The sequence below is a fragment of the Pseudomonas sp. B21-047 genome (assembly GCF_024748775.1).
GTDB classification, from domain to species: domain Bacteria; phylum Pseudomonadota; class Gammaproteobacteria; order Pseudomonadales; family Pseudomonadaceae; genus Aquipseudomonas; species Aquipseudomonas capeferrum.
Window position 1 is genome coordinate 4,103,835 of record NZ_CP087169.1, and the last position, 114,090, is coordinate 4,217,924.

At 63.4% G+C, this 114,090-nt stretch carries 108 protein-coding genes, 1 other RNA gene and 1 pseudogene (2 of these 110 running past the window's edge); 43 read left to right on the forward strand and 67 right to left on the reverse strand.

Annotated elements, in window-relative coordinates:
- The 13 genes from ccoP (LOY26_RS18595) to LOY26_RS18655 form a co-directional block, all read left to right on the forward strand.
- Positions 1–242: the 3' portion of a cytochrome-c oxidase, cbb3-type subunit III gene (gene ccoP, locus LOY26_RS18595; RefSeq protein ID WP_033699343.1), read on the forward strand. It extends 700 nt beyond the left edge of the window; only the last 242 of its 942 coding nucleotides appear in the window; its start codon lies beyond the left edge, outside the window; the stop codon is at positions 240–242.
- Positions 243–610: 368 nt separating this feature from the next.
- Positions 611–2,053: a cytochrome-c oxidase, cbb3-type subunit I gene (ccoN, locus tag LOY26_RS18600; protein WP_047581310.1), complete on the forward strand. Its 1,443-nt coding sequence runs from the start codon at positions 611–613 to the stop codon at positions 2,051–2,053.
- Positions 2,053–2,661: a cytochrome-c oxidase, cbb3-type subunit II gene (ccoO, locus tag LOY26_RS18605; RefSeq protein WP_003254286.1), complete on the forward strand. Its 609-nt coding sequence runs from the start codon at positions 2,053–2,055 to the stop codon at positions 2,659–2,661. The genes ccoN and ccoO overlap by 1 nt, the downstream gene beginning before the upstream one ends.
- A 5-nt stretch (positions 2,662–2,666) precedes the next feature.
- Positions 2,667–2,864, forward strand: a complete 198-nt coding sequence (locus LOY26_RS18610) for a CcoQ/FixQ family Cbb3-type cytochrome c oxidase assembly chaperone (protein WP_033699345.1) — start codon at positions 2,667–2,669, stop codon at positions 2,862–2,864.
- Positions 2,861–3,841: a cytochrome-c oxidase, cbb3-type subunit III gene (gene ccoP, locus LOY26_RS18615; protein WP_047581313.1), complete on the forward strand. Its 981-nt coding sequence runs from the start codon at positions 2,861–2,863 to the stop codon at positions 3,839–3,841. Before LOY26_RS18610 ends, ccoP (LOY26_RS18615) begins: the two co-directional genes overlap by 4 nt.
- Positions 3,842–4,182: 341 nt before the next feature.
- Entirely contained in the window at positions 4,183–5,598 is a 1,416-nt protein-coding gene (ccoG, locus tag LOY26_RS18620; RefSeq protein ID WP_033699348.1) for a cytochrome c oxidase accessory protein CcoG, read from the forward strand.
- 15 nt (positions 5,599–5,613) lie between these two features.
- Positions 5,614–6,141, forward strand: coding sequence for a FixH family protein (locus LOY26_RS18625; protein WP_186656477.1), 528 nt, complete (start codon positions 5,614–5,616; stop codon positions 6,139–6,141).
- Positions 6,142–6,285: 144 nt separating this feature from the next.
- Entirely contained in the window at positions 6,286–8,730 is a 2,445-nt protein-coding gene (locus tag LOY26_RS18630; RefSeq protein WP_186665869.1) for a heavy metal translocating P-type ATPase, read from the forward strand.
- Positions 8,731–8,744: 14 nt separating this feature from the next.
- Positions 8,745–8,960: a cbb3-type cytochrome oxidase assembly protein CcoS gene (gene ccoS, locus LOY26_RS18635; protein ID WP_033699353.1), complete on the forward strand. Its 216-nt coding sequence runs from the start codon at positions 8,745–8,747 to the stop codon at positions 8,958–8,960.
- The gene (locus LOY26_RS18640) at positions 8,953–9,636 is read left to right on the forward strand and encodes a sulfite exporter TauE/SafE family protein (RefSeq protein WP_186665872.1); all 684 of its coding nucleotides are present in this window, start codon (positions 8,953–8,955) and stop codon (positions 9,634–9,636) included. Before ccoS ends, LOY26_RS18640 begins: the two co-directional genes overlap by 8 nt.
- A gap of 105 nt (positions 9,637–9,741) precedes the next feature.
- Positions 9,742–11,124: an oxygen-independent coproporphyrinogen III oxidase gene (gene hemN / locus LOY26_RS18645; RefSeq protein ID WP_033699355.1), complete on the forward strand. Its 1,383-nt coding sequence runs from the start codon at positions 9,742–9,744 to the stop codon at positions 11,122–11,124.
- 185 nt (positions 11,125–11,309) lie between these two features.
- Positions 11,310–12,044 (forward strand): Crp/Fnr family transcriptional regulator FnrA, encoded by a 735-nt coding sequence (gene fnrA, locus LOY26_RS18650; protein WP_033699356.1) that lies wholly within the window; start codon positions 11,310–11,312, stop codon positions 12,042–12,044.
- Positions 12,045–12,097: 53 nt separating this feature from the next.
- Positions 12,098–12,646 (forward strand): adenine phosphoribosyltransferase, encoded by a 549-nt coding sequence (locus LOY26_RS18655; protein ID WP_258713976.1) that lies wholly within the window; start codon positions 12,098–12,100, stop codon positions 12,644–12,646.
- A 40-nt stretch (positions 12,647–12,686) separates the two neighbouring features.
- Here the strand turns inward: LOY26_RS18655 and recR are convergent, their stop codons facing one another.
- The 3 genes from recR to dnaX form a co-directional block, all read right to left on the reverse strand.
- On the reverse strand, positions 12,687–13,289 hold the full coding sequence (recR, locus tag LOY26_RS18660) for a recombination mediator RecR (RefSeq protein WP_033699359.1): 603 nt from the start codon (positions 13,287–13,289) through the stop codon (positions 12,687–12,689).
- Positions 13,290–13,377: 88 nt separating this feature from the next.
- Entirely contained in the window at positions 13,378–13,713 is a 336-nt protein-coding gene (locus LOY26_RS18665) for a YbaB/EbfC family nucleoid-associated protein (RefSeq protein ID WP_008093501.1), read from the reverse strand.
- A gap of 64 nt (positions 13,714–13,777) precedes the next feature.
- Complete coding sequence (gene dnaX, locus LOY26_RS18670) at positions 13,778–15,850, reverse strand: DNA polymerase III subunit gamma/tau (RefSeq protein WP_186665874.1); 2,073 nt, start codon at positions 15,848–15,850, stop codon at positions 13,778–13,780.
- Positions 15,851–15,973: 123 nt separating this feature from the next.
- Here dnaX and LOY26_RS18675 point away from each other — a divergent pair, with 123 nt between their 5' ends.
- Positions 15,974–16,741, forward strand: a complete 768-nt coding sequence (locus LOY26_RS18675; RefSeq protein WP_186656442.1) for an ABC transporter substrate-binding protein — start codon at positions 15,974–15,976, stop codon at positions 16,739–16,741.
- 38 nt (positions 16,742–16,779) lie between these two features.
- Here the strand turns inward: LOY26_RS18675 and LOY26_RS18680 are convergent, their stop codons facing one another.
- Both LOY26_RS18680 and LOY26_RS18685 read right to left on the reverse strand, forming a co-directional pair.
- Positions 16,780–16,950 carry a hypothetical protein gene (locus LOY26_RS18680; RefSeq protein ID WP_186656534.1) on the reverse strand — a complete coding sequence of 57 codons (171 nt, stop codon included), beginning with the start codon at positions 16,948–16,950 and terminating at the stop codon, positions 16,780–16,782.
- A gap of 665 nt (positions 16,951–17,615) precedes the next feature.
- Positions 17,616–18,089 carry a DUF2938 domain-containing protein gene (locus LOY26_RS18685; RefSeq protein WP_408980743.1) on the reverse strand — a complete coding sequence of 158 codons (474 nt, stop codon included), beginning with the start codon at positions 18,087–18,089 and terminating at the stop codon, positions 17,616–17,618.
- 93 nt (positions 18,090–18,182) lie between these two features.
- On the opposite strand from LOY26_RS18685, the gene LOY26_RS18690 reads away from it, so the two are divergent.
- The gene (locus LOY26_RS18690; protein WP_186656434.1) at positions 18,183–18,626 is read left to right on the forward strand and encodes a helix-turn-helix domain-containing protein; all 444 of its coding nucleotides are present in this window, start codon (positions 18,183–18,185) and stop codon (positions 18,624–18,626) included.
- Here LOY26_RS18690 and LOY26_RS18695 read toward each other — a convergent pair.
- The 7 genes and pseudogenes from LOY26_RS18695 to LOY26_RS18725 form a co-directional block, all read right to left on the reverse strand.
- Complete coding sequence (locus tag LOY26_RS18695) at positions 18,573–19,742, reverse strand: MFS transporter (RefSeq protein ID WP_408980777.1); 1,170 nt, start codon at positions 19,740–19,742, stop codon at positions 18,573–18,575. The genes LOY26_RS18690 and LOY26_RS18695 overlap by 54 nt on opposite strands.
- Before the next feature lie 68 nt (positions 19,743–19,810).
- Positions 19,811–20,389: a GNAT family N-acetyltransferase gene (locus tag LOY26_RS18700; RefSeq protein WP_186656427.1), complete on the reverse strand. Its 579-nt coding sequence runs from the start codon at positions 20,387–20,389 to the stop codon at positions 19,811–19,813.
- A 253-nt stretch (positions 20,390–20,642) separates the two neighbouring features.
- An RNA gene (gene ffs / locus LOY26_RS18705) (signal recognition particle sRNA small type) lies at positions 20,643–20,739 on the reverse strand.
- Positions 20,740–21,015: 276 nt separating this feature from the next.
- Entirely contained in the window at positions 21,016–23,346 is a 2,331-nt protein-coding gene (gene ligA / locus LOY26_RS18710) for an NAD-dependent DNA ligase LigA (RefSeq protein ID WP_186656424.1), read from the reverse strand.
- Between the two features lie 236 nt (positions 23,347–23,582).
- On the reverse strand, positions 23,583–24,464 hold the full coding sequence (gene zipA / locus LOY26_RS18715; RefSeq protein ID WP_095063709.1) for a cell division protein ZipA: 882 nt from the start codon (positions 24,462–24,464) through the stop codon (positions 23,583–23,585).
- A 204-nt stretch (positions 24,465–24,668) separates the two neighbouring features.
- Positions 24,669–28,158, reverse strand: a pseudogene (gene smc, locus LOY26_RS18720) (chromosome segregation protein SMC).
- Between the two features lie 2 nt (positions 28,159–28,160).
- Entirely contained in the window at positions 28,161–28,820 is a 660-nt protein-coding gene (locus LOY26_RS18725; RefSeq protein WP_033699372.1) for a GntR family transcriptional regulator, read from the reverse strand.
- 267 nt (positions 28,821–29,087) lie between these two features.
- Here LOY26_RS18725 and xdhA point away from each other — a divergent pair, with 267 nt between their 5' ends.
- The 4 genes from xdhA to guaD all read left to right on the forward strand — a co-directional run bounded on the left by xdhA (position 29,088) and on the right by guaD (position 35,272).
- Positions 29,088–30,542 (forward strand): xanthine dehydrogenase small subunit, encoded by a 1,455-nt coding sequence (gene xdhA, locus LOY26_RS18730; RefSeq protein WP_186656407.1) that lies wholly within the window; start codon positions 29,088–29,090, stop codon positions 30,540–30,542.
- The gene (gene xdhB / locus LOY26_RS18735; protein ID WP_258713979.1) at positions 30,535–32,934 is read left to right on the forward strand and encodes a xanthine dehydrogenase molybdopterin binding subunit; all 2,400 of its coding nucleotides are present in this window, start codon (positions 30,535–30,537) and stop codon (positions 32,932–32,934) included. Before xdhA ends, xdhB begins: the two co-directional genes overlap by 8 nt.
- Before the next feature lie 177 nt (positions 32,935–33,111).
- Entirely contained in the window at positions 33,112–33,957 is an 846-nt protein-coding gene (gene xdhC, locus LOY26_RS18740; protein WP_095063711.1) for a xanthine dehydrogenase accessory protein XdhC, read from the forward strand.
- Positions 33,958–33,967: 10 nt separating this feature from the next.
- Positions 33,968–35,272, forward strand: coding sequence for a guanine deaminase (guaD, locus tag LOY26_RS18745; RefSeq protein WP_033699377.1), 1,305 nt, complete (start codon positions 33,968–33,970; stop codon positions 35,270–35,272).
- On the opposite strand, the gene aqpZ is transcribed toward guaD, so the two are convergent.
- Both aqpZ and LOY26_RS18755 read right to left on the reverse strand, forming a co-directional pair.
- A complete protein-coding gene (aqpZ, locus tag LOY26_RS18750; protein WP_033699378.1) occupies positions 35,269–35,967 on the reverse strand; it encodes an aquaporin Z in 699 nt (232 codons plus the stop codon). The two genes, guaD and aqpZ, sit on opposite strands and share 4 nt — an antisense overlap.
- 151 nt (positions 35,968–36,118) lie before the next feature.
- Positions 36,119–36,874, reverse strand: a complete 756-nt coding sequence (locus LOY26_RS18755) for a GntR family transcriptional regulator (protein ID WP_047583646.1) — start codon at positions 36,872–36,874, stop codon at positions 36,119–36,121.
- Between the two features lie 353 nt (positions 36,875–37,227).
- Between LOY26_RS18755 and LOY26_RS18760 the strand changes: the two genes are divergently transcribed.
- A complete protein-coding gene (locus tag LOY26_RS18760; protein ID WP_047583647.1) occupies positions 37,228–38,577 on the forward strand; it encodes an NCS2 family permease in 1,350 nt (449 codons plus the stop codon).
- Positions 38,578–38,759: 182 nt separating this feature from the next.
- Here the strand turns inward: LOY26_RS18760 and uraH are convergent, their stop codons facing one another.
- Positions 38,760–39,113: a hydroxyisourate hydrolase gene (gene uraH, locus LOY26_RS18765; RefSeq protein ID WP_008091641.1), complete on the reverse strand. Its 354-nt coding sequence runs from the start codon at positions 39,111–39,113 to the stop codon at positions 38,760–38,762.
- 377 nt (positions 39,114–39,490) lie between these two features.
- Here uraH and puuE point away from each other — a divergent pair, with 377 nt between their 5' ends.
- From puuE to LOY26_RS18800, 7 genes are all read left to right on the forward strand, one after another.
- The gene (puuE, locus tag LOY26_RS18770; protein ID WP_019471481.1) at positions 39,491–40,417 is read left to right on the forward strand and encodes an allantoinase PuuE; all 927 of its coding nucleotides are present in this window, start codon (positions 39,491–39,493) and stop codon (positions 40,415–40,417) included.
- Positions 40,417–40,932, forward strand: coding sequence for a 2-oxo-4-hydroxy-4-carboxy-5-ureidoimidazoline decarboxylase (uraD, locus tag LOY26_RS18775; protein WP_033699383.1), 516 nt, complete (start codon positions 40,417–40,419; stop codon positions 40,930–40,932). Before puuE ends, uraD begins: the two co-directional genes overlap by 1 nt.
- Before the next feature lie 61 nt (positions 40,933–40,993).
- Positions 40,994–41,497 (forward strand): ureidoglycolate lyase, encoded by a 504-nt coding sequence (locus LOY26_RS18780; protein ID WP_027592958.1) that lies wholly within the window; start codon positions 40,994–40,996, stop codon positions 41,495–41,497.
- 43 nt (positions 41,498–41,540) lie between these two features.
- Positions 41,541–42,869 carry a urate hydroxylase PuuD gene (locus tag LOY26_RS18785; RefSeq protein ID WP_033699385.1) on the forward strand — a complete coding sequence of 443 codons (1,329 nt, stop codon included), beginning with the start codon at positions 41,541–41,543 and terminating at the stop codon, positions 42,867–42,869.
- 158 nt (positions 42,870–43,027) lie between these two features.
- The gene (locus LOY26_RS18790) at positions 43,028–44,383 is read left to right on the forward strand and encodes a nucleobase:cation symporter-2 family protein (RefSeq protein ID WP_033699386.1); all 1,356 of its coding nucleotides are present in this window, start codon (positions 43,028–43,030) and stop codon (positions 44,381–44,383) included.
- 142 nt (positions 44,384–44,525) lie between these two features.
- The gene (locus tag LOY26_RS18795) at positions 44,526–45,311 is read left to right on the forward strand and encodes an outer membrane protein OmpK (RefSeq protein WP_186656403.1); all 786 of its coding nucleotides are present in this window, start codon (positions 44,526–44,528) and stop codon (positions 45,309–45,311) included.
- 352 nt (positions 45,312–45,663) lie between these two features.
- A complete protein-coding gene (locus LOY26_RS18800; RefSeq protein WP_027592962.1) occupies positions 45,664–46,446 on the forward strand; it encodes an outer membrane protein OmpK in 783 nt (260 codons plus the stop codon).
- 43 nt (positions 46,447–46,489) lie between these two features.
- Here the strand turns inward: LOY26_RS18800 and LOY26_RS18805 are convergent, their stop codons facing one another.
- On the reverse strand, positions 46,490–47,404 hold the full coding sequence (locus LOY26_RS18805) for a DUF808 domain-containing protein (RefSeq protein WP_033699388.1): 915 nt from the start codon (positions 47,402–47,404) through the stop codon (positions 46,490–46,492).
- 132 nt (positions 47,405–47,536) lie between these two features.
- Here LOY26_RS18805 and LOY26_RS18810 point away from each other — a divergent pair, with 132 nt between their 5' ends.
- Positions 47,537–48,148, forward strand: a complete 612-nt coding sequence (locus tag LOY26_RS18810; RefSeq protein WP_033699390.1) for a TetR/AcrR family transcriptional regulator — start codon at positions 47,537–47,539, stop codon at positions 48,146–48,148.
- Positions 48,149–48,243: 95 nt separating this feature from the next.
- Here LOY26_RS18810 and LOY26_RS18815 read toward each other — a convergent pair whose 3' ends face one another.
- Positions 48,244–48,684 carry a heme-binding protein gene (locus LOY26_RS18815; RefSeq protein WP_258713980.1) on the reverse strand — a complete coding sequence of 147 codons (441 nt, stop codon included), beginning with the start codon at positions 48,682–48,684 and terminating at the stop codon, positions 48,244–48,246.
- A 257-nt stretch (positions 48,685–48,941) separates the two neighbouring features.
- Between LOY26_RS18815 and gcl the strand changes: the two genes are divergently transcribed.
- The 9 genes from gcl (at position 48,942) to LOY26_RS18860 (ending at position 60,726) form a co-directional block, all read left to right on the forward strand.
- Positions 48,942–50,717 (forward strand): glyoxylate carboligase, encoded by a 1,776-nt coding sequence (gene gcl / locus LOY26_RS18820; RefSeq protein WP_033699393.1) that lies wholly within the window; start codon positions 48,942–48,944, stop codon positions 50,715–50,717.
- Positions 50,718–50,783: 66 nt separating this feature from the next.
- Positions 50,784–51,566, forward strand: a complete 783-nt coding sequence (gene hyi / locus LOY26_RS18825) for a hydroxypyruvate isomerase (protein ID WP_258713981.1) — start codon at positions 50,784–50,786, stop codon at positions 51,564–51,566.
- 199 nt (positions 51,567–51,765) lie between these two features.
- Positions 51,766–52,659, forward strand: a complete 894-nt coding sequence (locus LOY26_RS18830; protein ID WP_033699398.1) for a 2-hydroxy-3-oxopropionate reductase — start codon at positions 51,766–51,768, stop codon at positions 52,657–52,659.
- A gap of 166 nt (positions 52,660–52,825) precedes the next feature.
- Positions 52,826–54,100, forward strand: a complete 1,275-nt coding sequence (locus LOY26_RS18835; RefSeq protein WP_033699399.1) for a glycerate kinase — start codon at positions 52,826–52,828, stop codon at positions 54,098–54,100.
- Positions 54,097–55,512 carry a pyruvate kinase gene (gene pyk, locus LOY26_RS18840; RefSeq protein ID WP_186656398.1) on the forward strand — a complete coding sequence of 472 codons (1,416 nt, stop codon included), beginning with the start codon at positions 54,097–54,099 and terminating at the stop codon, positions 55,510–55,512. The genes LOY26_RS18835 and pyk overlap by 4 nt, the downstream gene beginning before the upstream one ends.
- A gap of 193 nt (positions 55,513–55,705) precedes the next feature.
- Complete coding sequence (locus tag LOY26_RS18845) at positions 55,706–56,581, forward strand: urea transporter (RefSeq protein WP_258713982.1); 876 nt, start codon at positions 55,706–55,708, stop codon at positions 56,579–56,581.
- Between the two features lie 55 nt (positions 56,582–56,636).
- A complete protein-coding gene (locus LOY26_RS18850) occupies positions 56,637–57,461 on the forward strand; it encodes an ion transporter (RefSeq protein ID WP_258713983.1) in 825 nt (274 codons plus the stop codon).
- Between the two features lie 92 nt (positions 57,462–57,553).
- Positions 57,554–58,552, forward strand: coding sequence for a sulfate ABC transporter substrate-binding protein (locus LOY26_RS18855; RefSeq protein ID WP_186656394.1), 999 nt, complete (start codon positions 57,554–57,556; stop codon positions 58,550–58,552).
- Positions 58,553–58,701: 149 nt separating this feature from the next.
- Positions 58,702–60,726 (forward strand): mechanosensitive ion channel family protein, encoded by a 2,025-nt coding sequence (locus LOY26_RS18860; protein ID WP_258713984.1) that lies wholly within the window; start codon positions 58,702–58,704, stop codon positions 60,724–60,726.
- A 56-nt stretch (positions 60,727–60,782) separates the two neighbouring features.
- Here LOY26_RS18860 and LOY26_RS18865 read toward each other — a convergent pair whose 3' ends face one another.
- Together LOY26_RS18865 and LOY26_RS18870 are read right to left on the reverse strand one after the other, a co-directional pair.
- Positions 60,783–61,709, reverse strand: coding sequence for a class I SAM-dependent methyltransferase (locus LOY26_RS18865; RefSeq protein WP_095063714.1), 927 nt, complete (start codon positions 61,707–61,709; stop codon positions 60,783–60,785).
- Positions 61,710–61,757: 48 nt separating this feature from the next.
- Positions 61,758–62,654 (reverse strand): DMT family transporter, encoded by an 897-nt coding sequence (locus LOY26_RS18870; protein ID WP_258713985.1) that lies wholly within the window; start codon positions 62,652–62,654, stop codon positions 61,758–61,760.
- A gap of 134 nt (positions 62,655–62,788) precedes the next feature.
- Between LOY26_RS18870 and LOY26_RS18875 the strand changes: the two genes are divergently transcribed.
- The 3 genes from LOY26_RS18875 to LOY26_RS18885 all read left to right on the forward strand — a co-directional run bounded on the left by LOY26_RS18875 (position 62,789) and on the right by LOY26_RS18885 (position 65,974).
- Complete coding sequence (locus tag LOY26_RS18875) at positions 62,789–63,226, forward strand: Lrp/AsnC family transcriptional regulator (RefSeq protein ID WP_033699412.1); 438 nt, start codon at positions 62,789–62,791, stop codon at positions 63,224–63,226.
- Between the two features lie 470 nt (positions 63,227–63,696).
- Positions 63,697–65,229, forward strand: a complete 1,533-nt coding sequence (locus tag LOY26_RS18880; RefSeq protein ID WP_047583651.1) for an NCS1 family nucleobase:cation symporter-1 — start codon at positions 63,697–63,699, stop codon at positions 65,227–65,229.
- Between the two features lie 16 nt (positions 65,230–65,245).
- Positions 65,246–65,974, forward strand: a complete 729-nt coding sequence (locus tag LOY26_RS18885; protein ID WP_033699415.1) for an aspartate/glutamate racemase family protein — start codon at positions 65,246–65,248, stop codon at positions 65,972–65,974.
- Positions 65,975–66,095: 121 nt separating this feature from the next.
- Here LOY26_RS18885 and LOY26_RS18890 read toward each other — a convergent pair whose 3' ends face one another.
- The 15 genes from LOY26_RS18890 to ccmA form a co-directional block, all read right to left on the reverse strand.
- On the reverse strand, positions 66,096–67,286 hold the full coding sequence (locus LOY26_RS18890) for a D-amino acid dehydrogenase (protein WP_258713986.1): 1,191 nt from the start codon (positions 67,284–67,286) through the stop codon (positions 66,096–66,098).
- Between the two features lie 48 nt (positions 67,287–67,334).
- The gene (locus LOY26_RS18895) at positions 67,335–67,997 is read right to left on the reverse strand and encodes a histidine phosphatase family protein (protein ID WP_186656375.1); all 663 of its coding nucleotides are present in this window, start codon (positions 67,995–67,997) and stop codon (positions 67,335–67,337) included.
- A 275-nt stretch (positions 67,998–68,272) separates the two neighbouring features.
- A complete protein-coding gene (locus LOY26_RS18900; RefSeq protein ID WP_047583653.1) occupies positions 68,273–68,611 on the reverse strand; it encodes an FKBP-type peptidyl-prolyl cis-trans isomerase in 339 nt (112 codons plus the stop codon).
- A gap of 449 nt (positions 68,612–69,060) precedes the next feature.
- Positions 69,061–69,849, reverse strand: a complete 789-nt coding sequence (locus LOY26_RS18905) for a PhzF family phenazine biosynthesis protein (RefSeq protein ID WP_186656373.1) — start codon at positions 69,847–69,849, stop codon at positions 69,061–69,063.
- Positions 69,850–69,900: 51 nt separating this feature from the next.
- Entirely contained in the window at positions 69,901–70,839 is a 939-nt protein-coding gene (locus LOY26_RS18910; protein WP_033699420.1) for a 2-hydroxyacid dehydrogenase, read from the reverse strand.
- A gap of 107 nt (positions 70,840–70,946) precedes the next feature.
- Positions 70,947–71,366, reverse strand: a complete 420-nt coding sequence (locus tag LOY26_RS18915) for a hypothetical protein (protein WP_033699422.1) — start codon at positions 71,364–71,366, stop codon at positions 70,947–70,949.
- Positions 71,367–71,378: 12 nt separating this feature from the next.
- Positions 71,379–72,569, reverse strand: coding sequence for a c-type cytochrome biogenesis protein CcmI (gene ccmI / locus LOY26_RS18920; protein ID WP_186656371.1), 1,191 nt, complete (start codon positions 72,567–72,569; stop codon positions 71,379–71,381).
- The gene (locus LOY26_RS18925; protein ID WP_033699425.1) at positions 72,562–73,050 is read right to left on the reverse strand and encodes a cytochrome c-type biogenesis protein; all 489 of its coding nucleotides are present in this window, start codon (positions 73,048–73,050) and stop codon (positions 72,562–72,564) included. The genes ccmI and LOY26_RS18925 overlap by 8 nt, the downstream gene beginning before the upstream one ends.
- Positions 73,047–73,583 (reverse strand): DsbE family thiol:disulfide interchange protein, encoded by a 537-nt coding sequence (locus LOY26_RS18930; RefSeq protein ID WP_095063717.1) that lies wholly within the window; start codon positions 73,581–73,583, stop codon positions 73,047–73,049. The genes LOY26_RS18925 and LOY26_RS18930 overlap by 4 nt, the downstream gene beginning before the upstream one ends.
- On the reverse strand, positions 73,580–75,553 hold the full coding sequence (locus LOY26_RS18935; RefSeq protein ID WP_186664037.1) for a heme lyase CcmF/NrfE family subunit: 1,974 nt from the start codon (positions 75,551–75,553) through the stop codon (positions 73,580–73,582). Before LOY26_RS18935 ends, LOY26_RS18930 begins: the two co-directional genes overlap by 4 nt.
- 11 nt (positions 75,554–75,564) lie before the next feature.
- Positions 75,565–76,020, reverse strand: a complete 456-nt coding sequence (gene ccmE / locus LOY26_RS18940; protein ID WP_186656349.1) for a cytochrome c maturation protein CcmE — start codon at positions 76,018–76,020, stop codon at positions 75,565–75,567.
- Positions 76,017–76,193, reverse strand: a complete 177-nt coding sequence (gene ccmD / locus LOY26_RS18945; RefSeq protein ID WP_033699430.1) for a heme exporter protein CcmD — start codon at positions 76,191–76,193, stop codon at positions 76,017–76,019. Before ccmD ends, ccmE begins: the two co-directional genes overlap by 4 nt.
- On the reverse strand, positions 76,190–76,957 hold the full coding sequence (locus tag LOY26_RS18950; RefSeq protein ID WP_033699432.1) for a heme ABC transporter permease: 768 nt from the start codon (positions 76,955–76,957) through the stop codon (positions 76,190–76,192). Before LOY26_RS18950 ends, ccmD begins: the two co-directional genes overlap by 4 nt.
- A 46-nt stretch (positions 76,958–77,003) precedes the next feature.
- Positions 77,004–77,672 carry a heme exporter protein CcmB gene (ccmB, locus tag LOY26_RS18955; RefSeq protein ID WP_027592998.1) on the reverse strand — a complete coding sequence of 223 codons (669 nt, stop codon included), beginning with the start codon at positions 77,670–77,672 and terminating at the stop codon, positions 77,004–77,006.
- The gene (ccmA, locus tag LOY26_RS18960; RefSeq protein ID WP_186656347.1) at positions 77,669–78,301 is read right to left on the reverse strand and encodes a cytochrome c biogenesis heme-transporting ATPase CcmA; all 633 of its coding nucleotides are present in this window, start codon (positions 78,299–78,301) and stop codon (positions 77,669–77,671) included. Before ccmA ends, ccmB begins: the two co-directional genes overlap by 4 nt.
- 132 nt (positions 78,302–78,433) lie before the next feature.
- Here ccmA and LOY26_RS18965 point away from each other — a divergent pair, with 132 nt between their 5' ends.
- The 3 genes from LOY26_RS18965 (at position 78,434) to LOY26_RS18975 (ending at position 83,191) form a co-directional block, all read left to right on the forward strand.
- Positions 78,434–79,990, forward strand: a complete 1,557-nt coding sequence (locus LOY26_RS18965) for a flagellar hook-length control protein FliK (protein WP_047583657.1) — start codon at positions 78,434–78,436, stop codon at positions 79,988–79,990.
- Positions 79,987–80,331, forward strand: coding sequence for an EscU/YscU/HrcU family type III secretion system export apparatus switch protein (locus LOY26_RS18970; protein ID WP_033699435.1), 345 nt, complete (start codon positions 79,987–79,989; stop codon positions 80,329–80,331). The genes LOY26_RS18965 and LOY26_RS18970 overlap by 4 nt, the downstream gene beginning before the upstream one ends.
- A gap of 127 nt (positions 80,332–80,458) precedes the next feature.
- The gene (locus tag LOY26_RS18975) at positions 80,459–83,191 is read left to right on the forward strand and encodes a dermonecrotic toxin domain-containing protein (protein WP_258713987.1); all 2,733 of its coding nucleotides are present in this window, start codon (positions 80,459–80,461) and stop codon (positions 83,189–83,191) included.
- A gap of 33 nt (positions 83,192–83,224) precedes the next feature.
- On the opposite strand, the gene LOY26_RS18980 is transcribed toward LOY26_RS18975, so the two are convergent.
- From LOY26_RS18980 to LOY26_RS19140, 33 genes are all read right to left on the reverse strand, one after another.
- Positions 83,225–83,620 carry a DUF2802 domain-containing protein gene (locus tag LOY26_RS18980; protein WP_033699438.1) on the reverse strand — a complete coding sequence of 132 codons (396 nt, stop codon included), beginning with the start codon at positions 83,618–83,620 and terminating at the stop codon, positions 83,225–83,227.
- Position 83,621: 1 nt separating this feature from the next.
- Complete coding sequence (locus LOY26_RS18985; RefSeq protein ID WP_003254393.1) at positions 83,622–84,101, reverse strand: chemotaxis protein CheW; 480 nt, start codon at positions 84,099–84,101, stop codon at positions 83,622–83,624.
- Between the two features lie 42 nt (positions 84,102–84,143).
- Positions 84,144–85,010, reverse strand: a complete 867-nt coding sequence (locus LOY26_RS18990) for a CheW domain-containing protein (RefSeq protein ID WP_186664004.1) — start codon at positions 85,008–85,010, stop codon at positions 84,144–84,146.
- A complete protein-coding gene (locus tag LOY26_RS18995) occupies positions 85,010–85,798 on the reverse strand; it encodes a ParA family protein (RefSeq protein ID WP_033699440.1) in 789 nt (262 codons plus the stop codon). Before LOY26_RS18995 ends, LOY26_RS18990 begins: the two co-directional genes overlap by 1 nt.
- A 77-nt stretch (positions 85,799–85,875) precedes the next feature.
- Positions 85,876–86,733, reverse strand: a complete 858-nt coding sequence (gene motD / locus LOY26_RS19000; RefSeq protein ID WP_033699441.1) for a flagellar motor protein MotD — start codon at positions 86,731–86,733, stop codon at positions 85,876–85,878.
- Positions 86,734–86,736: 3 nt separating this feature from the next.
- A complete protein-coding gene (locus LOY26_RS19005) occupies positions 86,737–87,477 on the reverse strand; it encodes a flagellar motor protein (protein ID WP_033699443.1) in 741 nt (246 codons plus the stop codon).
- The gene (locus tag LOY26_RS19010; RefSeq protein ID WP_033699445.1) at positions 87,477–88,598 is read right to left on the reverse strand and encodes a chemotaxis response regulator protein-glutamate methylesterase; all 1,122 of its coding nucleotides are present in this window, start codon (positions 88,596–88,598) and stop codon (positions 87,477–87,479) included. The genes LOY26_RS19005 and LOY26_RS19010 overlap by 1 nt, the downstream gene beginning before the upstream one ends.
- A gap of 46 nt (positions 88,599–88,644) precedes the next feature.
- The gene (locus tag LOY26_RS19015; RefSeq protein ID WP_186664002.1) at positions 88,645–90,840 is read right to left on the reverse strand and encodes a chemotaxis protein CheA; all 2,196 of its coding nucleotides are present in this window, start codon (positions 90,838–90,840) and stop codon (positions 88,645–88,647) included.
- Between the two features lie 12 nt (positions 90,841–90,852).
- The gene (locus LOY26_RS19020) at positions 90,853–91,641 is read right to left on the reverse strand and encodes a protein phosphatase CheZ (protein ID WP_033699448.1); all 789 of its coding nucleotides are present in this window, start codon (positions 91,639–91,641) and stop codon (positions 90,853–90,855) included.
- A gap of 20 nt (positions 91,642–91,661) precedes the next feature.
- A complete protein-coding gene (locus LOY26_RS19025) occupies positions 91,662–92,036 on the reverse strand; it encodes a chemotaxis response regulator CheY (protein ID WP_161775562.1) in 375 nt (124 codons plus the stop codon).
- 119 nt (positions 92,037–92,155) lie between these two features.
- Positions 92,156–92,896, reverse strand: coding sequence for an RNA polymerase sigma factor FliA (fliA, locus tag LOY26_RS19030; RefSeq protein WP_033699449.1), 741 nt, complete (start codon positions 92,894–92,896; stop codon positions 92,156–92,158).
- Entirely contained in the window at positions 92,893–93,726 is an 834-nt protein-coding gene (gene fleN / locus LOY26_RS19035) for a flagellar synthesis regulator FleN (protein WP_027593013.1), read from the reverse strand. The genes fliA and fleN overlap by 4 nt, the downstream gene beginning before the upstream one ends.
- Before the next feature lie 93 nt (positions 93,727–93,819).
- Positions 93,820–95,127 carry a flagellar biosynthesis protein FlhF gene (flhF, locus tag LOY26_RS19040; protein ID WP_033699450.1) on the reverse strand — a complete coding sequence of 436 codons (1,308 nt, stop codon included), beginning with the start codon at positions 95,125–95,127 and terminating at the stop codon, positions 93,820–93,822.
- A gap of 11 nt (positions 95,128–95,138) precedes the next feature.
- Positions 95,139–97,268 carry a flagellar biosynthesis protein FlhA gene (gene flhA, locus LOY26_RS19045; RefSeq protein WP_033699451.1) on the reverse strand — a complete coding sequence of 710 codons (2,130 nt, stop codon included), beginning with the start codon at positions 97,266–97,268 and terminating at the stop codon, positions 95,139–95,141.
- A gap of 411 nt (positions 97,269–97,679) precedes the next feature.
- Positions 97,680–98,822: a flagellar biosynthesis protein FlhB gene (gene flhB / locus LOY26_RS19050; protein ID WP_033699452.1), complete on the reverse strand. Its 1,143-nt coding sequence runs from the start codon at positions 98,820–98,822 to the stop codon at positions 97,680–97,682.
- A 2-nt stretch (positions 98,823–98,824) separates the two neighbouring features.
- Entirely contained in the window at positions 98,825–99,601 is a 777-nt protein-coding gene (gene fliR, locus LOY26_RS19055) for a flagellar biosynthetic protein FliR (protein ID WP_033699454.1), read from the reverse strand.
- A 7-nt stretch (positions 99,602–99,608) separates the two neighbouring features.
- The gene (gene fliQ / locus LOY26_RS19060; protein WP_033699456.1) at positions 99,609–99,878 is read right to left on the reverse strand and encodes a flagellar biosynthesis protein FliQ; all 270 of its coding nucleotides are present in this window, start codon (positions 99,876–99,878) and stop codon (positions 99,609–99,611) included.
- Positions 99,879–99,899: 21 nt separating this feature from the next.
- Positions 99,900–100,655, reverse strand: coding sequence for a flagellar type III secretion system pore protein FliP (gene fliP, locus LOY26_RS19065; protein ID WP_077068491.1), 756 nt, complete (start codon positions 100,653–100,655; stop codon positions 99,900–99,902).
- Complete coding sequence (gene fliO, locus LOY26_RS19070; RefSeq protein ID WP_047583666.1) at positions 100,655–101,089, reverse strand: flagellar biosynthetic protein FliO; 435 nt, start codon at positions 101,087–101,089, stop codon at positions 100,655–100,657. The genes fliP and fliO overlap by 1 nt, the downstream gene beginning before the upstream one ends.
- Before the next feature lie 12 nt (positions 101,090–101,101).
- The gene (gene fliN / locus LOY26_RS19075; RefSeq protein ID WP_027593021.1) at positions 101,102–101,566 is read right to left on the reverse strand and encodes a flagellar motor switch protein FliN; all 465 of its coding nucleotides are present in this window, start codon (positions 101,564–101,566) and stop codon (positions 101,102–101,104) included.
- Positions 101,567–101,613: 47 nt separating this feature from the next.
- A complete protein-coding gene (gene fliM / locus LOY26_RS19080; protein WP_027593022.1) occupies positions 101,614–102,582 on the reverse strand; it encodes a flagellar motor switch protein FliM in 969 nt (322 codons plus the stop codon).
- A 9-nt stretch (positions 102,583–102,591) separates the two neighbouring features.
- Complete coding sequence (gene fliL, locus LOY26_RS19085; protein WP_033699458.1) at positions 102,592–103,089, reverse strand: flagellar basal body-associated protein FliL; 498 nt, start codon at positions 103,087–103,089, stop codon at positions 102,592–102,594.
- 211 nt (positions 103,090–103,300) lie between these two features.
- On the reverse strand, positions 103,301–104,557 hold the full coding sequence (locus LOY26_RS19090) for a flagellar hook-length control protein FliK (protein WP_258713988.1): 1,257 nt from the start codon (positions 104,555–104,557) through the stop codon (positions 103,301–103,303).
- 71 nt (positions 104,558–104,628) lie between these two features.
- Positions 104,629–104,976 (reverse strand): Hpt domain-containing protein, encoded by a 348-nt coding sequence (locus LOY26_RS19095; RefSeq protein ID WP_186656334.1) that lies wholly within the window; start codon positions 104,974–104,976, stop codon positions 104,629–104,631.
- Between the two features lie 76 nt (positions 104,977–105,052).
- Entirely contained in the window at positions 105,053–106,744 is a 1,692-nt protein-coding gene (locus LOY26_RS19100; RefSeq protein ID WP_258713989.1) for a fused response regulator/phosphatase, read from the reverse strand.
- An 8-nt stretch (positions 106,745–106,752) separates the two neighbouring features.
- A complete protein-coding gene (locus tag LOY26_RS19105; protein WP_033699464.1) occupies positions 106,753–107,058 on the reverse strand; it encodes an STAS domain-containing protein in 306 nt (101 codons plus the stop codon).
- A gap of 108 nt (positions 107,059–107,166) precedes the next feature.
- Entirely contained in the window at positions 107,167–107,619 is a 453-nt protein-coding gene (gene fliJ, locus LOY26_RS19110) for a flagellar export protein FliJ (protein ID WP_033699465.1), read from the reverse strand.
- A 6-nt stretch (positions 107,620–107,625) separates the two neighbouring features.
- On the reverse strand, positions 107,626–108,984 hold the full coding sequence (gene fliI, locus LOY26_RS19115) for a flagellar protein export ATPase FliI (protein WP_258713990.1): 1,359 nt from the start codon (positions 108,982–108,984) through the stop codon (positions 107,626–107,628).
- Complete coding sequence (fliH, locus tag LOY26_RS19120; RefSeq protein ID WP_186656325.1) at positions 108,974–109,744, reverse strand: flagellar assembly protein FliH; 771 nt, start codon at positions 109,742–109,744, stop codon at positions 108,974–108,976. Before fliH ends, fliI begins: the two co-directional genes overlap by 11 nt.
- 170 nt (positions 109,745–109,914) lie before the next feature.
- Positions 109,915–110,934, reverse strand: a complete 1,020-nt coding sequence (gene fliG, locus LOY26_RS19125) for a flagellar motor switch protein FliG (protein WP_027593031.1) — start codon at positions 110,932–110,934, stop codon at positions 109,915–109,917.
- Complete coding sequence (fliF, locus tag LOY26_RS19130) at positions 110,927–112,705, reverse strand: flagellar basal-body MS-ring/collar protein FliF (RefSeq protein ID WP_186656322.1); 1,779 nt, start codon at positions 112,703–112,705, stop codon at positions 110,927–110,929. The genes fliG and fliF overlap by 8 nt, the downstream gene beginning before the upstream one ends.
- Before the next feature lie 15 nt (positions 112,706–112,720).
- On the reverse strand, positions 112,721–113,053 hold the full coding sequence (fliE, locus tag LOY26_RS19135) for a flagellar hook-basal body complex protein FliE (RefSeq protein WP_033699469.1): 333 nt from the start codon (positions 113,051–113,053) through the stop codon (positions 112,721–112,723).
- 258 nt (positions 113,054–113,311) lie between these two features.
- Positions 113,312–114,090, reverse strand: the 3' portion of a protein-coding gene (locus tag LOY26_RS19140; protein WP_258713991.1) for a sigma-54 dependent transcriptional regulator. The gene runs 586 nt beyond the window's last position; 779 of the gene's 1,365 nt are visible here — the last part of the coding sequence; the start codon falls outside the window, past its right edge; the stop codon is at positions 113,312–113,314.

Consider the following 114,090-nt stretch of genomic DNA (forward strand, 5'->3'; position numbering starts at 1 on the left):
TGGCCTGCCACGGGCCTGAGGCCAAGGGTACCCCCGCCATGGGCGCGCCTGACCTGACCCATCCGCAGGCGTTCATCTACGGGTCGAGTTTTGCCCAGTTGCAGCAGACCATCCGCTATGGTCGCCAGGGTCAGATGCCAGCGCAGGCAGAGATCCAGGGCAATGACAAGGTGCACCTGCTGGCGGCTTACGTGTATAGCCTGTCGCAGGATAGCGCTGCTGAAACCGTGACCTCCAAGTAGTACCCCCGGGGCTGCTCTGCAGCCCCAACCCTCCCCCGCCGTACGCCCTCCCTTGCACCCCCCCCTAACCGAACTAAGCTTGTTGCCTCAGTGGGCTTCGCTGCCAATCCAGCGAAGCAGACGCGGCGCACAGCCTAGCGCCGTCCGATAAAAAAGCCTGACCGATCGATCAGAAAAAGATGAAAAACGGTACACATTACAAATGTTTATTTGTGTACAATCGTTCGAACCCTGACACCGCTGGACACAGGTGAACGGGCTTGGACACGGGTCGGCGTACCAAAGTTGCGTTGCGATAACCCCGGTGGTTATCGATACTGGCGCCGATTTTTCGACCAACAAGAACATTAAAACCGTGGAACCTTAGAATGAGCACAGCAATCAGTCCGACTGCTTATAACTATAAGGTCGTCCGCCAGTTCGCCATCATGACGGTGGTCTGGGGGATCCTTGGCATGGGCCTCGGCGTCTTCATCGCCTCGCAACTGGTATGGCCGCAACTGAACCTGGACCTGCCCTGGACCAGCTTCGGCCGACTGCGCCCGCTGCACACCAACCTGGTGATCTTCGCCTTCGGCGGCTGTGCGCTGTTCGGCACCAGCTACTACGTGGTGCAGCGTACCTGCCAGACCCGGCTGATCTCCGACAGCATGGCGGCCTTCACCTTCTGGGGCTGGCAAGCGGTAATCGTCGGCGCACTGATCACCTTGCCGATGGGCTACACCACCACCAAGGAATACGCCGAGCTGGAATGGCCGCTGGCGATCCTGCTGGCCATCGTCTGGGTCACCTACGGGCTGGTGTTCTTCGGCACCATCGTCAAGCGCAAGACCAAGCACATCTACGTCGGCAACTGGTTCTACGGTGCATTCATCGTGGTCACCGCGATGCTGCACATCGTCAACCACATCTCGCTGCCGGTCAGCCTGTTCAAGTCGTACTCGGCCTATGCCGGTGCCACCGACGCGATGATCCAGTGGTGGTACGGCCACAACGCGGTAGGCTTCTTCCTGACCACGGGCTTTTTGGGGATGATGTACTACTTCGTGCCCAAGCAGGCCGAGCGGCCGATCTACTCGTATCGCCTGTCGATCGTGCACTTCTGGGCGCTGATCACCCTGTACATCTGGGCCGGCCCACACCACCTGCACTACACCGCACTGCCCGACTGGGCGCAGTCGTTAGGCATGGTGATGTCGATCATCCTCCTGGCGCCAAGCTGGGGCGGCATGATCAACGGCATGATGACCTTGTCCGGTGCCTGGCATAAATTGCGTACCGACCCGATCCTGCGCTTTTTGGTCGTCTCGCTGGCGTTCTACGGCATGTCCACCTTCGAAGGCCCGATGATGGCCATCAAGACCGTGAACTCGCTGTCGCACTACACCGACTGGACCATCGGCCACGTCCACGCCGGCGCCCTCGGCTGGGTGGCGATGATCTCGATCGGCGCGGTCTACCACATGATCCCGCGCCTGTATGGTCGCGCGCAGATGCACAGCGTCGGCTTGATCAACGCGCACTTCTGGCTGGCGACCATCGGCACCGTGCTGTACATCGCCTCGATGTGGGTCAACGGCATCACCCAGGGCCTGATGTGGCGCGCCATCAACGATGACGGCACGCTCACCTACTCCTTCGTCGAAGCCTTGCAGGCCAGCCACCCGGGCTACATCGTCCGTGCGCTGGGCGGTGCGTTCTTCGCCTCGGGCATGTTGCTGATGGCCTATAACGTGTTCCGCACCGTACGCGCGGCCAACCCGGTAGAAGCGGATGAAGCCGCCAAGATCGTCGTCGTGGGAGCGCACTGATGAAGCATGAAGCCGTCGAGAAGAACATAGGCCTGCTGGCCTTCTTCATGGTCATCGCCGTCAGCGTCGGTGGCCTGACCCAGATCGTCCCGCTGTTTTTCCAGGACGTCACCAACAAACCCGTTGAAGGCATGAAGCCGCGCACCGCGCTGGAGCTTGAAGGCCGCGACATCTACATCCGCGAAGGCTGCGTGGGCTGCCACTCGCAGATGATCCGCCCGTTCCGCGCCGAAACCGAGCGCTATGGCCACTACTCGGTGGCCGGTGAAAGCGTGTGGGACCACCCGTTCTTGTGGGGCTCCAAACGTACCGGCCCGGACCTGGCCCGCGTCGGTGGCCGCTACTCCGATGACTGGCACCGTGCGCACCTGTACAACCCGCGCAACGTGGTGCCCGAGTCGAAGATGCCGTCTTACCCGTGGCTGGTCGAGAACAAGCTCGACGGCAAGGACACCGCGAAGAAGATGGAGGTCCTGCGGACCCTCGGCACCCCGTACACCGACGCCGACATCGCCGGCGCGCGTGACGCGGTCAAGGGCAAGACCGAAATGGACGCCATCGTCGCGTACCTGCAGGGTCTTGGCACCATCATCAAAAGCAAACGGTGACGCTGATGGATATCGGGATGATTCGCGGCCTGGGCACCGTCGTGGTGATGGTGGCCTTCGTGGGCCTGGCGCTGTGGGTGTTCAACCCGCGGCGCAAGCAGGAGTTCGACGAGGCGACCCGGCTGCCCTTCGCGGATGACCCCGAAGCCACCCGGCACGTCGAGCAAGCGCAAGCAAAAGCTTCTGGGAGCAAAAAACAATGACAACCTTCTGGAGTCTGTACGTCACCGTCCTGACCCTGGGCACCATCTTCTCGCTGACCTGGCTGCTGCTGTCGACCCGCAAGGGCCAGCGCGAAGAGGTCACCGACGAGACCGTCGGGCATGCCTTCGATGGCATCGAGGAATATGACAACCCACTGCCCAAATGGTGGTTCTGGCTATTCGTCGGCACCATCATCTTCGCCCTCGGCTACCTGGTGCTGTACCCGGGCCTGGGTAACTGGAAAGGCATCCTGCCAGGCTATTCGTACCTGGATACCGACAAGCAGACCGAGTTTGCCAACGGCCAGCCGGGCTGGACCGGCGTGCACGAGTGGGAGAAGGAAATGGCCAAGGCCGATGCCCGCTTCGGGCCGATCTTCGCCAAGTTCGCCGCCATGCCCATCGAGGACGTGGCCAAGGACCCGCAGGCACTGAAAATGGGCGCACGGCTGTTTGCCTCCAACTGCTCGGTGTGCCACGGCTCCGACGCCAAGGGCGCCTACGGCTTCCCCAACCTGACCGACAAGGACTGGCGCTGGGGCGGTGAGCCGGAAACCATCAAGACCACCATCATGGGCGGGCGCCACGGCGTGATGCCGGCCTGGTCCGAGGTGATCGGCGAGCAGGGTGTGGCTGATGTGGCGGCCTTTGTGGTCAGCAAGCTCGATGGCCGTACGCTGCCCGAAGGCGTGAAGGCCGATGCCGAGAACGGGCAGAAGATCTTCGCCGCCAACTGCGTGGCCTGCCATGGGCCTGAAGGCAAGGGCACCCCAGCCATGGGCGCGCCGAACCTGACCCACCCGCAGGCGTTCATCTACGGGTCGAGCTTTGCTCAACTGCAACAGACCATCCGTTATGGTCGCCAGGGGCAGATGCCGGCGCAGGAACAACTGCAAGGTAATGACAAGGTGCATTTGCTGGCCGCTTATGTGTACAGCCTGTCGCATCAGGAGCAGGAGCCGGCCAAGGCCGAGTAAGGCAGGCCTGGCCGCTTCGCGGGGCAAGTCGGATCGCCGCACCGCCGCTCCCACAGGTACCCCACCGAATATGGGAGCAATGGGTTACAGGTGGGAGCGGCGGTGCGGCGATCCGACTTGCCCCGCGAAAGGGCCGGCGAATGCAACCCCAGATGACCTGGATCAATTGACACCCGCCATAACACGATTCACGCCACGAACCCAACGCGACTAAAGGTCGCAGTACGACCCCAGGCTGCCATCACCGGCGTATCATGGGGCGCAGCGCGCTAGCAGATTGCGCGAGACTGCGGCCGGCATGCACTGGCCGCGGCATTTCTCCACTGCCGTGGGACTTGATGATGAGCAAGCAAATTCCGGTACATGACGTCACCCCGCCTGCCAGCAAAGGGAAGGATTCCGTCGACCTCTACGCCGCCCGCGAGAAAATCTACACCCGCGCCTTCACCGGCGTCTTCCGCCGCCTGCGCATGGTCGGCGGTGCGCTGCTGTTCCTGCTGTACTTCGGCACCGTGTGGCTGAACTGGGGCGGCCACCAGGCCGTCTGGTGGAACCTGCCCGAGCGCAAGTTCTACATCTTCGGCGCCACCATCTGGCCTCAAGACTTCATCCTGCTGTCGGGCATCCTGATCGTCGCCGCCTTCGGCCTGTTCTTCGTCACCGTGTATGCCGGCCGCGTATGGTGCGGCTACACCTGCCCGCAAAGCGTATGGACGTGGATCTTCATGTGGTGCGAAAAGGTCACCGAAGGGGACCGCAACCAGCGCATGAAGCTCGACAGGGCGCCCATGAGCGGCAACAAGTTCTTGCGCAAGTTCGCCAAGCACAGCCTATGGCTGCTGATCGGGTTCGTCACCGGCATGACCTTCGTCGGCTACTTCTCGCCGATCCGCGAACTGGCCATCGAATTCTTTACCGGCCAAGCCGATGGCTGGGCCTACTTCTGGGTCGGGTTCTTCACCCTTGCCACCTATGGCAACGCCGGCTGGCTGCGCGAGCAGGTGTGCGTGTACATGTGCCCCTATGCGCGCTTCCAGAGCGTGATGTTCGACAAGGACACGCTGATCGTGTCGTACGACCCGCGCCGTGGCGAAACCCGTGGCCCGCGTAAAAAAGACATCGACTACAAGGCCCAGGGCCTGGGCGACTGCATCGACTGCACCATGTGCGTACAGGTCTGCCCCACCGGCATCGACATCCGCGACGGCCTGCAGATCGAGTGCATCGGCTGCGCCGCGTGCATCGACGCCTGCGACACCATCATGGACAAGATGAACTACCCCAGAGGCTTGATCAGCTACACCACCGAGCACAACCTGTCCGGGCAGAAAACCCACATGCTGCGCCCCCGCCTGATCGGCTACGCGCTGGTGCTGCTGGTGATGATCGGCGCCCTGGCCACCGCCTTCGCTACCCGCTCGCTGGTCGGTTTCGACGTCAGCAAGGACCGGGTGCTGTACCGCGAAAACGCCCAGGGGCGGATCGAGAACGTCTACAGCCTCAAGGTCATGAACAAGGACCAGCGCGACCACGTCTACGTGCTGGACGCCGCCGGCCTACCGGACCTCAAGCTCGAAGGCCAGCGCGAAATCCGCGTGGCGGCCGGCGATATCGTCAGCCTGCCGGTGCAACTGTCGGTGGCGCCCGAGAAACTGCCATCGACCACCAACGAAATCATCTTCACCCTCAAGAGCGCCGATGACAGCGACGCCCAGGTTGAAGCCAAGAGCCGCTTCATCGGCCCACAGATCCGCTGAGAGAGACTATCGACAATGCCTGCCGCCACCGCCGCCAGCCCTTGGTACAAACACCTCTGGCCCTGGATCATCATCGGCATCCTCACCACCTCCGTGTGCCTGAGCCTGACCATGGTCAGCATTGCCGTGCGCAACCCCGACAACCTGGTGAATGACAACTACTACGAGGCCGGCAAGGGCATCAACCGCTCGCTGGACCGCGAGCTGCTGGCCCAGACCCTCAAGCTCAAGGCCAGCGTGCACCTGGACGACCTGACCGGCGAAGTGGACCTGCGCCTGAGCGGCGACAGCGACCCGCAGACACTGGAACTGAACCTGATATCGCCCACCCAGCCGGACAAGGACCGCAAGGTGCTGCTGAGCCGTGCCGAGGCGGGGCGTTATGTCGGCCAACTGGACGACAAGGTCGACGGGCGGCGCTTCGTCGAGTTGCTGGGCAGCCAGGAAGGGCAGGTATGGCGGCTGTTCGAGGAAGAGAAAGTGGAGCATGGGGTAACCTTGCAACTGGGCGATGAAGCGCTGCTGGGTGCGGAACACAAATAATCGCGACACTTACCCAACCTGTGGGAGCGGGCTTGCCCCGCGAAAGGGCCAGGCCTGCTTATTGATGTTGACCCTACCGGCCCATTCGCGGGGCAAGCCCGCTCCCACAGGCCCCGTCCCCGCTACTCAATGCGTGCTTGCCTTATGACCCAACCCACCCCCTGCTACCACTGCGCCCTGCCCGTCCCCGGCGGCAACCGCTTCACCGCTGTGGTGCTCGGCGAAACCCGACAGTTCTGCTGCCCGGGCTGCCAGGCAGTGGCCGAGTCGATCGTCGCCGGGGGCCTGGAGCACTACTACCAGCACCGCAGCGACACCAGCGCCAACCCCGAGGCGCTGCCCAGGCAACTGCAGGATGAGCTGGCACTCTACGACCGCAGCGACGTGCAACAAACCTTCGTCCGCCATACAGGCGACCTGGCCGAAGCCACCCTGCTGGTCGAGGGCATCAGTTGCGCCGCCTGCGGCTGGCTGATCGAAAAACACCTGCGCAACCTGCCCGGGGTCGCCGAAGCTCGCTTGAACCTGTCCAACCACCGCCTGCTGCTCAGCTGGGACGACAACCAGTTGGCGCTCTCGCGCCTGCTCGCCGAGCTGCGCCAGATCGGCTACGCCGCCCACCCCTACCAACCCGACCAGGCCGCCGAACAACTGGCCCGCGAGAACCGCAGCGCTCTCAGGCGCCTGGGCGTCGCCGGCTTGCTGTGGTTCCAGGCGATGATGGCGACCATGGCCACCTGGCCTGAATTCAACATCGACCTCTCACCCGAGCTGCACACCATCCTGCGCTGGGTCGCGTTGTTCCTCACCATCCCGATCGTGTTCTACAGCTGCGCGCCCTTCTTCAAGGGCGCGGCGCGTGACCTGCGCACCCGCCACCTGACCATGGACGTCTCGGTCTCGCTGGCCATTGCCCTGGCGTTCGGCGCCGGGATCTGGACGGCGATCAGCGGCAGCGGCGAGCTGTATTTCGATACCGTGGGCATGTTTGCCCTGTTCCTGCTGACCGGCCGCTACCTCGAACGGCGCGCCCGCGAGCGCACTGCGGCGGCCACCGCACAACTGGTCAACCTGCTGCCGGCCTCGTGCCTGCGCCTGGACACCCTCGGCCGCGCCGAGCGCATCCTGCTCAGCGAACTGCAGCGTGGCGACACGGTGCAAGTGCTGCCCGGCGCGGTAATACCCGCCGATGGGCGCATCGTCGAAGGCCGCTCCAGTGTCGACGAGTCACTGCTGACCGGCGAATACCTGCCGCAACCGCGCCGCGTCGGCGAGCGGGTCACCGGTGGCACGCTGAACGTCGAGAGCACCTTGAACATTGAGGTCGAAGCCCTCGGCCACGACTCGCGGCTGTCGGCCATCGTCCGCTTGCTGGAACGCGCGCAGACCGAAAAACCGCGCTTGGCCGAGATCGCCGACCGCGCCTCGCAGTGGTTTTTGCTGTTCACCCTGATCGCCGCGGTGGCCATCGGCCTGTGGTGGTGGCACCTGGACCCGGGCCGGGCCTTCTGGATCGTGCTGGCCATGCTGGTAGCCACCTGCCCGTGTGCACTGTCCCTGGCCACCCCGACGGCCCTCACCGCCGCCACCGGCACCCTGCATAAACTCGGCCTGCTGGTGACCCGCGGCCATGTGCTCGAAGGCCTCAACCAGATCGACACGGTCATCTTCGACAAGACCGGCACGCTCACCGAAGGCCGCTTGACCCTACGCAGCATCCGCCCACTGGGCAGCTTGGCCGCCGACCGTTGCCTGGCCCTGGCCGCCGCCCTGGAAAACCGCTCCGAACACCCCATCGCCCGCGCGTTCGGCCGCACTGCCGCGCCTGCCGACGATGTGCAGACAGTACCCGGCTTGGGCCTTGAAGGGCGGGTCGATGGCCAGCGCCTGCGCATCGGCCAGGCCACCTTCGTCTGCGCCCTGAGTGGCGCCGAGATACCCGGCGTGCCCGAGCCACGTGGGCAATGGCTGCTGCTGGGCGATCGCCAGGGGCCGCTGGCCTGGTTCGGCCTGGACGACCGCCTGCGCGACGACGCCCCCGCCCTGCTCGCCGCCTGCAAGGCACGTGGCTGGCGGACGCTGCTGCTGTCCGGCGACAGTTCACCCATGGTCGCCGAGGTGGCTGCACAGCTGGGCATCGACCAGGCCATCGGCGGCTTGCGCCCGGACGACAAACTGGACCGGCTCAAGGCGCTGCAGGCGGCAGGGCGCAAGGTGCTGATGCTGGGCGACGGGGTCAACGACGTGCCGGTGCTGGCTGCTGCCGACATCAGCATTGCCATGGGCAGCGCCACCGACCTGGCCAAGACCAGCGCCGATGCGGTGCTGTTGTCCAACCGCCTGCAGGCACTGGTACAGGCCTTCGACCTGGCCCGCCGCACCCGCCGCAACATCCTCGAGAACCTGCTGTGGGCAACCCTGTATAATGGCCTCATGTTGCCGTTTGCCGCGCTCGGCTGGATCACCCCGGTGTGGGCGGCCATCGGCATGTCGGTCAGTTCGCTGATCGTGGTCCTCAACGCCCTGCGCCTGACCCGGCTGCCAACTGCGCCGGCCACCAGCAGCCACCGGCAACCCGCCACCGCCTGAGCAGGAGCCGCCCGATGCCAGCCCTTTATGTCATGATCCCGGCCGCCCTGTTGCTGGTCGGTGTTGCCGTCTACATCTTCTTCTGGGCGGTGGACAGCGGCCAGTACGACGACCTCGACGGCCCTGCCCACAGCATCCTCTTCGACGACCAGGACCCGCGCCACCAGGCTGCGGTGAAAACGGACGACACCCCGGCCGAAGACGACAAGGAACCCCCTCCCCGTGCCTGACCTGCTTCCCCTGCTCGGCTCGGCGCTGATCCTTGGCCTGCTCGGCGGCGGCCATTGCCTGGGCATGTGCGGCGGCCTGATGGGCGCGCTGACCCTGGCCATCCCGCCCGAGCAACGCGGCCGGCGTTTGCGCCTGCTGCTGGCGTACAACGTCGGGCGTATTCTCAGCTATGCCTGCGCCGGCCTGTTGCTGGGCCTGGCAGGCTGGGCCGTGGCCAGCAGCCCGGCGGCCCTGGCGCTGCGGGTGCTGGCAGCACTGCTGTTGATTGCCATGGGGCTGTACCTGGCGGGCTGGTGGAGCGGGCTGACGCGGATCGAAGCCTTGGGCAGAGGGCTGTGGCGGCATATCCAGCCCATGGCCTCGCGCTTGCTGCCGGTGTCCAGCCTGCCCCGCGCCTTGTTGCTGGGCGCCTTGTGGGGCTGGTTGCCGTGCGGGCTGGTGTACAGCACCTTGCTGTGGGCTGCGAGCCAGGGCAATGCGGGGTACAGCGCGGCGTTGATGCTTGCGTTTGGCCTCGGCACCTGGCCGGTGCTGCTGGCGACGGGCTTGGCGGCGGAGCGCGTCAGCAGCCTGCTGCGGCGGCGCAGTGTGCGCATGGCGGGCGGGCTGCTGGTCATCCTGTTTGGCCTGTGGACGCTGCCAGGGCCGCACCAGCATTGGCTGATGGGGCACTGATAGGCCTGCTGTGCAGCCCCAGCAGCTTTTGATACAAATCAACACAGATTCCTACAGACGCCCCTAGACTCCGGACACTGCTCGCTCTATCCGGGGACCGCCCACATGCTCGACGACCTACGTTGGGATACCGACCTGATCCGCCGCTACGACCTGGCCGGACCACGCTACACCTCCTACCCGACCGCCGTGCAACTGCACAGCGAAGTGGGCTCGTTCGACCTGCTGCACGCCCTGCGCGAGAGCCGTCGGGCCGTGCGCCCGCTGTCGTTGTACGTGCACGTGCCGTTCTGCGCCAACATCTGCTACTACTGCGCCTGCAACAAAGTCATCACCAAGGACCGCGGCCGCGCCGCGCCGTACCTGCAACGCCTGGAGCAGGAAATCCAGCTGATCGCCTGCCACCTGGACCCAAAGCAACGGGTTGAACAACTGCACTTCGGCGGCGGCACGCCCACCTTCCTCAGCCCGGTGGAGCTGCGCCAGCTGATGGCGACCCTGCGCCAGCACTTCAACCTGCTGGACGACGACTCCGGTGACTACGGCATCGAAATCGACCCGCGCGAAGCCGACTGGTCGACCATGGGGCTGCTTCGCGAGCTGGGTTTCAACCGTGTCAGCCTGGGCGTGCAGGACCTCGACCCGGCCGTGCAGCGTGCGGTCAACCGCCTGCAAAGCCTGGAGCAGACCCGCACCCTGATCGAGGCGGCGCGTACCCTGCAGTTCCGCTCGGTCAACCTGGACTTGATCTACGGCCTGCCCAAGCAGACGCCAGAAGGCTTCGCGCGTACCGTCGAGGAAGTCATCCGCCTGCAGCCCGATCGCCTGTCAGTGTTCAACTATGCCCATTTGCCGGAGCGCTTCATGCCCCAGCGGCGCATCGACAACAACGACCTGCCGAGCCCGACGGCGAAACTGGAGATGCTGCATGCCACCATCGACCAGCTGACCGCCGCCGGTTACCGCTACATCGGCATGGACCACTTCGCCCTGCCTGACGATGAGCTGGCCATGGCCCAGGAAGAAGGCACCCTGCAACGCAACTTCCAGGGCTACACCACCCACGGTCACTGCGACCTGATCGGCCTGGGGGTCTCTGCCATCAGCCAGATCGGCGACCTCTACTGCCAGAACAGCAGCGACCTCAACACCTACCAGGACTCCCTTTCCAACGCCCAGCTGGCAACCCAGCGTGGCCTGCTGTGCAACCACGACGACCGCCTACGGCGGGCCGTGATCCAGCAGTTGATCTGCCATTTCGAATTGGACTTCGAGCCAATCGAACAGGCCTTCACCATCGATTTTCGCGGCTACTTCAACGACCTCTGGCCAGAACTGCTGACCTTGCAGCGGGACGGCCTGATCAGCCTGGACGACAAGGGCATCCGCATCCTGCCTGCCGGCCGCCTGTTGGCGCGCTCTGTGTGCATGGTGTTCGATGCCTACCTGGCCATGCACAACCGCCAACGCTTCTCGCGGGTGATCTGAAAAGCGAGGCGTTCGACCGCATGGACAAGCGCCTTTGGCCAGCACACTATGGGCACACACAGGGCCTCGGCGCGCACCCGCCGAGGCCTGGCCAGCACGCACCACAATAGCGCCCGCTGGCCTACACCCACGCCGTGAGTTACCCTTACGTCTTATGTGTGCTTTCCCACAAGGATCGATTGAAAATGTCCGAGCCAGTTAAACTGCGCCCACATGCCCAGGCCCATTGCAAGGATTGCAGCCTGGCCCCCCTGTGCCTGCCTCTTTCGCTCAACCTGGAAGACATGGATGCACTGGATGAAATCGTCAAACGTGGCCGGCCGCTGAAAAAAGGCGAGTTCCTGTTCCGCCAGGGTGACAATTTCGGCTCGGTCTATGCAGTACGTTCCGGCGCCCTCAAGACCTTCAGCCTCAGTGACAGCGGCGAAGAGCAGATCACCGGCTTCCACCTGCCCAGCGAGCTGGTCGGCCTGTCCGGCATGGACACCGAGGCCTACCCGGTGTCGGCCCAGGCCCAGGAGACCACGTCGGTGTGCGAAATCCCCTTCGAGCGCCTCGACGAACTCTCGGTGCAACTGCCGCAGTTGCGCCGCCAGTTGATGCGGGTAATGAGCCGCGAGATCCGTGACGACCAGCAGATGATGCTGCTGCTGTCGAAGAAAACCGCCGACGAACGCATCGCCACCTTCCTGGTCAACCTGTCCGCGCGCTTCCGCGCCCGCGGCTATTCGGCCAACCAGTTCCGCCTGAGCATGTCGCGCAACGAAATCGGCAATTACCTGGGCCTGGCGGTGGAAACCGTGTCGCGGGTGTTCACCCGCTTCCAGCAAAACGGCCTGCTGCGCGCCGAAGGCAAGGAAGTGCATATCCTCGACCCGATCCAGCTGTGTGCACTGGCCGGCGGTGCAATGGACGCCTGAGCCTGGGTTAACGGGTATACTGGCGCAATCGTTTTTCCAGGATACCCGCACCAATGCACAGCGAAACCTTCGACCTCAAAGCCCTGATCCGCCCGGTAGTGGACTTCCCCAAACCGGGCGTGATCTTTCGCGACATCACCCCGTTGTTCCAGTCCCCGCGCGGGCTGCGCTATGTCGCCGACCAGTTCATCGAGCGGTATGTCGAGGCTGAGTTCAGCCACATCGGCGCCATGGACGCGCGCGGCTTCCTGATCGGCTCGATCATCGCCCACCAGTTGAACAAGCCGCTGATCCTGTTCCGCAAACAAGGCAAGCTGCCGGCTGACGTGCTTTGCGAGGGTTACCAGACCGAGTATGGCGAGGCCTTCCTCGAAGTGCATGCCGACAGCCTGTGTGAAGGCGACTCGGTGCTGATTTTCGATGACCTGATTGCCACTGGCGGCACGCTGCTGGCGGCGGCGAACCTGGTGCGTCGTACCGGGGCCCAAGTGTTTGAGGCGGCGGCGATCATCGACCTGCCAGAGCTGGAAGGTTCGCGCCGGCTGCAGGCGGCGGGTGTGCCGACGTTCTGCCTGACCGAGTTTTCGCTTAACGAAAATTGAGTTACATACCGGGGCTGCTTTGCAGCCCCAAGATCTGAAATCAGAGTGAAATCGGCCTGCGCCCTGCAAAGGCATGCGCCAGCGTCCCGCCATCCACCAACTCCAGCTCGCCCCCCAGCGGCACGCCATGGGCAATCCGCGACGCCACCAGGCCTTTCTCGTTCAGCAACTGGGCGATGTAATGCGCCGTCGCCTCCCCTTCCACCGTCGGGTTGGTCGCCAGGATCACCTCGGTAAAGGTGCCCTGCGCTTCGATCCGCGCCATCAGCTGCGGCACACCGATCGCCTCAGGCCCCAGGCCATCGAGTGGCGACAGGTGCCCCTTGAGCACGAAATAGCGGCCGCGGTAACCGGTCTGCTCCACTGCATACACATCCACCGGCCCCTCGACCACACACAATTGCGTGTCGTCACGGCGCGGGTCGGCACACTGCGGGCACAGTTCCTGCTCGGTCAGGGTGCGGCATTGGCGGCAATGGCCCACCCCTTCCATGGCCTGGGTCAGCGCCTGAGCCAGGCGCAGGCCGCCGCTGCGGTCGCGTTCGAGCAACTGCAGGGCCATGCGCTGGGCGGTTTTCTGGCCGACACCCGGCAGGGTGCGCAAAGCGTCGATCAGTTGGCGGATCAGTGGGCTGAAGCTCATGTAGACAGGCCTGCAAGTCGGGGGAACAGAATGAACAAGGGAGCAACGACCCTACGGCCGTTACTCCCCATTTGACGCAAAAGGTCGATCAGAACGGCATCTTGAAGCCCGGTGGCAACTGCATGCCAGCGGTCATGCCGCCCATTTTTTCCTGGCTGCTCTGCTCCACCTTGCGTACCGCGTCGTTCAGTGCGGCAGCGATCAGGTCTTCGAGCACTTCCTTGTCGTCTTCATCAGTCGACATCAGGCTTTGGTCGATGCTGACGCGCTTCACGTCGTGACGACCGGTCATCACCACACTCACCAAGCCACCACCGGATTGGCCGGTCACTTCGGCGTTGGCCAGTTCTTCCTGCATCTTGGCCATTTTTTCCTGCATCTGCTGAGCCTGCTTCATCAGGCCGGCCATGCCACCTTTCATCATGGGGGTATACCTCGATTGGGTCGTGTGATGCGGCCTGGCACCGGGCCGGCCGCATGGTTATCCGTTACTGGCCCTGATTGGCCAGGGCCTCTACAGGCTCAATAGTATCCTGTCGCACCTTGGCACCGAACTGCTTGATCATCTGCTGGATCAACGGATCCTGCTCGATCGACACCACGGCGTCTTGCTGGCGCTCGGCACGTTTGCGCGAGGCCGCCTGGGCCGGGGTTTCCTGCTCTGGGCGAATCAGCTCGATACGCAGGTTCAGGGTGCGCCCCAGGTGCTGATTGAGCGCCTCGTTCAAACGCCGCTGCTGGGTGGCGTTGAACAGCGCGCCCTGGCCAGGGTCCAGGTGCAGCAGCCAGTCGTCGCCGTCGGCGGCCATCAACGTACAGTTTGCCGCGATGTTGCCTGTCATACCGGAGACAGGCAACTGTGGGAATAATTCCAGCCATTGCAGGGCCAGGCCGGTGGCCGGCTTGGCGGCCGGCAGTGGTTCGGCAGCGGGTTTGGCCTGCTCTTCCTGAACATGCTCGGCCAGTTCATCGAGGTAACTGAAGCCGACCGGGTCGCTGTCACCGATGTAATAGTCTTCGTCCGCCGGCGGCTCGTCATCACGGTCCATGCCCGCCGCTGCATAGGCGGACGGGTCGAACGGCGGCTCGTCGTAGGCCGGCTGATCACGCTGTGGCTCGGCCACGGCAGGCTGCGGCGCAACAACGGGCTCGGGGGCGACAGCAACCGGCTGCACAGGCGCTATAGGCGCTACAGGCTCTTCCCAAGGCAGGTCGATGACCTCGGCGACGGGCTCCGGCGCCGGTGCTGCGGTCTCTACGGGCACCTCAACGACAGGCGCGGGCTGATCAACCGCAGGCGCCTGCTCGACGGCCGGCGCGGCCGGGGCCGGCACAGCTTGCGCGACAACCGGCACCACGGGCTCTGCGACTGGCGGCGCAGGGGCCACCAGCGCCGCTGCCACCGGGGTTGCAGGATCAGCTGTGGCTTGGCTGATCCCCACCGGCTTTAGCACCGGCTTCGGTGCATCGTCGGTATCGGCCGGGCGGAAGGCCAGCATCCGCAGCAGGACCATCTCGAAGCCGCCACGCGGGTCGGGCGCCAAGGGCAGGTCGCGACGGCCGATCAGCCCCATCTGGTAATAGAACTGCACGTCCTCGGCCGGTAGCGCCTGGGCCAGCGCCAACACGCGGTCACGGTCGCCCTGGCCGTTGTCCACCGCCTCTGGCAGCGCCTGGGCGATGGCGACACGGTGCAGCACATTGAGCATCTCGGCCAGCACACCGCTCCAGTCCGGGCCTTGCTCGGCAAGGTTGCGCACGGCCTCCAGCAGCGCCCGCGCATCGCCTTCGAGCAGTGCCTGCAACACCCCGTAGACCTGGCCGTGGTCGAGGCTGCCCAGCATGGCGCGCACATCGGCGGCGAGCACCTTGCCTTCACCGAAGGCGATGGCCTGGTCGGTCAAGCTCATGGCATCGCGCATCGAGCCATCGGCGGCGCGGCCAAGCAACCACAGGGCATCGGGCTCGAACGGCACGCTTTCGGCGGTGAGCACATGGCTGAGGTGTTCGACCACCCGCTCCGGGCTCATGTTCTTCAGCGAGAACTGCAGGCAGCGCGAGAGGATGGTCGCCGGCAATTTCTGCGGGTCGGTGGTGGCGAGGATGAACTTGACGTAGGGCGGCGGCTCTTCCAGCGTCTTGAGCAAGGCGTTGAACGAGTGGGTCGAGAGCATGTGCACTTCGTCGATCAGATAGACCTTGAAGCGCCCACGGCTCGGGGCATATTGCACGTTATCCAGCAGCTCGCGGGTGTCTTCGACCTTGGTGCGGCTGGCGGCGTCGATCTCGATCAGGTCGACGAAGCGGCCTTCGTCGATCTCCCGGCACACCGAACAGGTGCCGCAGGGCGTGGAGGTGATGCCGGTTTCGCAGTTCAGGCATTTGGCGATGATGCGGGCAATGGTAGTCTTGCCCACGCCACGGGTGCCGGTAAACAGGTAGGCATGGTGCAGGCGCTGGTTGTCCAAGGCATTGATCAAGGCCTTGAGCACATGGGCCTGGCCGACCATTTCGCGGAACGAGCGCGGACGCCATTTTCGTGCAAGAACCTGATAACTCATCGAAAAACCATCGTAGCCTGATCGAGCGGAAGATCGCTAATGCTAGCGGAGCGGGGCCGAAATTGCACCCTGCGCGACTGGTCTAAGCTATGAAACTGGCGCGCTATCCAGGGAGGATGTGCCTTGCGAAGACTGTTGCCCCTGCTATTGCTCTGGGCCACCCACAGCCTGGCCGAACAACCGGTGCTGCGTTTTTCCGTCGCCGAGAGCTGGAGCATGCCGCTGATGCGCGTCGAAGGCGACAAACCGGTGGAGGGTTTGCTGTTCGACCTGATGCAGGCCATTGCCCGGGAAGCAGGTGTACGCCCGGAGTATCACGTACTGGCACGCCTGCGCCTGCAGGAGGCCATAGAGAGCGGCGATATCGACGTGCGCTGTTATGTCAGCCCCCAATGGTTTCATGATCGGCCGGGCAATTATGTCTGGAGCATCCCGTTGATTCATCAGCGCGACGTGCTGGTTGGCGGCGCTGGCGAAGCCGGCCCCACCCGCCCGGAACAACTGGCGCCGCAAGCCATCGGCACCGTGCTGGGTTATGCCTATTCAACCCTGCAGCCGTTGTTCGAACAGGGCCGGCTGCACCGCGAAGACAGCCGCAGCCAACTTTTGGCCCTGCAGAAGCTGCACGCGGGGCGATACCTGCATGCGGTGAGCAATGAACTGTCGTTGCAGTGGTTCAACCACAGCTTGCCGGCGGGGCAGCAGTTGCAGGTGCTGGCGGTGCTGGAGGAGCAGGAGCTGGGGTGCATGGTGCGCAGCGACCCGGCGGTACCGACGCAGGGGGTTCTCAGGGCGCTGGTGCGCATGAAGCAGACGGGGGAGATCGAGCGGATCAGCCAGCGGTATCGGGCTGCGGGGTATGCCGGGAATGCCGCAGCGCCAAGGCCGTGATGATGTGATAGCGGCCTTGCGCCCTACGCGACAATCGGTCAGTGCTGACGCTCAACTCGGCGGCTGTCGCTGTAGGCGAACATCAGGTAGTGGGAGACATTCATCAGCGCGAAGTGCATTGGCACGATGCCTTCGCTGATGGCGCGGGAAAGGGACTTGCCCGGGGGCAAGTCGAAGGTATGGAGTGGGTCGGGGACGATTTTTTTCATGCAGGCTCCATGTGGGTGAGCTGCACCCTTTTGCTTCCACGCATTAGGGTGACAACTGTACGCGGGGTGGAAGACCAGGCACATGGAAAACCCGGCAGGTATGAATACCTCCCGCGCACAGCTGCCATAACAGACAACTGCTCCAAGTCTTTCCCGGGCTTCCACACCCGATCGCTGGACCGACAGCGACCGCAAAAGCCTATGGGGTGGGGTTCCCCAGGACAATCAGACGCGAGTCGACGGGATGCGTAGGATATTTCTGCGAGCCTTACAGGGCATCGGGAAATCGGCTAGAGAAGTGTAGGAACATTCCTGGTTTTAGAGCGCGTTGGCGCTGACAGGTGTCCGCCGGAAGCGCTATATCGCCTACAAGATCGAGCGCCGCCCGCGCGGCGCTTCGCGGGGCAAGCCCGCTCCCACATTTGTTTCGGGCCGGTATTACCTGCAATAGAGGCGCGCGCCCCCTTGTTTGTCCGACGCGATATTGAGGCGGGCACCAAAGGGCCGCGCGCTAATGCTTCAGGAATAATTGGCCCGAAACAAATGTGGGAGCGGGCTTGCCCCGCGAAGCGCCGCGCGGGCGGCGCTCGATCTCAACGGCCACACAAAACTCACGCCCTGCACCCAGCCCCGCCAACATCCAAAGCCCTACCGCTAACGCCCTTTCAATCAATCGCAACCACAACCGCACTCAAAAACAACCCAACCCCAAACACCGAATGCGTCACCAGACTCTTCAGGCAGTTACGCCCAGGCGTCGGCGTTCTGGAGGCAAAGAACCCTGCCCCCATCAACGGCTGCATGAAGCACAGCGGCGCCGCCACTGTCACCACACCCCACGCCAGCGCAGGCCACAGCGTCGGCGCACTCAGCCAGCCCTCCCCGACCATCCCCACCAACATCACCGCAAACAGCACACCGATGCCATAGTGAATCAGCCAACCCCAGGCCACCTCGTTGGCCACAGGCTCCGCCTTGGCAATCGCCTCATGCCGCGCTCGCCCCTTCATCAAATGCCCCGCCCAACGCCCGACCATGGCGAAATTCAAGGTGGCGATGCCCAAGCGCCGCAGCAACACGCCCCATAGGTCCATGATCACGGTGGCGCCGACCCCGATCAGCAAAGCGGCTTGTAGCATGGCAAGCGTCATTGATTCAGCCCCCTAGGATTGACGTTCAGTTACCTGCCGCGCAGCATAGAAGTTGAAGTCAACTTCAAGTCAAGGACCTCGATGGACATTGCCGATGTCGCCAAACGCACAGGCGTCCCTGCGTCGACCCTGCGTTACTACGAAAAGAAAGGCCTGCTCACGTCGCTCGCCGGGCGTGGCCAGCGACGCCAGTTCGCCGCCGACATTGCGGATAGGCTGGCACTGATCGCCTTGGGGCAAGCATCAGGGTTTTCCCTGGATGAGATCGGGGCGATGCTGGTGGACCTTCAGGTCGATCGACAGATGCTGATAGCCAAGGCGGACGAAATCGACACCCGGGTCAAACGCTTGCGGGCCATGAGCAAGGGGCTGCGGCATGCAGCGCAGTGCCCTGAGGTAGATCACCTGGCCTGTCCGAAATTTCAGCGTTTGATGAAGCTGTCAGCAGCAGGCGCCCTTGGGGAAAAACACCTACACCAGAGCAGGCCTGGAAAAGCGCGAAGCCAGCCACCTGGCCGTACTTAGCCCTACGACCAGGAACGCCACGCCTTCAATGCTCAGCATCATCGCGTTGATCCCAAGCTGCGTGATCAATTGGCTGGCGACGTAGGGGAAGCCGAACACACCGATGAAATACGACAAGCTGAACAGCAGCAGCGCTTGTGCCGTAAGCCCTGCCGGTGCCTCGTTGGCAGCCAGCCCGTTGATCACCGAGTAATTCAGGCCGTAACCCACACCCAGAAGAACGGCCATGGCCAGATAACTTTCCGTGCTGTGCACCCACTGGTCGAACCCCAGCACGGCCGTTGCCATGATCAAGGTTAAAACCCAGGAGGTCGCCAGCGGGTGTTGCTTCACGACCCAGCCGGCCAGCAGGAGCCTGCAGGAGATCGCAGCGCCCATGAAGCCAATGAAGAAGGTCGAGTAATCAAGCCCCAGGCGGGCGGCATAGCTGGTCTGGAAACTGCCCATGGTGCCGAAGATTGCCCCGCCTAGCCCTACCATCAGGATCGACAGCCCAGAGCGCGAGCTCATCACTTTGAGCGCGGACGCCAACCCGATTTGCACCTTCTCAGCAGGTCGCTGCCCCTGAGAAGTCGAAGCGAGCCAAGCAAAGTACAACCCCGCCAACCCTGCAGCGCACGCCGCCACCCAGAACGCGAGCTGGGTAGGCAGTGCAACAAAAGCGGCGAACTTGCCCAGCAAGGGCCCGGTGCCAATGCCGGTCAGCATGCTGCCAGAGAGCAGTGCAAAACAATGGGTACGGCGCGTGGGCTCGACCATTTGCGTCACCATGATGGGGCCAATGGTGTAGAACACCCCCCAGCCGATGCCAAGCGTCAAGCCGCATGCCAACAAAGCGATGCCCAGGCTTGAGACCATGGCAAAGCCCACTGATGACCCGACCAGGCAGAGCGCCCCCACAGCGATGCTGCGAGCAGCGCCAAAGCGCTGCAGCAGGTGCCCCGAGCCGAGCACAGAGAGCAACGTACTTAGCATGGCAACAGCGAATACCTGCCCGGCATCGCTTGCAGTCCCGCCCAGCGTCTGTACCAGCATCGAGAGCAGGAACGTCGTGCCATAGCTGATGGACAGCAGGAAGCACGCGATGCAGAACACCGTTAATGGCTGAAACCTCATGAAAGCAGTCCTTGCGGGTAGGTGCTGTTTTTTATCACGGCAAGGCACAGGCAAAGGCAAGCATTTGCTTACGTTGAGATCGTCACTTCATTACCTAAACGCCCGCCCCGTCGACGCCACTGCTCACGGCTCAACTCCCAGATCTGCTTGAGCACGGGGCCACAGACGAAATGGCCCTCTTCAGTTCCCACCAGCCGCATGCCTTCGTGCACGGAAACACTGCGCGATCGGTCATTGCTCGCGGCCTTGGGCACCTGCATGACGCAACGCCCAAGCGTTTCGAACCAGTAGTGGTTGATGACCCCGCAGGCCTCCCGCATGTAGCCGTTTTTCTGCCATGCCTGTGCAAGCCAGAAGCCACGGTTGTTGCCCGGCTGGTCATAGAGACTGATGCTTCCGATGATCTGCGCAGGCTCCGTCTTCAGGCGAATCATCCAATGCCATTCACACCCGGCGTTCATGGCGGGTAATGCGATGTCTCGGACGTAGACCAGCGCGCCGTCTTCTGGGTAAGGCCAAGGTACGCGGCTGTCCAGGTAGCGAACAATGTCCCAGTGTGGGAACAGTTGCTGAATGGCGTCCGCGTCACCGAGCTGCAGCGGCGTAAGTATGAGGCGCGGAGTTTCGAGGATCGGTAGGCTGTGCATTTTCGCGGAGTCCATTCATGTAGGCGATCTGGGATGCAGGCGCAGCCCAACCCTTACATAGCGTCCGGATATTCTCAACTGCCCAGCGGCTACAACGTGCATGAGGGCAACCCGAGCGCGGCAACGTGTCCGAAAGTGGCAGTCTTGAATTTCAGCGATTGCAGAAGTTGGCAACAGCAGGAGCGCAGAACAGGCCAGAGGGAAGGCCTTAGTCTGAAAGGCTGAGGTTTTAGGACCCCAGAAATGGAGGCGGCCCCACCAGCCACACCCCGGCACTCGATGTTCCCGCTATGGCTGCTCCCTTCCGGGCCTGACCAGGTTAACGGGTAATCAATGCGGGGGGACCGATGGGGCCACCACTAACGCGACTCGCTAAGCAGCGAGCCGCGCCATTGTACCGGTCTGAGGCGAAGTTACAACCTCTGGCCGGAGAAAAAGTCATCATTTCTCAATGACTTGTTTGAATTCGGAGGTACCTTGGCGAACGACGGCCTTTGTAGGAGCGGCCTTGCGTCGCGAAAGGGTCGCGCAGCGGCCCCTGGATTTCAGCTTCGCCGCAGAGATTGCTGGGGCCGCTTCGCGCCCCTTTCGCGACGCAAGGCCGCTCCTACGAGGTCCGCGCAGGGTCAGAGGGTGATGCCTTGCTCGCCGAGGAAGGCAATGAACGCGTCTTCGTCCAGCACCTTCACCCCCAGCTCACTGGCCTTGGCCAGCTTGGAGCCCGCGCCTGGGCCGGCGACCACGCAGTGGGTCTTGCCGGAAACGGAACCGGCAACCTTGGCGCCAAGGCTTTCCAGCTTCTCCTTGGCAATGTCGCGGCTCATGCGCTCCAGGGTGCCGGTCAACACCCAGGTCTGCCCCGCAAGCGGCAGCCCTTCGGCGACTTTCTTCTCGCTGTGCCAGTGCATGCCGAACGCCAGCAACTGGGCCTCGATGGCCCGCGCCAACTTCTGGTTCGCTTCGTCCTTGAAGAACTCGCGCACCGCCTCGGCCTGCTTGGCAGCCAAGGCCTGGCGCAAGTCGATGCCATCGGCAGCGATAATCTTGTCCAGGCTATCGAGCTTGGCCACCAGCTTTTCAGCGCCGGTCGGGCCGACCGAGGGAATGTCGAGCTTGGCGATCATCCCAGCCAAGGTGGTGCTGGCAGCAAACTCGGCGGCCAGGTCGCCTTCGTCCTGCAATTGCATGCCACACGCGAGCAACTGTTCGATGACCTTGCAGTTGTGTTCGTCTTCAAAGAAGTTGTGGATCTCGTAAGCCACTTCAAGGCCGATGTCCGGCAGGTAGGTCAGCACCTGCGGCAGGGCCTGCTGCACCCGCTCCAGCGTACCCAGCGAGCGCGCCAGCACCTTGGCAGTCTCTTCACCCACATCTGGAATACCCAGGGCATAGATGAAACGCGCCAGGCTCGGGCGCTTGCTGGCTTCGATGGCATCCAGCAGCTTCTTGCTGGACACCTCGGCAAACCCTTCCAGGCCAACGATCTGGTCGAATTCCAACTTGTACAGGTCCGCCGGCGAGCCGATCAACCCTTCGTCCACCAACTGCTCGACACTCTTCTCGCCCAGGCCGTCGATATCCATCGCGCGGCGCGAAACGTAGTGGATGATCGCCTGCTTGAGCTGAGCGCCACAGGCCAGCCGGCCGACGCAACGGTACACCGCGCCTTCGCTGGTGGTTTCCTTGCCCTTGCTGCGTTTGACCAGCTGGGTACGCTCGACCTGCGAGCCACACACCGGGCACTCGCTCGGCACTTCGACCGGGCGGGCATCTTCGGGACGGCGCTCGAGCACCACTTGCATGACTTGCGGGATGACATCACCGGCGCGGCGAATGATGACCGTATCGCCGATGCGCAGGCCCAGGCGGGCGATTTCGTCCATGTTGTGCAGGGTGGCGTTAGACACGGTCACACCAGCCACCTTGACCGGCTTCAGACGCGCCACAGGGGTTACCGCCCCCGTGCGGCCGACCTGGAATTCGACATCCAGCACTTCGGTCAGCTCTTCCATGGCCGGGAACTTGTGGGCAATCGCCCAGCGCGGCTCGCGGGCGCGGAAGCCCAGCTCACGCTGGGACGCCAGGCTGTTGACCTTGAACACCACACCGTCGATTTCGTAAGGCAGGCTGTTGCGGCGCTCGCCGATGTCGCGGTAGTACGCCAGGCACTCTTCGATGCCGGCGGCATGCCTGAGCTCACGGCTGACCGGCAGGCCCCAGGCCTTGAGCTGTTCGAGGATGCCAATGTGGCTGTCGCCGATGCTTTCGGACACCTGACCTACGCCGTAGCAGCAGAACTCCAGCGGGCGACTGGCGGTGATTTTCGAGTCCAGCTGGCGCAGGCTACCGGCCGCAGCGTTACGCGGGTTGGCGAAGGTCTTGCCGCCCGCCTCTGCCTGGGCCGCATTGAGCCGGTCGAAACCGGCCTTGCTCATGTACACCTCGCCACGCACTTCCAGCACCGCCGGCCAGCCTTCGCCCTGGAGCTTTAGCGGGATGTTGCGCACGGTGCGCACGTTGGCACTGATGTCTTCACCGGTCGTGCCGTCGCCGCGGGTAGCGCCCTGCACCAATTGGCCGTCACGGTACAGCAGGCTCACAGCCAGGCCATCGAGCTTGGGTTCGCAGCTGAAGTCGACCGCACCTGGCTGGTCGAGGCCGTCGACCACACGACGGCCGAATTCACGCAGGTCGGCTTCTTCGAAGGCGTTGCCCAGGCTGAGCATGGGCACTTCATGACGCACCTGGCTGAACGCGGCCAAGGCCTGGCCGCCGACGCGCTGGGTTGGCGAGTCGGGCGTCACCAGGTGCGGGTGCTCAGCCTCTAGCGCCTTGAGTTCGTTGAACAGGCGGTCGTATTCGGCATCGGGCACGCTGGGCTCATCGAGCACGTAGTAGCGGTAGTTATGCTGGTCGAGTGCGGCGCGCAGGGCGTGGATTCGGGATTCGGCGGTCATGGGTCAGGGTCTCTTGCAAAGCAAAAAGCAGCCTTGGGGCACCGTGCCAGAACAGGGTTTGAGGTTGTCAATGCCGACCCTTTCGCGGGTCAAGCCCGCTCCCACAGGTACACCACTGCCTGCAAGGCTTACGGTGTACCTGTGGGAGCGGGCTTGACCCGCGAAAGGGTCAGTACAGGCACACTCAAAACCTGAACCGACCAGCGCGCCCGCAGGCTGCTCTTTGTCTGGATCTATCAGCGCTTCTGGGTCAGCGCGCGGCGCTCGAACTCGACGATGCGCTGGCGGTAATGCTCGATGGTCTGGGCGGTCAGCACGCTGCGCTGATCATCCTTGAGTTCACCATTGAGCTCATGGGCCAACTTGCGCGCCGCTGCAACCATCACGTCGAACGCCTGCTTCGGATGACGCGGGCCCGGCAGGCCCAGGAAGAAGCTCACCGCACGGGTGCTGAAGTGGTCGATATCGTCCAGGTCGAAAATACCGGGCTTCACCGCGTTGGCCATGGAGAACAGTACTTCGCCGTGGCCGGCCATGCTCTCGTGGCGGTGGAAGATGTCCATCTCGCCAAAACGCAGGCCGCTCTCGAGAATGTTCTGCAGCAACGCCGGCCCTTTGAAGCCACCCTCGTCGCGGGAGATAACGCTGATCACCAGCACTTCTTCAGCGGGGGGCAATTCCTTGACCGTGTTGTTGGCGGACGACGCACCGCTGTTGCGGTTGTTGTCGGCAGCAAAGTCATCATCGGCATCGGCAAACAGGTCAGGCTCGCGCGACTCGGCCACCAGGTTCAAGTCACCCTGCGGCACTTCTGCGGCACGTTTGCCACGTTTGCTGGCCTTGACCGGCTTGGGCTCGCGCTCGCGATCACGCGACGACGCACTGAGCGAGGGCAGGTCGCTCTCGTCCAGTTCTGGTTCCTTGTGGTTATCCAACACCCGCGACGGGCCGAGCACTTCGGCGCCGCCCTCTTCGTCGGGGGCGTTGGTATAACTGCGATCCAGGCGGAATTTCAACTTGCCTTTTCCGCCGCGCATGCGGCGCCAGCCGTCGAAAAGAATACCGGCAATGACAATGATGCCGATGAGGATCAGCCACTCGCGCAGACCGATTTCCATGTAATCCCGTGCCTCTATAAAAATATGCTTGAAAACAAAGGGTTCAAAGCCCTTTAACACGTGGCGCCAACTCTATGTTCTGACAGGCGTTTTACCCACGCAAAAAACGAGTGACATTAAGCTAGCACGACCAAAGAGAACTTTACACCGTCTGTCGCACATGACGGGGCCATTTCACTACAGAATGTGCCCTATCTTCGCTCATCAGGCGTCGACCATTGCCATCGCCTCCTCCACATCCACCGCCACCAGGCGGGAGCAGCCGGGCTCGTGCATGGTTACCCCCATCAATTGATCCGCCATCTCCATGGCAATCTTGTTATGGGTGATGTAGATGAACTGCACGCTCTCACTCATTTCCTTCACCAGCCGCGCGTAACGCCCGACGTTGGCATCGTCCAGCGGCGCATCGACCTCGTCGAGCATGCAGAACGGTGCGGGGTTCAACTTGAAAATGGCAAACACCAGCGCCAGGGCGGTCAGTGCCTTCTCGCCACCGGACAGCAAATGGATGGTGCTGTTCTTCTTGCCCGGTGGTCGCGCCATGATCGTCACCCCTGTATCGAGTAGATCTTCGCCCGTCAGTTCCAGATAAGCGCTGCCACCACCGAAAACTTTTGGAAAAAGTGCCTGTAATCCAGCATTTATCTGATCAAAGGTATCTTTGAAGCGGTTGCGGGTTTCCTTGTCGATCTTGCGGATGACGTTTTCGAGGGTCTCCAGCGCTTCGACAAGGTCGGCGTTCTGCGCGTCCAGGTAGCGCTTGCGCTCGGACTGTTGCTCGTATTCTTCGATCGCTGCCAGGTTGATCGCGCCCAGGCGCTGGATACGCGCCTCGGTCTGTTCCAGCGCCTGCTCGGTGCCCTGTTCGCTGTCGTCGGCTTCGAGCGTGGCAAGCACGCCTTGCAGGTCGTAACCGTCGGCCAGCAATTGCTCTTGCAGGGTCTTGCGCCGCACATCCAGGCCCTGGCACTCCAAACGCAGCTGCTCCAGCTGGCCGCGCAGCAGTTGGGCTTGCTGCTCGGCCTGGCTGCGGCGTTTTTTCGGCGTCGCGCAGTGCACGGTCGGCCTCGTCCATGTGCAGGCGGGCCTGGCGCATTTCCTCGTCGACGCTCATGCGCCGCTCCAGCAGCTCTTCGAGCTTCAGGCGCAACTCTTCGAGGGGTGCTTCGCCCTCCTCCAGGTTCAGGCTCAGTTGCTCCTGGCGCTCGGTCAGGCGTGCGGCCTGCTGCTCCAAGCGCTCCAGGGCCTGACGGGTGGAGTCATGCTGGGCCCGCAGCGAGCCCAGGCGCACGGCCAGCTGGTGGGCATGGTCCTTGTGCTGGCGCGCCTCCTGGCGAACGCGATCGAGGCCTTCGCGCAAGGTATCGCGACGGGCCATCAACTGCTCGCGCTGTTCGGTGTCCTGGGCCATGAGGTCCAGGGCTTCCTGCAGCACCAGCCGCGCCTCGCCCAGTTGCTCGTGTTCCAGGGCGCGCTGCTCCTGCAGTTCGGTCAGTTCTTCCTGCAGACGGCGGCGGCGCAATTCGACTTGCTCGGCACGGGCACGGCTGGCCGACAGGCTGGCCTTGAACTCGCCATGCTGGCGGCTCTCTTCCTGGGTACGGCGGCGCAACTGCTCGCGCTGCTCTTCAAAGCCCAACTGCTGCTCGCGCAGGCCTTGGAGCTGTTGCTCAAGATGCTCCAGGGCGGCTTGCTGCTCCAACTGCTCCTGGCCCAGGCGTTCGATTTCCTGGCCGCGGGCCAACACCCCGCCTTCGGCTTCGCCACCTCGGCTGACCCGCAAAAAATGCCGGCCCACCCAGTAACCGTCACGGCTGACCAGGCTCTGCCCTTCATTCAGGGTGGCCCGCAGCGCCAGCGCCTGGGCCAGGTCATCAACCGGCTTTACCTGCCCCAGCCAGGGCGTCAGGTCGGTACGCCCTTCGACCTTGTCCAGCAGGCTGCCCGCCAGCCGCGCACCCTCGCCGCCGGCCAGCAGCAAGCGCAACTCGCCTTGCTCCAGGTCGGCGAAATCGAGGTTGTTGAAGTCATCGACCAGCACCGCCTGCAGGTCGGCGCCAAGCACCGTTTCTACTGCCAGCTCCCAGCCCGGCTCGACCCGCAGCCCTTCCGCCAGGCGGGGGCGCTGCGCCAGGCCTTGCTCGCGCAACCAGTCTGCGGCGCCTACACCAGGCTCCAGCGCAGCCTGCTGCAAGGCCTCCAACGATGCCAGGCGACCACCCAGACGCTGCAGGTCGCCCTGCGCCTGCTGTTGCGCCTGGGTGGCCTGCTGCAACTGCTCGCGCGTGCCTTCGAGGCGCTCGACCACTTGCTCTTCGGCCCCCTGCAACTCGTCCAGCAGCATTTCGCTACTGGCCAACTGTTCGGCCAGTTCGAGCAGGGCGGCATCCTGTGGCTCAGCGCCCAACAAGTCGCGCTCTTCACCCAGCTTGCGCTGGCGCTCCGCCAAGCGCTCCAGGCTGGTTTCCAGCTGCTGCAGGCGCGCCTGCTGCACTTCCGCCTGGCGCCGGGGCTCGGCGGAGCGGGTGTTGAAGCTGTCCCACTGCTCTTGCCAGCCGTGCATGCCCAGCTCGGCTTCTTCGAGGGTGGCGGCGGCCTCTTCGGCGGCCGCCAGGGTCATTTCCTGCTCAGGCACCAGCATGGCCAGTTCTTCGCCAAGGGTTGCCAGCAGGGTGCGGTCATGGCCCAGGTGCGACTCGGTCTCCAGGCGCGTGCGCTCGGCTTCCTTGAAGTCGTCCTGCAATTGGCGCAGGCGCTGTTGACCGTGCTGGATGCTCTGCTCGACCCGGGCGATATCGCCTGCCACCGAATAGAAGCGGCCTTGGACCTGGTTGAAGCGTTCGGACAATTCGTGATGGCCATCGCGCAGGCGCTCGATGCTGGCGTCGGCGTTACGCTGCTCGGCCACCAAGGCCTCGTGGGACACATCCTGGTCGCCGATCACCGCTTCGCGCTGGCGTACGCGTTCGTCCAGGTCGCGCCAGCGCAGGGCCGACAGGCGCGCCTTGAGCTGGCGTTCCTGGGCCTTGTACTCGCGGTACTTCTCGGCGGCCTGGGCCTGGCGGTGCAGGCGTTCGAGCTGGCGCTCAAGCTCGTCGCGCAGGTCGGTCAGGCGCGCCAGGTTTTCCTGGGTGCGGCGGATGCGGTTTTCGGTTTCGCGACGGCGCTCCTTGTACTTGGAGATGCCCGCCGCCTCCTCGATGAAGTTGCGCAGCTCCTCGGGCTTGGCTTCGATCAGTTTGGAGATCATGCCCTGCTCGATGATCGAGTAGCTGCGCGGCCCAAGGCCGGTGCCGAGGAAGATATCGGTGATATCGCGGCGACGGCATTTGGCGCCGTTGAGGTAGTAGCTGTTCTGCGCGTCGCGGGTCACCTTGCGGCGGATGGAAATCTCGGCGTAGGCCGCGTATTCACCTACCAGGGTGTTGTCGCTGTTGTCGAACACCAGCTCGATGCTGGCCTGGCTGACCGGCTTGCGGCTGGTGGAGCCGTTGAAGATGACATCGGTCATCGACTCGCCGCGCAGGTTTTTCGCCGAGCTCTCGCCCATCACCCAGCGCACCGCGTCGATGATGTTGGACTTGCCGCAACCGTTGGGGCCGACCACGGCCGCCATGTTGCTGGGGAAGTTGACCGTGGTCGGGTCGACGAACGACTTGAAACCGGCCAGGCGAATGCATTTGAGCCGCATGGTCAGGCCCGGGCCAACGCCGCCAGCACCAGTTCACAGCTGCGCTGGCAGTAAGCGGTGAGCACCTCGCGGATGCGCGGCAGGTCGCGCGAGACCACGGCCTCGAGCAGGCAGGCGAACAGCTGCAAGTAGTCGTCGGTGCTGGCCTGGCGCTGGTCCAGGGCCAAGTAGTAGGCGCGGCTCATGGCCGGCTGCAGGTTTTCTACGGTTTCCTGCAGGTAAGGGTTGTCGGCGAACGGATAGGCCGCCCGCATCACCGCGAAGCTTTCGGCAACGAACACCTTGATGTCCCGTTTGTCGCGGGCTAGCTGCAGACGCTGCTGGATCTCCAGAAACGGGCGCAGATCAGCCTCAAGGCGCCATTTTTGTGCAACGGCGTTGCCCAGCAGGATGTAGAACTCGCCCATCAGGTTGCACAGGCTGCGCACGCTGCGCTCGTCCAGCTTGGTCACATGGGCGCCACGGCGCGGCAAAATCGCGACCAGATGCCGACGTTCGAGGATCAATAGTGCCTCACGCACCGAACCGCGGCTGACATTCAGCGCCTGGGTGACCTTTTGCTCCTGGATGCGCTCGCCTGGCGCCAGCTCGCCGCGGATGATGCGTTCGGCCAGGTAATCGGCAATCTGCTCGGAGAGGCTGTCCGGGGCCTTGAACGTCATGGTTTTCCTTCAAAATCATTGAACTGGGCACAAGGGGCGGATTGTAGCGTACTTGACCGGCACGCGCGCAGAGGGGCCTTGCGCTTTATTTGGCCTGCCAGACAGCCGCCTGCCCGGCGCGATCTATGCTTGTAGTAAAGGCCATGTGTAGGGCCGGGTGTAGAGATGCGTATTTTCCTGACCTTTGAGTCAGAAAAATATTGACCAGTTCGTCAGGTCTGCTTATTGTCCGCCCAACAACAATAAAACCATTGCGAGGCCACCCCCGTGATCCAGTTTCTCGTCAACCAGGAGCTGCGTAATGAGCACGCCCTGGACCCAAACATGACGGTGCTGCAATACTTGCGCGAGCACCTGGGCAAACCCGGCACCAAGGAAGGCTGTGCCAGTGGTGACTGCGGTGCATGCACCGTGGTGGTCGGCGAACTGACCCAGGACGACCAGGGCCAGGACACTCTGCGCTACCGCAGCCTCAATTCGTGCCTGACCTTCGTGTCTTCGCTGCATGGCAAGCAGTTGATCAGCGTCGAAGGCCTCAAGCACCAGGGCGAACTGCACAGCGTGCAAAAAGCCATGGCCGACTGCCATGGTTCGCAATGCGGCTTCTGCACCCCAGGCTTCGTCATGTCGCTGTTCGCCCTGCAGAAAAACAGCCAAGGCCCCGACCTGCACCTGGCCCAGGAAGCCCTGGCCGGCAACCTGTGCCGCTGCACCGGCTACCGGCCGATCCTCGATGCTGCCGAGCAAAGCTGCCGCCAGCCTTGCCGCGACCAGTTCGACGCCCAGCAAGCCCAGACCATCAGCCGCCTCAAGGCCATCGCGCCGACCCAGACCGGCGAGCTCAACAGTGGCGACAAGCGCTGCCTGGTGCCGTTGACCGTGGCCGACCTGGCCGACCTGTACAGCTCGCACCCCGAAGCACGCCTGCTGGCCGGTGGTACCGACCTGGCACTGGAAGTGACCCAGTTCCACAAAACGCTCCCGGTGATGATCTATGTCGGCCACGTGGCCGAGCTCAAGCGCATCGACAAGACCGCCAGCCACCTGGAAATCGGCGCGGCTACCCCGCTCACCGACTGCTATGAAGCGCTCAATGCCGAGTACCCCGACTTTGGCGACCTGCTGCACCGGTTTGCCTCGCTGCAGATCCGCAACCAGGGCACCTTGGGCGGCAATATCGGCAACGCCTCGCCGATTGGCGACTCGCCGCCCCTGCTGATTGCCTTGGATGCCCAGGTGGTGCTGCGCCAGGGCGAACGCCAGCGCACCCTGGCGCTGGAAGACTACTTCATCGATTACCGCATCACCGCGCGCCAGGACAGCGAGTTCATCGAGAAGATCATCGTGCCGCGCGCCAGCGATGACTGGGCCTTCCGCGCCTATAAAGTGTCCAAGCGCCTGGACGACGACATTTCCGCCGTGTGCGCAGCGTTCAACCTGAGCATCGAGAACGGTGTGGTCAGCGGCGTGCGGATCGCCTTCGGCGGCATGGCCGCCATTCCAAAGCGTGCACGTGCCTGCGAAGCAGCCCTGCGCGGCAAAGCGTGGAACCAGGCCAGCATCGAGCGCGCCTGCCAGGCGCTGGCCGAAGACTTCACCCCGCTCAGCGACTTCCGCGCCAGCAAAGAGTACCGCCTGCTGACCGCACAGAACCTGTTGCGCAAGTACTTCATCGAACAGCAAACACCGCACATCGAAACCCGGGTGACCGCTTATGTCTAACCATCACGTAGCCAAGAGCCAGGCCGAGATGGCCGAACTGTTCAGCCAGGACCTGACCACCGGGGTCGGCCGCAGCGTCAAGCACGACAGTGCCGACAAGCACGTGGCCGGCGAAGCGGTGTACATCGATGACCGCCTGGAATTCCCCAACCAGTTGCACGTCTATGCGCGCACCGCCGACCGCGCCCATGCGCGCATCCTGCGTGTCGACACCACGCCGTGCTATGCCTTCGAGGGTGTACGCATCGCCATCACCCACGAAGACATCCCCGGCCTCAAGGACATCGGCCCGGTGGTGGCCGGCGACCCGCTGCTGGCCATCGACAAGGTCGAATTCTTCGGCCAGCCGGTGCTCGCCGTGGCTGCCCGCGACTTGGAAACCGCCCGCCGCGCAGCGATGGCGGCCATCATCGAGTACGAAGACCTGGAGCCGGTACTGGATGTGGTCGAAGCGTTTCGCAAGAAGCACTTCGTGCTCGACAGCCACACCCACCAGCGCGGTGACTCCGCCGCCGCCCTGGCCAGCGCCCCGCACCGCCTGCAAGGCACCCTGCATATCGGCGGCCAGGAGCACTTCTACCTGGAAACCAACATTTCCTCGGTGATGCCGACCGAGGACGGCGGCATGATCGTCTACTGCTCCACGCAAAACCCCACCGAGGTGCAGAAGCTGGTCGCCGAAGTGCTGGACGTGCCGATGAACAAGATCGTCCTCGACATGCGCCGCATGGGCGGTGGTTTCGGCGGCAAGGAAACCCAAGCCGCCAGCCCGGCGTGCCTGTGTGCGGTGGTTGCGCGCCTGACCGGCCAGCCAACCAAGATGCGCCTGCCGCGCGTCGAAGACATGATGATGACCGGCAAGCGCCACCCGTTCTATGTCGAGTACGACGTGGGCTTCGATGACACTGGCCGCCTGCACGGCATCAATTTCGACCTGGCCGGCAACTGTGGCTACTCGCCCGACCTGTCCGGCTCGATCGTCGACCGCGCCATGTTCCACTCCGACAACGCCTACTACCTGGGCGATGCCACCGTGCACGGCCACCGCTGCAAGACCAACACCGCCTCCAACACCGCCTACCGCGGCTTTGGCGGCCCGCAGGGCATGGTCGCCATCGAGCAGGTGATGGACCATATCGCCCGCCACCTGGGCCGCGACCCGCTGGCGGTGCGCAAGGCCAACTACTACGGCAAGACCGACCGCAACGTCACCCACTACTACCAGACCGTCGAGCACAACATGCTCGAAGAGATGACCGCCGAGCTTGAGGCCAGCAGCGATTACGCCGAGCGGCGCGAGTCGATTCGCCGCTTCAATGCCAACAGCCCGATTCTCAAGAAGGGCCTGGCGCTGACCCCGGTCAAGTTCGGTATCTCGTTCACCGCCACCTTCCTCAACCAGGCCGGTGCGCTGATCCACATCTACACCGACGGCAGTATCCACCTGAACCACGGCGGCACCGAGATGGGCCAGGGCCTGAACACCAAGGTGGCGCAGGTGGTGGCGCAGATCTTCCAGGTCGACATCGACCGCATCCAGATCACCGCCACCAACACCGACAAGGTCCCCAACACCTCGCCTACCGCAGCTTCCAGCGGCGCCGACCTGAACGGCAAGGCCGCGCAGAACGCCGCCGAAATCCTCAAGAAGCGCCTGACCGAGTTCGCCGCACGGCATTACCAGGTGACCGAGGAAGACGTCGAGTTCCGCAACGGCCATGTGCGCGTGCGCGAGCAGATCGTCAGCTTCGAGCAACTGGTGCAGCAGGCGTACTTTGCCCAGGTGTCGCTGTCGAGCACCGGCTTTTACCGTACGCCGAAGATTTTCTACGACCGCAGCCAGGCTCGCGGCCGGCCGTTCTACTACTTCGCCTTCGGTGCAGCCTGCGTGGAAGTGGTCGTCGACACCCTGACGGGCGAATACAAGATGCTGCGCGCCGACATCCTGCATGACGTCGGCGCCTCGCTGAACCCGGCCATCGATATCGGCCAGGTGGAAGGCGGTTTCATCCAGGGCATGGGCTGGCTGACCACCGAAGAGCTGGTGTGGAATGCCAAGGGCAAGTTGATGACCAACGGCCCGGCCAGCTACAAAGTGCCGGCGGTAGCCGACATGCCGCTGGACCTGCGCGTGAAGCTGGTGGAAAACCGCAAGAACCCGGAAGACACGGTGTTCCATTCCAAGGCCGTGGGCGAGCCGCCATTCATGCTTGGCATCGCCGCCTGGTGCGCGATCAAGGACGCCGTGGCCAGCATTGCCGACTATCGCCTGCAACCCCAGGTTGATGCCCCGGCAACGCCAGAGCGGGTGTTGTGGGGTTGCGAGCAGATGCGCAAGGCGGTGGCCGCCGCGCAGCCTGCATCGCAGGAACTGGAAACCGTTAGCCACTGAGCCTGCGCTCCGTTGTGAGTGTGTGTGTGTAGGAGCGGCCTTGCGTCGCGAACGGGGCGCGAAGCGGCCCCAGCCAGCTCAGCAGCGAAGCTGAAATCCTGGGGCCGCTGCGCAGCCCTTTCGCGACGCAAGGCCGCTCCTACACAAGGCCCGCGTAGACAGAAGAGAGGTTGGATCATGCACCAATGGATCAACGCCCTCGCCGACCACCAGTCCCGCGGTGAACCCTGCGTGCTGGTGACCATCATCGAGGAGCGCGGCTCTACCCCGCGTAACGCCGGCTCGAAAATGGTCGTCAGCGCCACCGCGCTGTTCGATACCATCGGCGGCGGCCACCTGGAATACAAGGCCCTGCATATCGCCCGGCAAATGCTCGAAGACCAGCGCACCACCCCGCACCTGGAGCGCTTCAGCCTGGGTGCAAGCCTCGGCCAGTGCTGCGGCGGTGTGACCGTGCTGCTGTTCGAGCCAATGGCCGCCGTGCAGGCGCAGATCGCGGTGTTCGGCGCGGGCCATGTCGGCCGCGCTCTGGTACCCTTGCTCGCCGCGTTGCCCTGCCGGGTGCGCTGGATCGATTCGCGCGAACAGGAGTTTCCCGAGCTCATCCCCAACGGGGTGACCAAGGTGGTCAACGAGGAGCCCGTCGACGAAGTGGCCGACCTGCCAGCCGGCAGCTACTGCATCGTCATGACCCACAACCACCAGCTCGACCTGGAACTGACCGCCGCCATTCTCAAACGCAATGATTTCACCTGGTTCGGCCTGATCGGCTCGAAGACCAAACGGGCCAAGTTCGAGCACCGCCTGCGCGAGCGTGGCTTCGATGATGCCGTCATGGCGCGCATGCGCTGCCCGATGGGCATTGCCGAGGTCAAGGGCAAGCTGCCGATCGAGATCGCCGTGTCCATCGCCGGTGAAATCATTGCCACCTACAACGCCTGCTTCGGCCAGCATGACGCTGCCGCCAACGCCGGCCCCATTGCCCAGTTGCTGCCGCCCTCCCGGCGCAGCCAAGCCATTTGACGAGCGCTTTATGACCGCAACCCGCAAAGCCTACCGTGCCGCCATCCTGCACAGCATCGCCGACCCGGCCGAAGTCGGCCTTGACGCCTCCCACGCTTACTACGAAGACGGCCTGCTGGTGGTCGACGATGGCCGCATCAGCGCCCTCGGCCACGCCAGCGACCTGCTGCCGACCCTGGATGCCGGCATCGAAGTGGTGCATTACCAGGATGCGTTGATCACCCCAGGCTTCATCGATACCCACATCCACTTCCCACAGACCGGCATGATCGGCTCGTACGGCGAACAGCTGCTGGACTGGCTCAACACCTACACCTTCCCGTGCGAGAAACAGTTCGCCGACAAGGGCCATGCCGACCAGGTCGCGAAAATCTTCCTCAAGGAACTGCTGCGCAACGGCACTACCACCGCCCTGGTGTTTGGCAGCGTGCACCCGGAGTCGGTCAACGCCCTGTTCGAAGAAGCCGAGCGCCTCGACCTGCGGATGATCGCCGGCAAGGTGATGATGGACCGCAATGCCCCTGACTACCTGACTGACACGGCCGAGTCCGGTTACAGCGAAAGCAAGGCATTGATCGAACGCTGGCACGGCAAGGGCCGCCTGCACTACGCGGTGACCCCACGTTTCGCACCGACCAGCACGCCAGAGCAACTGACACTCGCTGGCCAGTTGCTCAAAGAGCACCCAGGCGTGTACATGCACACGCACCTGTCGGAAAACCTCAAGGAAATAGACTGGGTCAAGTCACTGTTCCCGGAGCAGAAGGGCTACCTGGACGTGTACGACCACTTCGAGCTGCTCGGCGAGCGCTCGGTGTTCGCCCATGGCGTGCACCTGTGCGACGACGAGTGCCAGCGCCTGGCCGAAACCGGTTCGGCCGTGGCCTTCTGCCCGACGTCCAACCTGTTCCTCGGTAGCGGCCTGTTCAACCTGCCCCAGGCCGAGCGCTTCAAGGTCAACGTGGGCCTGGGCACCGACGTGGGCGCTGGCACCAGCTTCTCGCTGCTCAACACCCTCAACGAGGCGTACAAGGTCATGCAGTTGCAGGGCGCGCGCCTGCACCCCTACAAGTCGCTGTACCTGGCCACCCTCGGCGGCGCCCGCGCACTGCGCCTGGACGATCGCATCGGCAGCCTGCGCCCCGGCAACGATGCCGACTTCGTCGTGCTCGACTACAAGGCCACGCCGCTGCTGGACTACCGTATCCAGCAGTCCAACAGCATCGAAGAGACCCTGTTCGTGCTCACCACCCTGGGCGATGACCGCACCGTGCGGGAAACCTACGCCGCCGGGCGTTGCGTGCACCAGCGCTAAGGTTCTTTCGCCAGGCCCCGGTACAACGCGCCGCCGATCGCAGCCCCGATCAGCGGCGCCAGCCAGAACAGCCACAGTTGCTGCAGGGCCCAACCGCCGACGAACAGTGCCGGCCCCGTGCTACGCGCGGGGTTGACCGAAGTATTGGTCACCGGAATGGAGATCAGGTGGATCAGGGTCAGGGCCAGGCCGATGGCAATCGGCGCGAAACCTGCTGGGGCGCGGGAGTCGGTGGCGCCCATGATTACCACCAGGAACATCGCCGTCATCACCACTTCACTGATGAAACCCGCACCCAGTGTGTAGCCGCCGGGCGAGTGGTCGGCGTAGCCGTTTGAAGCCAATCCCGAAGACAACTCGAAACCGGCCTTGCCGCTGGCGATGAGGTAGATCACACCCGCAGCCAGGATGGCGCCGATTACCTGTGCGATCACGTAGGGCAGCAGCTCTTTGGCCGGGAAACGCCCGCCCACCACCAGCCCGAACGATACGGCAGGGTTTAGATGACAGCCGGAAATGTGGCCGATGGCGAAGGCCATGGTCAGCACTGTAAGGCCGAAGGCGAAAGCAACACCGAGAACGCCGATACCGAGGGGGGAACTGGCTGCGAGTACCGCACTGCCACAGCCACCAAGGACCAGCCAGAAGGTGCCGATCAATTCGGCACCCATGCGTTTACCGAGGGACATGCTCATGAATCCATTCCTCAAGAAGTTGAACGCAACGAATGCGCAAGCCCAACTGCTTGATGAAGGTTTGCTCACAAGAATTTAGCAGACCTTTGGCTGATGTGTAGGAGCGGGCAAGCCCGCGCCTGCAAAACCCCACATCTACCGAGGCAAACGATCAACCCTTGGCCGAAACCTTTGGCTTTTTCAGCAGGTGCGAGAACACCGCATGCAGATCGTCCGAGGCACTCTCCTCGTCCAGGTTCAGCTTGCTGTCGATGTGGTCCATATGGTGCATCATCAAGCTCACCGCCTGCTCGGCGTCACGCGCTTCGATGGCATCGATCAGTTGCATGTGCTCGTCATAGGAGCAATGCGAGCGGTTGCCGCTTTCGTACTGGGCAATGATCAGCGAGGTCTGCGACACCAGGCTGCGCTGGAAGCTGACCAAGGGCGCATTGCCCGCCGCTTCGGCCAGCTTGAGGTGGAATTCGCCAGAAAGACGGATACCCGCACCCCGATCGCCGCGCGAGAAGCTGTCGCGCTCCTCGCGCACCATCTGCCGCAGCTCGTTGAGCTGGTCGAGGGTGGCGTGCTGCACGGCCAGTTCGGTGATGGCGCGCTCGACCATGCGCCGCGAGAAGAACACCTGGCGCGCCTCTTCAACCGTCGGGCTGGCCACCACCGCACCGCGGTTGGGCCGCAACAGCACCACGCTTTCGTGGGCCAGGCGCGACAGGGCGCGGCGGATGATGGTGCGGCTGACGCCGAAGATCTCGCCCAGCGCTTCCTCGCTCAACTTGGTGCCCGGAGCCAGACGCTGTTCGAGGATCGCCTCGAAAATATGCGCGTAGACGATGTCGTCCTGGGTACCACTGCGCCCGGCCTTGCCAGTGCGCACAGGTTTTTTCAGAGGTTGCAGCTGTTCGTTCATGGGCACTCGAGCACGTGGATCCACCAGTCGGACCTTGACTGTAACGCGTGTCAGAGGGTGGCTGGCAAGTCCTGAAAAGGGATGAAGGACCAAGGTATGGCGCCATTGTACACAGGCTGACCCGTTTCTGCAGGTGGCCTTTCACATATATAGCCGTTGTACGCGCATTTGTGCGCACAAAAGATAAAACATTATTTGCATTCTTTGTACACAAAAGCATAATCCACCGTGCGACTTCCTGACCCATAAGTCAACAAAATGGTCAGGCGTCTGCCTTCCCCTCGCGGAGCCGCCAAGTGCATGCGCAGGACAATGGCTCCGACACAACAAGAAAGACTTGAGGAGTACCCGCTGTGGAAAGCCGCAAATCCGAAGCCCCTACGCTGGATCTCGCCCCACCGCTCGAAACGAGCTGGCTGGAACGGATTTTTAAACTCAAGCAACACGGCAGCACCGTCAAAACTGAAATGATCGCCGGGGTGACCACCTTCATCACCATGGCCTACATCATCTTCGTCAACCCCAACATCATGGCCGACGCCGGCATCGATCACGGCGCGGCCTTCGTCGCCACCTGCATCGCCGCAGCGCTGGGCTGCCTGCTGATGGGCCTGTATGCCAACTGGCCGGTGGGCCTGGCGCCCGGCATGGGCCTGAACGCCTTCTTCACCTACACCGTGGTCGGCACCATGGGCTACAACTGGGAAACGGCACTGGGCGCGGTATTCGTCTCGGGTGTGCTGTTCATGTTCCTCACCTTGTCGAAGGTGCGCGAGTGGCTGCTCAACAGCATCCCGTTGAGCCTGCGCCATGCGATGGGGGCCGGCGTCGGATTGTTTCTCGGACTGATCGGCCTGAAGACCGCAGGCATCATCGTCGACAGCCCGGCCACGCTGATCAAGCTGGGCTCGCTGCATGAACCCGGCCCTCTGCTGGCGGCGGTGTGCTTCCTGTCGATTGCAATCCTCAGCTACAAACGGGTCTTCGGCGCGATCCTGATCAGCATCATCGGCGTCACCCTCGCCGGCTGGGGGCTGGGCCTGGTGAAGTTTGGCGGGGTGGTATCGATGCCACCGAGCCTGGCGCCGACCTGGATGGCCATGGATGTCGCCGGCGTGTTCAACGTCAGCATGATCAGCGTGGTGCTGGCGTTTCTGTTCGTGCACATGTTCGACACCGCCGGCACCCTGATGGGCGTGGCACAACGGGCCAACCTGGTGGCGCCTGATGGGCGCATCGAAAACCTGTCACGGGCGCTGAAGGCAGACAGTGCGTCCAGCGTATTCGGCGCGGTGGTCGGTGTGCCGCCGGTAACCAGCTATGTAGAAAGTGCCGCAGGCGTGGCCGCCGGTGGCCGGACTGGCCTCACGGCTGTGGTGGTGGGGCTGCTGTTCATTGCGGCGATGTTCTTCGCGCCGCTGGCCGGGATGATTCCGGCTTATGCCACTGCGGGTGCATTGATCTACGTGGCCATGCTGATGATGGGCAGCATGGCGCATATCCACTGGGACGAAGCCACCGACAGCATTCCGGCGATCGTCACAGTGATCATGATGCCGCTGACCTTCTCGGTCGCCGACGGTATTGCCCTGGGCTTTATCACCTATGTGGCATTGAAGGCGGGCACTGGCAAGTACAAGGAAATCTCGGCCAGCCTCTGGGTGCTGTGCGCCATCTTCATTGCCAAGTTCGTGTTCCTTTAAGGCATTGCTTACCCGGCTTTAGAGTTTCAGTGCATTCGAGATCAAGCGCCGCACCCGCGGCGCTCGATCTCATGGCCACTACAACATCCAAGCCACCCCCCCATCACTTTCCGCCAGACGAAAAAAAGCCCGCCAGTGTGAGAGCGGGCCAAAGGACCTACGAAGATTCTTCTAGCGACCAACTAGCTTCCGCGATAGGTCGAATAGCTATACGGCGAGATCAGCAGCGGCACGTGGTAGTGCTCCTGCTGCTCGTCGATGCCAAAACGCAGCACAACAACATCCAGAAACGCCGTGTCCGGCAGCTGTACGCCGCGAGCACGGTAGTAGGCGCCAGCACTGAACTGCAGCTGGTAAACGCCGGTACGGTAATCGTCACCCTGCAGCAGCGGCGCATCGACGCGGCCATCGCTGTTGGTCAGAGCGGTGTTAACCAGCTCCAACTGCTGGCCTTCGACGCGGTACAGCTCGACCTTGATCGAGCTGCCCGGGCAGCCATGCGCGGCATCCAGTACGTGTGTGGTCAAACGTCCCATTGCTTGTCGCCTCTTGTTCAATCTGTGGGCAAAAAATACACGGCCATCATCACGCCAAACGGCCTGCGATGTGCGGGAATGGCGTTATTAAGACATTCCATCGTCAAATTGTACACAATTTTTTGAACCCATCCGTCGCCGCCTCCCTAAAGCCGTCATACAGTCGCAAATACAGACGCCATGCCGACACCCACGTCATTAGCTGACCAACCAGGCAGGTTTATTGCAAGGGATTCTCAGGCGACAAAAGGGAAGAAATGCGGAAAAACAGGCTTACAAAAGATTTCAGAAGTTGTATACAATCAGCCCATCCGGTGGTGCGACATCCCGACGCGGCCCGCCCACCCCCGCACTAACGCACAAGAAGGAAAACTGCAGTGAGCGCTGACTATCCTCGCGACCTGATCGGTTACGGCAACAACCCACCTCACCCGCAATGGCCGGGCAACGCCCGCATTGCACTGTCCTTCGTCCTGAACTACGAAGAAGGTGGCGAGCGCAACATCCTGCACGGTGACAAAGAGTCCGAAGCCTTCCTGTCCGAGATGGTGGCTGCCCAGCCGTTGCAGGGCCAGCGCAACATGAGCATGGAATCGCTGTATGAGTACGGCAGCCGTGCCGGCGTGTGGCGCCTGCTCAAGCTGTTCAAGGACAGCGGCGTGCCGCTGACCGTGTTCGCCGTGGCCATGGCCGCCCAGCGCCACCCGGACGTGATCCGCGCCATGGCTGAAGCCGGCCACGAGATCTGCAGCCACGGCTACCGCTGGATCGACTACCAGAACATGGATGAAGCGCAGGAGCGCGAGCACATGCTCGAGGCCATCCGCATCCTCACCGAACTGACCGGCGAGCGCCCGGTGGGCTGGTACACCGGCCGCACCGGCCCGAACACCCGCCGCCTGGTGATGGAGGAAGGTGGCTTCCTCTATGACAGCGACACCTACGACGACGACCTGCCCTACTGGGAGCCGAACAACCCGACCGGCAAGCCGCACCTGGTGATCCCCTACACCCTGGACACCAACGACATGCGCTTCACCCAGGTACAGGGCTTCAACTGCGGCGAGCAGTTCTTCCAGTACCTCAAGGACGCCTTCGATGTGCTCTACGCCGAAGGCGCCGAAGCACCGAAGATGCTCTCCATCGGCCTGCACTGCCGCCTGGTCGGCCGCCCGGCGCGCTTGGCCGCGCTGAAGCGCTTCGTCGACTACGCCAAGAGCCATGACCAGGTCTGGTTCGCCCGTCGCGCGGACATCGCCCGCCACTGGCACGCCACCCACCCGTACAAGAAAGAGAACGCCTGATGACCGCCTTCAAGACCCTCAAGCCCTCCACCCTGGGCCGTGACGCATTCGTCGCCGCCTTCGCCGACATCTACGAGCACTCGCCGTGGGTCGCTGAAAAAGCCTATGGCCTGGGCAACCTGATCGAGCTGGACGAGGTCGAGGCGCTGCACCAGCGTATGAGCGACATCCTGCTCAGCGCCAGCCACGCCGACCAGTTGGCGCTGATCAACGCTCACCCGGACCTGGCTGGCAAAGCGGCCATCCAGGGCGAGCTGACCGAATCGAGCACCAACGAGCAGGCCGGCGCCGGTATCCACCAGTGCACCGCCGAAGAGTTCGCCCGTTTCACCGAGCTCAACGACGCCTACAAGGCCAAGTTCCAGTTCCCGTTCATCATGGCGGTCAAGGGCAGCAACCGGCACCAGATCCTCGCCGCTTTCGAAAAACGCATCCACAACGACAGCGATGCCGAATTCAAGGAAGCCCTGGCGCAGATCAACCTGATCGCCCTGTTCCGTCTGCTGCAGCTGTAATTACCGCTGCAACGAACGTTAGAGCCCTTTCAAGAATAACGAACATAGAAGAGATAACCGCATGCGCACCCTGATGATCGAGCCCCTGACCAAAGAAGCCTTCGCCCCGTTCGGTGACGTGATCGAAACCGATGGCAGTGACCACTTCATGATCAACAACGGCTCGACCATGCGCTTTCACAAGCTCGCCACGGTCGAGACCGCCGAGCCTGAAGACAAAGCGATCATCAGCATCTTCCGCGCCGACGCGCTGGACATGCCGCTGACCGTACGCATGCTGGAACGCCATCCGCTGGGCAGCCAGGCTTTCATCCCGCTGCTCGGCAACCCCTTTCTGATCGTGGTCGCGCCCGTTGGCGATGCACCTGTATCAGGTTTGGTCCGCGCCTTCCGCAGTAACGGCAGGCAGGGCATCAATTACCATCGCGGCGTCTGGCACCACCCGGTGCTGACGATCGAAAAGCGGGATGATTTCCTGGTGGTTGATCGCAGTGGTTCTGGCAACAACTGCGATGAGCATTACTTCACCGAGGAACAGATGCTGATCCTCAATCCCCACCAATAAGAAAAGGTCGATCATCGCAAGGTGATTGGCAGAGGTACATACTGTGGAAGCACACCTTCACGAATGGCTGAACCTGAGCATTCGCTGGGTTCACATGATCACCGGTGTCGCCTGGATCGGTGCATCGTTCTACTTCGTCTGGCTGGAGAACCACCTGAACCGAAGCAACCCGCGCGATGGGTTGTCGGGTGATCTCTGGGCGATTCACGGCGGTGGTATCTACCACCTGGAGAAATACAAACTCGCACCCCCGAAAATGCCCGAGAACCTGCACTGGTTCAAATGGGAAGCCTACTTCACCTGGATGTCCGGTATCGCCCTGCTGTGCGTGGTGTTCTACTGGAACCCGGCCCTGTACCTGCTGGCCCCTGGCAGCACCCTGAGCGGTGCCGAAGGCGTGGCCATCGGTATCGGTTCGCTGATCGCTGGCTGGTTCATCTACGACTTCCTGTGCGACTCGCCCCTGGGCAAGAAGCCAGCGCTGCTCGGTGGTGTACTGTTCGTGCTGATCATCGCCGCCTGCTGGGGCTTCAGCCTGGTGTTCAGCGGCCGTGGCGCATACCTGCACACCGGCGCGATCATCGGCACCATCATGGTCGGCAACGTGTTCCGCATCATCATGCCGGCCCAGCGCCAGCTGGTGGCCGCGATCGAGAGCAACACCACCCCGGACCCGCGCCTGCCGGCCAAGGGGCTGCTGCGCTCGCGCCACAACAACTACTTCACCCTGCCGGTGCTGTTCATCATGATCAGCAACCATTTCCCGAGCACCTACGGTAGCCAGTACAACTGGCTGATCCTGGCCGGTATCGCAGTAGCCGCGGTTCTGATCCGCCACTACTTCAACACCCGCCACGACAGCAACAAGTACGCCTGGACCCTGCCGGTAGGCGCCCTGGCGATGATCTGCCTGGCCTACGTCACCGGCCCGAAACCGATGGCCGTAAGCCCTGAGCAAGCCGCAGCGAAGATCGAGTACCAGCCGCTGCCTGCAACTGCTGTCGGTGGCAAGACCGCTGCCGAGCAGCGCGCCGAGGACGCCGCCAAGGCTGCGCAAGCGCCAGCCGCACCTGCGCAAGCACCGGCCCAGGCCGCTGCCCAGGCCGGTGGTGGCGACTTTGACAAGATCCACAATGTCATCCAGGAACGCTGCACCGTGTGCCACTCGTCGAAACCGACCAGCCCACTGTTCAGCGCCGCCCCTGCCGGCGTGATGTTCGACACCCCGCAGCAGATCCAGGCCCAGGCCGCGCGCATTCAGGCGCAAGCGGTCGCCAGCCAGATCATGCCGCTGGGCAACATCACCCAGATGACCACCGAAGAGCGCAAGCTCGTTGGTGACTGGATCGCCAAAGGCGCCCAGGTCAACTGATAGAAGCCGCAAGCTTCAAGCCTCAAGCTGTAAGTCGTAGGTAACAAGCAAGCATCGAGCGTCAGGCTCCAACGCGGATCACCAAGCTTCTTCTTGAAGCTTGCCGCTTGGAGCTTGACGCTTGGATCCGAGAATAAAAACAAAACTCGAGGTGCTGCATGTCCGAGTCACGCAAGGCGTACATCCCTGTTGCGCCGCCGCGTCAGCCTCTGCCCCTGTTCCAACTGATTCTGGTAGGCCTGCAACATGTACTGCTGATGTACGGAGGCGCGATTGCCGTGCCTTTGATCATTGGCCAGGCTGCTGGATTGTCCCGTGAAGAAGTTGCCTTCCTGATCAACGCCGACCTGCTGGTTGCAGGCGTCGCCACCATCATCCAGTCGTTCGGTATCGGCCCGGTAGGGATCCGCATGCCGGTGATGATGGGTGCCAGCTTCGCTGCCGTCGGCAGCATGGTGGCCATGGCCGGCATGCCCGGCGTGGGCTTGCAGGGGATCTTCGGCGCGACCATCGCCGCCGGGTTCTTCGGCATGCTGATCGCGCCCTTCATGTCCAAGGTCGTGCGCTTCTTCCCGCCCCTGGTTACCGGTACCGTGATCACCTCGATCGGCCTGTCGCTGTTCCCGGTTGCGGTCAACTGGGCCGGTGGCGGCCATGAAGCAGAAGCCTTCGGTTCGCCCATCTACCTGATGGTCGCGGGCCTGGTGCTGGCCGTGATCCTGTTGATCAACCGCTTCATGCGCGGCTTCTGGGTCAACGTTTCGGTGCTGGTGGGCATGGGCCTGGGTTACATCCTGGCCGGCTCCATCGGCATGGTCGACCTGTCTGGCCTGAGCCAGGCACCGTGGCTGCAAGTGGTGACCCCACTGCACTTCGGCATGCCGACCTTCAGCCTGGCGCCGATCCTGTCGATGTGCCTGGTGGTGGTGATCATCTTCGTCGAGTCCACGGGCATGTTCCTCGCCCTGGGCAAGGTGACCGATCGTGAAGTCACCCCCGGCATGCTGCGTCGCGGCCTGCTGTGCGATGCCGGCGCGTCGTTCATCGCGGGCTTCTTCAACACCTTCACTCATTCCTCGTTCGCCCAGAACATCGGCCTGGTGCAGATGACCGGGGTACGCTGCCGCTACGTTACCGTGGTGGCCGGTGCGCTGTTGATCATGCTCAGCCTGCTGCCCAAGGCGGCCTACCTGATTGCCTCGATCCCGCCTGCGGTACTGGGCGGCGCGTCCATTGCCATGTTCGGCATGGTCACCGCCACCGGGATCAAGATTCTTCAGGAAGCGGACATCGGCGACCGTCGCAACCAGTTGCTGGTGGCGGTGAGCGTCGGTTTCGGGCTGATCCCCGTGGTGCGCCCGGATTTCTTCGCGCAGATGCCGCAGTGGATGGAACCGATCACCCACAGTGGCATCGCCATGGCCACGGTCAGCGCCCTGGTGTTGAACGTGTTGTTCAACATCCTCGGTGGCGCCGACCGCGCAGCGCATAACGACGCCTGTCACCAGCATTGAGCCCGAGGGGCGGCGCATTGGCCGCCCCTCACTCACACCCGCAGTAACCGCTACACCGTCGGCCCGCCGGAATGGGCCGCTCGGGGCGCCCCTGCGCGCTAAAAACACCGCCAACAAAAACAATAAGTCCGGGAATCACAACATGAAGCGCATCACCTCGTCCCTGTTGTTGGGCAGCAGCCTGCTGGCCACCCTCCCCTCGCATGCAGGCGAATGGCTGCAATGGCACGGCGAAAGCCTGAGCTACCTGTACGGCAAGGACTTCAAGGTCAACCCTGGTATCCAGCAGACCATCACGTTCGAGCACGCCAACAAATGGAAGTACGGCGACACCTTCATGTTCGTCGACAAGATTTTCTACAACGGCAAGGCCGACCCCGGCAAAGGCGTGACCACCTACTACGGTGAATTCAGCCCGCGCCTGTCGCTTGGCAAGATGACCGGCCACAAATTCGAGTTCGGCCCGATCAAGGACGTGCTGATCGCCATGACCTACGAGCGTGGCGAAGGCGACAACGAGGCCTACCTGATCGGCCCCGGTTTCGATCTGGCCGTCCCCGGCTTCAACTATTTCACCTTGAACTTCTACGTGCGCAACACCGAGGGCAGCCGCCCTGGGGACAACGTCTGGCAGATCACCCCGGCGTGGTCCTACACCATCCCCGTGGGCCGCTCCGACATCCTGATCGACGGTTACATGGACTGGGTGGTGGACAACGACCAGACCCGTCGCGGCACCTACCACGCCAACCTGCAGTTCAACCCACAGGTCAAGTATGACCTGGGCAAGGCCCTGAACCTGGGCGCCAAGCAGTTGTACGTAGGCTTTGAATACAGCTACTGGAAGGACAAGTACGGCATCGACAGCCGTGGCAACGTGGACAGTAATCAGAGCGTCGCCAGCGCCCTGGTCAAAGTCCATTTCTAAGAAACTGACCAAACGCACAAGTTTGTTTCACAGCGCTCCAGGACGGGGCACTTGAGGACCGGCGCGCAAGCCAGTAATCTGCGCGCCCCCTCGCTCAGGGCAGAACGGATTCTGCCTGCGTTTACTGACCGCTCAGTCAATGAATTCGGGCGGTTGGCCAACGTGTTGCCAGCCTGAAAAACCCTTTTCATCCGTTCAGAACGTAGTCGAGCAGGAAGGTTGTGCCAGCCCCGAAAAGTTGGCGCAGCTCTTGCCAAACAGCTGTGGCCTATCGAAAAAAGCTGACTCAAAAGACAAAAAAGCGCCAACAACGAGCGCTGACAACAGATCAATCAAGGGAGCGACACTCGCAATGCGTACCATCAACAGCCTGATCCTCGCCGGCGGCCTGCTGGCCTGCGGCACCACCTTCGGCGGCGACCTGCTGCAGTGGCAGAACAACAGCCTCACCTACCTATGGGGCAAGAACTTCAAGGTCAACCCCGAGATCCAGCAGACGGTGACGTTCGAGCATGCCGATGGCTGGAAGTACGGCGACAACTTCATCTTCGTCGACAAGATCTTCTACCAGGGCAAGAAAGACGCCGGGAACGGCCCCAACACTTACTACGGTGAAATCAGCCCGCGCCTGTCGTTTGGCAAGATCTTCGACCAGAAGCTGGCGTTCGGCCCGGTCAAGGACGTGCTGTTGGCGATGACCTACGAGTTTGGCGAGGGGGATACCGAGTCTTACCTGATCGGCCCTGGCTTCGACCTGGACATTCCGGGCTTCGACTACTTCCAACTGAACTTCTACCAGCGCACCACCGACGGCAGCCGTGCGGGTGACAACGTCTGGCAGATTACCCCGGTGTGGTCGTACACCATCCCTGTGGGCTCGTCCGACATCCTCATCGACGGTTTCATGGACTGGGTGGTGGACAACGACGAGAACCGTCGCGGTACCTACCAGGCCAACCTGCACTTCAACCCGCAGGTCAAATATGACCTGGGCAAGGCGTTGCACCTGGGTGAGAAGCAGCTGTACGTAGGTTTTGAGTACGACTACTGGAAGAACAAGTACGGCATCAAGGACAGCGATGCATTCACGACCGACCAGAATACGGCGAGCTTCCTGGTCAAGGTTCACTTCTGACCTGAAAGACCACAGGGGCCGCATTGCGGCCCCTGTGTCACGGTCACTGAGCCGGGCGCATTACCCGCCACAACTTGCTCAAACCGCTTACGACCGCCAACACGGCAGCGCCCGCAACAATGCCCACACCCCCGTTGAGCAATGCGCCCGTCAGCGCCCCGCCGCGCCCTTCGCTGAACGCCTCGATCGCATGATGCAACGGCCCGATGCCATGCACCAGAATCCCGCCGCCGACCAAGAACATCGCCGCAGTGCCGATCACCGACAGGCTTTTCATCATGTAAGGCGCCGCGCGCAGGATGCCGTTACCCACCACCTGGGCCAGCTTCGATGCCTTCTGCGTCATCCACAGGCCCAGGTCATCGAGCTTGACGATGCCGCCCACCAGCCCGTAAACGCCGATGGTCATGACAATGGCGATACCCGACAGTACGATGATCTGCTGGGTCAACGGCGCATCGGCTACGGTGCCCAGGGTAATGGCGATGATTTCTGCCGAGAGAATGAAGTCGGTGCGCACCGCGCCTTTGATCTTGGTTTTCTCGAAGGCCACCAGGTCGACATTGGCGTCGGCCACGGCTTCCTTGCGCGCCTCATGCTGCGCCTCGTCCTCTTCCTTGCTGTGCAAGAACTTGTGCGCGAGCTTTTCGAAGCCCTCGTAGCACAGGTAAGCGCCGCCGATCATCAACAAGGGCGTTACCGCCCAAGGGATGAACGCACTGATCAGCAACGCCGCCGGCACCAGGATCGCCTTGTTGACGAACGAGCCCTTGGCCACCGCCCACACCACCGGGATCTCGCGCTCGGCGCGTACGCCAGTGACCTGCTGAGCATTGAGCGCCAGGTCGTCGCCCAATACGCCAGCAGTCTTCTTCGCCGCGACTTTGGTCATGAGTGACACGTCGTCGAGCACCGTGGCGATGTCGTCGATCAGTACCAGTAGACTGCTGCCTGCCATGTTTGCCTGTTTCCCGTGAAATGAATGCGCCGGAGTCTAGCCCAAAGTCGCTGCCTTGAGCGCCCGTCGAGCCCGGTGCTACCATGCCCGATCCCTCTTAGAGGTGGCCAGACACGAGGAAGATCCCTGACCATGAGCACCATTCGCGAGCGCAACAAGGAACTGATCCTGCGCGCGGCCAGCGAGGAATTCGCCGACAAGGGCTTCGCCGCCACCAAGACCAGCGATATCGCGGCCAAGGCCGGCCTGCCCAAGCCAAACGTGTACTACTACTTCAAATCCAAGGACAACCTCTACCGCGAGGTCCTGGAGAGCATCATCGCGCCGATCATGCAGGCCTCGACGCCGTTCAATGCCGACGGTGACCCCAAGGAAGTGTTGAGTTCGTACATTCGCTCGAAGATCCGCATCTCGCGCGACCTGCCGCATGCATCCAAGGTGTTTGCCAGCGAGATCATGCACGGTGCGCCGCATTTGTCGCCCAACCAGGTCGAGCAGCTCAACGAACAGGCCCGGCACAACATCGAGTGCATCCAGGGCTGGATCGAGCGCGGGCAGATTGCCAATGTGGATGCGCATCACCTGATGTTCAGCATCTGGGCGGCCACCCAGACCTATGCCGATTTCGATTGGCAGATCTCGGCGGTGACGGGCAAGGCCAAGCTGGCCGACAGTGATTATGACGCGGCGGCCGAGACCATCATCCGGCTGGTGCTCAAGGGCTGTGAGCCTGAGGCGGCCTGATCGGGCCAATGGGGCTGCTATGCAGCCCAGGCCGCTCCTGTAGGAGCGGCCTTGTGTCGCGATGGGCCGCAAAGCGGCCCCAACAATCTAAGTTATTACGCCGCCACCCCCGCATCCGCCGTCAACCCAACCTCCTCGATCGCACTGATCGCGCACTGCTCGTCGATATCCGACGTATCGCCGCTGATCCCTACCGCACCCAGCACCTTGCCGTCCTGATCACGAATCAATACGCCACCCGGCGCCGGCACCACCGGCCGCTCCCCTAACCCATTCAGCGCGGCAAAGAACGCCGGCCGTTGCTGCGCATCCAGTGCCAGCAAACGCGAGCCCTTGCCCAAGGCAATCGCACCCCAGGCTTTACCGGTGGCCACTTCCGGGCGAATCAGGCTAGCGCCATCTTCCCGCTGCAGCGCCAGCAAGTGCCCGCCCGCATCCAGCACCGCCACGGTCAGTGGCGCCGCATTGATCTTGCGGCCTGCGGCCAGCGCGGCATTCACCAGGCTTACCGCGACTTTCAGGTTCAGAACGTTCATGAAAAGGTCCTCTTCTTGTTGTGAGAAGCCCTGAGGGCAGTTGAAAACCGATGACCTAAATAGAACACAACGAAAGATATTTTTGTATACAATATTTTTAAACGATCGTACCAGATCCGACAGAACCCAGTTTTCACGGGCTCTCCGACGAAAGCCACCTTCCCCGATGAAAATCCATTGACCTAGCCCGCCAGGCGTGAATACACTCTGTCGCAAAGCAAGTTGTATACAATTACAAAATCGATGAGGCACAACCCATGAGCAAAATGAGAGCAATCGATGCAGCCGTTCTGGTCATGCGCCGTGAAGGTGTAGATACCGCGTTCGGCATCCCAGGGGCTGCCATCAACCCGCTGTACTCAGCCCTGAAAAAAGTCGGTGGCATCGATCACGTCCTCGCTCGTCACGTCGAAGGTGCCTCGCACATGGCCGAGGGCTACACCCGTGCCAACCCGGGCAACATCGGCGTGTGCATCGGTACCTCCGGCCCTGCCGGCACCGACATGGTCACCGGCCTGTACAGCGCGTCGGCCGACTCCATTCCAATCCTCTGCATCACTGGCCAAGCCCCGCGTGCACGTCTGCACAAGGAAGACTTCCAGGCCGTCGACATCACCAGCATCGTCAAGCCGGTCACCAAGTGGGCCACCACCGTACTGGAGCCAGGCCAAGTGCCTTACGCGTTCCAGAAGGCCTTCTATGAAATGCGTACCGGCCGCCCAGGCCCGGTACTGATCGACCTGCCGTTCGATGTGCAGATGGCCGAAATCGAATTCGACATCGACGCCTACGAGCCACTGGCCGTCAACAAGCCATCCGCCACCCGCGTCCAGGCCGAAAAAGCCCTGGCCCTGCTCAACGATGCCGAACGCCCACTGCTGGTTGCAGGTGGCGGCATCATCAACGCCGACGCCAGCGACAAGCTGGTCGAGTTCGCCGAGCTGACCGGCGTACCGGTGATCCCGACCCTGATGGGCTGGGGCACCATCCCGGACGACCACGCCCTGATGGTCGGCATGGTCGGCCTGCAGACTTCGCACCGCTACGGCAACGCCACCCTGCTGAAATCCGACCTGGTGTTCGGTATCGGTAACCGTTGGGCCAACCGCCACACCGGCTCCGTCGATGTTTACACCGAAGGCCGCAAATTCGTGCACGTGGACATCGAGCCCACCCAGATCGGCCGCGTGTTCACTCCCGACCTGGGCATTGTCTCGGACGCCGGCAAGGCGCTGGACGTGTTCCTCGAAGTGGCCCGCGAGTGGAAAGCCGCCGGCAAGCTCAAGGACCGCAGCGCCTGGCTGGAAGACTGCCAGCAGCGCAAGGCCAGCCTGCAGCGCAAGACCCACTTCGACAACGTGCCGGTCAAGCCGCAGCGCGTGTACGAAGAGATGAACCAGGTATTCGGCAAGGACACCTGCTACGTCAGCACCATCGGCCTGTCGCAGATCGCCGGTGCGCAGTTCCTGCACGTGTACAAGCCACGCAACTGGATCAACTGCGGCCAGGCCGGCCCGCTGGGCTGGACCATCCCTGCCGCCCTGGGCGTGGTCAAGGCCGACCCATCGCGCAAGGTTGTCGCCCTGTCGGGTGACTACGACTTCCAGTTCATGATCGAAGAACTGGCTGTCGGTGCGCAGTTCAACCTGCCGTACGTTCACGTGCTGGTGAACAACGCCTACCTCGGCCTGATCCGCCAGGCGCAGCGTGGCTTCGACATGGATTACTGTGTACAACTGGCGTTCGAGAACATCAACTCGACCGACGCTGCCAGCTACGGTGTCGACCACGTTGCCGTGGTCGAAGGCCTGGGCTGCAAGGCCATCCGCGTATTCGAACCAGGCGAAATCGCCCCTGCCCTGCTCAAGGCGCAGAAGATGGCCGAAGAGTTCCGCGTGCCGGTCGTGGTCGAGGTGATCCTCGAGCGTGTCACCAACATTTCCATGGGTACCGAGATCAACGCCGTCAACGAGTTCGAAGACTTGGCCCTGGTCGGCAACGACGCGCCAACCGCGATCTCGATGCTCGACTGATTGCCTGACGCCCCCGTGCATCCCGCCTATGTGGCGCCGGGGGCTTTAATCTGCAAGGAGACAACCATGCCTCGCTTCGCTGCCAACCTGTCCATGCTGTTCACCGAACAGGACTTCCTGGCCCGCTTCAAGGCCGCCGCCGATGCTGGTTTCAGCGGTGTCGAATACCTCTTCCCGTACGATTTCAGCGCTGCCGAAATCAAGCAACAGCTCGACGCTCACGGCCTGACCCAGGTGCTGTTCAACCTGCCGGCCGGCGATTGGGGCAAAGGTGAACGCGGTATTGCCTGCCACCCGGACCGCGTCGAAGAATTCCGCGCCGGCGTCGACAAGGCCATCGAATACGCCAAGGTACTGGGCAACACCCAGATCAACGCTTTGGCCGGCATTCGCCCGCAGGGCCTGCAGTGCGCCGACGTGCGCAAGACCTTCGTCGACAACCTGCGCTTTGCCGCCGACAAGCTCAAGGCCGCAGGCATTCGCCTGGTCATGGAAATGATCAACACCCGCGACATCCCCGGCTTCTACCTGAACACCACCCAGCAAGCGCTGGACATCCAGGCCGAAGTCGGCAGCGACAACCTGTTCCTGCAGTACGACATCTACCACATGCAGATCATGGAAGGTGACCTGGCCCGCACCATTGAGGGCAACCTGAAACTGATCAACCACATCCAGCTGGCCGACAACCCGGGCCGCAACGAACCAGGCACCGGCGAGATCAACTACCGCTTCCTGTTCGAGCACCTGGACCGCATCGGCTACCAGGGCTGGGTGGGCGCAGAATACAAGCCACTGACCACGACCGAAGCAGGTCTGGGCTGGCTGAAGACCCATAACGCAATTTAAGGGCGAATACGCACTTTGTAGGAGCGGCCTTGCGTCGCAATGGGCTGCGCAGCAGCCCCGGCAATCTTTGCTGTGGCCGAAATTCTGGGGGCGCTGCGCCCCCTTTCCGACCGGTCCGGCGCCCCGGCAAGGCCGCTCCTACGATGGGACGCGTCGCCTGCTCCATCGAGATTCAACAAATACAACGAGGTAATCTCTCATGGCTAAAATCGGTTTTATCGGCACCGGCATCATGGGCAAGCCCATGGCTCAGAACCTGCAAAAAGCAGGTCACAGCCTGTTCGTCTCCACCCACCACGATGCTGCCCCGGCCGACCTGATCGCCGCCGGCGCCGTGGCCCTGGCCAACCCGAAAGAAGTTGCCCAGGAAGCTGAGTTCATCATCGTCATGGTCCCCGACACCCCACAGGTCGAAGCCGTCCTGTTCGGTGAAAACGGCGTGGCCGAAGGTGTGGGCCCGAACAAGGTAGTGATCGACATGAGTTCGATCTCCCCTACCGCCACCAAGGCCTTCGCCGAGAAGATCAAGGCCACTGGCGCCGCCTACCTGGACGCCCCAGTGTCCGGCGGTGAAGTCGGTGCCAAGGCTGCGACCCTGAGCATCATGGTCGGCGGTTGCCCGAAAGCCTTCGAGCGCGCACTGCCGCTGTTCGAAGCCATGGGCAAGAACATCACCCGCGTGGGTGGCAACGGCGACGGCCAGACCGCCAAGGTCGCCAACCAGATCATCGTCGCCCTGAACATCCAGGCCGTCAGCGAAGCGCTGCTGTTCGCCGCCAAGAACGGCGCCGACCCTGCCAAGGTGCGTGAAGCACTGATGGGCGGCTTCGCTTCGTCGAAAATCCTCGAAGTACACGCCGAGCGCATGATCAAAGGCACCTTCGACCCAGGCTTCCGCATCAACCTGCACCAGAAGGACCTGAACCTGGCCCTGCAGGGCGCCAAGGAGCTGGGCATCAACCTGCCCAACACCTCCAACGCCCAGCAAGTGTTCAACACCTGCCAGGCCCTGGGCGGCGGCAACTGGGACCACTCGGCGCTGATCAAAGGCCTGGAGCACATGGCCAACTTCTCGATCCGCGACGAGAAATAAGCTTCAAGCTGTAAGCCTCGAGCGGCAAGCAAAAGCAGGTCTGCTTTTACTTGTGGCTTGTAGCTTGAAGCTTGCAGCTCTGGGGACCGCCCCTGGTTCGGCCTGCACGGAGGCAGTTCCAGGGGCGTTTTCGATTCTGCAGAACAACAATAATTGGGAGCCTGCCATGTCGGTCGATCCGCAAAAAATTCTTCGCGAGCTGTTCGACACAGCCATCGCCGCCGCCCACCCGCGCCAAGTCCTCGAACCCTACCTGCCCGCCGACCGTAGCGGTCGGGTCATCGTCATCGGCGCCGGCAAGGCCGCAGCCGCCATGGCCGAAGTGGTCGAGAAAAGCTGGCAGGGCGAAGTGTCCGGCCTCGTCGTCACCCGCTACGGCCACGGTGCCAACTGCCAGAAGATCGAGGTGGTCGAAGCCGCCCACCCGGTCCCCGATGCCGCCGGCCTGGCCGTGGCCAAACGCGTGCTGGAACTGGTCAGCAACCTGAACGAAGACGACCGCGTCATCTTCCTATTGTCTGGCGGCGGTTCCGCCCTGTTGGCCCTGCCTGCCGAGGGCCTGACCCTGGCCGACAAGCAGCACATCAACAAGGCACTGCTCAAGTCTGGCGCCACCATCGGCGAGATGAACTGCGTACGCAAGCACCTCTCGGCGATCAAGGGCGGCCGCCTGGCCAAAGCCTGCTGGCCGGCCACCGTCTACACCTATGCGATTTCCGATGTGCCTGGCGACTTGGCCACCGTCATCGCCTCCGGCCCCACCGTCGCCGACCCGAGCACCAGCGCCGACGCCCTGGCCATCCTCAAGCGCTACAGCATCGACGCGCCCAAGGCGGTTATCGACTGGCTCAACAACCCGGCTTCGGAAACCGTCAAGGCCGATGACCCGGCCCTGGCTCGCAGCCATTTCCAATTGATCGCCAAGCCCCAGCAGTCGCTGGAAGCCGCTGCGGTCAAAGCCCGCCAGGCCGGTTTCAGCCCGCTGATACTCGGCGACCTGGAAGGCGAATCGCGCGAAGTGGCCAAGGTGCACGCCGGTATTGCCCGGCAGATCGTGCTGCACGGCCAGCCGCTCAAGGCGCCCTGCGTGATCCTCTCTGGCGGCGAAACCACCGTCACCGTGCGCGGCAACGGCCGTGGCGGGCGCAACGCCGAGTTCCTGCTCAGCCTCACCGAGAACCTCAAGGGCCTGCCAGGCGTGTACGCCCTGGCCGGCGACACCGACGGCATCGATGGCTCCGAAGAAAACGCCGGTGCCTTCATGACCCCGGGCAGCTACGCCCGTGCCGAAGCCCTGGGCCTTTCGGCCAGCGACGAGTTGGACAACAACAACGGCTACGGCTACTTCGCCGCGCTCGATGCGTTGATCGTCACCGAGCCGACGCGCACCAACGTCAACGACTTCCGCGCCATCCTGATCCTCGAGACTCCGCAATCATGACGCCTGATAAAAAAGTCAAAATCCTCGCCACCCTCGGCCCTGCGACCCAGGGTATCGACGACATCCGCCAGCTGGTCGAAGCCGGGGTGAACATCTTCCGCCTCAACTTCAGCCACGGCGAGCACGCCGACCACGCCATGCGCTACCAGTGGATCCGCGAAGTCGAGCAGCAACTGAACTACCCGCTGGGCATCCTCATGGACTTGCAGGGGCCGAAGCTGCGCGTTGGCCGCTTTGCCGAAGGCAAGGTGCAACTGCAGCGCGGCCAGGCCCTGCGCCTGGACCTGGACAAAGCCCCGGGCGACAACCGCCGGGTCAACCTGCCACACCCGGAGATCATCGCCGCGTTAGAGCCAGGCATGGACCTGCTGCTCGACGACGGCAAGCTGCGCCTGCGGGTGACCGCCAAGCACAGCGATGCCATCGACACCGAAGTGCTGGCCGGTGGCGAGCTGTCCGACCGCAAGGGCGTCAACGTGCCGCAAGCAGTGCTGGCGCTCTCCCCGCTGACTGAAAAAGACCGTCTCGACCTGACCTTTGGCCTTGAACTGGGCGTGGACTGGGTAGCCCTGTCGTTCGTGCAGCGCCCGGAAGACATCACCGAAGCGCGCCAGTTGATCGGTGACCGCGCCTACCTGATGGCCAAGATCGAGAAGCCGTCCGCCGTCGAACAACTGCAAGCGATCGCCGAGCTGTCCGACGCGATCATGGTGGCCCGTGGCGACCTGGGCGTGGAAGTGCCGGCCGAAAGCGTGCCGCAGATCCAGAAACGCATCATCGACACCTGCCGCCAGCTGGGCAAACCGGTGGTGGTGGCCACGCAGATGCTTGAGTCGATGCGCTTCTCGCCAGCCCCGACCCGTGCCGAAGTCACCGACGTGGCCAACGCCGTGGCCGAAGGTGCCGATGCGGTGATGCTGTCGGCCGAGACTGCGTCGGGCGATTACCCGCTGGAAGCTGTGCAGATGATGAGCAAGATCATCCGCCAGGTGGAGAACGGCCCGGACTACCAGGCCCAGCTCGACGTTGGCCGGCCAAAAGCCGAGGCCACCGTGTCGGACGCCATCAGCTGCGCGATCCGCCGTATCAGCGGCATCCTGCCGGTGGCGGTGCTGGTCAACTACAGCGAGTCGGGCGCCTCGACCCTGCGCGCCGCCCGCGAGCGACCACGGGCACCGATCCTCAACCTGACGCCGAACTTGAACACCGCGCGCCGCCTGAGCGTGGCCTGGGGCGTGCACTCGGTGGTCAACGACCGCCTGCGCCAGGTTGACGAGATCTGCTCGACCGCGCTGGAGATTGCCCAGGCCCAAGGCATGGCCAGCCGCGGTGACACGCTGCTGATCACCGCTGGTGTGCCTTTCGGCAAGCCAGGCTCGACTAATACGCTACGGATCGAGACCTTGGTCTGATCCCGGGCCCTTTCGCGGGGCAAGCCCGCTCCCACAGGGACTGCATGGCATTCAATTGCCTTGCGCCTGTGGGAGCGGGCTTGCCCCGCGAATGGAGGGCAAAGCCCTCCCCGAACACCGTTACACCAGACCTGCGGAAAACCCGAGGCCCAAAGAGGCCCACCGCTCAACCCTCAACCTTACCGACTGCCCCATGTACACCAAAAATTTCGTCAACCCGTGCCCTGACTGGGCCACGGCGCTGCTCAACGGCTTCAGCCAAGTGCTGCTGCTGCGCACCCCCCTGTGCGGCCTGTGCTGCCTGCTGGCCATCCTGCTGACCGCCCCCAGCCTGGTCGGTGGCGCCCTGCTCGGCGCCCTCGCCGGCCTGCTCACCGCACAACGGCGCGGCTACGACCGCACCGACCGCCAGGCCGGCTTGTACTGCTACAACGGCGTGCTGATCGGCATCCTGATCAGTGCGGTGCTGCCATGGTCGGCCATCCTGCCGCCGCTAATCATTGCCGCTGGCGGGCTGTCGAGCATCATCACCCACCAGTGGCGCAAGCGCGGCGGCAAGTTGCTGGTCGCCTACACCGCCCCCTTCGTCCTGCTCGGCTGGGGTACCCTGCTGCTGGCCGAGCCCTCGACCGCACTCCCTGTCGAAGCCGACCCGCTGTCTGCGCTGCTGCGTGGCGTGGGCCAGGTGTTCTTGCTCGACAAGCCAATGGCGGGCCTGCTGATCGTCATCGGCATGTACCTTGCCAATCCTTATGCAGCAACCTGGGCGGTGATCGGCTCTGCCATCGGCGGTGGCGTCGCATTACTGACCGACCAGACGCAGGTAGCCTGGATGGGTTTGTACGGCTTCAACGCCGCATTGGCAGCGTTGGCGTTCAGCAGGCAAGGCGAGCGACCAGGGGTGACACTGCTGGCGATTGCACTGGCCCTGCTGCTGCAACCCCTGTTCGCCTTGTTGCCGGTGGCCGGGCTGACCGCCCCCTTCGTCACAGCCTGCTGGCTCATGCACCTGGGCAACTACCTGGCTCAACTCAATCAGCGGCGCAATGCATCCCGCTTGCACAGCTGAAACGCAGCCCCTAGGCTCAGCCCATCGCTTTCTTTATCGCTTTGTGGACGAGCCAATGAACAACCCTGCGAGCCTGCGCGAGCGGCTCTACATCATCGTCTTCCAGACCGACACCGTGGCTGGAAGACGCTTCGACAAAACCCTCCTGCTGATCATCCTCGCCAGCCTGGTCACGGTGATCCTCGACAGCATCGACGCTGTCCATCAGGGCTACGCCGGCCTGCTGGCGGGCATCGAATGGGGTTTCACCGCGATCTTCCTGGCCGAATACCTGACGCGCCTGTACTGCTCGCCCAAACCCTTGCGCTACGCCTTCAGCTTCTACGGCCTGGTCGACCTGCTGGCGATCGTGCCGGGCGTGATCGCCATCTATTACAGCGACGCGCAGTACCTGCTGATCATTCGCGTGATCCGCATGCTGCGGATCTTCCGCGTGCTCAAGCTCGGCCAGTACCTCAAGCAGGCCAACTACCTGATGGCGGCGCTGCGCGGCAGCAAGCAGAAGATCATCGTGTTCCTGGTCACCGTGTCGACCCTGGTGACCGTGTTCGGCACCTTGATGTACGTGATCGAAGGGCCGGAGCATGGCTTTACCAGCATTCCCAAAGGCATCTATTGGGCGATTGTCACCCTGACCACTGTAGGCTTTGGCGACATTGTGCCGAAGACCCCGCTGGGCCAGGTGCTGTCGTCGCTTGTGATGATTACCGGTTACTCGATCATTGCCGTGCCTACCGGCATCTTCACCGCAGAGCTGGCCAACGCCATGCGTGGTGAACAGTTGCAGCATGACTGCCCCACCTGCCGCAAGAACAGCCACGAACACGGCGCCGCATTCTGCTCGCGTTGTGGCAATGCGCTGTTTCCCAAGCGGGAATAACCAAAGCGTTTTTTGTTCTTTAAACAGCAGCAAGGCACCCGCTATAGTCGCTGGCACTCTGCCCAATACTGTTCAAGAACAAGGAATGCGTCGTGAAAAAACTGTTCACTGCTTCGCTGCTGGCCGCGGGCCTTGCCCTGGGCAACTTCGCCCAGGCGGCCCCGACCCTGCTCAACGTCTCCTACGACGTGATGCGTGACTTCTACAAGGACTACAACTCAGCGTTCCAGAAGCACTGGGAGGCCGAGCACAACGAGAAGGTCAACGTGCAGATGTCCTTCGGCGGTTCGAGCAAGCAGGCGCGTGCAGTCATCGATGGCCTGCCGGCCGATGTCATCACCATGAACATGGCCACCGACATCAATGCCTTGGTCGATCACGGCAAACTGGTGCCGGACAACTGGGTGACCCGCCTGCCGAACAACAGCGCGCCGTTCACCTCGGCCACCGTGTTCATCGTGCGCAAGGGCAACCCCAAGGCACTGAAAGACTGGCCCGACCTGCTCAAGGACGGCGTGCAGGTGATCGTGCCCAACCCCAAGACCTCGGGTAACGGCCGCTATACCTACCTGTCGGCGTGGGGCTATGTGCTCAAGCAAGGCGGTGACGAGGCCAAGGCCCGTGACTTCGTCGGCAAGCTGTTCAAGCAGGCGCCAGTCCTTGATACCGGTGGCCGCGCCGCCACCACCACCTTCATGACCAACCAGATCGGTGACGTGCTGGTGACCTTCGAGAACGAAGCCGAAATGATCGCCCGCGAGTTCGGCCGCGACCAGTTCGAAGTGGTCTACCCAAGTGTGTCCGCCGAAGCCGAGCCACCGGTGAGCGTGGTCGACAGGGTGGTGGCGAAGAAAGGTACCCAGGCAGTGGCCGAGGAGTACCTGAAGTACCTGTGGTCGCCAGAAGCCCAGGAAATCGCGGCCAATAACTACCTGCGCCCACGCGATGCGGCAGTGCTGGCCAAGTACACCGACCGCTTCCCGAAAGTGGACTTCCTGTCGGTGGAGAAGACCTTTGGCGACTGGCGCACCGTGCAAAAAACCCACTTCAACGACGGGGGCGTGTTCGACCAGATCTACACCAATCAGTAATTGACCCAGCCAGTGTCGGCCTCTGTGGCAGCGGGTTTATCCGCGCAGAGGCCAGTGCTGGCAACACACCCCATCGAACTTTCCCCACCCCCACCAATCAGTTCCTTGAGTAACCCTGCCCCGCTCACCCCGGCCGAAGGAGTACTCCAGTGCTGCGTTACCTCTCCACCCTGCTGCTCGGCTGCCTGCTGAGCACCCATCTGCTGGCTGCAGACCCTGCACCTGCCGGAGAACAACCCACCGAACCGGAACCGGTCCTGCAAGGCGGGCTGCTCGGCGCCCTGGCCGACGGCCTGGACAGCGCCGCCCAGGAGCTTGACCTCGATGCCCACCTGGTCGATGCCTGGCGCCTGCGCACCGACCGTGCCGCCAAGGAAATGGAACGCCTGGTCGACCGCCATTCGGCCAGCGATTCGCTGCAGTTGGCGGGCAACTTCATCTTGCTGACCCTCACCTGGGCCGCCAGCTTCGCGGTGCTTACCAGCCTCGGCCGCTGGCTCAGCAAGCGCGCTTCGGCCACCCCATGGCTGAACGAGCGCCAGCGCGCCAGCAGCCTGCTCGGCTACCTGCTGCCCTATACCCTGCCGGCGCTGGCCAGCCTGCCGCTGACCCTCTACATCAGCCGTTTCCTCGACCCCTCGGTAGCCCGTGCCCTGGGCCTGAGCCTGGCCTACGCCACCAGCAGCGGCCTGTTCTCGACCTCGATCATCCTGTGCTTGATTACGTTGTTTGATGCCGGCCACAAGCGCCCGGCCGTGGCCGTGATCAAGCGCCTGGCCCCGCGACCGCTGTTTCTGATCGGCTTCCTGGCGGCCTGGAGCGATGCCTTGACCAGCCCGCAGATCGCCCGCCAGTTGGGCGGTAACATCACCGCCAGCATCGCCGTGTTCACCGGCCTGGCCGCCACGTTCATCTTCGCCAGCCTGGTGATCCGCCTGCGCCGTCCGGTGGCCCATCTGATTCGCAACCGTGCGCTCAAGGACCGCGTGCAACACCGGGCCGTGCAGGAAACCCTGCGGATCTTCTCGGTGCTGTGGTACCTGCCGATCCTGTTGATGATCCTGGTCTCGGCGATTCACCTGATCGGCGCCGGCGAAGAAAGCCAGAAGGCGCTGCAAAAGGCTTTGCTGACTACCGTGCTGCTGGTGTCCACGGTGTTTCTCAGCACCTTGCTACAGCACCTGCTGGCGCCCCGCGAAGCGGATGCCGGGCAACGGGTTCGGCCTTACAAGGAACTGCTGCGCAGCCTCGCCCACGCGCTGTTGCGCATCGCCATGGCGGTGGCTTTCATCGAGCTGCTCGGGCGCATCTGGGGCGTTTCGGTGATCGGCTTCGCCCTGAGCAACAGCCTGGGCCAGGCGATCAGCAATTCGCTGTCGAGCATCGGCCTGATTCTGCTGGTGACCTGGCTGCTGTGGGTGGTCCTCGACACCGCCATCCAGGAATCGCTGAAACCCGCCGTCGGGCGCCGCGCGGCGCGCCAGCCGAGTACCCGGGTGCGGACCATCCTGCCGATGCTGCGCAATGCCGTAAAAGTGGTGCTGATCGTCATCTGCACCATCACCACCATGGCCAACCTGGGCATCAACGTCGCACCGCTGCTGGCCGGTGCCGGGGTAATCGGCCTGGCCATCGGCTTCGGCTCGCAGCAACTGGTGCAGGACGTGATCACGGGGCTGTTCATCTTGATCGAAGACACCATCTCGATCGGTGACTGGGTAGTGCTCGACTCAGGCCACGCCGGCACCGTCGAAAGCCTGACCATCCGCACCCTGCGCCTGCGCGACGGCAAGGGGTTCGTGCACTCGGTGCCGTTCGGCCAGATCAAGGCAGTCACCAACCAGTCGCGCCAGTTCGCCTATGCGTTCTTCTCGGTGCAGTTCACTTACGACAGCGACGTCGATGAATCGCTGGCACTGATCCACGAGGTGGGGCAGTCGATCAGCCACGACCCGCTGCTGCGCATCAACCTGCAGGGGCCGCTGCAAGTGTTCGGGGTGGACCGCATGGACTTGAACGGGTTTGTCCTGACGGCGCAGTTCCGTACCATTTCCGGCGGGCAGTATGCGGTTAGCCGGGCGTTCAATGAACGGCTCAAGAAACGTGTGGACCAGACCGAGAAGGTGAGCTTTGCCCAGGTGTACCCGCTGCCGGTGCGTGCCGTTACTGCTTGATGCAAGCAGGCCCGGCCCCTTCGCGGGGAAACCGCGAAGGGGCGCAACAGGAAGACTCAGGCCTGGCGGAATACCAAGGCCTTCAAGCCCCCCGCTGGGTCCGCATCAGGAAACTCCGGCGGGTTCTCCAGCCGCTCGACGAAGGCCAACGTTGGCGCCTGCTCGGCCATGCCCTCGATCAGAAATTCCGGGCCGATCGCCGGGTCGTTCACACACGCCAGCACCGTGCCGCCCTCGTTCAGCAACTCGGGCAAGCGCCGCAAGATCTTCGCGTAGTCCTGGGTCAACACAAAGCTGCCCTTCTGGAAGGTCGGCGGGTCGATGATGATCAGGTCATAAGGGCCGTACTTGCGCACCTTGCCCCACGATTTGAACAATTCATGCCCCAGGTACGCCACCCGCGACGCATCGTGGCCATTGAGCCGGTGATTGTCGCGCCCGCGGGACAACGCCGACTTGGCCATGTCCAGGTTCACCACCTGTTCGGCGCCACCGGCGATGGCCGCCAGCGAAAAACCACAGGTATAGGCGAACAGGTTGAGCACCCGCTTGCCCGCCGCCTGCTCGCGCACCCAGCGCCGGCCATAGCGCATGTCCAGGAACAGGCCGTTGTTCTGGCGTACGCCCAGGTCCAGCAGGTAGGTCAAGCCATCCTCGACCACCTCGCGCTGCTGGCAGGGCTCGCCCAGCAACCATTGGCCGGGGCTGTCCGGCAGGTAGCGGTGCTGGATGAGGATGGCCTGGCCGGCCCATTGCGGGCGCTGGGCCAGGCTCTGCAGCATGGCCTCCAGCTCGGCCAGTTGGCCCTCCGGCGGCTCGCGAAACAGCGCTACTGACAGCACGCCCTGGAGCCAGTCCACAGTCACTTGCTCAAGGCCCGGCCAGCAGCGGCCGCGGCCGTGGAACAGCCGGCGGGTTTCCTGCGGGGCGGGGTCGAGGGCGGTGAGCAGGTGTTGCTCGAGGGTCTGGATCGGCGAGGTCATGGCGGGTCGCAAGCTGGAAAAAGCGGCATTCTACCCTTGTCCGCCTCTTCAATGCTTGACTGCAACCCGTGCAGGGCGGAACCACCAGCCTTGCTGCATCCCTGCCGCCGCCAGCAGGATCAGCGCCACGCCGAGCCATTGCAGGGGTGCCAGCCGATGCCCGAAGGCCACCCAGTCGACCAGGATCGCGGCAATCGGGTAAACGAATGACAGCGCGCCGGTCAGCGCCGTAGGCAAGCGCTGGATGGCGCTGTACAGCAGCACATACATCACCCCGGTGTGCACGATACCCAGGGTCACCAGGCTGGCCAATGCCGAAGTTTCGCCAGGCAGACCGCCCAACTTGACCCACGGTGCCAGCAGCAGCACACCGGTTGCCACCTGGATCAAGGCGATGAGGTGCGGCGGCGTGCCTTTGAGGCGCTTGATGATCAACGCAGCGATTGCATACAAGAGCGCCGCGCCCAGCGCCAGGCCGATGCCCAGCAAGTAATCCTCGCCACTGCCCTGCCCCGCACCGTGGGCACTGACGATAGCCAACATGCCAAGGAAGGCGACACTCAACCAGGTGACCTTGGCCAGGGTGATCTTCTCCCCCAGAAACAACGCCGCCAGCCCCACCAGGATAAACGGCTGCACGTTGTACACCGCCGTGCCGATGGCAATCGAAGCGCGCGAATAGGAGGCGAACAGCAACACCCAGTTGCCAACGATGGCCACGCCGCTGGCAATCGCCAGCAAAAATGCGGTGCGGCCGATCACCCCCGGCTTGAGGAAGCCCAAGGAAGCACAGATCACCAGCAACGTGCCGGTGCCGAACACACACCGCCAGAACACCACATCGAGCACCGGCTGGCCCGACACCAGCACGAACCAGCCGATGGTCCCGGAAATCAGCATGGCAGCGACCATTTCCAGCGAGCCACGGCGCAATGAACTGTCCATCTCACACCTCCCGTTGACGATGGCAACAGTATGCAAAGGGCAGAGGGTGACCTTCCAGCGGATATCAAAGGCGTATCCGCCAACCTGCCTTTACTATCAAGGCAAATCAATCGAACAGCCTGACGAGGTGAAGCATGACCGATGCAATCGACCAACTGCTGATCAATGCACTGATGGAAGACTCGCGGCGTTCGCTCAAGGCCCTGGCGCAGATCAGCGGGCTGTCCGCCCCCAGCGTCAGCGAACGCTTGCGCCGCCTGGAGGAGCGCGGTGTGTTGCGCGGCTACACGGTGGATGTCGACCCGCGCAGCTTCGGTTATCAACTGCAGGCGATCGTGCGTATCCGCCCGCTGCCGGGGCAGCTGCAGGAAGTGGAGCGGCAAATCATTGCGCTGCCCGAATTCACTGAATGCGACAAGGTGACCGGCGAGGACTGCTTCATTGCCCGCCTGCATGTGCGCTCGATGGAACAGCTCGACACCCTGCTCGACCGGATCAATGTGCTGGCCGAGACCAATACCGCGATCATCAAGAAAAGCCCGGTGAAGCGACGCCTGCCGCCGATGGATTGAATCTGCGGCCTAAAGAAAGCCACAGTGGAAAGCTGACTATTTTTTGTACACAAGAATGTCACCTTAGGTGCCATTTTTGTGTGCACTTTTCTCAACCCTGCCCCAATACGTTACAACCTTTTCAGCGCCACTTCTGACCATTTGATCAACTAACAAGTGCACGCAAAAATAATAGCTGTTCAACTGGTCAACTTATATCGACGCTATTTCATTGACTTACCGTTCAACAACATAGATTCAAAATAGTGGCAACTTTGATGTCGCTATTCGCCTGGCATGGAACTCGCTTTTGTGTGTTCGTGTTTTGTATACAAGTTGAGCAAAACATAAATACACAAGAACTCGCGACGCCGACCAAAACTCGGCCGCCGCGCCCAGAACCCAGTGATGCCAACGCTGCACCGACGAGATGGCGAGCCCGTGCGCATTGCCCGCTCATCGCAGTCCACGTGCATCAGGAGCCTGCCGGAATGAGTACCAGCCTCAACCTTGCCCCTGAACTTTCCGTCGCCAGCAGCAACCCCGCGTCCACCCTTGCCGGGCCTGCGCCAGCACTCGACCTGAGCCCGCGCCTGCACAACCGCGACCTTGCCCCGACACGCCTCGAAGGCCGGCGCTGGGGCGGTTACAGCATCTTCGCGTTATGGACCAACGATGTGCACAACATCGCCAACTACTCCTTCGCCATGGGGCTGTTCGCCTTGGGGCTGGGCGGCTGGCAGATCCTCTTGTCGCTGGGCATCGGCGCTGCGCTGGTGTACTTCTTCATGAACCTTTCCGGCTACATGGGGCAGAAGACCGGCGTACCGTTCCCGGTCATCAGCCGCATCGCTTTCGGTATCCACGGCGCGCAGATACCGGCGCTGATCCGCGCAGTCATCGCCATTGCCTGGTTCGGTATCCAGACCTACTTGGCCTCGGTGGTGCTGCGCGTGCTGCTTACGGCCGTGTGGCCGCAACTGGCCGTGTACGACCATGACAGCATCCTTGGCCTGTCGAGCCTGGGCTGGGTGTGCTTCGTGGCGATCTGGCTGGTGCAACTGGTGATCCTCGCCTACGGCATGGAGATGGTGCGCCGCTACGAGGCCTTTGCCGGCCCGGTGATTCTGCTGACCGTGGCCAGCCTGGCGGTGTTCATGTACTTCAAGGCCGACGCGCGCATCGCCTGGTCGGTGGCAGCGCCCCTGACCGGCTACGAGATGTGGCGCAACATCTTTGCCGGCGGTGCGCTGTGGTTGGCGATCTACGGCACTCTGGTGCTCAACTTCTGCGACTTCGCGCGTTCTTCGCCGTGCCGCAAGACCATCCGCGTCGGTAACTTCTGGGGCCTGCCGGTGAACATCCTGGTGTTCGCGATGATCACCGTGGTGCTGTGCGGCGCGCAGTTCCAGATCAACGGCCAGATCATCGATAGCCCGACCCAGATCGTCGCCAGCATCCCCAGCACACCGTTCCTGGTATTGGGCTGCCTGGCCTTCCTGATCGTCACGGTGGCGGTGAACATCATGGCCAACTTCGTCGCCCCGGCCTTCGTGCTCAGCAACCTGGCACCCCGCCACCTGAACTTCCGCCGTGCCGGCCTGATCAGCGCCACCCTTGCGGTGCTGATCCTGCCCTGGAACCTGTACAACAGCCCGCTGGTGATCGTGTACTTCCTGTCGGGCCTCGGTGCCCTGCTCGGCCCGCTGTACGGGGTGATCATGGCCGACTACTGGTTGCTGCGCAAAGGCTGCATCAACGTGCCGCAGCTGTACAGCGAAGACCCGGCTGGCGCCTACCACTACACCAAGGGCATCAACCTGCGCGCCGTGGCCGCCTTCGTGCCGGCCGCACTGCTGGCCATCGTCCTCGCCCTGGTGCCCAACTTCCACAGCGTGGCGCCGTTCTCCTGGTTGATCGGTGCCGGTATTGCTGCCGCCGTCTATTTGCTGATCGCGCCCCGCAACCGCCATTACCTGGATGTCAGCGGCGAGTGCATCGCCGTCGACCACAGCAGCCACTGATCAGGGAGAACCGTCCATGCGTATTCTGATTGCCAACGTCAACACCACTGAAGCCATCACCGAGGCCATCGCCGAGCAGGCACGCGCCGTTGCCGCGCCGGGTACCGAGATCATCGGGCTGACCCCGTGGTTTGGTGCCGAGTCGGTGGAGGGCAACTTCGAAAGCTACCTGGCCGCCATCGCGGTGATGGACCGGGTGCTGGCCTACGAGGGCCCCTACGATGCCGTGATCCAGGCCGGCTACGGCGAGCACGGCCGCGAAGGCCTGCAGGAGCTGCTGAACGTGCCCGTGGTGGACATCACCGATGCAGCCGCCAGCACTGCCCTGTACCTGGGCCATGCTTACTCGGTGGTGACCACACTGGACCGCACCGTGCCGCTGATCGAGGACCGCCTGAAGCTCTCTGGGCTGTATGACCGCTGCGCCTCGGTGCGCGCCAGTGGCCTGGCGGTGCTTGAGCTTGAAGCCGACCCGCAGCGCGCCGTCGAGGCCATTGTCGAACAGGCCGAACGCGCCGTGCGGGAGGACAAGGCCGAGGTCATCTGCCTGGGTTGCGGTGGCATGGCCGGGCTGGATGAGCAGATTCGCCAGCGTACCGGTGTGCCGGTGGTCGATGGTGTGAGTGCAGCGGTGACCATTGCCGAATCGCTGGTGCGCATGGGCTTGAGTACCTCCAAGGTACGCACCTATGCCACGCCGAGGGTAAAGAAGGTGGTGGGCTGGCCGATGCGCTTCGGGCGGTAAGGGGGCTTCGTCAAGACCAGCCACTTCGCGGGGCAAGCCCGCTTCCACAGGTGCGCGCTATTCTCCAACGCAACGCAAATACCTGTGGGAGCGGGCTTGCCCCGCGAAGTGGCCGGTGCAGTCAGCGCAACATCCTGGCCAACCGCTCCCCACTGCCACAGGCCAAGGTAAAGCCTAGAGCCCCATGCCCCAGATTCAGCCACAGGTTTCGGTAAGCCGTAGCACCAATGATCGGCACCCCGGTAGGGGTCGCCGGCCGCATCCCCGCCCACTCTACCGCCCGCCCGTAGTCGGCGGCATCGGGCAACGTATCGAGTGCCAGACGGCGCATGCTGTTGAGCCTGCGCGCATCCACCGATTCGTCAAAGCCGACGATGTCCACCATCGCTGCAACCCGCAATTGCCGGTCCAGGCGGGCATAGACGATCTTGCGCTCGTAGTCGGTAAGGCTGAGTTCTGGCGCCCGATGTTCCGTGTTGATCGGCGCTGTCAGGCTGTAGCCCTTCAGCGGATAGACCGGCAACCTCAAGCCCGGTAGCGCCAGCCCTGCACTGCGATGCCCCGCGCACAGCACCAGGCGCTGAACGTCAACCTGCTCGCCCCCCAGGCGCAGCGCAACGACCTGATCCTGATGGGCGACCAGCCGCGTCACGGGCCTGCCAAGCAGGAACCGGCACTGCCCGGATGCGCGCAAGCGCTCGGCCAGGCGTTCACAAAAACGGTGACAGTCGGCGACTTCCTCGTCAGGCGTCAGAACCCCGCCCACGAACGGCGCCTCGGCCAATGCCGGCTCCAAGGCGCGCAGTTCGGCGGCATCGAGTACCCGTTGGCTGCTCCGATCAAGCAGGCGCTCACGCCCATGGGCGAACGCCCGCTCGCTGCGGAAGGCGACCAGTTTGCCGTTACGCCGCCAGGCGAAATCGGTGAGCCCATCGGCCTCGCGCCAACGCGCCAGGGCGGCCTGGCTTTCCAGCGCCAACGTCAGCAGTTGTGCACCGTTGCGGCGGTTGACGCTGCGCCGGCAGGCCAGCATGAACGCCATCAACCAGCGCCACTGCGCCGGGTCCAGGCGCAACCGCAAGCGCAGCGGCGAGTCCCCCTGCAGCATCCAGCCCAACGCCTGCCAGAGCACACCGGCGTCGGCCAATGGCGCCACATAGCGGTAAGACAGCTGCCCGCCGTTGGCGAAACTGGTGGCAGACGCCAGGCGGTCCCGCGCCTCGATCAGGTCCACAGCCAGCCCCTCGCGCACCAGCGCATAGGCTGTCGCCAGGCCAATCACCCCGCCGCCAATGATCGTGACTTTTTGCATCTTGCAGTGCCCCTGTTTCGGCTTCCCTGCCAAGACAGTAACAGCGGATCAGGTCGGGCAGCTATGCGCGCCGTCGTTGAGGCCTTGGCGCACGTTACGGCTGAGCAGGCTGGCCTTGCCGTCGTGCCAGGTCAGGGTCAGCACGTACAGCGTGTCGAAATCATCGCCGTTCCAGTCCTCGGTGATCACACGCTCTTCACCCAGGGCCTTGCCGGCCACGGTATTGATGAGTTCGGGAAGGTACCCGTGGGACCAGGCCGTGTAGACCGTCGCGTTGCGGTATTTGTCGCTCAGCAGTTCTTCGGCCAGCTCGTCGGTATCGTTGGCGCCGTAGTCGATGTTCACCGGCAGGCCCTGGCGGATGGCGCTGGGGGTGATGGTCATCAATGGGCGGATATAACTGTAGCTCTCGTCCTTGCTGCCTTCCTCGACATGCCGCGACGGGTTGGCGGCGAATACGTAGTCGGCATTGCCGAAACGCTCCGGCAGCAACGTGGCCAGGTCCAGTGCACGGTTGAGGCCTTGGCAGTTCAGTTGCCCCAGCCCTTCGCCGGGTTTCTCGGCATGGCGCAGAAACACCAGGGTCTGCGTGCCATCGGCCGGCTGGGCGCGGCTTTCGACAGCTTCCAACGCCAGCGGTATGGCTACGGCTGTGAGCACTAGGCTTAGCAGCAGGTGGCGACGACGGCGGAGAAACGTTGGCAACTTCATCAAGGCAGGCTCATGTGGCAGAGAGAATCGAGTTGACCCGCCACCTTGCCCGGCGCCGCAGCCGCGAGGCGTCCTTGTAGTGAGTGCCATCCTTGGCAACGAGTGAGAGTCAGAGTGCCTTCAACCCGTTTGGTTCCTCCCTGGCGTGTGATTGCCGATCCTTGAGCAAGGCTTAGGTTAGGGGATGGGTGTTGCTGAAATATGTATTCCTTGCGAATTTTTCGGGGGTGGTGTGCATGCCTTGAGGTTTGCACACCGAAAACCACATCAATCACTCAATCATCCCGCGTCAGCACTTCCAGCAGTTCGATCTCAAACGTCAGGTCCGAATGCGGCGGAATCGCACCCACACTGCGCTCGCCATAGCCCAACTGCGCAGGCACCTGCAATTTGCGCTTGCCGCCAACGCGCATGCCCATCAGGCCTTGGTCCCACCCTTTGATCACCCGACCGGTACCGATCACGCACTGGAAGGGCTTGCCGCGCGACCAGGACGAATCGAACTCGCTGCCGTCGGCCAACCAGCCGGTGTACTGAGTGGTGATGAGGGCGCCTTTGACGGCGGCCTTGCCGTCGCCTTCGACGAGGTCGATGATCTGCAGTTCGCTGCTCATGGCATGCTCCAACGCTGAAAAATCAAAGCCGCCCTTTTCTCAGGAATGCACAGGTTTGGCAAGCGCAGTCGGTGTTTCATGCTGGCGCATTGACTGCATCTTCGCCCGAGAGACAATGACTGGGGATGGCTTTGGGGTTTATAGGTGCATGTCTGGGGTTTTGCAGCGCCTATGAGATCGAGCGCCGCCCGCGCGGCGCATCGCGACGCAAGGCCGCTCCTACATTTGTTTCGGGCCAGTTATTCCTGGGGGAATGGCGCGCGGCCTCTTGGTGCCCACCTCGATATCGCGTCGTACAAACAAGGCGGTCGCGCGCCAATGGCACAGGCCTCACTGGCCCGAAACAGATGTAGGAGCGGCCTTGCGTCGCGATGCGCCGCGCGGGCGGCGCTCGATCTCATAGGCGCTGCAAACCCCAAGGCCTACACCTTTAAACCCACACACCCAACTCAGATAAACACACTCCCCCGCAGGTACAACGCCCCCCGCCCGCTAATGATCACCCGGCCATTGCCCGGCACTTCGCAACGCAGTTGCCCCTTGCGCGCCCCACCCTGCTCACAGCTCAAAACACCCTTGCCCAACCGTTCGGCCCACAACGGCGCCAGCGAGGTATGCGCCGACCCCGTGACCGGGTCCTCATTCACACCAACCCGCGGACCAAACCAACGGGTGACAAAATCATACCCGCGCCCCGGCGCAGTCACGGCGATACCGCGCACGGCAAAAGCCGACAGCGCAACGAAGTCCGGCTTCAGCGGGTCAAGCAGCGAGGCGTCATCGATCATCACCACATAGTCGTCGGACTGATACACCGCCCGCGCACCGCTCAAGCCCAGCGCCTCCAGCAAGCCTGCCGGCACCTCCACCGCAACCGGCTGCTTGGCCGGAAAATCCATCGCCAAAAGCCCATCGACACCTCGGCTGACGCGCAATTCGCCACTGCGGGTATTGAAACGCAGCACTGGCGCCTGTTCACCCAACTGCTCGAACAGCACATACGCCGAGGCCAGGGTGGCATGGCCACACAGGTCGACTTCGACCGTCGGGGTGAACCAACGCAGGTCGTAACCCTCGCCGTTGCGCACGAAATAGGCGGTTTCGGACAAGTTGTTCTCTTCGGCGATACGTTGCAGCACATCGTCTGGCAACCAGCTTTCCAGCGGGATCACCGCCGCCGGGTTGCCACCGAAGGGTTCAGCGGAAAACGCATCGACCTGGAAGATCTCGAGTTGCATGCACACACTCCTTGTTGGCCGGGCCGCTGCCGGGCACCTGTATGAAAAGGGTCAGTCGCGTACCGGGGTCAGCACCGGCTCGCCGGCGAAGAACGCCTGCAGATTGCCCAGCACCAACATCACCGTGTCCCGCGCAGCCTCTGGCGACTGGCCAGCCACGTGCGGGGTCAATACGGTGTTGCCGAGGGCCTTGAGGGCATCGGGCACCTCGGGTTCGTCATCGAACACGTCCAGCGCAGCGCCGGCAAGCTGCCCGCCCGCCAGCGCCACCACCAGGGCCTGAGTGTCCACCACGCTGGCACGGGCGATATTCACCAGGTAACCCTCGGCACCCAGGGCTTCAAGCACCGCAGCATCGACCAGATGACGAGTAGTGGCGCCGCCAGGCGTGGCCACCACCAGGATGTCGACGGCATCGGCCAGGTGCAGCGGGCTGTCGTACCAGGTGTAAGGCACGCTCTGACGAGGGGTGCGGCTGTGGTAGCTGATGCTCATGTCGAAGCCGAGGTTGGCACGTTTGGCGATCGCCAGCCCCACTGCGCCCAGGCCGAGAATGCCCAGGCGCTTGCCGCTCACCGAAGGGCTGATTACCCGGTTCCACTCGCCGCGGCGGGTACTGGCGTCGGCACGGGGAATGTCGCGCAGCAGCGCCAGCAGCATGGCCAGGGTATGGTCGGCGACTGCGCTGGCATTGGCCCCGGCGCCGTTGGTGACGGTAATACCACGGGCGGCGGCGGCGGCCAGGTCGACCTGCTCGTAGCCGGCCCCGATCACGCAGATGATCTGCAATGCGGGCAGCGCATCGATCTCTGCGGCAGTCAGGCCCAGCGGGCCACGGGTGAGCACAGCATCGATTTCATGGGCGTGGCGCTGGATGGCATCGGCACGCAGTTGCGGCGAGGGGGCGCGAATCAGCCGATAACCCGCCTGTTCCAGCAAGGGCAGGTAATCGTCGACGGTTTCTACCAACACCAGGACTGTCTTGCTCATGCCACCTCCGCGTCTGATCGAAGGGGCATTATGCGGAGTCAGCGGTCGGTACAGTCAATCGGTAATTGAGCAGGCAACTGTACTGTACCGGGAGGGCATCTCTGAGCCTATTGGGCGAAGGCGCGCCCGAGGCCACCCGGCACACCGCTGCTGTCGGTGCCCTGCCATGGGCCATCCGGGCTCAGCGACCAGCTCCAGCCGCCGTCGTAGCGGTAATAGGTGCGCTGGCGATAGAAGGTGTTGGGCTTTTTCTCCAGCACGTATACGCCCAGTTTCGGGTCCCAGTGGCTGGCACCCCCTGGCGGCGGGGCGAAGCTGGCAGAGGTGCGTGGCATCGGCTTGGGGGTGGCCGCAGGTTTGCTTGGCGAGGTCGAAGGCTGCCCGCCCGGCAGCGGCTTGACCACCGGCCCCTGGTGCGGCGGCACCCGCTCGATCGGCGGCGCCGGCTGCTCGTAAGGCTCATGCACCGTACACGCGGACAAACCCAGGGCAAGGGTGATCAGGGTCAGGCGGACGGTGCTGTGCATGGCAATGCTCTCTTACGGGTCAGGGCTGTCGATGGTGAGGTGTTGCGTGGCTTGGGTGGCAGTGGCCAGTGGCGAACCCTGGCCGATCCACTCGCCGTGGGTCGGTTGGCCGGCACGCGAGACACGGGCAACCAGTTGGACTTCGGTAAAGTCCGACAGTTTCATCTGCGGCATCATGGCGTCGGCGTCAGACAACTCCACCTCGATCGGCAACTGCGCCACGGTCACCCGCTTGGCCGCCAGCGGCATGGGCGGGCCGTTGCTGGCACGGGCGAAGATGAACACCGTGTCGTCAGGCTTGACCTTGTCCTTGAGCGCCGCAGCCAGCTCCACCCGCACCGTCAGGCGGGCAGCCACCGGCGCCACGGCCGGGCCAGGCTCACTTCCCAGGCGCTCGGCAGCACGGTCGATACCCCCCTGCAAGGCGGCACGCGATGCATCGCCTTCGGGCAGTTGCGCCAGCAGGCGCTTCCAGTAGTCGATGGCTTCCTGGTAGCGTTCCCCCTCGAACGCGGCAATACCGCGCAGCCCCAGGCTGGTCACTTCGTTGGGGTCGGCCTTGAGGGCTTCGTCGGTCAGTGCCTGCAGCTGCGGGCTCCATTGCTTGTCGGCAGCGAAGTACTGCGCCTGGGCCCACTGCCCGAGCAACTCGGGCTGGCGCCCGGCCAAGGCCACCGCACGCTCGAACGTACGCGCCGCATCGGCGGGACGCTGCTCGGCCATGTAGGCACGGCCCAGGAAATACAGGGCCTCGGCCGAATCTGGCTGGGCCTTCACGACCCGTTCAAGGCGTGTGGTCATCTCCTCCATGGTCTTCGGCGCCTGGGCAAACTCCTGGGTCAGCTCAACCTTGTCGGCCGCGCCAAAATGCAGGTACAGCCCCAATGCCATCAGTGGCACCAGCACCGCCGCCAGCAGCGGCAGGGTTTTGCCCAGATGGCCCTGGCGTGGGGGCTCGCTGCCTTCGGTGTCGGCCAGCAGCTCGCGGGCCGCCTCGTCACGGCCCTTGGCCAGTTGCGCCTCGTCGAGCACGCCAGCGGCCTGCTGGGCCGCCAGTTCGGCAACGCGTTCCTGGTACAGGGCAACGTTCAGGGCGGTGCGGTCTTCCTCTTGCTGACGGCGACGGCCACGCAGGATCGGGATCAGCAGAAAGCTGAGGGCAGCGAGCAGCAGGAGGCCCGCGCTAAGCCAGAATTCAATCATGGGTCTGTTCTTTTTCCAGCAGTTTGGCGAGACGCTCGCGTTCTTCGACGGACAGCTCATTGGCACCGTGGGCCACCGTGGCGCGGCGGCGACGCACAATCACCGCCAGCACCACGAAGCCGCCGGCCAGCAAGACCCCCGGGCCGAACCACAACAGCCAGGTACGGGCGCTGAGCGCCGGCTTGTACCGCACGAAATCGCCGTAGCGGTCGACCATGAAGTCGACGATCTGCGCGTTGTTCTTGCCTTCGCCCAGCATGCGGAAGATCTCACGGCGCAGGTCGGCGGCAATCGGCGCGTTGGAATCGGCGATGTCCTGGTTCTGGCACTTGGGGCAGCGCAGTTCCTTGGTCAGTTGCTGGTAACGCTCACGTTCGGCGTCGTCACGGAACTGGTAGGTATCGATGGCCGCCCTGGCCACACCGGCCAGGCCCAGGCCAAGGGCCAACCCCAGCACCACGGCTGCCAGCCCCCGCCTCATGGCTTGGCCTCATCGACCAGGCCCTGGTACAGCGGCGCCAGCTGTTCGCGCCAGACGCTGGCATCGACGATACCCACGTGCTTGTAGCGGATGATGCCCTTGGCGTCGATCAGGAAGGTTTCCGGCGCGCCATACACGCCCAGGTCCAGGCCCAGGGTGCCCTGCTCGTCGCGGATGTCCAGCTGGTACGGGTTGTGGTATTCGGCCAACCACTTCAACGCGGCACCATTGTCGTCCTTGTAGTTGACCCCATGAATCACCACGCCTTGCTCGGCCAGCTGGTTCAGGTACGGGTGCTCGACCTTGCACGACGGGCACCAGGTGCCCCACACATTGACCAACGCCGGGCGGCCCAGCAGGTCGGCCTGGGTCAGGTTGCGGTCACCCTGCACCGAGGCCAGGGCAAACGCCGGGAAGGGCTTGCCGATCATCGCCGAGGGCAGCTCGTCGGGCTTGAGGAACAGCCCCTTGTAGAGGAAAACCGCCACCAGCAGAAACACCGCCAGTGGCACCACCATGATCCAACGCTTCATGCAGCTGCTCCAGACACGCCCAGGACATCACGCACCCGGGTCTTGACCTTGACGCGGTAACGCCGGTCGAGGGCCGCCAGCAACCCGCCCAGGCCGGTCAGCAGACCGCCCAGCCAGATCCAGCGGACGTATGGCTTGATATGCACGCGCACCGCCCAGGCACCGTTTTCCAGCGGCTCGCCCAGGGCGACGTACAGGTCGCGGGTGAAGCCTGCGTCGATGCCAGCTTCGGTCATCATCGACTGCTGCACGGTGTACAGCCGCTTCTCGGGGTGCAGCGTGGTCACTTCACGGCCATCGCGGGACACCACCACGGTGCCTTTGTCGGAGATGAAGTTCGGCCCCTCGAAGTGCTTGGCGCCCTGGAACAGGAAGTGATAACCACCCAGCTCGACACTTTCGCCCGGCGCCATGCGCAGGTCGCGCTCGGCACTGTTGTTGCTCGACAGCACCACGCCCAGTGCGCACACTGCCAGGCCAAAGTGCGCCAGCTGCATGCCCCAGTAGCTGCGGGTGAGGCCACGCATGCCCTTGGCCAGGCCCTTGTGACGGGTTTTTTCGAGCACATCACGCAGCCCGCTGAGCACCACCCAGGCCGCGAGGGCAAAGGCGGTCAGCGTGGGCCAGTCGAAGTCGTCGACGATAAAACCGGCGACCGGGGCCAGTACCGCACTGCCGATCAGCACCGGGGTCATCATGCTCGCCAGCCACTTGCCGGGGGTGTCCTTCCAGCGCACCACCACACCGAAGCCGAGCACAATCATCAACAGTGCCATCAGCGGCAGGAACAACGCATCGAAGTACGGCGGGCCGACCGACAGCTTTGCCCCGGTCAGGGCATCGAGCACCAGCGGGTACAGGGTGCCGAGCAGAATCATCGACGCCGCCACCACCAGCACCAGGTTGTTGGCCAGCAACAGCGTCTCGCGCGACCACAGGGCAAAGCCGACCTGGCTCTTGACCACCGGCGCGCGCAGGGCGAACAGGGTCAGCGAGCCGCCCACCACAAACAGCAGGAAGATCAGGATGAACACGCCGCGTGACGGGTCGGCGGCGAACGCATGCACCGAGGTCAGCACCCCGGAACGCACCAGGAAGGTGCCCAACAGGCTCAACGAGAAGGCTGCGATCGCCAGCAGCACGGTCCAGCTCTTGAACACCCCGCGTTTCTCGGTCACCGCCAGCGAGTGGATCAATGCCGTGCCCACCAGCCAAGGCATGAACGAGGCGTTTTCCACCGGGTCCCAGAACCACCAGCCACCCCAGCCCAGCTCGTAGTAAGCCCACCATGAGCCCAGGGTGATGCCCACACCGAGGAAGGCCCAGGCGACGATGGTCCACGGCCGCGACCAGCGCGCCCAGGCAGCGTCAAGGCGCCCGCCGAGCAACGCGGCGATGGCGAAGGCGAAGGCCACCGAAAAACCGACATAGCCCATGTACAGCATCGGCGGGTGGACGATCAGGCCGATGTCCTGCAGCAGCGGATTGAGGTCGCGACCGTCGGTCGGCACTTGCGGCAGCAGGCGCTGGAAGGGGTTGGAGGTGATGATCAGGAAGCTCAGGAAGCCCACGCTGATCATGCCCATCACCGCCAGCACACGGGCCAGCATCACTTGCGGCAGCTGGCGCGAGAACACCGACACGGCGAAGGTCCAGCCCCCCAGGATCAACGCCCAGAGCAGCAGCGAGCCCTCGTGCGCGCCCCACACGGCACTGAACTTGAAGTACCAGGGCAAGGCGCTGTTGGAGTTGCTGGCCACATAGGCAACCGAGAAGTTGTCGGTCATGAAGGCATGGGTGAGGCAGGCGAAGGCAAAGCTGAGGAAGGCAAATTGCCCCCAGGCCGCCGGCCGCGCCAGGCTCATCCACAGGCTGTCACCGCGCCACGCGCCGAGCAGCGGCACGCTGGCCTGCACGGCGGCAAAACAGATGGCCAGGATCATCGCCAACTGGCCGAGTTCGGGAATCACCAGCGCCGCGTTCATGGCTTGGCCTCCGCGCCTGCAGCGGCCTGGCCGCTTTCCTTCAGGGCCTTGGTGACCTCGGGCGGCATGTACTTCTCGTCGTGCTTGGCCAGCACTTCATCGGCCACCACCACACCTTCACCATTGAGCTTGCCCAGGGCAACGATGCCCTGCCCTTCACGGAACAGGTCGGGGAGGATGCCGCGGTAGGTGATCGGCACCGACTTGCTGAAGTCAGTGACCACGAAGCGCACGTCGAGCGAGTCAGCCGAGCGCTGCACCGAACCTTTTTCGACCATGCCGCCAGCCCGAATACGGGTATCCAGGGGGGCTTCGCCATTGGCGATCTGAGTCGGCGTGTAGAACAGGTTGATGTTCTGCTGCAATGCGCTCAGGGCAAAGCCGACGGCAATCCCGACACCGACCAGCAGGCCGGCAATGAGCAACAGGCGTTTCTTGCGCTGCGGATTCACTGGTTGTTCTCCCGGCGCAAGCGGCGCGCCTCATCTTGCAGGTAGCGACGGCGGGCCAGCAGTGGGGTGGCGACGTTCAGCGCCAATACCGCCAGGCAAATGCCATAGGCCGTCCACACGTACAGGCCGTGGTGGCCCATGGCGAGGAAATCACCGAACGAGGCGAAACTCATTGCGCGGCCCTCCGCCCCAGGCTGTTCAACACTTCCTCCTTGACCCAACTGGCGCGTGCCTCGCGCTTGAGCACCTCAAGGCGCATGCGCAACAACAGCACCACGCCGAAGAAGCAGTAGAAGCCCAGTGCCGTGCACAGCAGCGGCAGCCACATCTCGGCAGGCATCGCAGGCTTTTCGGTGAGGGTGAAGGTGGCGCCCTGGTGCAGGGTGTTCCACCACTCCACCGAGTACTTGATGATCGGTATGTTGATCACCCCGACGATGGCCAGCACCGCGCAGGCCTTGGCCGCGCTGTCACGATTACTGATTGCCTGGCCCAGCGCAATAATGCCGAAGTACAAGAACAGCAGGATCAGCATCGACGTCAGCCGCGCATCCCACACCCACCAGCTACCCCAGGTCGGCTTGCCCCAGATGGCGCCGGTGACCAGCGCCACGGCGGTCATCCAGGCGCCGATGGGCGCGGCGCATTGCAGGGCGACGTCGGCCAGTTTCATCTTCCACACCAGGCCCACCACCCCGGCCACCGCCAGCAGCACGTAGCACGATTGCGCCAGCATCGCCGCCGGCACATGGATGTAGATGATGCGGAAACTATTGCCCTGTTGGTAATCCTGGGGCGCGAACGCCAGGCCCCAGGTGACGCCCACCAGCAACAGCACGATGGCGCAGACCGTCAGCCATGGCAGCATGCGGCCGCTGATGGCATAGAACCATTTGGGAGAACCGAGTTTGTGGAACCACGTCCAACTCATTTTCATCAGGGTACATCCAGGGTATTAGCCGGGCTTGAGAGCCCAGGACTCGTTATTCGCCGACGCTGATCTTCAGGCCGGCCGCTATCGCAAAGGGTGCCAGTGTCACCGCCAGGGCCGTGAGGCTGGCAAGCCAGAGCAGGTGGCCAGTGGCGGGCATATTCTGCAACGCCGCCTGCAACGCACCACTGCCCAGGATCAATACAGGGATATACAACGGCAGAATCAGCAACGCCAGCAGCAACCCACCACGTTTGAGACCGACCGTCAGCGCCGCACCCACTGCACCCAACAGGCTCAGTACCGGCGTGCCCAGCAGCAAGGAGGCGAGCAGCACCGGCAGGCAATGGCTCGGCAACCCCAGCATCAGCGCCAGCAGTGGCGCCAACAATACCAGCGCCAGGCCGGAAAAGATCCAGTGCGCCAGCACCTTGGCCAGCACCAGCAACGCCAGTGGATGCGGCGACAGCACCCATTGCTCCAGCGAGCCATCCTCGAAATCGCTGCGGAACAGGCCGTCCAGCGATAACAGCACGGCCAGCAAGGCCGCAACCCACACCAGGCCAGGTGACAAGGTTTGCAACAATTGGCTTTCAGGGCCGACCGCCAGCGGGAACAGGGCAACGACGATGGCGAAGAACACCAGCGGGTTGGCCAGTTCTGCGGGGCGGCGGAACAACAGACGCGCTTCGCGGCGCAGCAACAGGATGAATACGCTCATGCTGCCCATTGCCCCAGGTTCAGTTCACGGTAGCCCGACGGCTTGCGTTCAAGGCTGTGGTGGGTGGTCAGCACCACCGTGCCACCCTGCTCGCAATGCGCCGCCAAGTGCGCTTCGAGCTGCGCCACACCTTGCTTGTCGAGGGCGGTGAACGGTTCGTCGAGAATCCACAAGGGCGGGCTGTCCAGGTACAGCCGGGCCAGGGCTACACGGCGCTGCTGGCCGGCCGACAAGGTATGGCACGGCACGTCTTCGAAGCCGCGCAGGCCGACTGCCGCCAGCGCCGCCCAGATGCGCTCGGCGCTGGCGGGCTGGTGCAGGGCACAGAGCCAGGTGAGGTTCTCCTCGGCGGTGAGCAGGTCTTTGATGCCCGCAGCGTGGCCGATCCACAGCAGGATGCTGGCCAAGGCATGGCGCTGGTCGGCCAACGGCTTGCCGCCCAGCAGGATCTGCCCGGCGGTCGGCTGCATCAACCCAGCCAACAGGCGCAGCAAGCTGGTCTTGCCGCTGCCGTTGGGGCCGCTGATCTGCAGCATGTCGCCGGGCCGCAGCTCGAAATCGAGCTGCTCGAACAGCAGGCGCCAGTCGCGCTCGCAGGCCAGGCCTGCGGCTTGGAGATGAAGGGTCACGGTTTCGCCTTATCCAGTTTACGGCTCAAGTCGCCCCCCTCGCTGCCGTTATACTGGCAGTGGCGGGCGGGCGGCATTATTACATGCATGGCCTCGCTGCCAAGAGGCGGGTTCGACAGGTTGTATACAATCATGACTGAAATCAATAGTCTCGGCGCACAAACCGCGATCAGCGCCCAGGCCATCAAGGCGGGCATGACCGGCGAACTGCTGCGCCTGACCCAAGCACAGCCCGGCTTGCTCGCCCCTGGCGAAACGGCGCAAGCCGAGGTCGTGTCGCTACGCCAGCTGGGCCGGGAGTTCCAGGTCGTTCTGCGGCTGATCCAGGCCAACGGCGCCCAGACCCAATTGCAGGCCAGCGCCAGCCAGCCGTTACCCCCCGGCAGCCAAGTCACCGTCAGCCAGACCGAGGGCAATCGCCTGGCGATCATGCTGCAACAGGCCAGCGCCAGCAACATCGCCACCCTCACCCGCCTGGACACGGCCAAGGTGCCGGTCGGTACCCTGCTGCAAGGCAAGGTCCTGACCAACCAGCCCATCCTACAAGCGCCGGGCCAAACAGCCGGTTACCGGGCACTGGTGAGCCTGCTCAACAGCGCGCAGGCCGGTGCCACCCTGACTATCGACAGCCCGCGCCCGCTGCCCGTAGGCAGCCTGCTCAGCGCGCGGGTGCAAGGCGACCAGTCGCTGCAATTCGTGCCGCTCAGCGGCCGGCAAGACCAGCTCAGCATCGCCCAGCAACTGCTCACCCAGCAAAATCGCCAGGCCTCGTTAACCGGCCTGCTCAGTGCATTGCAGCAGGTCGCCCGCGACCCCGGCGCCGACGGTAGCCTGCGCAGCAGTGCCGAGCGTTTGCTGGCCGGGCTGCCGGACGTGCGCCAGCTCGGCGATGCCAAAGCCGTCGCCCAAGCCCTGAGCAACAGCGGTACCTTCCTCGAAGCGAAGCTGCTGGGTGGCTTCCCCGCCAGCGTGGCCACTGATCTCAAGGCCCACCTGCTCAGGTTGATCACCCAGGCCTCGGTCACCGCGCCCGGTGCACCGGCCCTGATGCCAAGCACCTTGGCCCTGACCCTGCCGGCCCTCGCCCGTGGCGCCCTGGGCATGCTCGACCGGGTCAGCCCGAAACCACAGCCAGGGGCGTTTCCGCTGCCTTCGCGGCTACTCAAGGCCATGGAAGACGAAGGCGACCTGCAACAGTTGCTGCGCCTGGCCGCGGCGGCCGTTTCACGCCTGCAGAGCCATGCCATGAGCAGCCTGCAGCAGAGCGGCAACCTTGAAAACGGCAACCTGCAGACCACCTGGCAGACTGAAGTGCCGATCCGCCATGGCCAGGAGTTCATCCCGCTGCAGGTCAAGCTGCAACGCGAAGAAACGCCGCAACAGCAAGCTGACCGCCAGCACCAAGAGCATGACCCGCTACAAGCGCTGTGGCGTATCGAGTTGGCCTTCGACCTCGCTCCGCTTGGCCCTTTGCAAGTGCAGGCACAACTGAGCCAGGGCCGCCTGAACGGGCAACTGTGGGCAGAACAGGAACAGACCGCGCGGCTGATCGACAGCCAGCTTGGCACCCTGCGCGAGCGCCTGCTGGCCAGGGGCCTGGACGTCGGCGACCTGGAATGCCACCCCGGCACCCCACCCCAAGGCCCCCGCACGCGGGTCGAACAACGCTGGGTGGACGAAAACGCATGAGTGGCAAAACACCGCGCCAGGCCATTGCCCTGAGCTACGACGGCCAACAGGCCCCCACGCTCAGCGCCAAGGGCGACGATGCCCTGGCCGAAGCCATTCTTGAACTTGCCCGCCAACACGAGGTGCCGATCTACGAAAACGCCGAGCTGGTAAGCCTGCTGGCACGGCTGGAGCTGGGCGAGCAGATACCCGAGGCGCTGTACCTGACCATTGCCGAAATCATTGCCTTTGCCTGGCAGTTGCGCGGCAAGGTGCCCGTTGGGTTCAGCGACGTACCGGCCGGCGAACGGGACATCACCCCCAACCCCGCTCGCCTGCCGTTTGGCAACAGCATCGAGTAACGCAGCAGCAGCTACCACCACCTGCCAGGCGAGGTGCCTGCCTCGCCACGCCAGCCATAGCACTATGTAGCCCCCGCACGCACAACCCATCGCCATCCTGCGCTTCTCACTCCCCCAGGAACACAGCATGCACCCCATCCCCCTTTCCAACCTCAGCCTGGTGCGTCAGGCACTGCAGGACTTCCCTCGCCCCGATACCCTGGCCGTGGAACTGCTGAGCGGTTGGCTGCGCCAACACGGCATCACCGATTCGCCACTACTGATCGATGTGGTGACCCTTCACTACCAGGCTGCGCCTCGCGCCGACAGCCACACTGGCGCTGCGGACAATGCCGTCATTACCCAAAGAATGAACCTGGTCGAGGCATTGCTGGCCAACTGGCAAGGTGAAACCGCAGCCGGCTATGGCGGTTTCCATTACGGCAACTGGGCAGGGCTGCCACCGGCTGGTCAAGTGATATTGGTCGACCGCCTGGTACCGCTGAGTATGTTGTCCAATGCCGCGCCCTACCTTGTCTTCAACGGCCTCTACCGACGCACCCAACCCAGCCGCTACGCACCGGACAACTGCCTGCCGATTCGCGCCGAGAATTTCCAGAGTTTTCTGTGGAACCTGCATTTTCACAACAGTTTCAAGGCCCGCCTGGATACCTATTGGGACAAGCGACAAGGGCACTATCAGCGCGCCCTGAAGATTGCCTTCATCGCCGCCTGCAACAAGCAGGTGTTGCTCAACAGCCTGTCCGGGCCTGGCCGCCAACTGCTGTGGGAGGCGGCGCAGTTGATCGCCCGCAGCAACGCGCGGTTAAGCATGCTCAATATCTACGGCTACATTTCCACTAGCATCGTGCAGATCCGTCACGCCAGCCAGCCGTTGGTAGTGCTGTACTTGCCTGGCAATGCTTCGCCTTTCCATGAGTTCGCCGACTCTTCGGCGATGAAGCGCTGGCTGGCCAGGCAATGCCAGGACGCCGCCAAACGCGATGCACTGATGGCCTGTTTCGCCCGTACCGACTGGCCGGACGGCCTCGATTTCAGCGGCCTGCGCACCGCACTGACAGGCCTGGGCCTTTACCCCAAAGCGCACCGCCTGAGCCATGACCATCCAGGCTTTGCCACCAGTGGCTTCTGGGACCCGCAATACATTATCGATTTTCGCCCCGACAAATACGACAGCACCCTGGAGGGCGACCTGTTCACCCACCTGACCTTGCTGCAAAAGCGCCGTGCCTACGCCGATGCCGATAGCCAGATCACCAGCAACCATGCCGTCAACAAGGCCAAATGGGCCAACTACCTGAACCTTGCCACCAACCTGCTGCTACCCCTGATGGTGGTACTGCCCGAACTGGCCCCGTTGCTGGTAGCTGGCGGCCTGGCGCAGTTCAGCCTGGGTCTGGATGCCGCCATCAATGGCAAGACCCCCGAGGCAAAGGCACAAGGCGTGACAGACCAGGTGTTCGGCCTGTTCAATGCCCTACCCACCGGCACTGGCCAGGCGGTCAGGTACGCCGAGGTATTTCGCACGACCCGCCCAGGCTTCTTCCGTTCCCAACTGTTGGACACCTTGTTCAATGCCCGCGTCGGTGCGGCACCGCTGCTGGAGCAAACGGCACTGGAGCCCGCTGAACTGGCGTTCCGCGAGCCGTCGGTACAGGCGTCGACCCATGCCGCCGTGGTGACCACGGTCGAGGAAAACCTTCGGCACCGTTTCGCCGCTTGGCTCAGCACCCGACAAGGCCTGGTCAACGAATGGGTTCAATACGAATTCGCCACCAACTGCTTCATCCGCACCCGGGATGCAAAGTTGATCAGCCCGCCGCGCTGGGCGCTGGGCACCGAAGGCGACCCTGCTTTGGTGCTGTCATCAAGCCAGAGCAGGGCCACCCCCACCCACCCCCAGCGCATGGCCACGCTGCGCGCCTTGGGCATCAATATCGAGCTGCCGATCGACTACGAGCCTTACAACGGCCTGCAGCGCATGCCGCTGCCCAAGGTAGTCAGCAGTATCTGGGTGGGCGACCAGCCCTTGCAGGGCGAATACCTCGAGGCGCTGGTGCATAACGCACAGGTGATACGCAGCAGCGGCTATCGCTTCCAGATCCTGCTGTCGCGGCAAAACAACGCAGCCTACCTGCACAATCTGAAAACCCTGCGCGCGCGGAGTGAAAGCGCCCTGCTCATGCCCCTCGAAGACCAAGAGTTTTACCAGCATTTCACCCTGTCGCCCTACTACCCACAGTATCGCGCCGCCCTTGACGGCAACCAGGGTCAGGGGCGCAACTTTGCCTCGGCCTGCGACATCCTGCGCTACCGACTGCTCGAACACTACGGTGGCCTGTACCTGGATGCCGATGACCGCTTGCTGGCGGCGAGCGGCGCGGAGGGCACCGCGCCGCTGGCCAGGCTCCAACTCAAGACCACAAGGGATGGCCTGCTGTTGTCACCGCCTGTTTCCAACGACCAGTTGGGCATGTACATCCAGTTCAACAGCAGCATGATCGGCAGCCACCCAGGCAATCCAAACCTGAGTGCCATCTCGGACGAAATCCTTCGCCGCTACCAGCTGGTGCCCGACTTCTATGCCAGCCGGCCGGACGCGCGCCTGGCGCCGCTACCTTTCCAGGCCTATGCAAGGCGGCTCAACCTGTTGACCGGCCCAGGCGTGCTCAACCATGTAATCGACGAGCGCCTGCCCTGGCTCAAGCAACTGCGCGAGCTCTGCACCCTGATGGTATCGCCGCTGTACGACCTCCATGCGACCCTGGAGTTGAGCGAGCTTCATCGGGTCATCCGTGACCATGTACCGCTGGATCAGGTAGCCGAGATGGGCCACGCCCACAGTTGGCAAGGCCCATAAACTGGCCAATCACCGGGGCAGTGCAGCGCCGTACTACTCGCTGCGGTGCAGCTTGCTCATCAACTCCGCCTCGGCCCGGGTCAGGCCGCAGGTTTCAGTCAGCTCCGACACACTTGCGCCCATGCCGACCAGCTTGGCCGCCTGGCTGAAGGTGACGCTGCTGGGGTCGCGCTGCTCCAGGCGTTCCAGCCGGTCAGGCAGGGTGGCCAGGGTTTCGCGCAGGTCATGGATGGCCTCACCCATGCGCACCGTACCGTTCTGGTAGTCGTCCAGGCGCTTGCTCAGGTCTTTGATGCGTTGATCGCGCAGGGCATCGCCCTCGGCCTGTTGCGCGGCCAGCTCGCGCTGGCGCTTGCTGTGGTTGAGGAACATCCACAAGCTGAGCGCCCACAGCAGCGCCAGGAAGATGACAGCAACCTCGAAGATCAACTCAGATGTTCTCAAGCTCGGACCACTCTTCCTCGGTCATCATCTTGTCCAGCTCGACCAGTATCAGCAGTTCGCCGTTCTTGTTGCACACGCCCTGGATGAACTTGGCCGACTCTTCGTTACCCACGTTCGGTGCCGTCTCGATCTCGGACTGACGCAGGTAGACCACCTCGGCGACGCTATCGACCAGGATGCCGACCACTTGCTTGTCCGCCTCGATGATGACGATACGGGTGTTGTCGGTCACCTCGGTCGGCATCAGGCCAAAACGCTGGCGGGTGTCGATCACTGTCACCACGTTGCCGCGCAGGTTGATGATGCCCAGCACATAGCTCGGTGCGCCCGGTACCGGGGCGATCTCGGTGTAGCGCAGCACTTCCTGCACCTGCATGACATTGATCCCGTAGGACTCGTTGTCCAGACGGAAGGTTACCCACTGCAGAATCGGATCTTCGGAACCTTGTGCAGACGACTTTTTCATTCCCCTACCCCTTAAAGTCCGCCATAGGCGGTGTGTGCGGTGTCATTTGTGTTTGGCGTGCATCTGCTTGACCGCGCCACTGGCGATCAGCTCAGCCAGTTCGGCGACGTCGAGCAGGGCACACATGTGTTCGATCACCGTGCCGGCGAGCCACGGGCGTTGGCCACGCTGGCTGCGCCACTTGATCTCGGACGGGTCCAGGCGCAATGAGCGGCTGACCTGGTGCACGGCCAGCCCCCATTCGTAGCCCTGCACGGAAATCACATACTGCAGGCCCTGGCGGAAGTCGTCACGGTAGCGGTCGGGCATCACCCAGCGCGCGGTGTCGAGGACTTTGAGGTTGCCGGCCTGGCAGGTCAGGATGCCGAGAAACCAGTCAGGTTGGCCGAACAGCGGCGTCAGTTCCTGGCCGGCCAGGTTGTAAATCGAGCCCAGGCATACCAAGGGCACCGCCAGGGTCAAGCCGGCGACATCGAACAGCAGGCACTCGAACGGCTCCGCCGCCCAGGCCGGGCGGCCGTCGATGCTTGCCGGGGGCACCGGCAGGTTCGGCGCGGGCAGGTGCACATCCACCAACGGCACTGCCGGTTCCACGCTCTGTTCTTCGGTCAGGACCGGGACGCTGGCCTCGGCCAGCACTTCGCTCTCGACTACCGTGACCACCGGTTCTTCCACCGGCAGCACGCTGGGCAACACCTTCAGCCGCGGCTCGGCAAAGGGCCGCTGCGCGACAGCGGCGGGCTGCGCTGGCTGGCGTGCTTCAGGTGCCTGTTCCACGCGCACCGCATCGGCGACGTCTGCCGCCGGCTCGATCAGATCGTCGGCCTCAGTGGCCTCCTGCAACAGGCCATCGAGGTAGGATTGCAGGGCCATCTGCGGCCGCGTGCCGGTTTGCCGGGTCTGGGTCATCAGGCCACCTGCACTGCGTTTTTGTAAGTGAGCAAGTGCTTGAGCAGCGCCCGGTAGGCAATCAGGCCACGGCTCTTGCCATCGAACTGCGACGGCGTGACGCCCTTGCGGCTGGCATCGCGCAAGCGGGTATCGACCGGGATGTAACCCTGCCAGACATTCTGCTCATAGGTGTCGCGCAACAGTTTGAGCGTGCCCAGGGAAGCCTGAGTACGGCGGTCGAACAGGGTCGGCACGATCTGGTAAGGCAAGGCCTGTTTACGCGAACGGTTGACCATGGCCAAGGTCCCAACCATGCGCTCCAGGCCCTTCACCGCCAGGAACTCGGTCTGTACCGGTATCACCAACTGCTGGCTCGCGGCCAGGGCATTGACCATCAGCACGCCCAGCAAGGGTGGGCTGTCGATCAAGGCGAAGTCGAAGTCCTGCCACAGCTGCGCCAGACTCTTGGCGATCACCAGGCCCAGGCCGTTCTTGCCCGGCGACTGGCGCTCCAGCACCGCCAGCGCGGTGCTCGAAGGCAGCAGCGAGATACGCTCATCACTGGTCGGCAACAGCAACTGCCCAGGCAAACCCTCCGGCACGCTGCCCTGGTGCAGGAACAGGTCATAGCAGCTGTGCTCCAGCGCATCGGGGTTGTGCCCGAAATAACTGGTCATCGAACCGTGCGGGTCGAGGTCGACGACGACCACGCGCTTGCCCGCCTCAGCCAGCAGCCCAGCCAGGGCGATGGTCGTGGTGGTCTTGCCGACGCCACCTTTTTGATTGGCTACTGCCCAGACTCTCATCGTTCGTTGCTTCCTCCCGGTGTGGCCGCCTGCCCTGCCGGGAACGGTATGGTATTTGGTGACGGAGAATTGACGAGTTACTGCCCCGCCGCCATTGCTGGCGTAGCCGGTGCACTTTGTGTGCCAGCCCGGCGCAACGCAGCATCTGGCGTGGCATTGGCGCTGCCAGAGCCGGTCAGGCTGCGGCGCACTTCGAGGTTACGGGAAATCACCAGTACCACACGACGGTTGCGGGCACGGCCTTCGGCACTGTCGTTGCTGGCGACCGGCTGGTACTCGCCATAGCCCACCGATGCCATGCGCGCCGGGTTCACCCCCTCCATGGCCAGCAAGCGGACGATGCTGGCCGCCCGTGCCGACGACAACTCCCAGTTGGTCGGGTACTGCGCGGTGCGAATCGGCAGGTTGTCGGTAAAACCTTCGACATGCACCGGGTTGGCGAACGGCTTGAGGATGTTCGCCACCTTCTCGATGATCGCGAAGGCCTTGTCGCTAGGCATGGCATCGCCGCTGCCGAACAGCAGCGAGGAGTTGAGCTCGATTTCGATCCACAGCTCATTGCCGCGTACGGTCATCTGGTCGGTCTTGATCAGGTCGCCAAAGGCGTCGCGCACATCGTCACTGATGGTCTTCAGCGGGTCGACATTGGTTTGCGCAAGGCCCGCCTCGGTCTGCTCGCTTTCCCTCACCAAAGGCTCGGCCGGGCGCACGCTCAGGGGTTGCTCATCCCCGACCGGGATCGGCTTCATGCTCCGTTCAGGGTCGTTGAACACCCCGATCAAGGCCTGCGAGATGACCTTGTACTTGCCCTCGTTGATCGAGGAAATCGAATACATGACCACGAAAAACGCGAACAGCAAGGTGATGAAGTCGGCGTACGACACCAGCCAGCGTTCGTGATTCTCGTGTTCCTCGGTATGACGACGGCGACGCATGGGTTACTCCATGAAGCCTTGCAGCTTCAGTTCGATCGAGCGCGGGTTCTCACCCTCGGCAATCGACAACAGGCCTTCGAGCAGCATCTCGCGGTAGCGCGACTGGCGCATGACGATGGCCTTGAGCTTGTTGGCGATCGGCAACAGGATCAGGTTGGCGCTGGCCACACCGTAGATGGTGGCGACGAACGCCACGGCGATGCCGTTACCCAACTGCGACGGGTCGGCCAGGTTGCCCATGACATGGATCAGGCCCATGACCGCACCGATGATGCCGATGGTTGGCGCATAGCCGCCCATGCTCTCGAACACCTTGGCAGCCTGGATATCACGGCCCTCCTGGGTCAGGAAGTCGACTTCAAGGATGCTGCGGATGGCTTCTGGCTCGGCGCCGTCGACCAGCAGTTGCAAGCCCTTGCGCGCATACGGGTCGGGCTCGGCATCGGCCACCCCTTCCAGGCCCAGCAGGCCTTCCTTGCGCGCCGTCAGGCTCCAGCTGACCACCCGATCGATACCACCGGCCAGGTCGACGCGGGGCGGAAAGAGGATCCAGCGCAGGATCTGCAAGGCCCGCTTGAAAGCCGGCAATGGCGACTGCAGCAAGGCCGCCGCCAAGGTACCGCCCAACACGATCAAACCCGCCGGGCCGTTGATCAGCGCGCCGACATGCCCGCCTTCGAGGAAGTTGCCGCCGACAATCGCGACGAACGCCAGGATCAGGCCAATCAGGCTTAGTACATCCATCAGACGCAGGCCTCGACCAGGTGCTTGCCGATCTCGTCCAGGCTGTACACCGCGTCGGCCAGGTTAGCCTTGACGATGGCCATGGGCATGCCATAGATCACGCAGCTGGCTTCATCCTGGGCCCACACGGTACTGCCACCCTGCTTGAGCAGGCGCGCGCCTTCACGACCATCGGCGCCCATGCCGGTCAGCACCACCGACAGCACCTTGTCGCCGTACGACTTGGCCGCCGAGCCGAAAGTGATGTCCACGCACGGCTTGTAGTTCAGGCGCTCGTCGCCGGGCAGGATCTTCACCGTGCCGCGGCCATCGATCATCATCTGCTTGCCACCTGGGGCCAGCAGCGCCAGGCCTGGGCGCAGCACGTCACCGTCCTCGGCTTCCTTCACGCTGATCTTGCACAGCTTGTCCAGGCGCTCGGCAAAGGCCTTGGTAAAGGCCGCCGGCATGTGCTGGATCAGCACGATCGGCGCCGGGAAGTTGGCAGGCAGTTGCGTCAGTACCCGCTGCAGCGCCACCGGGCCACCCGTGGAGGTACCGATGGCCACCAGTTTGTAGGGTTTGCGCTTGGGTGCCGGGGCATGTGCCGCTGGCGCTGCCGCCGCGCGCACCGGCGCGGCAGTGCGCACCGGTGCGGGGCTGGCGAAGCTGCTGGTTGGCGCAGCGCTGCTCGCGGCGGCCGGTGCGGCGGCTGGCGCGGGGCTGTAGCTGCCGAAACGGCGGTTGCTGCGCGACAGGGTGTGCACCTTCTCGCACAGCAGTTGCTTGACCTTCTCCGGGTTGCGCGAGATGTCCTCGAAGTTCTTCGGCAGGTAATCCACCGCACCGGCATCCAGTGCGTCCAGGGTCACCCGGGCACCTTCGTGGGTCAGCGAAGAGAACATCAGTACCGGCGTCGGGCAGCGCTGCATGATGTGCCGCACCGCCGTGATGCCATCCATCATGGGCATCTCGTAGTCCATGGTGATGACATCGGGCTTGAGCGCCAGCGCCTGGTCGATTGCTTCCTTGCCATTGGTCGCGGTACCCACTACCTGGATCGTCGGGTCCGCCGAGAGGATTTCCGAGACGCGGCGGCGGAAGAAACCGGAATCATCCACCACCAGGACCTTGACTGCCATAAACACTCCATTAGGCGGCGCAACCCGCCAGGGTGCGCCACCGAAATCAAATACGCCGCGCGGCGTAACGCTTGAGCATGCTCGGGACGTCGAGGATCAACGCGATGCGACCGTCGCCGGTGATAGTGGCCCCGGACATGCCCGGCGTGCCCTGCAGCATCTTGCCCAGCGGCTTGATTACCACTTCTTCCTGGCCCACCAGTTGATCGACGACAAAGCCAATGCGTTGGGTACCAACCGAGAGGATCACCACGTGGCCCTCATGCTGCTCTTCGTGCACCTGGCCCTGCACCAGCCAGCGCTTGAGGTAGAACAGTGGCAGCGCCTTGTCGCGCACGATCACCACTTCCTGGCCATCGACCACATTGGTGCGCGACAGGTCGAGGTGGAAGATCTCGTTGACGTTGACCAGCGGGAAGGCGAAGGCCTGGTTGGCCAGCATCACCATCAGGGTCGGCATGATCGCCAGGGTCAGCGGCACCTTGATGACGATCTTCGATCCCTGGCCCTTGGCCGAGTAGATGTTGATCGAGCCATTGAGCTGGGAAATCTTGGTCTTCACCACATCCATGCCGACACCACGGCCGGACACGTCGGAAATCTCGGTCTTGGTCGAGAAGCCCGGGGCGAAGATCAGGTTGTAGCAGTCCGACTCGCTCAGACGCTCAGCGGCGTCCTTGTCCATCAAGCCCTTCTCCACGGCCTTGGCGCGCAGGATGTTGGGGTCCATGCCCTTGCCGTCATCGGAGATCGACAGCAGGATATGGTCGCCTTCCTGCTCGGCTGACAACACCACCCGGCCGGTCCGCGCCTTGCCGGACGCTTCACGCTCGTCGGGCATTTCCACGCCATGGTCGACCGCGTTGCGCACCAAGTGCACCAGCGGGTCAGCCAGGGCCTCGACGAGGTTCTTGTCGAGGTCGGTCTCTTCACCGACCAGCTCCAGGTTGATCTCTTTCTTGAGCTGGCGGGCCAGGTCGCGAACCAGACGCGGGAAGCGGCCGAAGACTTTCTTGATCGGCTGCATGCGGGTCTTCATGACCGCGGTCTGCAGGTCGGCGGTGACCACGTCGAGGTTCGACACGGCCTTGGACATGGCCTCGTCGCCGCTGTTCAGGCCCAGGCGGACCAAGCGGTTACGCACCAGCACCAGTTCGCCGACCATGTTCATGATCTCGTCCAGGCGCGCGGTGTCGACGCGCACAGTGGTTTCGGCCTCGCTGACGGCATGCTTTTCTGCCGCAGGGGCCGGCGCCCGTGGTGCAGGCGCAGGCTTGCTGACAGGCGCCGGTGCGGGCTTGGCCACTGGCTTGCTTTCGACCTTGGCAGCGACAGGCGCTTCGACCGCGACGGCGTCGCCAGAGAACTTGCCCTTGCCGTGCAACTGGTCGAGCAAGGCTTCGAATTCGTGCTCGCTGATAGCGTCACTGGCCGTGGCGGCCGGTGCAGTGCTCACGGGCGCAACTGCAGCGGCGGCGGGCAAGGCGTCGGCCTGGAACGTGCCCTTGCCATGCAGTTGATCGAGCAACGACTCGAACTCTTCATCGGTGATTTCGTCGCTGACCGGCGCCGGGGCGCTGGCCACTGGCTCAGCGACGACTTCGGCGCTGAACTGGCCTTTGCCATGCAACTGGTCGAGCAGCGATTCGAACTCGGCGTCGGTGATCTCGTCACTGGCACCGCTGATGCTCTCGCCTTGCAACTGCTCATCGGCAGCGGCCTGGGCCTTGACCGCGTCAAGCGAGTCGAGCAACTGCTCGAATTCGCTGTCGGTGATGTCCGGCTCTTCGACAGGCGCCGCGGCCAGCGGTTCAGCGGCCGCAGGCTCGGCAGCGGCGACTTCGTCAGCAGCGGCAGGCTCGGCCAGGCGCGACAACGCGGCCAGCAGCTCCGGGGTGGCCGGGATGACTTCGCTGCGCTCGCGGACCTGGCCAAACATATTGTTGACCGTGTCCAGCGCTTCGAGCACCACGTCCATCAACTCGGCGTCGACCCGGCGCTCACCTTTGCGCAGGATGTCGAACACGTTCTCGGCGATATGGCAGCACTCCACCAGCTCGTTGAGCTGGAGGAAGCCGGCGCCCCCTTTTACAGTGTGGAAACCGCGAAAAATGGCATTGAGCAGGTCGGCATCATCCGGTCGGCTTTCCAGCTCGACCAATTGCTCGGACAGTTGCTCAAGAATTTCGCCGGCTTCTACCAGGAAATCCTGAAGGATTTCTTCATCGGCGCCGAAGCTCATTAAACGTGCTCCTTAAAAACCCAGACTGGACAGCAGATCATCGACATCGTCCTGACCGGACACGACGTCTTCACGCTTATCGGCATGAATCTGCGGACCTTCACCCCGAGTCGGATGTTTTTCTTGATCTTTTTCAGCGCGAAGCTGCTGGTGGTCATGTTCGATGCCGGCAAAACGGTCGACCTGACTGGCCATCAGCACGAGCTTGAGCAGGTTGCTTTCCACCTCGGTGACCAACGCGGTGACCCGCTTGATCACCTGGCCGGTCAGGTCTTGGTAGTCCTGAGCCAGCAGAATGTCGTTGAGGTGGCCGGAAACCTTGCGGTTGCCTTCGGCACTGTGCGTCAGGAAACTGTCGACCCGTTTGACCAGGTCACGGAATTCTGGCGCAGCGACTTCGCGGCGCATGAAGCGCTGCCAGTCCACGCTCAGGGCCTTGGCCTCACCCGCCAGGTCGTTGAGTACCGGCGTGCTTTCCTCGACCAGGTCCATGGTGCGGTTGGCCGCACCCTCGGTCAACTTGACCACATAGGACAGGCGCTCGGTGGCGTCGGTGATCTGCGAGACTTCCTCGGCCTGCGGCATGTTCGGGTCGATCTGGAAGCTGACGATGGCGCTGTGCAGCTCTCGGGTCAGCTTGCCGACTTCCTGGTACAGGCCACGGTCGCGGGTCTGGTTCAGCTGATGAATCAGCTGCACCGCCTCGCCGAAGCGACCCCGCTCCAGGCTCTCGACCAATTCCTGGGCATGTTTCTTCAGGGTCGTTTCGAACTCCCCCAAAGACGTTTGTGATGAATCCATGGCGCGCCCCCTGACGTGACTCAGCCGTTGACGCGTTCGAAGATCTTCTCGATCTTTTCTTTGAGCACCTGAGCGGTGAACGGCTTGACCACGTAACCATTGACGCCGGCCTGGGCCGCTTCGATGATCTGGTCGCGCTTGGCTTCGGCGGTCACCATCAGTACCGGCATGGTTTTCAGCTTCTCGCTGGCGCGGACTTTACGCAGCAGGTCGATACCGGACATGCCCGGCATGTTCCAGTCGGTCACCAGGAAGTCATAGTGGCCGTTTTCCAGCATCGGCAACGCCGTGGTGCCGTCATCGGCTTCTTCGGTATTGGTGAAGCCCAGATCACGTAGCAGGTTCTTGATGATCCGCCGCATCGTCGAAAAGTCGTCAACGATGAGGATTTTCATGTTCTTGTCCAATTAGACCTCCAAGCAGTCTCAAACGCGCTCGGCCCCCGAGCACGCATTCATTCAATTCGGCACAACGTGAAACGACTGCAGCGTCTTCAAAGGCGAACGGTTGGCACTCAGCGCGCCCGCCATTCACCCAGACGGCTGCGCAAACGTGCGGCGCACTGGCTGTGCAGCTGGCTTACGCGCGACTCGCTGACCCCCAGCACCTCACCGATTTCCTTGAGGTTCAGCTCTTCGTCGTAGTACAGCGCCAGCACCAGCCGCTCGCGCTCTGGCAGGTTGGCAATGGCATCGGTCAGGGCAGCCTGGAAGCGCTCGTCTTCAAGATCGCGCGACGGCTCGACCTGGCCACTGGCGCCGTCCTCGTGCAGCCCTTCGTGCTCGCCGTCCTGCAACAGGTCGTCGAAGCTGAACAGCCGGCTGCCCAAGGTATCGTTCAAAATCCCGTAGTAATCGTCGAGACTCAATTGGAGTTCGGCCGCAACCTCATGATCTTTAGCGTCGCGACCGGTTCTTGCTTCAACAGCGCGCATTGCGTCACTGACCATGCGTGTGTTGCGGTGCACCGAACGCGGTGCCCAATCGCCTTTGCGCACCTCATCGAGCATCGCGCCGCGGATGCGGATACCGGCGTAGGTTTCGAAGCTGGCGCCCTTGCTGGCGTCGTACTTGTTGGCCACTTCCAGCAGGCCGATCATGCCGGCCTGGATCAGGTCTTCGACCTGGACGTTGGCCGGCAGCCGCGCCAGCAGGTGGTAGGCAATGCGCTTGACCAGCGGGGCGTAGCGTTCGATCAGCTCGTACTGGGCGTCTTTCGACGCCCTGCTGTACATCTTGAAGCCGCTCGCACTCATAGTACCGGTCCTGCGCTGGTGGGCTGCACCAGACGCTCGACGAAGAACTCCAGGTGCCCGCGCGGGTTGGCCGGCAACGGCCAGCTGTCGACCTTCTGCGCAATGGCCTTGAAGGCCAGCGCGCACTTGGAGCGCGGGAACGCTTCGTAAACTGCCCGCTGCTTCTGCACCGCCTTGCGCACGCACTCGTCGTACGGCACGGCGCCGACATACTGCAGGGCCACGTCGAGGAAGCGGTCGGTGACCTTGGTCAACTTGGCGAAGAGGTTGCGCCCTTCCTGCGGGCTCTGGGCCATGTTGGCCAGCACGCGGAAGCGGTTCATGCCGTAATCGCGGTTGAGCAGCTTGATCAGCGCATAGGCGTCGGTGATCGAGGTGGGCTCGTCGCAGACCACCAGCAGCACTTCCTGGGCCGCGCGAACGAAGCTGACCACCGAGTCACCAATACCTGCAGCGGTGTCGATCACCAGCACGTCGAGGTTGTCGCCGACATCGCTGAAGGCCTGGATCAGGCCGGCGTGCTGGGCCGGCGCCAGGTGCACCATACTCTGGGTGCCGGAGGCCGCCGGCACGATGCGCACTCCGCCCGGCCCCTGCAGCATCACATCGCGCAGCTCGCAGCGCCCTTCGATGACATCGGCCAGGGTGCGTTTGGGGGTAAGCCCAAGCAATACGTCGACATTGGCCAGGCCCAGGTCGGCGTCCAGCAACATGACCCTGCGGCCAAGCTCGGCCAGCGCCAGAGACAGGTTCACTGAAACGTTAGTTTTGCCGACGCCACCTTTGCCACCGGTCACGGCGATCACCTGTACGGGATGCATGCTACCCATGTCTGTTCTTTACCTTGTCTCGCTGGGACTCAGGCCACACGTGAGGCAATTCTGCGTGCCCCTTGGCATAGCTACTTTGCACACGCTTCATCATCAACCCGCTCGCCGTGGGTTGTGGTAGAGATCAGCGAACATGTCGGCCATGGCCTCTTCGCTGGGCTCATCCTGCTGTTGCACATTGACCGCGCGCGTTACCAGTTGGTGCGCCCGTGGCAAGTGCAAATCGTCAGGAATACGTGGCCCATCGGTCAGGTAGGCCACCGGCAATTCATGACTGATCGCAAGGCTCAGCACATCGCCGAGGCTTGCCGTTTCATCGAGTTTGGTCAGGATGCAACCGGCCAGGCCACACCGCTTGTAGCTGTGGTAGGCGGCCGTCAGCACCTGCTTCTGGCTGGTGGTTGCCAGCACCAGGTAGTTCTTCGAGGCGATGCCGCGGCTCGCCAGGGTTTCGAGCTGCATGCGCAGGGCCGGGTCGCTGGCCTGCAGGCCGGCGGTATCGATCAGCACCACGCGTTTGCGCAGCAGCGGCTCCAGCGCTTGGGCCAGCGACTGGCCCGGGTCGACGTAGGTCACCGGCACGTTGAGGATACGCCCCAGGGTCTTGAGCTGCTCCTGGGCACCGATGCGGAAGCTGTCCATGCTCACCAACGCCAGCTGCGGGGCGCCGTACTTGAGCACGTAACGCGCGGCCAGCTTGGCCAGGGTGGTGGTCTTGCCCATGCCGGCCGGGCCGACCATGGCGATCACCCCGCCCTCTTCGATCGGCTCGACCTCGGGAATCTCGATCATACGCGCCAGGTGCGCCAGCAGCATGCGCCAGGCCTGGCGCGGCTCTTCGATCTCGGTGGTGAGTTCGAGCAGCTCGCGGGCAATCGGGCCGGACAGGCCGATGCGCTGCAGGCGGCGCCAGAGGTTGGCTTGCTGGGGCTTGCTGCCTTGCAGCTGGCTCCAGGCCAGCGAGCCGAGTTGCACTTCTAGCAGCTCGCGCAGGCCCGACAGCTCCGAGCGCATGGCATCGAACAGCCGTGGGTCGACCGGCGCCGGGCTGGGTGCAGCGGCAGGCGCCGGTGCATCCACGTGCGGCTCGACCAAGGGTTCCGAGGCGGTCAGCGACTGCCCGGCGAACAATTGGCGGTTGTTGTCGCTGCTGTCGCTGCGCTGGTCCAGTTCGGCCTGGGCCGTGGCGATACGCGTGTGGGTCTTGCGCAGCTCTTCTTCAAGCTCGGCGTTGGGTACGCGCGGGGCCAGTGCGGACAGCTTGTAGTCCAGCGCCGCCGTCAATTCGACACCACCGGCAATGCGGCGGTTACCGATGATGGCGGCATCGGAGCCAAGCTCATCCCGGACCAGCTTCATGGCCTGACGCATATCGGCGGCGAAAAATCGCTTAACTTGCATTATCCACTACCTCAGCCGTTAGGGCCCACGGTGGCAACGATGGTGACTTGCTTGTTGTCAGGTATTTCCTGATACGCCAGAACATGCAAATTCGGTACAGCCAGGCGACCGAAGCGCGACAGCATGGCGCGGATCGGGCCGGCGACCAGAAGAATGGCCGGCTGGCCCTGCATCTCTTGGCGCTGGGCCGCGTCAATCAGCGAACGCTGCAGCTTTTCGGCCATGCTCGGTTCCAGAAGAACACCGTCTTCCTGACCCTGCCCGGCCCTTTGCAGACTATTGAGCAAAATCTGTTCCAACCTTGGCTCCAGGGTAATCACCGGCAGCTCCGACTCAACGCCGACAATGCTTTGCACGATGGCGCGACACAATCCGACGCGCACCGCCGCGACCAGCGCGGCGGTATCTTGACTCTTGCCGGCGTTGTTGGCGATAGCCTCGGCGATGCTGCGGATGTCGCGCACCGGCACCTGCTCGGACAACAACGCCTGCAAGACCTTGAGCAAGCCCGACAAGGAAATGACACCCGGCACCAGCTCTTCTGCAAGTTTAGGCGAAGCCTTGCCCAGCACCTGCAGCAGTTGCTGGACCTCTTCGTGGCCGATCAGTTCGTGACAGTGCTTTTGCAGGATCTGGTTGAGGTGGGTGGCCACCACGGTACTGGCGTCCACCACGGTGTAGCCCAGCGACTGCGCCTGGGAGCGCTGGCCAACGTCGATCCACACGGCCTCCAGGCCAAACGCGGGGTCGCGCGCGGCAATGCCGTTGAGGGTGCCAAATACCTGGCCAGGGTTGATCGCCAGCTCGCGGTCCGGGTAGATCTCCGCTTCGGCCAGAATCACCCCCATCAAGGTCAGGCGGTAGGCACTGGGCTGCAGGTCGAGGTTGTCGCGAATGTGCACGGTGGGCATGAGGAAGCCCAGGTCCTGGGACAGCTTCTTGCGCACGCCCTTGATCCGCGCCAGCAACTGGCCACCTTGGTTGCGGTCGACCAGCGGGATCAGCCGATAGCCCACTTCCAGGCCGATCATGTCGATCGGGGTAACGTCGTCCCAGCCCAGCTCCTTGGTTTCCAGCGCACGCTGCGGCGAGGGCAGCAGGTCCTGCTGGCGCTGCACCTCTGCCTGGGCCTTGGCCTTGACCTGCTGCTGTTTCTTCCACACCAGGTAGGCGCCGCCGCAGGCCATCAGGCCGAGGCTGAGGAAAGCCACGTGCGGCATGCCCGGCACCAGGCCCATGACGATCATCAGGCCGCCGGACACCGCCAGCGCCTTTGGCGAATCGAACATCTGCCGGTTGATCAGCTTGCCCATGTCTTCCGAGCCCGAGGCGCGGGTGACCATGATGGCTGCGGCGGTGGACAACAGCAGTGATGGCAATTGCGCCACCAAACCGTCACCGATGGTCAGCAGGGCATACACCTTGCCGGCTTCGCTGAACGGCATGCCGTGCTGGAGCATGCCGATGAGCATGCCGCCGATGAGGTTGATGAACAGGATCAACAGGCCGGCGATAGCATCGCCGCGCACGAACTTGCTGGCACCGTCCATCGAGCCGTAGAACTCGGCCTCCTGGGCCACCTCGGTACGGCGCGCCTTGGCCTGGGCCTGGTCGATCAGGCCAGCGTTGAGGTCGGCGTCGATGGCCATCTGTTTGCCCGGCATCGCATCGAGGGTAAAGCGTGCGCTTACCTCGGAAATACGCCCGGCGCCCTTGGTGACCACCACGAAGTTGATGATCATGAGGATGGCAAACACCACCGCACCGACCACGTAATTGCCGCCGATGACCACTTCACCGAAGGCCTGGATCACCTTGCCTGCGGCGCCGTGGCCCTCCTGACCATGGAGCATGACCACCCGGGTGGACGCCACGTTCAGCGCCAGGCGCAGCAAGGTCGCCACCAGCAGGATGGTGGGGAATGCGGCGAAGTCGAGCGGGCGCAGGGCGTACACGCAGACCAGCAGCACCACGATCGACAGGGCGATGTTGAAGGTGAAGAACACGTCGAGCAAGAACGGCGGTATCGGCAACATCATCATTGCCAACATCACCAGCAGCAACAGCGGCACGCCCAGGTTGCCCCGACCGAGACCGGCCAGGTTGTGGCGGGCGTTGCTGATTAACTGAGTGCGATCCACCGCGAGTCCTCTTGATGCAAAACTTTGACGCCCAGGGGGCGCCTGGGCGTGGCTCTGCAAGAAGCCTTCCAACTTTGCTATTTGGATGTACGCCGGGGATTTGGATGTATGCCGTGGGCCTTGGATGTACGCCGTGGGATTTTCGAATGCAGTTAGATCGAGCGCCGCCCGCGCGGCGCATCGCGACGCAAGGCCGCTCCTACATTTGTTTCGGGCCAGTGAGGCCTGTGCCATTTGCGCGCGACCGCCTTGTTAGTACGACGCGATATTTAGGCGGGCGCCAAAGGGCCGCGCGCCAATACCCCAGGAATAACTGGCCCGAAACAAATGTAGGAGCGGCCTTGCGTCGCGATGCGCCGCGCGGGCGGCGCTCGATCTCACAGGCGCCAAAACCCCATCGCCTGGCGCCTGTCAGCCATCACGCCGCAAATCCGGCGGAATCGGCAAATCGTCTTTCAAAGGCTCCGGCCGCTTGCCCTTGCCCGACCGGTACTGACGTATCTGGAACACATACGCCAGCACCTGCGCCACCGCCAGGTACAACCCCGCCGGGATCTCATGCTCAAGCTCGGTGGAGTAATAGATCGCCCGCGCCAGCGCCGGCGACTCAAGAATCTGCACCTTGTGCGCAACGCCGATTTCGCGAATTTTCAATGCCATGAAATCAGTACCCTTGGCCAGCAACAGCGGCGCCGCCCCGCCCTTCTCCGGGTCGTATTGCAGCGCCACCGCATAGTGCGTCGGGTTCGTGATGATCACGTCCGCCTGCGGCACCGCGGCCATCATGCGCCGCTGCGATGCTTCGCGCTGCAACTGGCGAATACGCTGCTTGACCTCAGGCTTGCCCTCCGAGTCCTTGTACTCGTCACGCACTTCCTGCTTGGTCATCTTCATTTTCTTGTGCGTCTGCCACAGCTGGAACGGCACGTCCGCTGCCGCGATCAACAGCAACCCTGCCGACATCCACAACGCACTCCAACCCACCACCTGCAAACTGTGGATGATCGCCTGCTCCAGCGGCTCGTTGGCAATCGACAACAACGCCTGGCGGTCACTGACCAGCACCACCACCGCCACAATCAGGATCGCGAAGAACTTGACCAGTGCCTTAAGCAATTCGGTCAGGGAATTCATCGAGAACATCCGTTTGATCCCCGACAGCGGGCTCATACGGCTGAATTTCGGCTGTAGCAGGCTGCCGGAAAATACAAAACCGCCCAGCGCGATCGGGGCAACGAACGAGATCACGAACAGCAAAATCAGCACCGGCTGCACCGCCCAGATCGCCATCTTGCCGGAGGCCAGCAGGAATGCGCCCATCGACCGCTCGTCGACGATGATCTCGCGGGTCAGGCTGAAGTTCATGCGCATCAGGTTCAGCAGCGTCTCGGCCAAGTGCCCGCCAAACATCAGCAGGCCACCGGCACCGGCCAGGGTCACCGCCACGGTGTTCAGCTCCTTGGAGCGGGCAACCTCGCCTTTTTCACGCGCGTCGCGTTTGCGCTTTTCGGTGGGGTCTTCTGTTTTGTCCTGACCGCTCTCGCTTTCAGCCATGCTCAGCGCGCCCTCGCCAGATCACGCAGCCATTGCAGCGCATCGCTGGCCAATGCCTGGTAGTGGGAAAGAATATCGGCCAGGCCTATCCAGAAAATCCCCATGCCCATGACCAGGGTCAGCGGGAAGCCGATAGAGAAGATGTTCAACTGCGGCGCCGCCCTCGTCATCACGCCAAAGGCGATGTTCACCACCAGCAAGGCTGCGATCACCGGCAAGATCAGCAATAGCCCGGCGCCAAACACCCAGCCCAGGCGCCCGGCCATTTCCCAGAACTGATTGACCACCAGCGCGTTACCCACCGGCAAGGTGGTGAAGCTTTCGGTGAGCACCTCGAACACTACCAGGTGCCCGTTCATCAACAGGAACAGCACGCTGATCAGCATGGTCATGAACTGGCTGATCACCGTGACGTTGACACCGTTGGCCGGGTCGACCATCGAGGCGAAGGCCATGCCCATCTGCACCGCGACGATCTGGCCGGCGATGACGAAGGCCTGGAACAGCAACTGCAACGAGAAACCGAACAACGCCCCGACGATGACCTGCTCACCACACAGCAGCAGCCCCTGCAGGCTCAACGGGTCGAATTCGGGCAACGGCGGCAGCGCCGGCACGATCACCACGGTGATGGCCACCGCCACGTACAGGCGCACCCGCGCCGGCAGCATGCGCGTGCCGAAGATCGGCATGGTCATCAGCACCGCCGTCACCCGGAACAACGGCAGGATGAAGGTGGCGACCCAGGTGCCGATCTGCGCGTCGGTCAGCTCCAGCATGGCCGTGTCAACCGATCAGCTGCGGGATGCTGGTGTAGAGGGTGGTGATGTACTCCATGAACTTCTGCACCAGCCACGGCCCGGCGACGATCAGCGTAACCAGCATCACCAGCAGGCGCGGCAGAAAGCTCAGGGTCTGTTCGTTGATCTGCGTGGCAGCCTGGAACATCGCCACCATCAGGCCCACCAGCAGGCTCGGCACCACCAGGATGGCGACCATCAGCGTGGTCATCCAGAGGGCATCGCGGAACAGGTCGACAGCAACTTCAGGGGTCATGCGTGGCTCTCCTTGGCAGCGTCAGACGCCGCCGAAACTACTGGCCAGGGTGCCCATGATCAGCGCCCAGCCATCGACCAGGACGAACAGCATGATCTTGAACGGCAGCGAAATGATCAGCGGTGACAGCATCATCATACCCATCGCCATCAGCACGCTGGCGACCACCATGTCGATGATCAGGAACGGGATGAAGATCATGAAACCGATCTGGAACGCGGTCTTGAGCTCTGAGGTGACGAAGGCCGGTACCAGGATGGTCAGCGGCACCTGGTCGGGGCCGGCGATGTCGGTGCGCTTGGACAGGCGCATGAACAGGTCCAGGTCGCTCTGCCGGGTTTGCGCCAGCATGAAGTCCTTGAGTGGCCCCTGGGCTTTGTCGATGGCCTGCTGGGCGGTCATCTGTTCCTTCAGGTACGGCTGCAGGGCATCCTGGTTCACCCGGTCGAACACCGGCGCCATGATGAACATGGTCAAGAACAGCGCCATGCCGGTCAGGATCTGGTTCGAAGGCGTCTGCTGCAAACCCAGGGCCTGACGCAAAATCGAGAAGACGATGATGATGCGGGTGAAGCTGGTCATCAGGATGACGAACGCCGGGATGAAACTCAGCGCCGTCATGATCAGCAGGATCTGCAGGCTGACCGAATACTCCTGCTGCCCGTCCGCCCCATTGGACAGGGTAATGGCCGGGATCGACAGCGGGTCGGCGGCCAGGGCCAACGGCGCGGCCAGCAGCAGCGCCAGAGTCAACATCATGCGCAGCACGCCGATCATCACTTGTTGTCCTTAGGGTCCTTGCCCATCAGCTCCATCAGCCGCTGGGCGAACTCCGGCGTCGCCTGACGAGCAGTGGCGGGCACTTCCACGGGTTCGGCCAGCACATGCAAAGCCTCGATACTGCCTGGGGTATGGCCGATCAGGATCTGCTCCTTGCCGACCTGCACCAGCAACAGCCGGTCACGCGGGCCGATGGCCCGGCTGCCGACGATCTCGATCACCTGCCCACCCTTGACCGCCGTGCCTTGCATACGGCGCAACAACCAGGCCAGGAAGAAGATCAGGCCCACCACCAGCAGCAGGCCAAAGACCATCTGCGCCAGTTGCCCACTCAGGCTGCCGGGTGCGGCGGCGGTGGTCGCCGCAGGGCTGGCCGCCGCACAGGCCAACTGGCTGGCGAACAGCCCGGCAAAGGCGGCGCTGGCGCGCATCGAGCCCTTCACTCAGCGCAGCTTCTTGATACGTTCGCTGGGGCTGATCACGTCGGTCAGGCGGATGCCGAACTTCTCGTTGACCACCACCACTTCGCCATGGGCGATCAAGGTGCCGTTGACCAGCACGTCGAGCGGCTCACCGGCCAGGCGATCGAGCTCGATCACCGAACCCTGGTTGAGCTGCAGCAGGTTGCGGATGTTGATCTCGGTGCTGCCCACTTCCATGGAAATGTTCACCGGGATATCCAGGATCACGTCCAGGTTGGGGCCTTCCAGGCTGACATTTTCGTTCGGCCGCGGCGAGCTGGCGAACTCTTCCATCGGCAGGCGGCCCGCGCCGCTGTTGCCGGTGTCACCGCCCAGCAGCGCATCGATATCGGCTTGGCCGGCGTCACCGGTTTCCTCCAGCGCCGCGGCCCATTCGTCGGCCAGGGCCTGATCCTCTGGGGAGGTGATCTCGTTTTCGTTAGCCATGATTTCCTCGACAGGCATTCAATTCGTAGTGAGCGACCGGCACGCCGTCAGCGGCGTTCGATCGGGTCGATGATCTGCAGCGCCAGGTTGCCCTTGTGCGAGCCCAGGCGCGCCTTGAACGACGGCACGCCGTTGGCGCGCAACACCAGGTGTTCGGGCAGCTCCACCGGGATCACATCGCCCGGCTGCATGTGCAGGATGTCGCGCAGCTTCAGCTGGCGGCGGGCGACGGTGGCGGTCAAGGGCACGGCAACGTCCAGCACGTCCTCGCGCAGGGCCTTGACCCAGCGCTCGTCCTGGTCGTCCAGGTCAGACTGGAAGCCGGCATCGAGCATCTCGCGCACCGGCTCGATCATCGAGTACGGCATGGTCACGTGCAGGTCGCCGCCACCGCCGTCCAGCTCGATGTGGAAGGTCGACACCACCACCGCCTCACTGGGACCGACGATGTTGGCCATGGCCGGGTTGACCTCAGAGTTCATGTACTCGAAGTTGACCGGCATGATCGCCTGCCAGGCTTCCTTGAGGTCGACGAAGCACTGGTCAAGGACCATGCGCACCACCCGCAGCTCGGTCGGGGTGAACTCACGGCCTTCGATCTTGGCGTGACGGCCGTCACCCCCGAAGAAGTTGTCCACCAGCTTGAACACCAGCTTGGCGTCGAGGATGAACAGCGAAGTGCCACGCAGCGGCTTGATCTTGACCAGGTTGAGGCTGGTCGGCACATACAGCGAATGCACGTACTCGCCGAACTTCATCACCTGCACGCCGCCCACCGCCACGTCGGCGGAGCGGCGCAGCAGGTTGAACATGCTGATGCGGGTGTAGCGGGCAAAGCGCTCGTTGATCATTTCCAGGGTCGGCATGCGACCGCGCACGATCCGATCCTGGCTGGTCAGGTCGTAGCTTTTGATACTGCCTGGCTCGGAAGCGCTTTCGGTCTGCACCAGACCGTCGTCGACACCGTGCAACAGCGCATCGATTTCATCCTGGGACAGCAGGTCCTGTACGGCCATTGCGGACTCCTACTGCAATACGAAATTGGTGAACAGCAACTGGTCGATGACCGGCTTGCCGACTTCCTTCTGTGCGACTTCCTGGACCACGGCGGTGGCTTTCTGACGCAGCATTTCCTGCCCGACCGGGCTGCTGGCCAAGGTATCGAAGCCTTGCCCGGAGAACATCATCACCAGGTTGTTGCGAATCACCGGCATGTGCACCTTGAGGGCGTCCAGGTCGGCCTGGTTGCGGCCTTGCAAGGTGATGCTCAGTTGCATGTAGCGCTGGCGACCGTTCTGGTTGAAATTGACCACGAAGGCTGGGGTGAGGGCTTCGTAGAGGGCCGCGGGCTTGGCGTTGGCCGCGGCCGGGTCGGCTGCGGGGGCCGGCTCGCTCTTGTGCATGATGAACCAGGTGGCGCCCACCGAAAGGCCGATTGCCAGTACCAGGCCCAGCACCAACAGCAGGATCAGCTTGAGTTTGCCTTTTGTGGCGGGGTCTTTTACTGCTTCGGTTTTCGCCATGCCAATAATCCGTCGTCCATCGGGGGTTCACAGGAGGATGACGTGGCTTGAGCAAGTGTTATGCCAGGTTTTGGGGAGGAGGATGGAATGAGGTTCGGAGGGGTTTGTCGTTGGGCTTGTCGTTGGATGTGCAGCGCCTGTGAGATCGAGCGCCGCCCGCGCGGCGCTCGATCTCACAGGCGCTAAAAACCTAACGACATGCACCCTGCTCTCACGCGTAATAATCAACCGCACTGTCGCCAATCACCACCTGCTGCTCAACCGCGCCAGCACTCTCGCCCTGTTCTACGCCGCCCTGCCCGGCGCCCTGCCGCGCCGCAACCCCCGACAGATTACTGCCCTGCTCCTGCGCCTGCTGGTGTTGCTGCTGCCCCCGCGACTGGTCAGCAACGTTGACATCCGGCTGCGCCAAGCCCTGCTGGGCAAACAACTCCCGCAGCCGGTGCAGCTGGCTGTCGAGCGCATCACGCACGCCGGCGTGGCCGCTGATGAACGTCACCTGGGTCGACTGGTCCGTCGCCACATTGACGCGAATGTCCAGCCGCCCCAACTCCGCCGGCTCCAACTGGATATCCGCCGATTTGAGGTTCTGGCTGGACAAGTACATGACCCGATTGACCAGGCCCTCGGTCCAGGCGCTCTGGTTCATTGGCAGCGGCTGGTGCAATGGGCTGGCATTCGCCGGCACGGCATTGGCGGTCTTCGCCGTGGCCGCCTGGGTCAGGCTGGCCAGGCGATCGGCAAAATCGTCGATGCGCGTGTCGCTGCTGGCAGCCTTGGTGTCTTTCAAGCCATCTTCGAGCAGCGCGCCAAAGGCCTTGCCACCCGGCTCGCCCGCCTCACCCTCGGCGTTGTCGATCAGGTTCGCCAAGGTATTGACGCTAGCCTCGTCGCCCTGGGCCTGCGAAGGGTCCACAGCGTGTGCCGAGGTGGTGCCCTTGGCCTGAGCGCTCTGCTCCAGCGCCAGGCGCAAGGTCGGCAGGTTGGCCAAGGGGTCGGCGTCAGGGTCGAAGGCTTCTTCGGCGGGCGCCTCTTCTGGCAGCGCGGCGCTCGCCAGCGACTGCGCAGCGGCAGCTTGCAGCACCGGCGCGACCGCCTCGGCCTGGGCTTGAATCAATTGCGCACCGGGTTGCGCATCGGTGACCTGGCCGGCCACCAGGTTGGCGTCGCTCAGCCCCGTATCGGCCTGATCATCGCTTGGCAATTTGTTGCCGTCATCGGCAACCGCTGGCTTGTCGGCAGCCTCTTTTTTGCCGCCTTGCGCCGGCTCTGGCTTGTCCTTGGGCTTGGCCTGGGCCTGGGCGACCTTGTCGTCCTGCCCGAAGGTTTTCTGTTTGGCCATGACCTGATCGAAGCCGCCGCCCGCGCCGCCCAGCGCCTGTAACGGCTTGTCCGCCATCGAGCTGGCCGCTCGCGACGACTTGCCTACGGCATTTGCTTGCAACAAAGGATTGGGTGCGACAGGCATTGAGCGGTCTCCGCGCCAGAAACTGAGTAATCATCCGGGCAAAGACAGGCAAGACTCAGGCCAAGTGTGCATCAGCCTGCCGAGATGCGGTGTTCCTCACCGCGGTAGAAGCGCCGAACCTCCACATATTCAAGGTCGATGCGGTTGATCAGGTCCTCAATGCCATACAAGGGTGGCTGCCGTACGCGGTCTTCCAGTTGCTGACACAAACCGGCCAGGGCGACAGCCCCCATGTTGCTGCTGCTGCCCTTGAAACTATGCGCGGCCGAACCCAGCTCGTCGGCACTCTTGGCGGCGTGCAGTTCGCTCAGGCGCCGCTCGGAGTCATCCAGGAATGTCTGCACCAGATGCAGGTAGCCATCCTCCATGACCTCACGCAGATCACTGAGCACCTTGTGGTCGATATGAATCTCAGTCACTTGTTCACTCCTTGATCAAGCCAGATTATGCCTGAGCCAGGGCGTGGCCCTCTACAAAACCGCTCACCCCAAGCACTCACCAGACAAACTCGACCCGCGCACAGCGGCCACCTTCGCACCACTGAGCGTCGCTGCCGAGCCGCCGCACCAGGTTCACACCCCGGCCACTCAAACACTGCTCCTGCGCTGGCCGCGACAATACCTGCTGTACATCGAACCCTGCGCCACTGTCACGCACCTCGATCATCAGACGCCCGCCCTGGGCATGGGGTTCAACCTTGAGGTCGATGCGCACGAAGCCGTCAGCCAAAGCCCCCAATCGCCGGGCACGCTCTCGATAGTAGTCGGCAAAGCCCTCAACATCGCGCTTGAGCCGCGAATCCAGGCCCAGCACCCCATGCTCCAGGGCATTGGAAAACAGCTCGCTGAGCACACTGTGCAGGCTGCCGGTGCGCGAGCGCAGCGGGTGGATCTCTTGCAACAGTTGCACCAGGTACGGCACCGGGTTGAACCGCCTCAGGCTTTCGCCGCGCAGTTCGAAGCCGAGCGACCAGTCGAGCGGGCTGGGCCGGCCGCGTTCAGCGTAGATCATTGGCGCCGGCACCCGCTCATCCGCCGTGAACATGCGGATGTCACACAAGCTGATGTCGTCCCGAGGCCGCCCACCGAAACGCTCAAGGGCCTGCATCACCTCATCGAACAGGCGCACAGGGTCTCGGTTGCCGGCCAACACCTCATGCAGGCGCTCGACGCCGAACAAACGTTCTTGGTCATCGGCCGTGTCGAGCACCCCGTCCGACAACAACAGCAAGCGCTCACCTGCCGCCAACGGCAGCACTTCGGTGCTGTCATCGAAGCGCTCGGGCGCAAGAACGCCCAGCGGCAGATGGCGCGAGACCAACGCCGACAGCACCTCACCGCCCGCCGACAAGCGATAGCCGTCAGGCATGCCGCCGTTCCACACCTCCACCGAACCGCGCTGCACGCTGAGGTTGAGCATCAACGCACAGCAGAACATGTCCACCGGCAGGATGCGCTTGAGCTTGGCGTTCATCTCGCGCAGGGTCTGCACCAGGCCATAGCCCTTGGCCGTCATGCCGTAGAACACCTCGGCCAGGGGCATGGCGCCGACGGCGGCAGGCAGGCCGTGGCCGGTGAAATCGCCCAGTAGCACCTGCATGTCCCCAGACGGCGTGAACGCTGCCAGCAGCAGGTCACCGTTGAACAGCGCATAGGGCGATTGCAGGTAGCGGATATTGGGCGCGGCCAGGCAACCGGCATGGGCCACCTTGTCGAACACGGCCTTGGCCACCCGCTGCTCGTTGAGCAGGTGGTGATGGTGGCAAGTGATCTCGTCGCGCTGGGCCAGCACGGTCGCCTGCAACCGGCGTAGGCGGTCCATGGCGCGTATCTTGGCGGCGAGGATCACCGCCCGGTAAGGCTTGGCCATGAAATCATCGCCGCCAGCCTCCAGGCAGCGCACCAGGGCGTCTTCCTCGTTCAGCGAGGTCAGGAAAATGATCGGCACCAGCGCTTCGCCGGCCAGGGCCTTGATCTGCCGAGCCGCCTCGAACCCGTCCATCACCGGCATCAACGCATCGAGCAGTACCAGTTGCGGCCGCCGCTCGACAAACAGCGCCACCGCCTGCTCGCCGTTTTCGGCCGTGAACACCTGGTGCCCTTGGCGCCGGACGATCTGCGCAAGCAGCAGGCGGTCGGCCGCCCCGTCTTCGGCAACCAGCACGGTCAATGCCTGTTCGGCAGCCATCACACGGCTCAACTGATATCGAACAGTTTGTCGAAATTGGAGATGGCGAGGATCTTGCGAACGTCGGAGCTGGCATGAATGACGCTCACGTCGGCCTCGTCGCCGCCTGCATGGTCACGCAATAGCAACAGCATGCCGAGCGCGGAGCTATCGAGGTAGGTGGCGTCCTTCAGGTCGACCACCACCGAGTCAGGCTGGTCGTTCTGGCGCTCGTAGGCATCACGAAACTCCTGATGCTTGCCGAAATCGAAGCGCCCTGTGATCTTGATCGTCAGCTTTTTCCCGTCCTGCGAAAAATCAGTTTCGACTGCCATGCTAGCGATTCCTTCGATGATGGCGGATGCAACTCTTTTAAGGTTTAGCAGGCGATGGCATGGGTGGCAAGCACACGGCCCCGCCAGCGGCGCGCAGGCCAGTGCAAGTTAAAAGTGGCTTTGCCGCGGCAGGCGCTGGGACAGTTCGTCGAGCAGTCGCTGTTCGCGTTTGTCTTCGGCCCGCCGTGCTTCGTCCAGGTAACGTTGCACCAACTTGCGCAACCCCTCCACCCGGGCATAGGCCTGTTGCCAGGCGCCGCGGGCGTTGTTCAGGTTGTTCTGGTGCCAGGTAAGGCTCTGGCGCTGCTGGGTCATGGCCGTTTCCAATTGCCCGAGGAAGCGCTGGTAGTTGACCAGCCAGTTGCCATCGACGCCCTGCCCGCCGCGGTTGATCCACTGCAGTTGGTAGTCTTCACGAAAGCGCTCGAGCTCGGCCAGCTTGACCTGCGCCTGGGCCACCTGCTGCTGGAAGTGCCCAAGGCGCTGGGCAGCCTTGCGCTCGGCCTCTTCGGCCATGGTCACCACCGGCGCCAGGCGCGCAGCACGTCCAGGCAGCGCCATGGCCTATCAGCCCGCCGCCGGAGGCGTGAAGATCGCCCCCAGCTGCTCGCGGCTCTGCGCCATGCCGACGTTCTCGTCCAGGCCTTGGCGCAAAAAGTCCACCAGCCGCGATTGCAAGGCGATGGCCAGGTCCGTCTCCGGGTCGCCACCCGGCACATAGGCACCCACGCTGATCAGGTCGCGGCTCTGCGACAGGCGCGACCACAGTTGCTTGAATTTTTGCGCCTGGCGCAAATGGTCGCTATCGACCACCTGGGGCATGACCCGGCTGATCGAGGCTTCGATGTCGATCGCCGGGTAGTGGCCTTCCTCGGCCAGGCGGCGCGACAACACGAAGTGGCCGTCGAGCACACCCCGCGCCGAGTCGGCGATTGGGTCCTGCTGGTCATCGCCTTCCGACAAGACCGTGTAGAACGCGGTGATCGAGCCGCCACCGGCCTCGCCATTACCGGCGCGCTCCACCAGCTTGGGCAGCTTGGCGAACACCGACGGCGGGTAACCGCGGGTGGCCGGCGGCTCACCGATGGCCAGGGCGATTTCACGCTGGGCCTGGGCAAAACGGGTCAGCGAATCCATCAACAACAGCACATTCTTGCCCTTGTCGCGGAAGTACTCGGCGATACGCGTGCAATACATGGCAGCACGCAGGCGCATCAGCGGCGCATCATCGGCAGGCGATGCGACCACCACCGAGCGCTTGAGGCCTTCTTCACCGAGAATATGCTCGATGAATTCCTTCACCTCGCGGCCCCGCTCGCCGATCAGCCCGACGACGATGATCTCGGCTTCGGTGAAGCGCGTCATCATGCCCAGCAACACCGACTTACCCACGCCGGTACCGGCGAACAGGCCCAGGCGCTGGCCGCGACCGACGGTGAGCAGGCCATTGATGCTGCGAATGCCCACATCCAGCGGCACGCTGATGGGGTCGCGGTTGAGCGGGTTGATGACCGGGCCGTCCATCGGTACCCAGTCTTCGGCCTTCATGCCGCCTTTGCCATCGAGGGCGCGCCCGGCGCCGTCCAGCACCCGCCCGAGCATGCTCATGCCCATCGGCAGGCGGCCGCCGTCATCCAGCGGTACCACCCGTGCGCCGGGGGCGATACCGACGATGCTGCCAACCGGCATGAGGAACACCTTGGTGCCGGAAAAGCCCATGACTTCGGCTTCGACCTGCACCGGGTGGAAGCTGTCGTCGTTGATCACCAGGCAGCGGCTGCCCACTGCGGCGCGCAGGCCTTCGGCCTCCAGGGTGAGGCCGACCATGCGCAGCAGGCGGCCTTCGACGATGGGTTGCGCCGGCAGTTCGATCGCCTCGGCGTAACTGCCCAGGCGCTTGCCGAAACTGGTGCGATCAAGGCGCATCGGGGTGGTCCAGGTCGATGGACATATCCGCTGGCGCCGGGTGCAGGGAATGGTCGTGAAGCTGGTCGAACAACTGCGCCACGGCCTTCTCGATACGCGTCTCCATGCTGGCGTCGATGCGGCTGTGCGCCGTCTCGATGCGGCAGCCACCCGGCAGCAGGGCTTCGTCTTCAAGCAGGCGCCAGTTTTCTTCATGGCGTTCGCGCAGGGCCTTGGCCAGTTCGAAATCCTGGGGGTTGAGATGGATGCGGATGTTGTCGGCGCCCATCGGCAGCAGCTTGAGGGCTTCGCGCAGCACCTGGGTGATCTGGCTGGAGTCATTGCGCAACTCGCGGCCGATCACCTGGCGGGTCATGTGCGCGACCAGGTGCACCAGGGTTTTCTCGATTTGCGTGTCCTGTTCGGCAATGGGCTCCATCAGGTTCGCCATCAACTGCTCGAGGCTGCCCAGCTTGGCTGCCAGGGCCTGTTCGGCCTCCTGGCGCACCTTCAGCTGGGTGCTGTGAAAGCCCTCGCGCTCACCGGTGGCGAAGCCTTCGTTGTAGGCCTCCTGGCGAATCGCTTCGAGCTCTTCGAGGGTCAGCGGCTGGACTTCTTCCAGCGGCACTTCCTCGACTTCTTCCTCGATGGCTACCGGTTCCGGCTCAGGCTCGGGTTGCGGCTCAGGCTGCGGGTCGAAGCTGGGAAGCGCCCAGACGTCGACGCCCTCGAGGTCGCGGGCGCGAATCAGGTCGCTGGGGTGGTGCTCTTTGCTGGACATGTTCTCAGGTACTCAAAAACCATCTGCAAGCAACGCGGCCCCGTGTAGGAGCGGCCTTGCGTCGCGAAAGGGCTGCGAAGCGGCCCCTGGATTTCAGCGTCGCAACCTATATCGCCGGGTCCGCTCTGCGGCCCTTTCGCGACGCAAGGCCGCTCCTACACGAGGATGGATCAGATCATTTCCTCGGCGCCCTTGCCACCGAGCACGATCTCGCCAGCCTCGGCCATGCGGCGAGCGATGGTGAGGATTTCCTTCTGCGCCGTTTCCACGTCGCTGACCCGCACCGGCCCCTTGGCCTCCAGGTCGTCGCGCAGCAGTTCCGAGGCACGCTTGGACATGTTCTTGAAGATCTTGTCCTTGACCCGCTCGTCGGCGCCCTTGAGCGACACCACCAGCACGTCGGAGGACACCTCGCGCAACAGCGCCTGGATACCGCGGTCGTCGACATCGGCCAGGTTGTTGAAGACGAACATCAGGTCTTCGATCTGCTCCGACAGGTCGTTGTCGACCTCGCGGATGGAGTCCATCAGCGCACCTTCCACCGAGCTGTCGAGGAAGTTCATGATGTCAGCGGCACGCTTGATACCACCCAAGGTGGTCCGCGCGGCATTGGAGTTGCCCGAGAACTGCTTCTCGAGAATCTGGTTCAGCTCCTTGAGCGCTGCCGGTTGCACGGTGTTGAGCGAAGATACGCGCAGGATGATATCCAACCGCACCTTGTGGTCGAAGTTGCTCAGCACTTCACCGGCCTGGTCAGGGTCCAGGTAGGCGACCACGATGGCCTGGATCTGCGGGTGCTCGTAGCGGATCACATCGGCCACGGCACGCGGCTCCATCCACTTGAGGCTGTCCAGGCCGCTGGTGTTGCCGCCCAGCAGGATGCGGTCGATCAGGCCGTTGGCCTTGTCTTCGCCCAGGGCCTGGTTGAGCATCTTGCGGATATAACCGTCGGAGCCGACACCCAGGCTGGTCTGGTCGCCAACGATGTCGACGAACTCGCTCATCACCTGCTCGACCTGATCGCGGTGCACGTTGCCCATCTGCGCCATGGCCACACCCACCCGCTGCACTTCCTTGGGCCCCATGTGCCGCAGAACCTGGGCAGCATCGGTTTCGCCCAGCGAGAGCAGGAGGATCGCCGCTTTGTCGACACGGCTCAGCTTGGCGGTAACGGCTCGGTTATCACTCATCGGCGTTGATCCAGTCTTTCACGACCTGGGCCACGCGGCCCGGGTCTTCGGCCACCAGGCCTTTGATTGCGTTGAGCTGCGCCTCGTAACCCTCGCTCGGGCTTGGCAACAGAATGCTTGTCGGGCCACCCAGACTGACGCGGTCGTTGGCCAGTTCGCCATCCAGACCGATCATGCCGCCCAGCTCCATGTCGCTATCCGAGGCAGCCTGCTTGCCGCCCCCGGTGATGTTGTTGAGCACCGGCCGCAGTACGCCGAACACCAGCACCAGGATGAACACCACGCCCAGCACTTGCTTGACGATGTCCCAGAACCACGGCTGCTGATAGAAGGCGATGTCGGCGATTTCTTCGCCACGGTCGGCGGCGAACGGCACGTTGATTACCGTCACGCTGTCGCCGCGGCTGGCATCGAAGCCGACCGCGTCCTGCACCAGGCGGGTAAAGCGTGCCAGGTCCTCGGCACCCCATGGGGCACGGGTGGCTTCGCCGCTGGTAGGGTCGACCTTGAGCTGGTCGTCGACCACCACCGCTACCGACAGGCGGGTCATGCGGCCCTGCTGCTGACGGGTGTGGCTGATGGAGCGGTCCAGCTCGAAGTTCTTGGTGCTCTGCTGACGTTTGTCCGACGGGTACGGCGCGAGCATTGGCTGGCCGGTGGCCGGGTCCATGATCTGCTGGCCGTTGGCATCCACCAGCGGTTGGCCAGGCTGGATGGCAGGGGCCGGGGTGGCGGCTGCGGCGGTGGTTTGCGGTGCAGAGGCAGCACCCGGTGGCTGGTTGCTCAGTGCACCCGGCACGCCTTGTGGGCCCTGGCTGCTGGCGCGCTGCTCGTCGACCGACTGCTCGCTGCGCAGCGCCGGCTGGTCCGGGTTGAACTGCTCGGACGTCGATTCCACCGCACTGAAGTCCAGGTCGGCGGACACTTCGGCCTTGTAGCGGTCATTGCCCAACACCGGCTGCAGGATATTGTGCACGCGCTGGGTGAGCATGCTTTCCATGCGGCGGCTGTAGTCGAACTGCTTGCCCGCCATGGTCAGGGCGGTGTCCTGCAACTGCTCGGACAGCAGGTTGCCCTTCTGGTCGACGACGGTGACCTGCGACTTGTCCAGCTCTGGCACGCTGGTGGCGACCAGGTTGACGATCGCCATCACCTGCCCGGCTTCCAGCGCGCGGCCTGGGTACAATTCGACCAGTACCGAGGCGCTAGGCTTGCGTTCGTCACGCACGAACACCGAGCTTTTCGGGATCGCCAGGTGCACGCGTGCGCCCTTGACGTTGTTCAGGCTGGACACTGTGCGCGCCAGTTCACCTTCGAGGCTGCGGCGATAGCGGGTGGCCTCCATGAACTGGCTGGTGCCCAGGCCCTGCTCCTTGTCGAGCAGTTCGAAACCGACATTGCCATCGCTCGGTGCCACGCCTGCGGCCGCCAGTTTCAGGCGCGCACGGGAGAGGTCGTCGGCCTTGACCAGCAGAGCGCCGGAATTGGGCTCGACGTTGTAGGGAATGTCTGCAGCGGCCAGGGTTTCCATGACCTGCTTGGTGTCCATGCCCGACAGGCTGCCGTACAGCGGCCGGTAGTCGGGCTGTTGCGACCACAGCACCACGGCAAAGCCGATGGCCACGCTCGCGGCCAAGCCGACCATGAGGCCGACCTGACGCAGCATGGGCATCTGCGAGATGTTTTCCAGAAACGCCATACCGAACAGCGGCGGCTTGGACGCTGGCTGGCCGCTCTTGGCGGGGGCGTTGTCGACGACTGCTTCAGCCATGGGTTACGTCCGTCCTCAAACCGGCATCTGCATGATGTCCTGGTACGCCTGGACCAGCTTGTTGCGCACCTGGGTCATCGCCTGCATGGAAACGCTGGCCTTTTGCGAAGCGATCATCACGTCGGTCAGGTCGACGCCGCTCTTGCCAATCTCGAAGGCGTTGGCCAGCTGGGTAGAGGCCTGCTGGGTCTCATGCACCTTGCCGATGGCCTGGCCGAGCATGTCGGCAAAGCTGCTCTGGCCCGGCGCCAGCTCAGGCGCGGCGGACACCTTGGGCAACGACATGGCGTCGGCCTGCATGGCCCGCATGTCCAGCATCAGACGATTGAATTCAACACCTTGGCTCATGACCTTCTCTCTCCGGCGGCCGCATTTTTTTGACACTCATGCGGCGGATAGCTCGTGTAAAGCAACAAAGGTGCCAGCCTTGCCACCCTTCTGATTTGACGCGCCGTTGTAGGAGCGGCCTTGTGTCGCGAAAGGGGCGCGTAGCGGCCCCAGGTGCTGTGGCGCAGCAAAAATCGCCGGGGCCGCTACGCGCCCCTTTCGCGACACAAGGCCGCTCCTACAAAGGCCGCACCCGACATAGCCCGCACCTGCGGCTTATCAGCCGAAGAGGCTGGCCTCGACGTCAAACCCGGCATCGCGCATTTGTGCCAGCTTGTAACGCAAGGTGCGCGGGCTGATGCCCAGCCGCTCGGCGGCCTCCTTGCGGCGGCCACGCTCGGCGCGCAAGGTGTCGATGATGGTCTGGTACTCATGGCGGCGCAGGTCATCACCCAGGCCCCCCGCCTCGACCGCCACTTCGGGCAATGAAGGCGCCGCGCTCGCCGACAAGGGAATGGCGCCGGCCAGACAAAAATCCGCCGCCTCGATCACCCCGCCCTGCTGCAGGATCAGCGCCCGCTGCAAGGCGTTGTCCAGTTCGCGCACGTTACCCGGCCAGGCATACGCCTGCAGGCAGGCCCGCGCTTGGGCAGACAAACGCACCGGCGCATGCTTCATCTTGCCGACATGGCGGGCCAGCAGGCGTTCGGCCAGTTGCAGGATGTCGCCCTTGCGCTCGCGCAACGGGCACCAGGCCAGGGGGAACACCGACAATCGGTAATACAAGTCTTCACGGAACCGCCCCGCCGCCACTTCGCCCGCCAGATCGCGGTTGGTGGTGGCCAGCACGCGGATGTCCAGGCTGATCGGCTTGCGCCCGCCTACCCGCTCCACCTCACGCTCCTGCAACACCCGCAACAGCTTGGCCTGCAACGTCAGCGGCATCTCGGAGATTTCGTCGAGCAGCAAGGTGCCGCCCTCGGCCTGCTCGAACTTGCCGGCCTGGGCCGCGATGGCGCCGGTGAAAGCGCCCTTCTCATGGCCAAACAAGGTGGCTT

What these genes read in the sequence shown, in the direction of transcription:
- flhB (WP_033699452.1), bottom strand. Translation starts at nt 98,822, where the DNA reads ATGGCTGAAAGCGAGAGCGGTCAGGACAAAACAGAAGACCCCACCGAA.
- uraH (WP_008091641.1), bottom strand. Translation starts at nt 39,113, where the DNA reads ATGGGACGTTTGACCACACACGTACTGGATGCCGCGCATGGCTGCCCG.
- uraD (WP_033699383.1), top strand. Translation starts at nt 40,417, where the DNA reads ATGACCGCCTTCAAGACCCTCAAGCCCTCCACCCTGGGCCGTGACGCA.
- ccoP (WP_047581313.1), top strand. Translation starts at nt 2,861, where the DNA reads ATGACAACCTTCTGGAGTCTGTACGTCACCGTCCTGACCCTGGGCACC.
- fliO (WP_047583666.1), bottom strand. Translation starts at nt 101,089, where the DNA reads ATGCGCGCCAGCGCCGCCTTTGCCGGGCTGTTCGCCAGCCAGTTGGCC.
- LOY26_RS18630 (WP_186665869.1), top strand. Translation starts at nt 6,286, where the DNA reads ATGACCCAACCCACCCCCTGCTACCACTGCGCCCTGCCCGTCCCCGGC.
- LOY26_RS19010 (WP_033699445.1), bottom strand. Translation starts at nt 88,598, where the DNA reads ATGGCAGTCAAGGTCCTGGTGGTGGATGATTCCGGTTTCTTCCGCCGC.
- guaD (WP_033699377.1), top strand. Translation starts at nt 33,968, where the DNA reads ATGACCGCAACCCGCAAAGCCTACCGTGCCGCCATCCTGCACAGCATC.
- LOY26_RS18850 (WP_258713983.1), top strand. Translation starts at nt 56,637, where the DNA reads ATGAACAACCCTGCGAGCCTGCGCGAGCGGCTCTACATCATCGTCTTC.
- fliP (WP_077068491.1), bottom strand. Translation starts at nt 100,655, where the DNA reads ATGATCGGCGTGCTGCGCATGATGTTGACTCTGGCGCTGCTGCTGGCC.
- LOY26_RS18690 (WP_186656434.1), top strand. Translation starts at nt 18,183, where the DNA reads ATGGACATTGCCGATGTCGCCAAACGCACAGGCGTCCCTGCGTCGACC.
- LOY26_RS18875 (WP_033699412.1), top strand. Translation starts at nt 62,789, where the DNA reads ATGACCGATGCAATCGACCAACTGCTGATCAATGCACTGATGGAAGAC.
- LOY26_RS18890 (WP_258713986.1), bottom strand. Translation starts at nt 67,286, where the DNA reads ATGCAAAAAGTCACGATCATTGGCGGCGGGGTGATTGGCCTGGCGACA.
- LOY26_RS18880 (WP_047583651.1), top strand. Translation starts at nt 63,697, where the DNA reads ATGAGTACCAGCCTCAACCTTGCCCCTGAACTTTCCGTCGCCAGCAGC.
- fliR (WP_033699454.1), bottom strand. Translation starts at nt 99,601, where the DNA reads ATGCTGGAGCTGACCGACGCGCAGATCGGCACCTGGGTCGCCACCTTC.
- xdhB (WP_258713979.1), top strand. Translation starts at nt 30,535, where the DNA reads ATGTCTAACCATCACGTAGCCAAGAGCCAGGCCGAGATGGCCGAACTG.
- LOY26_RS18845 (WP_258713982.1), top strand. Translation starts at nt 55,706, where the DNA reads ATGTACACCAAAAATTTCGTCAACCCGTGCCCTGACTGGGCCACGGCG.
- fliM (WP_027593022.1), bottom strand. Translation starts at nt 102,582, where the DNA reads ATGGCCGTACAGGACCTGCTGTCCCAGGATGAAATCGATGCGCTGTTG.
- LOY26_RS18995 (WP_033699440.1), bottom strand. Translation starts at nt 85,798, where the DNA reads ATGAGAGTCTGGGCAGTAGCCAATCAAAAAGGTGGCGTCGGCAAGACC.
- ccoG (WP_033699348.1), top strand. Translation starts at nt 4,183, where the DNA reads ATGAGCAAGCAAATTCCGGTACATGACGTCACCCCGCCTGCCAGCAAA.
- ccmI (WP_186656371.1), bottom strand. Translation starts at nt 72,569, where the DNA reads ATGATTGAATTCTGGCTTAGCGCGGGCCTCCTGCTGCTCGCTGCCCTC.
- flhF (WP_033699450.1), bottom strand. Translation starts at nt 95,127, where the DNA reads ATGCAAGTTAAGCGATTTTTCGCCGCCGATATGCGTCAGGCCATGAAG.
- LOY26_RS18895 (WP_186656375.1), bottom strand. Translation starts at nt 67,997, where the DNA reads ATGAAGTTGCCAACGTTTCTCCGCCGTCGTCGCCACCTGCTGCTAAGC.
- ccmD (WP_033699430.1), bottom strand. Translation starts at nt 76,193, where the DNA reads ATGAGTTTCGCCTCGTTCGGTGATTTCCTCGCCATGGGCCACCACGGC.
- LOY26_RS19090 (WP_258713988.1), bottom strand. Translation starts at nt 104,557, where the DNA reads ATGCCTGTCGCACCCAATCCTTTGTTGCAAGCAAATGCCGTAGGCAAG.
- LOY26_RS18665 (WP_008093501.1), bottom strand. Translation starts at nt 13,713, where the DNA reads ATGATGAAAGGTGGCATGGCCGGCCTGATGAAGCAGGCTCAGCAGATG.
- LOY26_RS18915 (WP_033699422.1), bottom strand. Translation starts at nt 71,366, where the DNA reads ATGCACAGCACCGTCCGCCTGACCCTGATCACCCTTGCCCTGGGTTTG.
- fliF (WP_186656322.1), bottom strand. Translation starts at nt 112,705, where the DNA reads ATGGCTGAAGCAGTCGTCGACAACGCCCCCGCCAAGAGCGGCCAGCCA.
- LOY26_RS18900 (WP_047583653.1), bottom strand. Translation starts at nt 68,611, where the DNA reads ATGAGCAGCGAACTGCAGATCATCGACCTCGTCGAAGGCGACGGCAAG.
- LOY26_RS18610 (WP_033699345.1), top strand. Translation starts at nt 2,667, where the DNA reads ATGGATATCGGGATGATTCGCGGCCTGGGCACCGTCGTGGTGATGGTG.
- LOY26_RS18805 (WP_033699388.1), bottom strand. Translation starts at nt 47,404, where the DNA reads ATGGCAGGCAGCAGTCTACTGGTACTGATCGACGACATCGCCACGGTG.
- fliH (WP_186656325.1), bottom strand. Translation starts at nt 109,744, where the DNA reads ATGTCCAGCAAAGAGCACCACCCCAGCGACCTGATTCGCGCCCGCGAC.
- LOY26_RS18990 (WP_186664004.1), bottom strand. Translation starts at nt 85,010, where the DNA reads ATGACCCAGACCCGGCAAACCGGCACGCGGCCGCAGATGGCCCTGCAA.
- zipA (WP_095063709.1), bottom strand. Translation starts at nt 24,464, where the DNA reads ATGGAAATCGGTCTGCGCGAGTGGCTGATCCTCATCGGCATCATTGTC.
- LOY26_RS19020 (WP_033699448.1), bottom strand. Translation starts at nt 91,641, where the DNA reads ATGGATTCATCACAAACGTCTTTGGGGGAGTTCGAAACGACCCTGAAG.
- LOY26_RS18930 (WP_095063717.1), bottom strand. Translation starts at nt 73,583, where the DNA reads ATGAAGCGTTGGATCATGGTGGTGCCACTGGCGGTGTTTCTGCTGGTG.
- LOY26_RS18685 (WP_408980743.1), bottom strand. Translation starts at nt 18,089, where the DNA reads ATGCTACAAGCCGCTTTGCTGATCGGGGTCGGCGCCACCGTGATCATG.
- LOY26_RS18725 (WP_033699372.1), bottom strand. Translation starts at nt 28,820, where the DNA reads ATGACGTTCAAGGCCCCGGACAGCCTCTCCGAGCAGATTGCCGATTAC.
- fliJ (WP_033699465.1), bottom strand. Translation starts at nt 107,619, where the DNA reads ATGGCGCTGCCTGGACGTGCTGCGCGCCTGGCGCCGGTGGTGACCATG.
- ccoS (WP_033699353.1), top strand. Translation starts at nt 8,745, where the DNA reads ATGCCAGCCCTTTATGTCATGATCCCGGCCGCCCTGTTGCTGGTCGGT.
- fliG (WP_027593031.1), bottom strand. Translation starts at nt 110,934, where the DNA reads ATGAGTGATAACCGAGCCGTTACCGCCAAGCTGAGCCGTGTCGACAAA.
- fliL (WP_033699458.1), bottom strand. Translation starts at nt 103,089, where the DNA reads ATGGCGAAAACCGAAGCAGTAAAAGACCCCGCCACAAAAGGCAAACTC.
- motD (WP_033699441.1), bottom strand. Translation starts at nt 86,733, where the DNA reads ATGCGTCGCCGTCGTCATACCGAGGAACACGAGAATCACGAACGCTGG.
- LOY26_RS18975 (WP_258713987.1), top strand. Translation starts at nt 80,459, where the DNA reads ATGCACCCCATCCCCCTTTCCAACCTCAGCCTGGTGCGTCAGGCACTG.
- LOY26_RS18625 (WP_186656477.1), top strand. Translation starts at nt 5,614, where the DNA reads ATGCCTGCCGCCACCGCCGCCAGCCCTTGGTACAAACACCTCTGGCCC.
- LOY26_RS19005 (WP_033699443.1), bottom strand. Translation starts at nt 87,477, where the DNA reads ATGGATGTACTAAGCCTGATTGGCCTGATCCTGGCGTTCGTCGCGATT.
- LOY26_RS18865 (WP_095063714.1), bottom strand. Translation starts at nt 61,709, where the DNA reads ATGACCTCGCCGATCCAGACCCTCGAGCAACACCTGCTCACCGCCCTC.
- ccoO (WP_003254286.1), top strand. Translation starts at nt 2,053, where the DNA reads ATGAAGCATGAAGCCGTCGAGAAGAACATAGGCCTGCTGGCCTTCTTC.
- LOY26_RS18680 (WP_186656534.1), bottom strand. Translation starts at nt 16,950, where the DNA reads ATGAAAAAAATCGTCCCCGACCCACTCCATACCTTCGACTTGCCCCCG.
- LOY26_RS18925 (WP_033699425.1), bottom strand. Translation starts at nt 73,050, where the DNA reads ATGAGGCGGGGGCTGGCAGCCGTGGTGCTGGGGTTGGCCCTTGGCCTG.
- fliQ (WP_033699456.1), bottom strand. Translation starts at nt 99,878, where the DNA reads ATGACCCCTGAAGTTGCTGTCGACCTGTTCCGCGATGCCCTCTGGATG.
- LOY26_RS18755 (WP_047583646.1), bottom strand. Translation starts at nt 36,874, where the DNA reads ATGAACGAACAGCTGCAACCTCTGAAAAAACCTGTGCGCACTGGCAAG.
- LOY26_RS18800 (WP_027592962.1), top strand. Translation starts at nt 45,664, where the DNA reads ATGCGTACCATCAACAGCCTGATCCTCGCCGGCGGCCTGCTGGCCTGC.
- aqpZ (WP_033699378.1), bottom strand. Translation starts at nt 35,967, where the DNA reads ATGAGCATGTCCCTCGGTAAACGCATGGGTGCCGAATTGATCGGCACC.
- fliE (WP_033699469.1), bottom strand. Translation starts at nt 113,053, where the DNA reads ATGAGCCAAGGTGTTGAATTCAATCGTCTGATGCTGGACATGCGGGCC.
- LOY26_RS18885 (WP_033699415.1), top strand. Translation starts at nt 65,246, where the DNA reads ATGCGTATTCTGATTGCCAACGTCAACACCACTGAAGCCATCACCGAG.
- dnaX (WP_186665874.1), bottom strand. Translation starts at nt 15,850, where the DNA reads ATGAGTTATCAGGTTCTTGCACGAAAATGGCGTCCGCGCTCGTTCCGC.
- LOY26_RS18950 (WP_033699432.1), bottom strand. Translation starts at nt 76,957, where the DNA reads ATGAAAATGAGTTGGACGTGGTTCCACAAACTCGGTTCTCCCAAATGG.
- fliN (WP_027593021.1), bottom strand. Translation starts at nt 101,566, where the DNA reads ATGGCTAACGAAAACGAGATCACCTCCCCAGAGGATCAGGCCCTGGCC.
- LOY26_RS18700 (WP_186656427.1), bottom strand. Translation starts at nt 20,389, where the DNA reads ATGCACAGCCTACCGATCCTCGAAACTCCGCGCCTCATACTTACGCCG.
- LOY26_RS19100 (WP_258713989.1), bottom strand. Translation starts at nt 106,744, where the DNA reads ATGGCTGCCGAACAGGCATTGACCGTGCTGGTTGCCGAAGACGGGGCG.
- hyi (WP_258713981.1), top strand. Translation starts at nt 50,784, where the DNA reads ATGCCTCGCTTCGCTGCCAACCTGTCCATGCTGTTCACCGAACAGGAC.
- LOY26_RS18795 (WP_186656403.1), top strand. Translation starts at nt 44,526, where the DNA reads ATGAAGCGCATCACCTCGTCCCTGTTGTTGGGCAGCAGCCTGCTGGCC.
- LOY26_RS18780 (WP_027592958.1), top strand. Translation starts at nt 40,994, where the DNA reads ATGCGCACCCTGATGATCGAGCCCCTGACCAAAGAAGCCTTCGCCCCG.
- LOY26_RS19105 (WP_033699464.1), bottom strand. Translation starts at nt 107,058, where the DNA reads ATGGCAGTCGAAACTGATTTTTCGCAGGACGGGAAAAAGCTGACGATC.
- LOY26_RS18970 (WP_033699435.1), top strand. Translation starts at nt 79,987, where the DNA reads ATGAGTGGCAAAACACCGCGCCAGGCCATTGCCCTGAGCTACGACGGC.
- fleN (WP_027593013.1), bottom strand. Translation starts at nt 93,726, where the DNA reads ATGGGTAGCATGCATCCCGTACAGGTGATCGCCGTGACCGGTGGCAAA.
- LOY26_RS18910 (WP_033699420.1), bottom strand. Translation starts at nt 70,839, where the DNA reads ATGAGCAAGACAGTCCTGGTGTTGGTAGAAACCGTCGACGATTACCTG.
- gcl (WP_033699393.1), top strand. Translation starts at nt 48,942, where the DNA reads ATGAGCAAAATGAGAGCAATCGATGCAGCCGTTCTGGTCATGCGCCGT.
- LOY26_RS18655 (WP_258713976.1), top strand. Translation starts at nt 12,098, where the DNA reads ATGCACAGCGAAACCTTCGACCTCAAAGCCCTGATCCGCCCGGTAGTG.
- ccoN (WP_047581310.1), top strand. Translation starts at nt 611, where the DNA reads ATGAGCACAGCAATCAGTCCGACTGCTTATAACTATAAGGTCGTCCGC.
- ligA (WP_186656424.1), bottom strand. Translation starts at nt 23,346, where the DNA reads ATGACCGCCGAATCCCGAATCCACGCCCTGCGCGCCGCACTCGACCAG.
- LOY26_RS18965 (WP_047583657.1), top strand. Translation starts at nt 78,434, where the DNA reads ATGACTGAAATCAATAGTCTCGGCGCACAAACCGCGATCAGCGCCCAG.
- LOY26_RS18695 (WP_408980777.1), bottom strand. Translation starts at nt 19,742, where the DNA reads ATGAGGTTTCAGCCATTAACGGTGTTCTGCATCGCGTGCTTCCTGCTG.
- LOY26_RS18985 (WP_003254393.1), bottom strand. Translation starts at nt 84,101, where the DNA reads ATGAAAAAGTCGTCTGCACAAGGTTCCGAAGATCCGATTCTGCAGTGG.
- LOY26_RS18870 (WP_258713985.1), bottom strand. Translation starts at nt 62,654, where the DNA reads ATGGACAGTTCATTGCGCCGTGGCTCGCTGGAAATGGTCGCTGCCATG.
- ccmB (WP_027592998.1), bottom strand. Translation starts at nt 77,672, where the DNA reads ATGAGCGTATTCATCCTGTTGCTGCGCCGCGAAGCGCGTCTGTTGTTC.
- LOY26_RS18815 (WP_258713980.1), bottom strand. Translation starts at nt 48,684, where the DNA reads ATGAACGTTCTGAACCTGAAAGTCGCGGTAAGCCTGGTGAATGCCGCG.
- LOY26_RS18830 (WP_033699398.1), top strand. Translation starts at nt 51,766, where the DNA reads ATGGCTAAAATCGGTTTTATCGGCACCGGCATCATGGGCAAGCCCATG.
- fnrA (WP_033699356.1), top strand. Translation starts at nt 11,310, where the DNA reads ATGTCCGAGCCAGTTAAACTGCGCCCACATGCCCAGGCCCATTGCAAG.
- LOY26_RS18790 (WP_033699386.1), top strand. Translation starts at nt 43,028, where the DNA reads ATGTCCGAGTCACGCAAGGCGTACATCCCTGTTGCGCCGCCGCGTCAG.
- xdhC (WP_095063711.1), top strand. Translation starts at nt 33,112, where the DNA reads ATGCACCAATGGATCAACGCCCTCGCCGACCACCAGTCCCGCGGTGAA.
- LOY26_RS18810 (WP_033699390.1), top strand. Translation starts at nt 47,537, where the DNA reads ATGAGCACCATTCGCGAGCGCAACAAGGAACTGATCCTGCGCGCGGCC.
- pyk (WP_186656398.1), top strand. Translation starts at nt 54,097, where the DNA reads ATGACGCCTGATAAAAAAGTCAAAATCCTCGCCACCCTCGGCCCTGCG.
- fliI (WP_258713990.1), bottom strand. Translation starts at nt 108,984, where the DNA reads ATGCGCCTTGATCGCACCAGTTTCGGCAAGCGCCTGGGCAGTTACGCC.
- LOY26_RS18905 (WP_186656373.1), bottom strand. Translation starts at nt 69,849, where the DNA reads ATGCAACTCGAGATCTTCCAGGTCGATGCGTTTTCCGCTGAACCCTTC.
- LOY26_RS19025 (WP_161775562.1), bottom strand. Translation starts at nt 92,036, where the DNA reads ATGAAAATCCTCATCGTTGACGACTTTTCGACGATGCGGCGGATCATC.
- recR (WP_033699359.1), bottom strand. Translation starts at nt 13,289, where the DNA reads ATGAGCTTCAGCCCACTGATCCGCCAACTGATCGACGCTTTGCGCACC.
- LOY26_RS19015 (WP_186664002.1), bottom strand. Translation starts at nt 90,840, where the DNA reads ATGAGCTTCGGCGCCGATGAAGAAATCCTTCAGGATTTCCTGGTAGAA.
- hemN (WP_033699355.1), top strand. Translation starts at nt 9,742, where the DNA reads ATGCTCGACGACCTACGTTGGGATACCGACCTGATCCGCCGCTACGAC.
- fliA (WP_033699449.1), bottom strand. Translation starts at nt 92,896, where the DNA reads ATGAGTGCGAGCGGCTTCAAGATGTACAGCAGGGCGTCGAAAGACGCC.
- LOY26_RS18835 (WP_033699399.1), top strand. Translation starts at nt 52,826, where the DNA reads ATGTCGGTCGATCCGCAAAAAATTCTTCGCGAGCTGTTCGACACAGCC.